The sequence below is a fragment of the Hymenobacter sp. YIM 151500-1 genome, assembly GCF_025979885.1.
Classification (GTDB): Bacteria; Bacteroidota; Bacteroidia; order Cytophagales; family Hymenobacteraceae; genus Hymenobacter.
In genome coordinates, this window is sequence record NZ_CP110139.1 from 2,477,626 (window position 1) to 2,592,968 (window position 115,343).

A 115,343-nucleotide genomic window follows, 5' to 3' on the forward strand; every position below is an offset into this window, starting at 1 on the left:
CAGATTCTGGACCACCTGGCTGGGGCCGGCAGCTGCGGCATCAGCACCCCCACCGGCAACCGTGCCCCGGCCGTAAATGCCGGCCGCAACTTCCGCATTCCGGTGGGCACGCCCTTTGTGCTGACCGGCTCCGCCACCGACCCCGACGGCGACGGGCTGACCTTTGCCTGGGAGCAGTACAACCTGGGCCCGGCCGGCAGTGTTACCGCCCCCACCGGCGACGCGCCCCTGTTCCGGGCCCTGCCACCCACCGCTTCGGCCAGCCGCACGTTTCCGCGCCTGGCTAACCTGCTGACCGGGGCGCCGTCGGTGGGCGAGGTGCTGCCCACCACGGGGCGGCGCCTGGTGTTCCGGCTGGTGGCCCGCGACAACCGCGCCGGCGGCGGGGGCGTAGCCTATGACTCTATGCACGTGGTGGTAGTGCCCACGGCGGGGCCGTTTGTGGTGCAGGCGCCCAACACGGCCGCCGCCACCTGGCAGGCTGGGGCACCTCAGCAAGTGCTTTGGGACGTAGCCGGCACGGCCCAGGCTGCCGTGGGAGCCGCGCAGGTTGACATTCTGCTCTCGACGGACGGCGGCCTCACCTACCCCATCACCCTGGCCGCGGCCACCCCCAACGACGGCTGCGAAACCCTTACGCTGCCTGCCAGCGTGGCGGCCACCGCCCAGGCCCGCATTCGGGTGCAGGCCACGGGCGGCATCTTCTTCGACGTTTCCAACCAAAACTTTACCATTCAGCCTCTGAGCGGCCCGGCGTTTTTCCTGCGCGGACCGGCTTGCGGGGCGGCGGCTTTGCAGCTGTGCCCCGGCAACACCGCCAGCACGACCGTGGGAACGGGCGCCTTGCAGGGCTTCACGGGGCAGCTCACGCTGAGCGCCGACAACCTGCCCACCGGCCTGACGGCCACGTTTAACTCCGCCACTGTGGCGGCCGGGGCCGAAGCCACCGTCACCTTCACGGCGGGCGCCAACACGCCGTCGGGGACGTACCAGGTGGCGGTGAAGGGCAGCAGCGGCGGCCAGACCCGCACCGTGGAAGTGCCCCTGACCGTGCTGCCCGCGGCCCGGCAGGCTCCCGCCGTTACATTTCCGGCGGCGGGCAGCACGGCTACTCTGCTACGGCCGCGCATTACGTGGGGCGCCGTTGCCAATGCCAGCGCCTACGAGGTGCAGATAGCCACCGATGCCGCCTTCACCACCCTCGTACTCAACCAGCCTAGCGTGGCGGGCACGGCTTTGGTGCCGGGCGCGGGCGTGCTGCGCCCGGCCACCGGCTATTTCCTGCGGGTGCGGGCCCTGAGCACTTGCGGGCCGGGCCCGTACTCGGCCCCGTTGGCTTTCCGCACGGGCATTGTCAACTGCCAAACCTACCTGGCCGCTTCGGTGCCGGTGGCTTTGCCCAGCGCCAGCCCGTTTGTCGTCAGCTCCACGGTTACCGTGACCAGCTCGGACCGCGTGACCAGCCTGCGGGTGCGCGACCTGGCCCTGACCCACGCCAATGCCGGGGAGCTGGAAATTACGCTGACCAATCCGGCCGGGCGACGGGCCGTGCTGCTGCCGCGCCAGTGCGCGGGGTCGGGGACCTTGTCGTTGACCTTCGACGAAACGGCCGCTGGACCCCTGCCCTGCCCGCCTGCGGCCGGCGCCACCGTGCGTCCCGCTGCGTCCTTGCTCGACTTGCTCAACAGCCCCGCCCAGGGCACCTGGACCCTGACCATTGCCGACAACGCCGCGGGCAACGGTGGCACGCTCACGGGCTGGAGCCTGGAGCTGTGCACGATGCTGGAGCCGCCCGCCCCGCCCTCCGACCTCACCGTCGTGCAAACCGGCCCCGATGCCAGCCCCGTTGCCAACCTCACCTGGACCGACAACTCCCCCAACGAAACCGGTTTTGAAATCGAACGGTCGGCCACTGGCCCCGACGGGTTTGTGCGCCTGGCCACGGCGGGCCCGAACGTTACTTCCTACGAAGACGCGCTGCGGGCCAATGGCACGTACTGCTACCGGGTGCGGGCCGTGGGTGCCAACGGCGTATCGGCTTACTCCAACGAGGGATGCCTGACCCTGACGAACGTTCCGCCCCAGGCGTCCAGTGTGCTGGCCGGCCTCAGCGTGTGGCCCAATCCGGGCACGGGCTTGTTTGAGCTGAAGCTGGACAACGACCGGGAGGGCACCGTCACCCTGCGCGTGCTCGACGCCGTGGGCCGCATCATCAGCACCCAAACCCTGACCAAAACCACAGTTACGGCGCAGCTACCGCTGGACCTGCGCCGCCTCGGCGCCGGCCTCTACCTCCTGCACCTCACTGCCGCGGGCGAGTCGGAAGTGGTGCGGGTGGTGAAGGAATAAGTGACAGGTAACAAGTAGCATGTCATGCTGAGCTTGTCGAAGCATCTCTACTGCGGGCTAACTCCAATTGTGAGGACGAAGCGGGAGAGATGCTTGCCTGCGGCGACCTTCGGTTCGACTCCGCCTCCAGCTTCGCTCAGCAGGACGTTTACTTATCTGCACTAAAACCGATACCGCACCTGGGCTTTCACCTCCGAGCGGCGGGGGCCCTGGATTTCCTCCAGGCCGGAGCCGACGGTGCGCTGGTGGCGGTAGTGGGTGTCGGCGTAGCGGAGCCAGAGGGTGAGGTGGCGGCTGATTTCCACCTGGGCCAGGGCGTAGGCGCGGGTGCCACGGCCGGCCAGGGCGGGCACGGAGAAGGCGTAGAGCACGTCTTGCTCGAACACGTACTGGCGGGTGTCGTAGTCGTCGGTGTCGAAGAGGGCGTAGCGGGCCGAGAGGCGCAGACGCGGCAGGGGCGTCACGGTTACATCCTGGGCCAGCACGAAGCCGCGGCGGCGCGGGCCCAGGTCTTCGCTGTACTGGGTGCCTTGCAGGCGGGTGCGCAGGCTGAGCGTGGGCGTGGGGCTGGCGTCGTAGAACAAGAGCAGGCTGCGGCGCTGGGTGGGTACGGGCAGGGGCACGGGGCGCAGCGTGTCGGCGTTGAGGGCCTTGGTGCGCTGGCGCAGCTGCACGTAGAGCAGGCTGGTTTTGCTGGGGCTGAAGGTGAGGCGCACCAGCCAGTCGTGGCCGGTGCTGGGGGCGCCCACCCGGTAGCGCAGCCACGGGAAGCGGAACTGGTCGTAGTAGGCGGCTACTTCCCAGCGCGAAGCGGGCCGCAGCTTCAGGCCCAGGTACAGGCCGTTTTCGTTGCTATTGCGGGTGTTTTCGCTGAGTGCGTTGCCGTAGAGGCTGTGGAAGTGGCGGGCGTAGCGGCGGTAGAGCACGGCCACGTCGGCGGCGGGGCTGAGGCTGGCCAGCAGGCCGTTCACGGTGCCCAGGCCGCCGCTGCTGGAGCGGGCCGTTTCGCCGAACAGCAGCAGGTTGCGCCACACGTAGCTGTAGTGCGCGCCCAGCGCCAGGTTGCGCCGCCCCCGAAACTCATAGACATTGTAGGGCTCAGGCCGCCGCTGCAAGGGCTTATCAAACAACGTATTGACGGCCGTGAGGCCGGCCGCGAAGTCGCCGCCCGTGCTGGTGTAGCCCAGGTGGCCGCCCAGCACGGTTTCGCGCAGGGCCTGGCGGTTGCGCAGCTCGGTGGGCGTGCGGTGGAAGCCGGTCAGGAGCAGGCCCGACGAAAACTCGTCGAACCCGGCTAGGGAGTCGGCCGGGAGCTGCACGGTGGCATCGGCGCGGCGGTGGCTGGCGAAGCCCGTGACCTGCACTCGGGGCAGCACCTGCACCGTGGCGGCTGCGCCCCGGAAAAACGTGTTTTCCAGCACCGAGGAGTAGGGCCGCACGCCCACCGAGCTGCGCCGTAGGGTGGTTATGGTTTCGGCCCCCTTGCCCACCGCCAGCCCCGAGGACAGCAGCAGCCCTTGCCCGAATTGCAGCTGATAATCACCTAGAGCCAGGGTTTTCAATCGGCCCCGCTCCTGCACTACAAAGTGGGCCGAGTAAAAGTCGGCGCCGTAGCGGCGGGTGGCGGGGTCCCAGGTCAGCGCCTCGCCGGCGTCTTTCTCAGCCGTGAAGCCCAGGCTGAAGTCCTTGGCGTGGCTGACGCGGTAGCGCACCAGCAGCTTGTCGGGGGAGCCCAGGTAGCGGGTGGCCGGCGCCCCGCCGCGCACGGTGTCGGGGGCGGCGTAGCCGCGGCGGTCCTGGAGCACCCGCTCGTAGCGCAGAAACAGGGCGTTGTTGTCTTCGCGGCGGATGCGCTGCCACAGCGGCCCCAGCCCCGCCGGCCCACTGGCCTGCACCGTCACGAAGGGCAGCACGCGGTAGATGGTCCGCAAATCAAAACCCTCCACACTTTGCAGCTCATACACGCTCAGCAGCGGCCCCAGCTGCTGGCGGTGGCTGAGCAGAGCCGTAATCTGGGTTTCGGACAGCAGCAGCAGGCCGCGCAGGTCTTCGCGGGTGGCCGTATTAAGGTTAAGCGGGGTTTGGTAGTACTGCAGCAGCGTTTCGTAGAGGTCCTCGTACGGCACCTGGTCGCTCTGGATTTCGGCAAACAGCTCTTGAGTCAGCCGGTCAAGGTCGGCCACGGCCGGACGAGCATACTCCTGGGCCTGAGCTGGGTAGATGAGGCAGGTCAGGAGGGCAAGCAGGGTCAGGCGCCAGCAGGGTTGGCAGGGTTGGCCCCCATTTTCAGCTCTTGTCCGCTTCAGGCGGGGCACTCGGAAGGAAAGCAAGCTTAACGTCAGCCTTACAGCATAGACTACAGACCGCAAGTAGTTGTGGGGCTTGCAGCTTGCGGCGTGAAGCGTGAAGCTTATCACCTTCATGGCTTCTGCCCCAGTTTCCCCACCGAAACCTCCACGCTCAGGTGCTGGCTCAGGCCCAGGGCAGTATGCCAGGCAGCGGCGTAGTCGATGCGCAGCTGGCCGGCGCGGAAGCCCACGCCGCCGGTAAGCTGCTCGGTGAGGGCCGAGAGGCCGGCCCGCAGCGCCAGCGGCGCCAGCACCTGGTACTCCAGGCCGGCACGCACGTCGGCATCCTGCTCCACGTCTTTTTCTACTTCGGTGAGCAGCAGCACTTTTTTAGAGGGTCGGTAGGCCAGGCCGGCCCGCAGCACGGTGGGCAGGCGCTCGTCCTGGTCGGGGGCCAGGCGGGCCTGGTTGAGGTTGCTGAGGCTGGCCCCGAACGTGAGCTTGCGCGGCACAATGTCGGCCTGCCCGCCCAGCGAGGCGGCTACGGCCCGGCGGCTGCCCAGCCCTTCGATGCTGAGCTGCAACACCTCCAGCCGGGCGCCCACGCTCACCGTGCCCAGGCGGTAGCCGTAGCTCAGGCCCAGGCCCTGCTCGGCGTACTGCTGGTTGCCGAAGCGCCGGGCCGTGACGCCCACTACCCCGTAGCGCGGAGCTTGGGCCGCAGCCACGGCGGCCGGCACGCCGGGCACGGCTGGGGCCGGCCGCGCCGCGCCCACGGGTAGGGCCACGGCCAGCCCCACGGTGTTTAAATTAGCCAGCAGAAACTGATTGGCGGCCTGAAAGCCAACGGTTTTGGTACCCAGCTCGCCCAGGCCGGCGGGGTTGTTGCCAGCCGCCCAGGCATCGTTGGCCAGCGTGACGGAGGCCCGGCCCAGGCCCGCCGCGCGGGCGCCCCACACGCCGGGGCCGTAGCCCTGGGCGTGGGCCCTCATACTCATACCAATCAGCAGAAAACCTAACGATACGTAGCGTTTACCCATTCACAAGACGATAAAACTCAGCTGCTGAAAAGTAGCTACTTCCGGGGAGTTGCCCAAGTGTCTTCGCTGCAACTGTCCAGTTTTATAGATGAAGAGGCCCGGCTTGCTGACCCGAAGAATACGCTAGTGCTCCGCCACGCCTACGACTTCCCATCAGCTTTTAGCTCAACTATAACGTTATAGTACATTCCTATTATGGATTTATTCAATGGCTTGTACATAATTTTTACTTTCTAGATAATAGATGTTGTACTAAGCTGAGCGGCAAGTAGTTTAACCTCGCCATTTTAGGATTTTTCGCCTTGAATGGTATTCCGCCCCTTTCCACAACCTGATTACCTTCATGAAAAAACCCTACTCCGTCCTCCTGTTGGGGGCCGTGCTGGCTGTGCCTGCCCTCAGCCACGCCCAACCCACCCCACGTGCAGTTTTTTACCAACACCGCCAGCTGCTGACTGCCGCGCCCGGCCGTGCGCCTGAACTGGTAGGCACGGCCGTTGCACCTAAGCCCGGCCGCCTCGCGCCGGGGCCCGTGGTGGCCCTTAGCCCCGCCCAGATAGACGCCCGCCTGAGCGTGCCCACTGGCTGGGTGCTGTTTCAGGGTGTGCAGGCGCCGGCCTCCCGGCAATGGTCGTATTTGGAGCGCACCGTTATTGGCAATGACTACCGCCTGTGGGTGTACAACGCCGGCACCGGGCAGCGGGAGCTACTGTTTGACCAGGGCAGCAGTCCAGCGCCGGGCCTGGCATTCAAGCCCATTGCCTGGGGGCCGCAGAGCCGGGTGCTGTACATGGAAGCGCTGCGTTTTGATACCGACCTCAACCACGAAGGCGTGTGGGCCTACGACCTCGCCACGCGCCAGGCCCGGCGCCTGTCCCTGCCGGCCGGCTACTTCAGCACTCCCCTGCTCTCGCCCGACGGCCAGCAATTGCTCTACTCCCTGAGCACGGCCGCACGGCCCGACCGTCTGCACGGCGCCGCTGATGCCGTGGCCGTGTTCAGCCTGACGGCCCGCACCCAGACTGTGCTGGCCCGCCGCCCCAATGCCGACTTCACCGTGGCTGGCTGGAGCGCCGATGACCTGAACGCGGCCGACGTGCAGGCGGCTTCCACGGAAGCTCCGCCCGCCGAGGCCTCTTCGCTGGTAGCCCAGGCTTCGGCCATTGAGTACCGCCTGCCCTGGGACGCGGGCCGCACCTACTACGTGTCGCGGCACGGCACGCCGGCACCTTCGCAGCCTCACTCGCCCAGCGGGCCGCGCATCACGGTGTACGACGGCATTGCCCAGCACTCCTACGCGGCCATCGACTTCGACACCCCGGACAATGCCGACCAGAACGTGCGGGCCGCTGCCGCAGGGCAGGTGACGGTGGCCAGCGACTGTGGCTGCGGCTACGGCAACCTGGTGGTGGTGCAGCACGCCGACGGCACCCGCACCTACTACGGCCACAACAAGAGCATTCGGGTAGCCGTGGGCCAGCAGGTACAAACGGGCACGGTGCTGGGCCTGGAAGGCACCACGGGCCAGTCGTCGGGCGACCATATCCACTTTGAATGGCGGGCCGCCGGCGGCAATGCCTCCACCATCGGTACCTTCGCCGATGCCGGCCAGCCCCGCCAGGGCTTCCCTTACCTTTCCTCTACGCCCGCGCCGGGCAGCACCCCGCCGCCCGCTACCGATACGCAGGCTCCCACCTCTACGCTGGCCGCCGTGGGCGGCACCACGCAGTCGGCGGATTTCACCGTCAACTTCACCGACGCCGATAATGTGGGCGTGGCGGAGCGGTTTTACCAGGTGCTGGAGAATACCGGGGCCGAGTGGCGGGCCAACCGCGGCAACGGCTTCTATAACGACAACTTCGGCACCGGCGCCCTGCACCCCGACTACACCCTGGGCCAGGCCGACTGGCAGGGCACTTGGGCCGTGACGACGGATGGCCGCCTACGCCAGAGCAGCCTCACGGCCACCAACACCGCTGCCACCACTTTCCTGTCGCAGACCGCCGGCAACGCCTACCTCTACCACTTCGCCGCCCGCCTCGTCGGCGACGACAACACCCGCACGGGCCGCTTCGGGCTGCACCTGATGGCCTCGGACGCCACCTTGCGCGAGCGGGGCAACTCCTACCTGGTATGGTTCACGAACGACGACCAGAAAGTGCGCATCATCGAGACAATAAACAACGTGCTGTATGAGCGGGCCAGCGCCGACGTGGTGGTGGCCGCCGGCAGCTTTGCCGACTACAAAATCAGCTACAGCACCAACAGCGGCACGATTCGGGTGTTCCAGAACAACCGCCCGGTGCTAAGCTGGACCGACGCCACGCCCCTCACTTCGGGCTCTTATATGTCGCTGCGCACCAACCAGGCCCAGGTAGATTTCGACGACCTGAAGGTGTACAAGGCCCGCAGCACCAGCAAGGTGGTGACCGTGGGCTCGGCCACCAGCAAAGATGCCCGCCGGGTGTCGCCGAACAGCACCACGCCGGCTTGCAAAGTAAAGAGCATGGTGCGCGACGCCGCCGGCAACTGGTCGGCGGCCGGCAACCTGGACATTATCATCCCGGCCCCGGCCAGCGCCGCCACTGCCCTGCGCGCCGACGTGTACCCCAACCCGCTCGAAACCAACGCCACCCTGCGCTACGCCCTGCCCGGCTCGGCTCCCGTGCGCGTGGCCGTCCTCGACCGGTTTGGCCGCACGGTGCTGAGCTGGCCCGAGGAAACCCAGGCCGCCGGCACCCACGAACTGGCCCTGACCCGCCTAGCTTCCCTAGCCCCCGGCACCTACTTCGTGCAGGTGCGCGCCGGCCGCCAAGCCACCGTCACGCGCGTGGTGCGGCAGTAATCCTCCCTGGCGGCAGACTTCTCGCCGCAGGCGAGGCGTCTGCCCGCCGAAAAATGGGGCAAGTCTCCCGACTTGCGGCCGCGCCAGCGGCCATGCGGTACCGCGCCGCTCGGGTGCTCTGACATCCTAGCCCTAGTCGCCTCACCCCCTAGCCCCCTCTCCGGAAAAGGAGAGGGGGAACTAGCTGTAGCTTCTAGCCGACGTGCTGCCGCTTGGTCACCCCCCCAGCCCCTTTTCCAAGGAGAGAAGCTAACTTCTAGTTCTAGAAAACTAGTAGCTAGTTCCCCCTCTCCCCCGGAGAGGGAGCTAGGGGGTGAGGCAACCTCAACTCCTTTCCCACCAAACCCCTAACATTCATGAAAACCCTTACCCTTTTTCTGCTCCTGCTGTGTCTGGGGCTGACCACGATGCCCGGCCTGCGGGCCCAGGAGCTGCGGCCGGGCCGTAGCCTGTTTGCCGGTGAAGGCCAGGGCCGCGTCAGTCTGCCGCTGGCCAGCGCCGAATCCTACGCTGACCGTCAGGACTTGGCCGTAGCTGGGGCAGCCGCGCGGCCTGCTCCAGGCAAAGCAGCAGCCTCCTTCACTACTCGTCCTATTGCCGTAGGCCTTACTAACCCCAAGCCTTTCGTGGTGTTCTCGCTGGTGTGGCGGGGCGAAAACCTGGCGGGGGAAGCGCTGCGCTTTGCCGTGCGTACCTCCCGCGACGGTTTGCAGTGGAGCGCTTGGCAGCCGGGCGTCCTGGACGGGCACGCCGACGATGATGCCACCCGGCGCGTGAGCCGGGCCCAGGAGCTGGCGCCCACCGTGCGCTTCGTGCAGGTGCGTGCCGAGGTGGCCGGCCAGGGCGCAACGCCGGTGCTCAGCCAGCTGGAAGCCGTGTTCTACAGCCCCGGCGAAACGCCCGCCGCGGCCACTACTGCACCAGACCTGACGGCCCAGGATGCCACTAGTCAGGTTGCCGTTACCTGCGCCAAGCCGGTCGTAACGTCGCGGGCCGGGTGGGGCGCCCGCACGCCCACGGGCACCCGCTCTTATACCACTGTGACCCACCTGGTAGTGCACCACGAGGCCGGCTCCAACACCAGCTCCGACTGGGCGGCCCGGGTGCGGGCCGTGGAAAGCCTGCACATCGACGCCAATGGCTGGTCGGACGTAGGGTATAACTACCTCATCGACCCCAACGGGGTGGTTTACGAAGGTCGCTCCGGAGGGGACAATGTAATTGGGGCGCACTTCTGCGGCGGCAACGCCAACACCATGGCCGTGTGCATGCTCGGCGACTACAGCAGCATTGCGCCCACCACCGCGGCTAGGGAAAGCCTGAAGAAGATTCTGGCCTGGAAGGCCGCCCGCGAAAACATCAACCCCCTGGGCTCTTCCACCCACTACGCCGCCGGTACCATTCCGAACGTGTGCGGGCACCGCGACAACAAAGGCTGCACCGCCTGCCCCGGCAATGTGCTCTACGGCCAGCTGCCCACGCTGCGCGCCGACATTCAGAGCTACCTCGACGCCGGCTGCGGCAGTGGCCCGGTGGCCGACACCCAGGCACCCACCACCAGCATCAGCGCCCCGGCTACCACCGTGGCCGACGACTTCACGGCCACCTTCACCGACGCCGACAACGTGGGCGTGGCGGAGCGGTTTTACCAGGTGCTGGAGAATACCGGGGCTGAGTGGCGGGCCAACCGCGGCAACGGCTTCTTCAACGACAACTTCGTGGGCTCCACCATCAACACGGAGTGGACCATCCGCACCGGGCAGTGGATTCTGACTACCGAAGGCCGTCTGAAGCAGGCTAACACTACCCTCACCAACACCAACATCTCGACGGCTCTCACCCAGGGCTCGGGGCAGACTTACCTCTACAACTTCGCCGCCAAGCTGAACAACACCACCGGTAGCCGCCGCTTCGGCTTTCACATCATGGCTTCGGACGTAACGGCGACGGAGCGGGGCAACTCCTACCTGGTGTGGTTTTCGGCCGACGACCAGAAGGTGCGCATCATCGAGACGGTGAGCAACGTGCTCAACGAGCGGGCCTCGGCCAGCCTGAGCCTCAGCTCCGGCACCTGGTCCGACTACAAAGCCACCTACAACACCAGCACGGGCACGCTCAACGTCTACGTCAACAACTCCCTCAAGCTCTCCTGGACCGACACTACGCCCTTGACCTCGGGTACCGGCTTCACGCTGCGCACCAACCAGGCCGAGGTGGAGTTTGACGACCTGAAAGTGTACAAGAGCCGCAGCACCAGCAAGCTGGTGACGGTGGGCCCCGAGGCCACGCAGGATGCCCGCCGCCGGAGCCCCAGCACCACTACGGCCGGCGCCAAAATCAAGAGCCTGGTGCGCGACGCGGCCAATAACTGGTCGAGCGTAGGCAACCTGGACCTGGTGGTGAGCTTCCCGGCTGCCGCTACGGCGGCCCGCCTCACGGGCAGCGGCAGCAGCTTCGGGGCGGCGGTGTACCCCAACCCGCTGCCCGAGCAGTCGGCCCGCGTGTCGTACCACCTGGCCCGCGCCCAGCCCGTAACCGTAACCGTGACTGACCTGCGCGGCAAGCCCCTGCTGACCCTGCACGAAGGCCCGGCCCCGGCCGGTGACCAGCTCCTCACCCTGCCCAGCCAGCAGCTGCCCCGCGGCCTGTACCTGCTGCGCGTGCGCACCGCCGACGGCACCCACGAAGTGCTGCGCCTGCTGAAGCAGTAGCCTTTTCGGCTCCGTGCCTCTGCGTATCACGGCCCCGGCAACCTGTGTTGCCGGGGCCGTGTGCGTCTGTCCGGGACGGCAGGTGAGCTGGCGGGCTGGTGGCCGGAGTTCGGTTTTCTGGGGCTGGGGAAATGGGAGGCTTCGCTTTTTATGGATAGTTTGCCGCCTCGTTTTGCTTCCCGCTTCTATTTCATGTCTGCTACCTCTGCTTTTCGCCAGCTAGCCAGCCGCCCGTGGCTGCGCGGGCTGCTGGCCGTGCTGCTTCAGCTGGTGCTGGTGCTGTACACCTTCAGCAAGCTGATCTTCAACCCCGGCCAGTACATCCTCGTCGACCACTTCGACGGCATCAAAATCTACTTCTCCATTGAGTCGTTTTTGCAGCAGCCCATGGGCAGCGGTATGCTGGTGCACGGGCACAACTATCCGTTCGGGGAGTATATGTACTACACCGACAGCACGCCCCTGCTGATTGCGCCTTTGCACGCGCTGGTGCAGGCCGTGCCGGCCCTGGCGCCCTACGGCCTCTACCTCTACGACTTGTTTATCCTGAGCAGCTTCGTGCTGAGCACCTGGCTGCTGCACCGCATTGCCCGGCTGCTGGCCCTGCCCGGCTGGCTGGCCGTGCTGGTGAGCGTGGCTCTGCCCTGGCTGGGGCCGCAAACCATCCGCTTGCAGGTAGGCCACTTCAGCCTGGCCTACACGCCCGCCCTGCTGCTGGTTGTGTGGGTGCTGTTGCAGCTCTACCTGGCGCAGGCGGCGGGCCGCCCGGTGCGGAAGTGGTGGGGGTGGCTGGGGGTGAGCCTGGTGGTGGCCTCCTATATTCACTTCTACTACCTGGCTATTCTGGGAGCTATGAGCGGCTTTTTCCTGCTGCTCTGGATTGTGCGGGAGCTGCGCGCCCGCCGGCCCTGGCTGCCGCTGGCCGTGTGGGGGGGTGGCACTCTGCTCGTGGCGGGCATCGTCACGGTCGGCTCCCTGATGCTGCTGGATGGCCGCTACTACGAACGGCCCGCGGCCAGCGGCGGCTACGACTGGATAGAATGGAAGCTGCAGTTCGGCGCCTTCTTCCGCGGCTACGACTACAACCACATCCGGTTTCCGCTGGAGCGCATGGCCAGCGTGCCCTATGAGTCCTCGGCCTACCTCACGGCGTTCGGGCTGTATGCGGGCTTGCTCATCGGGGGGCTGGCCCTACTGCGCCGCTTGCCGGCCCTGGTGCGGCCCCTGCCGCCGGCGGTGCAGTTCGTGGGGCTGTTGCTGGTGGCGAGCCTGCCGATGGTGTCCATTGCCCTGGGCGAAACCTACCTGCTCGACAACGACGCCTACGTGCTGCACAATTACACGAACCCCTTTCTGTGGCTGCGCAAAATCACGGACCGCGTCACGCAGTTTCGGGCGCTGGGCCGCTTTGTATGGCCGTTTTGGTGGGCCGTGCTGCTGGGGGTGGCGTGGTACGTGGCGCAGTGGCGCCGCCACCCGCACCTGCGCTGGGCCCTGCCGGTGCTGGCCGCCCTGCTCGTCATCGACACCAAGGACGCCATGCGCTTCTACCGCGACAACACCCAGCGCGACAACCTGCTGGCCCCCGGCAACCCGGCTGCGGCGCCCATGCGCCAGTTTTTGGGGTGGATCGATTTCAGGCAGTACCAGGCCGTGCTGCCGTTTCCGCTCTACCACGTCGGTTCCGAAGGCACGCCCAACTACACCATCGACCCCGACGACCCGCACTGTAACCGCACCTACCAGTTGTCGCGCATCACGGGCCTGCCCATGATGACGCACAAAGCGGCCCGCACGCCCCCGGCCCATGCCGCCCAGATTGTGAGCCTGCCCCAGGCCGGCGGCCCCCCGCCCGAACTGCTGCGCCGCCTCGACCAGCGCCCGATTCTAGTGTTTGTGGACAGCGCCTACTACAATGGCCAGAACAATCATTTCCGCGAGCTGCTGAAGGAGCGGCCCCACCTGCTAGCCCTGTTTGAGCGCACCGACGACTTCATCCAGGAGCAACGCTTGAAGCGCATCCGCCGCCAGGGCACCTGGTCGTTGTACGAGTGGTACCCCCACGGCCAGCCAGCAGCCGGCAAGTAGCGTTTACCGATTATTCACCCCCGAAAAAGCCCCGGCGCCAGTGCGGCGCCGGGGCTTTTGCCTGCCTAGCGCAGAGGTATGAGGCTGCATCGGCGCCGTCTTGCTTCTCTTGAGCAGAGCCCGTAGCCACTACCGGCGCTGATGCCGCGCTTCGGTTTGGAGTTGCAAAGAAGCAATCTTCATGACACCTTTAGCTGCACACTTGTGGCCCTTCGCTAGTGGGCAGGGGTAAGATAAAGCCAACGGCAAAGTTTATTCGCGCCACATGGCTAGTCTTCTTTCTACGCACTTCCTTTTTCACCAACCTTTCTACCCACCTATGAAAACTGTGTACTTGTTGCTGCTCCTGCTTTGTCTGGGGCTGAGCACGGCGCCCCGCCTGCGGGCCCAAGAAATACGGCCGGGCCGCCTGCTGTTTGCAGGCGAAGGGCGGGGCCGCTTGAGCTTGCCCCTGGCGGAAGCCACTTCCTACGCGGAACGCCAGAATCTGACGGCCACAGGCGCTGCTGTGCGGCCAGCGGTGGGCAAAGTAGCCTCGTTTATGACGCGCACTCTGGCAGTGCCCCTGACCAACCCCAAGCCGTTTATCGTGCTGTCATTGGTGTGGCAGGGCGAGAACCTGTCGGCGGAAGGGCTGCAATTTGCGGTGCGCACCTCGGCGGATGGGCGGCAGTGGGGCCCGTGGCAGGCCGGCGCCCTTGATGGGCACGCCGACGACGACGCCCGGCGCCGCGTGAGCCGCCCCCTGGAACTGGCGTCCATCGTGCGCTTCATACAGGTGCGCGCCGAGGTGGCCGAGCGGGGCGCCACGCCGGGCCTGAGTCAGCTGGAAGCCGTGTTCTACAGCCCCGGAGAGACGCCCGCCTCTGCGGCCAGCGGAACCGCTGACGCTACTTCCACAACCAATACCACCACGGGAACCTGCGCCAAGCCGGCTGTGACGTCGCGGGCGGCCTGGGGTGCCCGCACGCCCACGGGCACCCGCTCTTATACCACTGTGACCCACCTGGTAGTGCACCACGAAGCCGGCTCCAACACCAGCTCCGACTGGGCGGCCCGGGTGCGCTCCATCGAAAGCCACCACATCGACGCCAATGGTTGGGCCGACGTGGGCTACAACTACCTCATCGACCCCAACGGCGTGATTTACGAAGGTCGCTCCGGAGGGGACAATGTGATTGGGGCCCACTTCTGCGGCGGCAACGCCAACACCATGGGGGTATGTATGCTTGGCGACTACAGCAATGTTGGCCCCACGGCAGCCGCCAAGGAAAGCCTGAAGAAGATTCTGGCCTGGAAGGCGGCCAAGGAAGCCATTAATCCGCTGGGCAGCGCCACGCACCCCGCCGCTGGCAACATCCCGAATGTATGTGGGCACCGCGACAATAAGGGCTGCACCGCCTGCCCCGGCAACGTGCTCTACGGCCAGCTGCCCACGCTGCGCTCCGTCATTCAAGCCTACCTCGACGCCGGCTGCGGAACTCCGACCACTACCGCTGCTTCCACGCTCTACCAGGGCCAAACGCTGCAACAAGGCCAGTCGCTTCGCTCACCCAACGGGCAGTACACATTGCTGATGCAGGGCGACGGCAACCTAGTGCTGTATCAAGGCAGTCAGGCGCTGTGGCACACGCACACCTGGGGCCGCCCCCACATCACGGCCTGTGTAATGCAAGGCGACGGCAACCTAGTGCTTTACGACAACAGCGGCACTCCGCACTGGAACACTGGTACCTGGAACTACCCCGGCAGCTACGTAACCCTGGAAGACAATGGTAATCTGGTCATGTACTACCATGGCACCGCTATCTGGGCTTCTAACACGGCCAGCGCCCGTGCCGTGGTCAACCAATTCGAAGCCACGGCTGCTCCCAACCCGCTAGGCAATACCACCTTGCAGGTTGACTACCGCCTCAACCGGGCCCAGCATGTACTTGTGGCCGTGTACGACATGCAGGGACGGCGCGTGGCGGTGCTGGCCGAAGGCCGGCAACCAGCCGGTGCCCAGCGTGCCACGCTGCCCACCCACGGGCTAACCCGTGGGCTGTACCTGCTACGCATCGAAGGCGAAGATGCCACCAACATGATGCGCGTGCTCAAGCAATAGCCTTCCCGTTTACTCTGGCCCTTCTCCGGCCCCGGCAGCGCATGTTGCCGGGGCTTTTTCTGTGCCCTATGTGCTTTTTATCGAAGAAATTCATTTACCTATTGCTGCCCCGGCTGCCGCAAGGCCTGTGCCAGCGGCACACCACGGCCCGCCGCGCCCAACATGTACGTAGTACATCCTGGCCCCCGCCATTCCCAAACTCCACGTAGGTCGTCGCCGTGGCCGTGTGGCTACGGGCCAGCTCCACAAGCAGGGCATCATCGGCCGGGGTTAGGGTCTCGAACTGCCGGCCGCCGAGCGGATACAGAACAGAAAGGAAAGTAAGAAAGCATTAGCACCTGCCGATGCTACCAACAAGCTACATATGCACCGCCAAAGACGGCAGCCAGCAAGGCCAGCAGGAGCGCCAAGAGCTGGCCGAGCAGCTATTCGTGAACCTGCTCACCCTGCTTCTCCAGCACAAAAACGACCCCGAAGCCGTCGGCGCCTACTTCGACCAGGACCTGCTGCGCCGCCGCGCCCCCTTGCCAGAAGCCGCAGCTATCTAGAGCAGTTTTCGGCCTCGGTCCTGCCACGCTCCCGCGGGCCAGGAATCCTGGCGCAGGAAGACAAACGGGTACGGGTAGCCAGCCGTACCACTTTCTAGTAGAAACACAACGAGCAGGCCGAGTGGCCTGCTCGTTGTGTTTACGCGTAGCAGCCTTCACCTACTGGATGGAATTGGTCGGCAAGTGGTTTGTAGCGACGCAGTAGCTGGAGTCTCTACAGCCGTCCAGGTAGTCATGGGCGCTAGCTCAGGCAGTTGTGGCCTTAGGCAAAGTGCTGCTGTAGCACGCGCTCCACTTGCTGCTGGGTGAGGGGCTTGTGGAGAAAGTCGTTGACCGGCAGCTGCCCCACGCGCTGCACGTCCTGCGGATGGACGGAGGTGGTGAGCATGACGACCACCACGGCGCACTGCTGGGCGGGCGGCAGCTGCCGGTAGGCTTCCAGAAACTGGATGCCGTTCATGATGGGCATATTCAGGTCCAGAAAGAGGAGCACCGGGTGGCCAGCGGGCTGCTGGCCGCACTGCGCGCGCAGCTTGTCCAGGGCCTCGCGGCCGTTGAGGGCCACGGCAATCTGGTCGGACACGGCTAGGCGCTCCAGCAGCTTGCGGTTGAGGAAGTTGGTGGTGGGGTCGTCATCGACCAATAAAACACAGGGCAGCTTTTGCATACGAAGCGGGCGTAGTACGGGCCGGGCGGTTTCGGTGCCAGCTTACCGGAGAAAGTATACGGCGAAGGTGGAGCCCTGGCCCAGCTGGCTCTGCACCGTAATGTGGCCGCCGGCATTCTCCACTATCTTCTTAACCATGTAGAGGCCGATGCCAGTGCCCTCGACGTGAGTGTGCAGGCGCTGGAACAGCTGAAACAGTTGCTCCTGCCCGTGCGCCAAATCGATGCCCAGGCCGTTGTCCTGCACCTGCAGCACCTGGTAGCCCGCCTCGGCGCGGCAGCGGATGTGCACCCGCGGCACGCGGTCGGGGTGGCGGTACTTGAGGGCGTTGCTGAGCAGGTTGTACACGACCGAGCGCAGGTTCTTCTCCGAGAAGATCAGCCGGCAGTCGGCCGGCACGTCGACCTCGAGACGGGCCTGGGTGGCGAGCAGCAGGGGCGTCAGGTCCAGGCGGACTTCCTCGATGACGGCGGCCAGCGCCACCTGCGCCAGGGGCGGGTTGTACTCTTTCTGCAAACGCGAGACGTCAGTAAGGTGGGCAATCGTGCGCTTGAAGCGCTCTACCGCCTCCTGCATCAGCTGCAGCATCTGGGGCACGTCGCCCACGCGGCTGGCGGCGGGCAGCTCGTGCTGCAGGGCCAGCAGCAGGCCCTCGATGTTGGTGATGGGGGCTTTCAGATCGTGCGAGGCCGTGTAGATGAAGTTGTCCAGGTCCACGTTCGTGCGCTGCAGCTGGCGCTGCAACTCCACTTGCTCGTGAATTTCGAGGTTGATGCCGCTGTGGCCGGCCACTGTGCCGTCGGGGCCCAGGTAGGGCTGGGCCCGGGTAATCGTCCAGCGGTACTGCCCGTCGCGGCGGCGCATGCGGTAGGGCATGCTTTCCCACCCCTGCCCGGCGGCTACGGCGGCTTCGAACGACGCCTGCACCGGCGCCACATCCTCGGGATGCACGATGCTCCACACGTCGTCTAACGTGGCCAGCTGGGCCCGCGCTAGTCCGGTCCACTCAAAAAACGCTTCATTGAGGTAAGTCATGTGGCCGGCCGGGTCGGTGCGGAAGAGGAAGGCCGGAGCGTGGGCCGTGAGCAGGCGCAACTCGGCAGCGGCTTCTTCGACCTGCTGGCGGGCTACTATCTGGTCGGTTACGTCGGTGGCCGTGTTCAGGACGCCGTATACCTGGCCGTGGGTGTCGCGCAGCGGAATGAAGCTGTAGTTGTAGTAGAACGTCTGCGGCACGCCGTTCATAACCACTTCTAGCTCTTGGTTGCGCAGGTGTAGGGGCTGGCCGGTAGTGAATACCTGCTCTAATTGCTCGAACACGGCCTGGTTTTCCAGCTCGGGCAATACCTCGGCAAAGCGCCTGCCGAGTACGTCCGGTCCTTTGCCCCAGCCCGCCAAAAAGGCCTGGTTCGCCAACTGAATGCGGAACTCCGGGCCCACGTACACGCCGATGGGGAACGGGGCGCCCTCCACTACGGCGCGCACCTGCTGCTCGCTATCCTCAACTTTGCGGCGGGCGCGCACCTGCTCGGTTACCTCAAACACAAAGTTGACAATGGCGTTGACCTGGCCGTGCTCGTCGCGCCGGGCCTGGTAGACGAAGGTGAAGTAGCGGTCCTCCAGCTCGCCCTCGCCCTCGGCGCGGGCCACGGGAATCAGCAAGTCCTGCACCTGGTGGGTTTCCCCCGTCGCGTAGGCGTGGCGCAGCAGCGCTTCCACGTCCGTGCCGACCAGCTCGGGCAGGGCCTCGAACAGGGGCCGGCCCAGCAGCGCGCGGCCGGGCAGCAGGCGCTGGTAGCTGGGGTTGATGAACTCATACACCAGGTTGGGGCCGGCGTGGATGCAGATGCCGGCCGGGGCCTGCTCGAACAGGGCGTAGAGCCTGCGCTGCTGGACCTCGCGCTCCTGCCGCGCCCGTACCTGCTCGGTCACGTCGTAGGCGAAGGTGGAGATGCCCACGGTCTGGCCGTTTTCCCGCAGGGCCTGGTAGGTGAAGTTGAAGTAAATGGTGCGCACGGGCGTGCCCGCCGCGTCTTTGAGTACCACCGGCAATTCAGTGCCGCGGAAGGTTTCGCCCGTGCGGTACACTTGGTCGAGCAAGTCCACGAAGCCTTGCTCGAAGGCTTCGGGCAGGGCCTCGGCTGGAGTGCGACCGGGGAAAACGCGGTCCGCAAACAGGGCTTGGTAAGCCGGATTCACGTACTCGAAGCGGTGCTCGGCTCCGCGCTGAATGCAGATGGCCGCCGGCGTTTGCTCGAACACTTGGTAGAGGGTTTCGCGCTCCTGCGCCTGGCGCCGGGCGGCGGCCAGTAGTTCCGCCTGCAAAGCTTCGGCCCGTTGGCGGGCAAGCACCTGCCCGGTTACTTCCACGCCCACCAATATCAGGCCCGTGATTTGCGCTTGCGCATTGCGTAAAGGCTGCCAGGTACAGTTGAAATAGCCCTGGGCTGGCAGGCCCGCCTGTTGCCGGGCCAGGGTCATGGGTATTTCAATGGCGGTGAATGGCTCTCCCGTCTGCAGCACCCGGCTGAAAATCTGCTCCAAGCCTTGTCCTCGGGCGTCGGGCAGGGCCTCGAAGTGGGGCCGGCCGATAACCTGCGCCACCGGCCGGCCCCACAGCTTGCCGATGGCCGAGTTAGCCAACTCGATTATCAGCTCCGGCCCCCGGTAGATGGCAATGGCCACCGGCGCCTGCTCAAACACGTGCTGTAGCTCGGCCCGTTGCGCTTCAGCTTCGGCGCGGGCGGCCTGGGCCGCGCGGGTGCGCTCCTGCACGCGGGCTTCCAGCTCCTGGTTGAGCTGCTCTACCTGCCGGCGGGCCAGCACTTGCTCGGTTACGTCGTAGGAAAAGTCCAGCAGGCCATCAATATGACCTTCCGCGTTCCGCAGAGGAAGGTAGAAGGCATTAACAAACACCGACGCAGTGCGGCCGGGCTGCTGCTCAGTCAGAGTAACTTCCAGCTCCCGTACTTCAACGGGCTGCCCGGTGGCATATACCTGGTCAAACAGCGCAAATACATCCGGTGCTACCGCCTCCTGAGCAACCTCCCGCACCGGCCGGCCGAGCACGGCGTGCTGGGGCACGAAGGCCTGGAAGCGTGGGTTGACGAAGCTGAAGACGTGCTCGGGGCCGTGGTAGGTGGCTACCTGGGCGGGCAGGGCCATCAGCACTTCGTGGAGGCGCTGGCGCTGTAGTTCGGCCTCGGCGTGGGCGGCCTGGGCAACGGCCTGCGCTTCGCGTAGGGCATTTTCGACGGGCGTGCGGGGCTGGTCTGCCGTGTCGGTGAAGCTGACCAGCAGCCGCTCGCCGCTGCGCCGGGCCGCCAGGCGGAAGTAGTTATCGAGGCCGTCGGCCTGGTAGTTGACCTCGTAGAGGTCGGTAGCTTCTGCCTGGTACACGCGCCGGTAGTAATCGAAAACGCCGGTTGCTACGGAGCCGGGGAAGTGCGTGAGGAGCGTGCCGCTGGGCTGCTCGGCCAGCCCCAATATGCGCTGGCCAGCCGGATTCAGGTACTCGATGGCAAAATCGTTCAGCTCACCAGCGGGGCCGTAGAGCGGGCGTAGCAGGTTGATGCCGGTGAGCGAAACAGCCAGCAGGTCGTGCAGCAGGGTGTCGGCGGAAGCAAAAATATCGTAAGAATCGGCAAGGGACATACGGAACGAGCTACAACACGTGGAATCAGCAGCCGGGGTATGTACCCAGCAGTTCAATTCAACTAAGATGGGTAATAATTCGTGCTGCTGCCCGGTGGTATATAAAAAAAGCTCCGGCCCACGGACCGAAGCTTTCTTAATAAATACCGCGCTGGCGCTGGTTGCCTCACTTCTCCCCGAAAAGGAAAGCGGCACTGGTGGTAGCTTGTAGAGGGTATTCGGGTTAGCTAACCAGTTGGTCAGCCCGCTGTAGCGACGCGGCAAAAACCAATGCAAACCGCTTCTTGGTTTCTGGTTGATGCTCTGACCCGTATCGACCACCCCTGCCCCTTCTTTCGAGGCGGGAAACCGGCGCTGGCTCCTGAGCTATGACGCGGCTTACATGCCGGCAGCGGCGTCTTCTTTTTTGCGCTTGATTTTGGTTTTGCCACCCTTGTCGGTTTTCACCTTCATCTTTTCCACGTCGCCCAGCTCGGCGGCCGCCGAGGCCGAGGTCTGGGGGCCCACGCCGGGGTTGGGGCCGTTGTTGACGATGGTCATTTCATCGACCAGGTGCTTGGCGCCGCCCAGCTTCTCCACGCACCAGAGCACGTAGCGGATGTCGGCGTTGATGCAGCGCTTCAGCTCGGGGTCGTAGGCCAGGTCGCCGGTCATGGCTTCCCAGTTGCCGTCGAAGGCCACGCCAATCAGCTCCCCGCGGCCGTTGATGACGGGGGAGCCGGAGTTGCCGCCCGTAATGTCGTTGTCGGTGATGAAGGCCACGGGCAGGTTGCCGTTTTTGTCGGCGAAGCGGCCGTAGTCTTTCTGCTTGAGCAGCGCCAGCTCCTTCTGGGGCACCACAAACTCGGGGTTCGAGGGGTCTTCCTTCTCCAGAATGCCCTGGGCCGTGGTTTTGTAGTCGTAGCTCACGGCGTCGCGGCCCCGGTAGGGGCGCACCGTGCCGTAGCTCAGCCGGATGGTGGAGTTGGCGTCGGGCGAGTATACCTTCTGGGCGTTCTTTTCGCGCAGGGCGGCCACGTAGAGGCGGTTGGCGCGGCCCAGGCCGGCTTGCAGGCCCTGCATGGTGGGCAGAATATTCTGGGTGAAGCTGGTGTACACCGAGTTCATGGTCTTGAAGGCCGGGTCGGCTTCCAGCTTGGCCAGGGTGGGCGCGGCCAGGAAGGCGTCGGTCTTGGCCTGCGAAGTCAGGAAGGAGGTGCTGAACACGTAGTCGGCGTACTTCTGCATCGAGCCGCCGTACTGCTTCTGCACGGTCTGGAACACGTCGGGTAGCTGGTCCTTGGGCACGTCCTGCTGGTAGAGGCTCATCAACGCCGCAAACACCTTTTTATCGGTAGGGGCGCTGTAGTCTTTGAAGTGCTCGGCCACGGGCTCCTTGAGGTCGGCGGCAGCCTTCTGGATGGCGGCTTTGTCGGCGGGCGTGGCTTTCAGGGCCATGTACAGGGGCATCAGGCGCGAGGCCAGCGTGATGATTTCCGTCCCGAAGGCGCCCTCGTTGATGTACTGCACGCTCAGGTTGTACTGGCGTATCCCGGCGTATGCCTGGTTGATGGTGCTCAGGGCCTCGCCGTACTGCTGCTGGCGGGCGGGGTCCTGGGCAATCCAGTCGGCCAGGGCCTTTTCTTCGGCCTGCTTGGCTTCCACGGTTTTCAGGCGCTTCATGCCCTCATTCTGCCCAATGAAGTACTTCCAGTAGTTGGCAATGCTGGCGTACTTGGAGGCGTACTTGAGGCGCAGGGCGGGGTCCCGGTCCATGTCTTCCTTCCACAGCTTCAGGCGGGTGTCGCGCAGCTTGATGCGGGCGGGGTTGGTCTGGTCCAGGGTCAGCTGGAGGCCGGCGGCGGGCAAAAAACGCTGGGTGCGGCCCGGAAAGCCGAACACCATAGCAAAGTCGCCCTCACTCACGCCTTGCAGGCTCACGGGCAGGTGCTTTTTGGGCACGTAGGGCACGTTGCCGTCCTGGGGCGTGGCGGTAGGCTTGTTGTTTTTGTCGGCATACACCCGGAACATGGAGAAGTCGCCGGTGTGGCGGGGCCACATCCAGTTGTCGGTGTCGCCGCCGAACTTGCCCACGGCCTCGGGCGGAGCACCCACCAGGCGCACGTCGCCGAAGCGCTGATACACGAACAGGTAGTACTCGTTGCCTCCGAACATGTCGCGCACGTAGGCCACGTACTGGCCGTTTTCCTTGGCGGCGTCGGCCAGCTCCTTCTGGCGCTTCTGCACGGTGGCCATGCGCTCCTGCTCCGGGGTGGCGGGCGTAATGCCTTCCAGCACCTTGCCCGTCACGTCTTCCATGCGCACCAGGATGTCCACGAACAGGCCGGGGTTCTTTTTCTCCTCGGCTTTGGTGGCGGCGAAGAAGCCGTTTTGCAGGATGTTGTTTTGCGGGGTGCTGTGGCTCTGGATGGCGTCGTAGCCGCAGTGGTGGTTGGTGAGCAGCAGGCCCTGGCTGCTCACAAACTCGCCGGTGCAGAAGCCGCCGAGCTGCACCACAGCGTCCTTGAGCGAGGCATTGTTGATATCGTAGATTTCTTCGGCCGTCAGCTTGAGGCCTTTTTTCTGCATGTCGGCGTGGTTGAGCCGCTTCACGAAGAGCGGCAGCCACATGCCTTCGTCGGCGCGGGCCGTGAGTGGCAGCAGTACTGCCAGCGCCAGGGCCATAGCCCAGTTGTTTTTACGCATGAGGGGAAAGAGTTTAAGGAATTGTAAACAAAAGTACAGTATGGGTTCTAAGTTGTAGGGGTGCGCTAGGGGTCTAAGCAGCAGGCGGCGAGAAAACAATTGTGGCCCGAAGTAAACAGCTAGGATGCAAGTGTCTCTGCTTTTTATACAAACCGAAAAGATTCTACTGCAAACGCCTCGAAAATTACCACCAACCAAGAAGGCGCTATCCGCGGGTCAGCCGGAACTACAGTAGTACACGGATGCGTCACGGACGCCACGGCGCTATACACCCGGAGCTACTACCGTTTCGTGGAAGCCCTGGTAGTGGCCCAGCCACTGCTGGCGGGCACCGGAGGAGCCGGCGGCGGGCACCAGCAGAGCCTTCTTTCAAACGCGTGTACTTTCAAACGCGTGTACCGCCACGGCCGCATCGGCGCGCAGGCGGGCAGCCAGGTTGGGGAAAGCCGACCGGTAGTCTTGCACTGCGGCAATGCAAGGGTTTCTGCGTCTTCTGCGAAAATCCTCTGCGCCCTCCGCGGGAACCCGATGTAAGCCTACTATGCCCGGAACGGCCCAAGCTAAAGCTTAGGCCACATTGCCGACCTTTACGCCTGCCTATGTCCTACCTGTTCCGCCAGCTGCTGCTGGGCTTGCTGTGGGTGTACCGCCACCTGATTTCGCCGCTCACCCCGGCCAGCTGCCGCTACACGCCCACTTGCTCGGCCTACGCCGCGCAGGCCATTCAGAAGCACGGCCCGTGGCGGGGCGGCTGGCTGGCCCTGCGCCGTATAGCCCGCTGCCACCCCTGGGGCGGCCACGGCTACGACCCCGTGCCCTGAAGCACCCCCGCCACCTGCACTTCCTCCGCCGCCACCACCGACGACTGCCGGATGCGCAAGTCCGTGTCGAGCACCACGGCCTGGTGCTCCACGGGTTCGTCGTGCTGCACCAGGTGCATTTCGCGCAGCAGCAGGTGCATGGCTTGCCGGCCCATTTCGAAGCCGGGCTGGTACACCGAGCTGATGGGCGGGTCCATGACGCTGGCCACGTGCCAGTCGCTGAAGCCGATGATGGCCAGGTCCTGGGGCACGCGCCGGCCCGCGTCCTTGGCTGCCAGCAGGGCGCCCACCGCTACCAGGTCGGTGATGGTAAACACGGCCTGGGGCGGCTCGGGCAGGGCCAGCAGCTCCCGCGTGAAGCGGTAGCCCTCCTCCTGGGTTACGTGCTGGCACTGGCGCACGTACTCGGGCCGGAACGGCACCCCAGCCTGAGCCAGCGCGGCGCGGTAGCCGGCCAGGCGCTGCTTGGCGTTGTCGGGGTGCTCGGGGCCGCGAATGTGGGCCACCCGCGTCAGGCCCTGGCTGAGCAGGTGGATAGTAGCATCGAAGGCGCCCTGAAAGTCGTTGACGACAACGTAGCTGGAAGCCAGCTCCCGGCTGATTTTGTCGAACTGCACCACGGGCGTGCCCCAGTCCTGGGCGGCGCGCAGGTGGTCCACGGCCACGGTTTCGTTGGACAGGCACACCAGCAGGCCATCCACGCCGGCGGCCTGGAGCATCCGGGCCTGGCGCTGCTCCTTCTGCATCGACTCGTTCGACTGGGTGAGCATCACCTGGTAGTCGTGTCGGTCGGCCACGTCAATTACCCCGCTCACCACGCTGGAAAAGAAGGGGTGCACGGTTTCGGGGATAATCATGCCCACCACGCTGAAGTGCTGCTGCCGCAGCTTGACGGCCAGCGGATTAGGAGTGTAGTGAAGCCGCTGGGCCGTGTCGAGCACGCGGGCTTTGGTGTCGGAGCTGATGTCAGGGTAGCCTTTCAGGGCGCGGGAAACCGTGGCGACGGTAATTCCCAGGGCCTGCGCAATGTCGCGCAACGTAGCTCTTTTCATAGCAGAAGTGAAGGTGGACAGGACGAAAACCGGGAACGGCTCTGTCTCAAGGTAGCCAAATCTGGCGGGCGAGCAGTAAGCCACCGGGGCACAATTCGGCTGGTTTGCTAAAAAAACCGGCCTGAATCCAAAAAAATAATTAGGCTCCGAAAACGATTACGGTATCGTTTTCGGAAGAAAAACGGTGTCTATCAAGAGTTTAGTGCTTGATTTTATCTGTGTTAATTCTACACCTTTAGTGCATCAGCCAAAAATATCCACCTAAAATCCCACTCCTTTTATGTCGGCATTTTTACACATTCGCACCGGACTGACAGTCGTCTTTCTGGTGCTGGCCAGTGCGGTGCTGGGGCAAGGCGTCGTGCAGGGCACCGTGGCCGAGCCCAATGGCACGCCCGTTGTTGGGGCCACCGTGCTGGTGAAAGGCACCACCAATGCCACCCCCACCGATGTGTCGGGCAAGTACGAGCTGCGCATAGCACCCGGCACCTACGAGCTAGTGTTTTCGTCGGTAGGCTACAAGGCCGTAACGCGCCCCGTAACCGTAGGCTCCGCACCCGTAACCGTCAATGCAACGCTGGCAGAAGACGCCCAGGTGCTGGGCGACGTGGTGGTGGTGGGCTACGGCACGGCCCGGAAGCAGGACGTAACCGGTGCCGTGGCCGTATTAGGCGAAAAGGACTTCAACAGAGGCACCTTTACTTCGCCCGACCAGCTCATTCAGGGACGCGTATCGGGCGTGCAGGTTAGCAATAACAGCGGGCAGCCTGGCGGGCCCTCTACCATCCGCATCCGGGGCAACTCCGCCGTAACCGGTACTGGTCAGCCATTGTATGTGGTGGATGGCGTGCCGCTCGACGGGCGCACGGCCCGGCCGGGCCTCGTGGCCTCGACCGACGTGGGGACCGGGGCCGACAGCAACCCACTCAACTTCCTCAACCCCGACGACATCGAGACCTTCACCGTGCTCAAAGACGCTTCGGCCACGGCCATCTACGGCTCGCGGGCGGCGTTTGGGGTAGTGCTTATTACCACCAAGAAAGGCCGGTCGGGCACCCCGGTGCTCAGTGTGGGTGCCGCCACGGGCTTCTCGACCTTGTTGCGCCGACCCGAGTTTCTCAACGCCAGCCAGTTCCGCGAAGCCTTGGTCTACTACGGGCTGCCCACCAGTGGGCCCACCAGCGCCGACAAGGGCGGCGACGTGGACGCCCTGGATGAGATTCTGCGCACCGGCTACCTGCAGAATTACAACGTGTCCATGAGCGGCGGCGGTGAAACCGGCCGCTACCGCCTCTCGCTGGGCTACCTCGACCAGGATGGCATCGTGCGCAAAACTGGTTTTAAAAAGTACAGCGCCAGCCTTTCAACCAACCTGCAATTTCTGGAAAGCAAGCGCTTGGGCGTGGACGTGAACATTACCACCAGCCAGTTTCGCGAGCAGCAGGCCAACATCACTACCGACGCGGGCTTCCGGGGTAGCCTCATCGGGCAGGCATTGCAGTGGAACCCGACCCAGCCCCTGCGCAACCCCGACGGCTCACTCTTTATTCAGCCCGGCGACGTGGTAAACCCGCTGGCTGCTCAAGAGCTGTTCGACGACAATTCGCGGGTTAATACCGTGCTAGCCAGCCTCGCGCCCTCGTTCAAGTTTACCGACTGGCTCGACTACCGCCTGCTGCTGAGCGTGAACTACAATTCCGGCGAGCGGCGCACAGCCATCGACCAGCGCCTGATTAACTACCCAGGCATCCTGAATCAGGGCTTTGCCGCCATCAGCAACAACGAATTGATGACCCAGCAAATCGCCCACACGCTTAACTTCAATAAGGCCATTGCCACCGACTTGAATCTAAACGCGGTGTTAGGCTACGAGTACACGAATTTTATCAACCGGGGCTCCAGTATCGGCGCCTACGGTAATCCCGTGACGGGCGGCTTTGGCAACTTCGGTCTCGACTACACCGATTATATCCAAGCCTCGGCCGTCGGCAACCGCAGTATCTCGTCGTTCAATGACCCCACGTATGAGCTGCAATCATTTTTCGGCCGGGCCATCTTCAATTACAAGAACCGTTACGTACTGACCGGCACGCTGCGCCGCGATGAAAGCAGCAAGTTCGGCGCCAACAACCGGATAGGTTATTTCCCCTCGTTTGCCGTAGCCTGGGACCTGAGTCAGGAGGCTTTTTTCCCGGCTGAGCAGTTGACGCAGCTCAAGTTACGGGCCGGCTACGGCCTAACCGGCAATCAGGAGTTTCCGGCCGGCGCGGCCGTGGACCGCTTTCAAATACTTAACAACGGGATACAAATTCCCCTCAACGGCCGCAACGAGGATTTGAAGTGGCAGGCGGACCGCCAGTTTAACGTCGGCATCGACGTTGGGGCGTTCAACGACCGTCTCACCTTCTCGGCCGATTACTTTAACAAAACTACCACTGACATCCTGTACCCTACCATACCTGGTCAGCCCGCGCCGCAGGTGCAGGCCATTTATTGGCGAAATTTGGAGGGCAAAATCGTGAACAAGGGCGTGGAAATGGCGCTGAACACTACGTTAGTGAGCAGCGAGAAAGCGGAAGTAGGCTTTAACGCCAACGCCACGTTTATTCGCAACGAGGTGCGAGATTTAGAAGGCCCTGCTATCGTTACCGGCGCCATCAACGGGCAGGGTTTGTCGGGGGCCACATCGCAACTAATTAGGAACGGCTATCCTATCAACGCCTTTTTCCTGCCCCAGTTCAACGGCCTCAACGAGCAGGGCCTGTCCAATCCAATTGACCTGTCAAACCCAGTGTACGCCGGCAGTCCTAACCCTCGAACACTGCTGGGTTTTGGCACCAATGCCCGCTACGGCAAGCTTTCACTGGTGGCGAATATGACCGGCCAGTTCGGCCAGTACATCTACAATAACACGCTTAACGCCGTGGGCAACGTTGGCCAGATTGGGGCTGGCAAAAACATTGCTCTTTCCACGTTTGAGAACCCGGTCAAGGAAGCTACGGGCAACCCTTCGGCCGCTACGACGCGCTACCTGGAAAAGGGCAACTTCCTCAAACTGTCCAACGTGACGCTGTCCTACGCCCTCGGCGATGTGACCAGCTTTGTAAAGGGGGCCCGCGTGTACGTGACGGGGCAGAACCTACTGGTCATCACCAACTACGACGGATTCGACCCGGAGGTCAACACCGTCAAGCGCGGGGCCAACCAAGTGCCCTCCGTGGGCATCGACTACCTGCCTTACCCCAGCGCCCGCACCTTCACGTTTGGGGTCAATTTCAATCTGTAAAGGCTAACTGATAACCTAGCTTTGCCATGAAATACTCGAAGATTACCCGTGTGGCCGCCGTGCTGGCCCTGCTGCAAGGGGGCGCCAGCTGCGAACTAAATGAAGAGCTACAAGGAGAGCTGACCCAGGGCCAGATTCCAAGGGGTGACCCGGCGGCCCTGCTGCAGGGCGTCTACAATGCCCAGCGCGACCCTATTCAGGGTCACGTGAGCGTGTTTGCCCTTCAGGAAGTATCTACCGATGCCCGCATTATGCCGACCCGCGGGCCCGACTGGGACGACAATGGCAAGTGGCGCGCGCTGTACAACCACACCTGGGACAGCAACAACGAACGGGTGCGCGACACCTTCAACCAGCTCGAGGGCATCGTTTTCGCCTCCACCGACCTGTTGCGTTTCGACCCTACAGTGCAACAGCAGGCCGAGGCTCGGTTTGTACGGGCGTGGGCTACGTACCTGCTGCTCGACCTCTACGACCAAGTGCTGTACCGGGAACCGGGCGAGCAGTTGAGCGTGCTAGCCAGAGTGCGCAAGGGCACCGAAGCGCTGGACTACATCGTGAGTGAGCTGAACGCCATTCAGGGCAACCTACCCGACGTGCCGGTCAGCCGCGGCACCAAGGACGCTGCCCGCGTACTGCTGATGAAGTGCTACCTCAACAGGGGTGTGTACGCCAACCGGCAGTCGCCGGCCTTCGCTGCGGCCGACATGAACCAAGTGGTGCGGCTGGCCGACGAGATTATCAACAGCAATAAGTACTCGTTCACGCCTAACTACTTCGACAATTTCGCCCCCAACAACGGGGCCATTGGCCGGGAGAATATATACACTCAGGAAAATACGTTTGGCAACAGCGGCCCACTGCGCGACTTGTGGAAGTTTGTCTCGCACTATAATATGCGGCCCGTCGACGGCTACAACGGCCCGGCTGTGCCGGCCGAGCTATACGACTTGTTCGAGGCCAGTGACAAGCGACGCGGCCAGGTTTATGATGTGCCCGGCGGCCCTGCTAACCCCGGCCGGCGCATCAACGTGGGCTTCCTCATCGGCCAGCAATACAACCTGACCACCGATGCCCCGCTGACCACACGCAGCGGGTCACCGCTGGTGTTCACCAAAGAAATCAACCTTTTTGAAACCGGCGCCGACCTCGAAGCCAAAGGCATCCGGCCCATCAAGTATCCTGTTGATTATGTGAGCGAGGCCCAGGGCGGCAACGGCTGCGAAAACGACCACGTCACTTTCCGGCTGGCCGACGTGCTACTGATGAAGGCCGAGGCCATTCTGCGCGGCGCTACACCCACCAGTGCGGGGCCGTACGGAGCTACTCCATTAGCCATCGTCAATGCCATTCGCACACACCCCTCGCGTGGGGCCAGTAGCCTACCTGCGCTTACGCTTGACATTTTGCTTGCCGAGCGGGCCCGAGAGCTGTATAGCGAGTCGTGGCGGCGGCAGGATATGGTTCGGTTTGGCAGGTTTCTGCAGGCTCGTAAAGACAAGCCGCAGAGCGACCCGAAGTACTTGATTTATCCTATTCCGCAAACTCAGGTGGACATAAACCGCAATATCACGCAGAATCCGGGTTACTAGCCCTGATTGTGTTTTGATAGTGCATAAGTAGTAGGCCGTTGGTTACTGCTGCTCGGCAGCAATCAACGGCCTGTGTACGTCTGTTTATGTACCTCCTCTAGCAGCGCTATGGAACTTGCCTTAACCTTGCTACTTGCAACCCTACCGCTTATGCTGCCGGCTGGCAGCCAAGCCCCGCAAGTAGTCTCGGTTGACCAACCAGCCACGGGGCCTACGGTGAAGCCAAACACAACGCCTACAGCTCTGGATCAGCCCCAAACCTGGTGGAAAGAAACGGTGGTGTATCAAATCTATCCGCGCAGCTTCCAAGACAGCAACGGCGACGGCGTGGGGGATTTGCGGGGTATCATTTCCCGCCTCGACTACCTCAAAAGCCTGGGCGTGGGGGCGGTGTGGCTGAACCCGATTTACGCCTCGCCCAACGACGACAACGGCTACGACATCTCCGACTACCGCCAGATTCAGCCGGAGTTTGGCACCATGCAGGACTTCGACGAGCTGCTGCGCGGCCTGCACCAGCGGGGCATTAAGCTGGTGATGGATTTGGTGGTAAACCACAGCAGCGACGAGCACGAGTGGTTTCGGCAGGCGCGCAGCTCCCGCACCAGTCCGTACCGCGACTATTACTACTGGTGGCCCGAGGAGAAAGGCCCGCCCCCGGCTCGCTACAGCCCGTTTGATGTGGAGCACAATGCCTGGGCCTACGACCCCGCTACCAAGGCCTACTACCTGCACTACTTTTCGCGCAAGCAGCCCGACCTGAACTGGAACAACCCCAAGCTGCGCCAGGAAGTGTACAGCCTGATGCGCTTCTGGCTGGACAAGGGCATCGATGGGTTTCGGATGGACGCGTTTCAGTTTGTGGCCAAGGACCCCACGTTTCCGCCCATGCCGGGCCTGACGGGGCAGAACTACACCAACGCCTACAACCACGGCCCGCGCCTGCACGACTACTTGCAGGAAATGAACCGCGAAGTGCTCAGCAAGTACAACATCATGACTGTGGCCGAGGGCGCGGGCCGCAACCCCACCGAGGCCATGCTCTTCGTGGACCCGGCCCGGCGGGAACTGAACATGGCTTACCACTTCGAGGGCGTGGACCTAGGCAATGACCCGGCTGGCTATACGCTGGCGGAATTCAAGCGGGTGTACTCGCGCTGGGACAGTGCCTTTGCCCAGAAAGGCTGGCTGGCCGTTTTCCTGGCCAACCACGACCAGCCGCGCATGGTCAGCAAGTTTGGCGACGACCGGCCGGAGTTCCGGGCAGCTTCCTCCAAGCTGCTCACCACGTTCATCCTGACCATGCGCGGTACGCCCTACTACTACAATGGCGACGAGCTGGGCATGACCAACATCCGCTTCGACCGGATTGAGGACTACCGCGACGTGGCTACGCTGAACGGCTACCAGCAGGTAAAAAACCAGGGCGGCGACCTGGCCGCCTTTCTGGCCGCCGCCAAGCGCACGGCCCGTGACAACTGCCGCACGCCGTTTCAGTGGGATGCCACGCCCAACGCAGGCTTCACCACCGGCACGCCGTGGATCAAGGTCAACCCCAACTACACCACCATCAACCAAGCTGCGGAAGAAAAGGACCCCGATTCTATCCTGAATTACTTCCGCCGGGCCACGGCCGCCCGCCGGCAGCACAACGTGCTGGTGTACGGGCACTACCAGCTGCTCGACCCGGCCAACCCGCACATCTACGCCTACACCCGCACGCTGGGGCCGGAGAAGGCGCTGGTCGTGCTCAACTTCTCCTCTGAAAAACGTACCTGGGCAGTGCCGGGCGGGCTGAAACTCGGTGCCGCGCCCTGGCTCAACAACTACTCCAGCTTCACGGCCGGCAAAACCCTGGCTTTGCAGCCTTGGCAAGCCGTGGTGGTGCCGCTCCGCTGACCCCACCCCCGGCCCACCTCACTTGCACCCTGCTTCTTCTTTCGCCTAGGTCCGACTTTCCTCAAAAAAAGAAGTTGACGGCCGCCCACCAACACAACCCGCGCACTACCTCCCTACACGCATCCCCACATGCTCACTTCCCGCTTCTACCGCCTCTTGCTCTGCTTACTGCTTCTGCTGAATATCGGGCCAGCCGCGGCCCAAACGCCCGACCCCTGGCGCGTGGCCGCCGACCAGGTTGACGCCCGCAATTATTACGGGGTGACGGTGGCCAACGGCATGATAGGCATTGTGTCGTCGCCGGAGCCGTTTCAGGTGAAGCAGGTGGTGCTGGCCGGCGCCTACGACCAGTACGGGCGCGGGCGGGTGAGCAACTTTCTCAACTCCTTTAACCTGCTGAACATGTACTTGGAAGTGGACGGCCGACGCCTGTCGGGCCGCGACGCCACCAACTTCCGCCAGAGCCTGGACATGCAGCGGGCCGCCTTCACCACCACCTTCGACTACCAGGACCGGGCCACCATCAGCTACACGTATTACGCTCTGCGCCACCTGCCCTTCACGGTGCTGCTGGACGTGAGCATCACGGCCAAAAAAGACCTGAACCTGACCGCCGCCAGCGTCATGGAGACGCCCGACGCCCTGCGCGACGCCCAGAACTACTACAACGAAATCGACCGGCCGCACGTGACCCTCAGCCTGCTTACATCGTCGGCGCGGAGCCCCACGGGTAAGCTGCAGCTGTGCGCCTCCAATGCATTTTTGTTTGGGGAAGGGCACGGGCAGGAGCCCAAGGTCATCCACGAAATGTGGGACAACAACATGCATCTGATGAAGTTTGGCCGGGCCTTGAAGGCCGGGCAAACCTACTCCTACGCCGTAGTGGGCTCCAGCATCACCTCCAGCCACCACCCCGATCCGCTCAACGAAGCCGAGCGCCTCACCATCTTCGCCCGCCTTGAGGGCAAGGAGCGGCTGCTGGCTTTCCACACCCAGGCCTGGCGGGAGCTGTGGAAGAGCGACATCCAGATTACGGGCGACGCCCAAGCCCAGCAGGATGTACACTCCATGCTCTACCACCTCTACAGCTTCTCCCGCGCCGGCACCGATTTCTCGCCCTCGCCCATGGGCCTCTCGGGGCTGGGCTACAACGGGCACGTGTTCTGGGACACCGACGTGTGGATGTTTCCGGCCCTGCTAGTGCTCCACCCCGATATTGCCAAGTCCCTGATAGAGTACCGCTTCCGGCGGCTGGAGGCGGCCCGGCGCAACGCCTTCGCTCACGGCTATCAGGGCGCCATGTACCCCTGGGAAAGCGCCGACACGGGCGTGGAGGAAACGCCGGTGTGGGCGCTGAGCGGGCCGTTTGAGCACCATATTTCGGCCTGCGTGGCCCTGGCGGCCTGGCAGTACTACTGCGTAACCCAGGACCGGGACTGGCTGCGCGAAAAAGGCTACCCCATTCTGTCGGCCACCGCCGACTTCTGGGCCAGCCGGGTGGAGCGCAACGGCCCCGGCCGCTACGACATTCGGAACGTGGTGGCGGCCGACGAGTGGGCCGAAAACGTGGACAACAACGCCTTCACCAACGCCGCCGCCCAGGTGAACCTGCGCAACGCCGCCGCCGCCGCCAAGCTGCTCGGCCTGCGGGCCAACCCTGACTGGCTGCACGTGGCTCAGAACATTCCCATTCTGCGCTTCCCCGACGGCGTTACGCGGGAGCACGCCACCTACAAAGGTGAAGGCATCAAGCAGGGCGACGCAAACCTGCTGGCCTACCCGCTCGGCGTCATCACCGCCCCCGACCAAGTGCGCCGGGACCTGGCCTATTACGAGACGCGCGTGCCCACCGAAGGCACGCCCGCCATGACCCAGGCCATCTTCGCCTTGCTCTACGCCCGCCTCGGCAACGCCGACAAGGCCGCACACTTCTTCCGGGATGCCTACGTGCCCAATCTGCTGCCGCCCTTCCGCGTCATTGCCGAAACCAAGGGCGGCACCAACCCCTACTTCGCCACCGGCGCGGGCGGCGTGCTGCAAGCCGTGTTGATGGGCTTCGGGGGCCTGGAAATCACGCCCGGCGGCCTTACCCAGCGCAAAACTACGCTGCCCACGGGCTGGAAGTCGGTGCGCATCACGGGCGCCGGCCCGCAGCGCAAAACGTATTCGGTGACCCGGTAAACGGCCAGGTTTGCATGTGGGCTGACGTTGCAGTAGTACCGGTCCTGCTCCAACGCCAGCACGCGGGATGCTTGCCTGCGGCGACCTTCGGTTCGACAGGCGGATGCCGGATGGAGCAGGACGGTCGGCTTTTTCACTTCATCACCTCATCACTCTTCCGCACATGGCCCTGTCCTCGACTCTATCAGCTGCTACCGCTACCCTGCCCAAGCCCCGGCTAGCGTTCTGGCAGATTCTGAACATGAACGTCGGCTTCTTCGGCATTCAGTACAGCTTCGGGTTGCAGCAGACCAACATGAGCCCCATCTACTCCTATCTGGGCGCCGACCCGGAGAAGCTGCCGCTCTTATGGCTGGCCGGCCCCATGACGGGCCTGCTGGTGCAGCCGCTGGTGGGGGCCATGAGCGACAAAACTCTGAGCCGCTGGGGCCGCCGCACGCCGTATTTTCTGATTGGGGCGGTGCTGTGCAGCATTTGCCTGCTGGCCATGCCGTTTAGCAGCGCCGTCTGGATGGCGGCCTCCCTGCTCTGGATTCTGGATGCGGCCAACAATATTACCATGGAGCCCTACCGGGCTTTCGTGAGCGACAAGCTGCCGGCCCCTCAGCATTCGGTGGGGTTTCTGACACAGAGCTTTTTCACGGGCCTGGGCATCACGCTGGCCAACTTCACGCCCTCGGCGCTGGTGTACCTGGGGCTGGTGAGCGGCACGGCCCGCAGTGGCAACAACATTCCGCATACCACCTACGCGGCTTTTCTGATTGGGGCGGCCGTGAGCATCGGGGCCATTCTGTACTCGGTCATCACCACGCGGGAGCATCCGCTTACCGCCGAGGAAGAAGAGGCCATCCGGCGCCAGCCCAAAGGCCTGGGGCATACCCTGGCCGAAGTAGGAGCCGCCATCCGCGACATGCCGCTTACCATGCGCCGTATGGCCCCCATGATGCTCTGCACTTGGTACGCCATGTTCTGCTACTGGCAATACATTACGCTAAATCTGGCAGCATCTATCTACGGCACTCAGGACCAGGCTTCCCCCGATTTTGCTACCGCCCAGCTGCTCACCGGACGCATCAACGGCACGTACAACATCGTCACGTTCTGCTCGGCGTTTGGGCTGGCCTGGCTGGCCCGGCGCTGGGGGCCGCGGGCAGTGCATATGCTTAGCCTGAGCCTGGCTGGGCTGGGGCTACTGGCCTTGCCCTTGCTGCGGGAGCCGGCCTGGCTGGTAGCGCCCATGGTGGGGCTGGGCATCGGGTGGGCCAGCATGATGGGCACCACCTACGTGATGCTGGCCGGCTCCATCCCCAAGGAGCGCACCGGCGTGTACATGGGCATCTTCAACATGTTTATCGTGGTGCCCATGCTGATTCAGACGCTCACCTTCTCCTGGATATACAAGCATCTGCTCCACTCCCGCCCCGAAAACGCCATCCACCTGGCCGGCGCTCTGCTGCTGGCCGGGTCCGTGTGCGTCCTGCTGATTCCGCGCGGGCCTCACCCCCTAGCCCCCTCTCCAGAAGAGAGGGGGAACTAGCTTTTAGAGCTAGAGGCTAGCTCCTCCCCTCGGCAAATTTGGCGCATCAAGCATTGCGTAGCAAGCAACATGGGCTGAGGCGTTTGGAAATCATCCGCACGTCAGCTAAAAACTAATTCTATCAAGTCGTTCTACCATCATCAACCACCCCCAGCCCCTCCCTTCCAAGGAGGGGAGCTAGTACTAGAAAACTAGCAGCTAGTTCCCCCTCTCTTTTGGAGAGGGGGCTAGGGGGTGAGGTCCGCCGCCATGCACACGTCTACCCTCACCGACGACGCCACCACCCAGAGCCTGGCCTTGCTGCACCGGGCCGCTACGCCCTACGGCTTTGTGGCCAGCGTGCAGGATGTGAGCAACTACCAGCGCATCTGGACCCGCGACGGGGTCATTACCAGCCTGGCCGCTCTGCTGACCGACGACTACGGCCTGCGCGCTGTCGCGGAAGCCACACTGCATACCGTCTTCCGGGCTCAGCATCCGGTGGGCTTTTTTCCGTCGAACGTGGACCCGCGCACCGGGCAGGCCAGCTACGGCGGCAACTGCGGCCGGGTGGATAACGTGAGTTGGGCCATCATTGGGCTGCTGCAGTACGCCTTGCTTACTGGCCACCAGGAGCTGGCCGCCACCCACCGGCCCCAGGTAGAGCGGGGCCTGGCCGTGCTGGAGGCCTGGGAGTTTAACGGCAAGCACCTCGTGTACGTGCCCCAGAGCGGCAACTGGGCCGACGAATACGTGCAGCACGGCTACGTGCTTTACGACCAGCTCCTGCGGGTGTGGGCCCTGGAGCTGGCCGCCCGCACGTACCAGCACGAGGTTTGGCAGCAGAAAGCCGCTACCATCCGGCAGGTGCTGGTGCGCAACTACTGGCCCGAGGATGCTGCCGCCGACCCGGCCGGGCTGTACTCACCCAGCCTGGTGCACCAGCTGCGGCAGGCCCCGCGGGGTTTCTGGCTCATGGGCTTCAACCCGGCCCGCGTGTACCCCCAGTTCGACCTGGCCGCCAACGCTCTGGCCCTGCTGCTCGGCCTGGGCACTCCGGCCCACACGGCCACGCTCACGGCCACCCTTACGGAGCACCTCCGGCAGCAGCAGTTTCTGCTGCCTGCTTTCAGCCCCGCCCTCACACCCGCCGATGGCCTCATGGCCGAGCTAACCGACAATTACGCCTACACCTTTCGCAACCACCCCCACGAGTTTCACAACGGCGGCCTCTGGCCAGTGTGGAACGGCTGGCTGGGAGCCGCCCTTAGCCTGCACCATCCGCCCGCCGCCAAGCAGGTGCTGGCCTACCTGCAAGCGGCCAACCAACTGCATACCGCCGCTGAGGCTTCCTGGGGTTTCTACGAGAACTTCCACGGCCTCACCCACGCCCCCATTGGGGTGCCCTACTGCACCTGGAGCGCCGCCGGCCTGCTCCTGGCCGCCGCCTACCAGCAGGGCCGCCGCTTGGCCTGAGTTTTGGTGGAGCGGCCGCCCAAGCTCATCCAGTACACTACCCGCTACCGCTCGGCTCTTTTATCTGCTCGTTTTATGGTTTCTGCTGCTCCCGCTCCTCTTCCTGGCTCGCCCGTCGGCTTGCTGGCCATTGGCGAGTTGCTGATTGACGCCATCAGCACGCAGTTTGTCACCGATTTGTCGGAGGCGACGACCCTGCGCGTGGTGGCGGGCGGCAGCCCGGCCAATCTGTGCCGCTTTGTGCGGTGCGGGGGCGGCGCGGCCACGCTGGTGGCCGCCGTGGGGCAGGACGGCCTGGGCCGCCGCCTCTTGCACGCCGTAGCCGAAGCGGGCCTGAGCACCAGCCACATCCAGCAGCTCGACGACTACGCCACCAGCATTATCGTAGTGGCCCGCAGCCAGGGCACCCCCGAGTTTATCCAGTACCGCGACGCCGACCGGCACCTCGCCGCCGTGTCCGACGACCTGGTGGCCCAGGCCACTGTGGTGCACACCACGGCTTTTGCCCTCAGCAAAACGCCCGCCCGCCACGCCATTCTGGCGGCATTTGCGGCAGCCCACGCCCGCAACATCCCGGTTTCCGTGGACTGGAACTACGCCGAAGCCATCTGGGGCCGCAAAAACAACGCCGCCGACGTCTTCCACGAAGTGCTGTCTTACGCCCCCCTGCTCAAAGTCAGCCTCGACGATGTGAGCCGCTTTACGGGCAGGATGCAGCACGCGGCTTCGGCCAAGCTATACCTCGACGCCACCGCCCCCGCCGCCCGCATCGTGTGCCTGACCTGCGGGGCTGAGGGCGTATGGTTTCGCGTGGGGGCCTACCCCTGGCAGCACCGCCCCGCCCACCCCGTCCCGGCCGTAGTCGACACCACCGGCGCCGGCGACGCTTTTTGGGCCGGCTTTCTGCTGTGCTGGATGCAGCAGCACCCCGCCGAAGTCTGCATCGACAACGCCTTGCTCACCGCCGCCCGCCGCCTCACCGGCCACTTGTAGGGGCGCGTCGCACGCGCCCGCCCGGCAGAACAACTTCGCTTGACGAAGCCCTGACACTGCCTCATTCCGTGCCACCTCACCCTGCAAGCTTCCTTGTTAGGTGGCGCAGCGCTCCAGCAAGACGTTCTCCAGCGCCCCTGCTTTATCTTATTTACTTCAAATTCGTATAGCCCGGTTTGTTCCGCTGCTTCCACCTTGCGTGGGGGCAGCGTTTTTCTCACCTATCCGCACTATGCACAAGCTACTGATTGCTGCCACCCTCGCCGCCTCCCTGCTTAGCGGCTGCTCCCAGGCCCAGAGCGACGAGCAGGCCCTGGCCAAACAGGAAAAGAAAAACCAGAAGAAAAAAGCCAAGGCCGAAGCCCTGGCCGCGGCCGGCCTGCGCCGCATCGGCACCCTCGATGGCGTGCCGGAAAGCTCCGGCTTGGTGCTCACCGGCCAGCCCGGTATGCTCTACACCCACGGCGACGAAGGCAACCCGCCCATCCTCTACAAAATCAACACCCCCAGCGGCCGCAAAGCCCTGGAGATTCGGGTGCCCGTGGAAAGCCACGACTGGGAAAGCATTTCCCGCGACCCGCAGGGCAACCTTTATATCGGCGACGTGGGCAACAACGCCAACGACCGGCAGGACCTGGTCGTCTGGCGCTTCAACCCCGAGCAGCCTCAGCAAGTGGGCGCTATCCGCCTGCGCTACCCCGACCAGACTGCGTTTCCACCCGGCAAGAAGGAGCGCAATTTTGACACCGAAGCCTCTTTCTGGCACAACGGCCTGGTGTATCTGTTCACTAAAGACCGCGCCACCCAGAGCACCAGCAAAGTTTACACCGTGCCCGCTACGCCCGGTACCCATACCGCCAAGCTCGTCACTCGCTTAGCCATCCCCGGCGAAGTCACCGATGCGGCTCTCAGCCCCAACGGTCAGCGCCTGGTGCTGCTGGCCCGCGAGGAAATGTTTGTGCTGCAAGGCGCCAGCTTCCCGGAGCTGCTGAAAGCCACCCCCGAACGAATTGCCCTGCCCGGTGCCGGCCAAACCGAAGGTGCCGTCTTCCTCAATGATTCCACCCTCAACATCAGCACCGAACAAGGCGCGTTGTATGAGTATGTGTTTGGAGAATGAGGCGAGGAGGGGAAGAGGTGATGGGGTGACAAGTGACAGGTAACACGTCTGTCATGCTGAGCTTGCCGAAGCATCTCTCCCGCTTCGTTGCTGGTTGATTAGAGTTAGCCAGCGGTAGAGATGCTTCGACTGCGCTCAGCATGACGTTCTTCCTGTCACCTGTTACCTGTCACCTACCACTTGTCACCCGTCACCTCTTCCCTTCATCTCCTCATCACTTCTCCTTACCTTCACTCCTCGAAACCCTAACCCGGTGCGGCACCCACCCGGCCGTGCCCCCAATGCCTCCCCATGGCTGACCATACCACCCTCACCGGCCTACGCGCCGGCGTGCTGTACGGCGACGAAGTGCAGCAGCTTTTCGACTACGCCAAGGCGAACCACTTCGCTTTGCCCGCCGTGAACGTGACGGGCACCGACACGGTAAATGCCGTGCTGGAGGCCGCCCGCGAAGTAAACTCGCCGGTTATCATTCAGTTCTCGAACGGCGGGGCGCAGTTTTTTGCCGGCAAAGGTGTGCCCAACGACCAGCAGCAGGCCAGCATTGCCGGAGCCATTTCGGGGGCCCAGCACGTGCACCTCATGGCCGAGCTGTACGGCGTGCCCGTGGTGCTGCACACCGACCACGCCGCCAAGAAGCTGCTGCCCTGGATTGACGGCCTGCTCGAAGCCGGCGAGAAGTTCTTCGCCGAGCACGGTAAGCCCCTGTACTCCTCGCACATGCTCGACCTGTCGGAGGAGCCCATCGAGGAAAACATCGAAATCTGCAAGGAGTACCTGGCCCGCATGGACAAGCTGGGCATGACCCTGGAAATCGAGCTGGGCGTAACCGGCGGCGAGGAAGACGGCGTAGACAACTCCGACGTGGACTCCAGCAAGCTCTATACCCAGCCCTCGGAAGTAGCCTACGCCTATGAAGAGCTAAGCAAAATCAGCCACCGGTTCACGGTAGCCGCGGCCTTCGGCAACGTGCACGGCGTGTACAAGCCCGGCAACGTGAAGCTGCAACCTGTCATCTTGAAAAACTCCCAGGAATACGTGCGCGAGAAGTTCAGCCTGACCGACGAGCGGCCCATCAACTTCGTGTTCCACGGCGGCTCGGGCTCCTCGCAGGAGGAAATCCGTGAGGCCATCGGCTACGGCGCCATCAAGATGAACATCGACACCGACTTGCAGTGGGCGTTTTGGGACGGTATTAAGAACTACTACCAGAAAAACGAAGCCTTCCTGCAAAGCCAGATCGGCAACCCCACCGGCGAGGATGCGCCCAACAAGAAGTACTACGACCCCCGCGTGTGGCTGCGCGAAGGCGAGAAAACCTTCGTCGCCCGCCTCAAGCAGGCTTTCGAGGACCTGAACGCCGTAAACCGCCGGCCGTAGTCCTCCTACCTTACAGCATGAAAAAGCCCCGCATTCGGTTGAAAGCGGGGCTTTTTTCTGTGCAGATGAGGAGTCATCTCATCCGCGTAAGCAAAGCACAACTTACCGGCTTGCATGAGTTGGTAGATTCATTTGCTGAATCATTACGCGTAAGCTACCCACCCCCGAAAGGTAAACCCGGCGTAGAACAGACTGACGTCCGAGAAGCCGACTTCCCGCAGCAGCTTCTCGTCCTGTTCAGGGGAAAGCACCGGCAGTTGAGCACCTATGGCGGTACGCGCGCTATTTGCCTTTGCCCGCTCGACGCCGGAGGCAACGGCAAAGGCGGCATAACGTGCCAGCCATATCTCCCGCTCATCCTCGCTCTGCGGAAAACTGTGGTGGGCAACTACAAAAGGAGCACCAGGCTTCAGCCGACGTAAGACTTCCCGCAAGGTGCGGCGCCGTTCTTCCAAGGCCAGGAAGTGTAGAGTAAGCAGGCAGGTCGCCGCGTCGAATGGTCCTTCCGGCGCCGTCTCAATATACCCCTCGTGTAGACGCACGCGGGAGGCGAGTGGGCCGAGCGTTGCCTTAGCCAGCCGTAGCATTTCGGCGGCGGGGTCGACTCCATCAAATTGCCAGCCCGGCTGGCCCTCGGCGAAGGCTTTAAGCTCCAACCCGCCGCCCGCGCCCAGAACCAGCACTCGCGCATCAGCCGGGCTGCGCTCGGCAAGCAAAAGTAGCGTCATGCGATGCAGATCAGCGAAGCCCGGCACAAGCCGAGGTGGTCCTTCGGCGTAACGAGCTACCGCTAGGGGGTCAGAAAAGGGGAGCATCCGGTTAATGTGGAGTCAAGGCCAGTGTGTATTCTAGGGCAAAGCTAGCCCCGCTCTACTGGGCCAAACGACTTCTACGAGCGGCTAGCAGTGGCTTTTGCTTCTTCTGGCTCTAAATCCCGCGGGGCGTAGCCGTAGGGGTTCTGGGGGTCCTTGCCGGCCCGCCACAGCACGTAGAGGCCCATGAACACCAGCGGAATACTGAGCAGCTGACCCATGTTCAGGCTCATGCCTTTCTCAAAATCTACTTGCTCTTCTTTCAGAAACTCGACCAGAAAGCGGAAGGAAAACAGCAGCACCACGAATAGCCCGAACAGCTGTCCGCGCGGGGTGCGCTCCTTGGTGCGGTTCCACATGGAGTACAGCAGAACAAACAGGAAGACGCAGAACAGCGACTCGTAAATCTGGGTGGGGTGGCGCGGCACGGCTACTTCGGAACCGGGCGCTACGGCGGAGCCGGCGGGCTGGGTCTGCACGCTGATGGAGCCATCGGCTTCGCGCTGGCGCTGCACCAGCACCGAGCCAGCCGGCACCGGCTGGTCGGGGCGGGCCTGGACGAGGTGCTCGGTGTCGCGGGGGAAGACAAAGGCCCAGGGTACATCGGTGGGCCGGCCCACAATTTCGGAGTTCATCAGGTTGCCCAGCCGAATCAGGGCCCCACCCACGGCTACCACCAGCACGATGCGGTCCAGGGTCCAGAGCACGTCGAACTTATTGTTGCGGCTGAACAGCCACACGGCGAAGATGATGCCGATGGTAGCGCCGTGCGAGGCCAGCCCGCCCTGCCATATTTTGAAAATATCCAGCAGGTTGTCTTTGTACTGGGCCCAATCGTAGAAAAACACGTGCCCCAGCCGCGCCCCCAGCACCGTGCCCAGCAGCATGTAGATGGTAATAACATCCACCCAGCGCGGCGACACCTTCTCGGACCGGTAGATGTGGCTCAGAATGAACGTGCCCACCACGAAGCCCGACATAAACAGCAGCCCGTACCAACGCAGCGTAAACGGCCCCAGCTCGGCGATAATAGGATTGGCGTTCCAGGTGATGGAGGAAAGAAACGAAAGCATGGAGGTATGTGCAGGATGGATGGGTAAAGGTACTCAGACATTCAACTTACGCCTTGGCGGACGATGCTGCCACCGAGGCACCACGCCGGCAGTGGCTGCGCGGTGCCTCGGTGGCAACCAATCAGCGAACGGGGAAGGGAATAGGCTGGTCTGTAGGAGAGGATGGGGGATGATGAGCAGGCTCTGCGGAGTGCGCCACGGCACCGTCGCCGCTAAGCAGCAGGATTATCCCCAGCATAACGGCATAGGTGGGCCAGCGCAGCCACGTGTGCAACGGGTGGTGCACCACGGCTGCCTCACTGGCCAGCCGGGCGCGCACCCGATTGTAAAAAAACGGGCGGAGTGGGGTGTCTTGTTGAGCACGCCATTGGCGCAGCAGGTCTTCCCATTCGTCGTCGTCGGCAGTGGGGCGGGTAGCGGAATCAGGCATGGCGCAGCGGAAGAATAAGGTGGTGACGAAGGGTTTTGCGGGCGCGAAACAACAAGGATTCCACGGCCGACACCGTAGTGTTGAGCACGGCCGCTATTTCCTCATAGCTCAGTTCCTGCTCGTGGCGCAACGTAAACGCCACCTGCTGCTGGTCGGGTAACCGGGCAATGTGCTCGAGTAAAAGCGCCAGCCGCTGCTGCCCTTCCAGTTGCGCCTGCGGATGCGCATGGTCCGTTGGCTCGTGCAGTACCTGGTTGTCGAAGCCCAGCAGGCTGGTAAAGTAAGCGAAGCGCTTCTGCGCCCTGGCCCGCTGCCGGTGTTTCAGGGCCCGCGAAGTAGCCAACCGATACAGCCAGGTACTTAGCGCCGCCTCACCCCGAAACCTGCCAATCGTCTGATAGACTTCCACAAAAACTTCCTGCGCCACGTCTTCGGCCTCCTCCGGCGACCGTAGCAGAGCCAGCACCGTGCGGTAAATACAATTTTGGTAGCGCTCCACCAGAATGCGAAACGCGGCCTCACTGCCCTGTTGCAACTGCGCCACCAACTCGGCATCGGCAAAAGCAGCGCCGTATTGCGCAGGAGGCAGGACGCCGTGAGCAGTAGGCAGCGGAAGTGTGTACACCAGCGAAGCGGAACTGAAGAATGAAAACGATACCTGCTCAGTGCCCCGCCTTTCCCCGCGGCTACTGAGGTTACATCTGCTTAGGCCTAATTAGCGCGTAAAACTTGCGCCCACGCTTTTATATTTCTTTTAGCAAACCCCAGTTGCGGAGTAGCCGCGTAGCGGCTGAAGGGTTGTAGTACGGCGAGCGGAAAAGGCCTTCGCGCCGCGTAGCGGTGCCAGAAACGGCTGGGGCACTCTGGCACCGCTACGCGGCGCGGGCGGCGCAGCGGGGTCGAGCTACAACCCTTCAGCCGCTACGCGGCTCCGCAACTGGGGTTAGCAAGTTGCCTTACACGTACTCGATCGACAAGTAAAGCATAGCCTTCTTGCCGCAGCTCAGCTATACGCTACTAAGGCCCTACAGCCCATTCAGCTCCTCCGTAAACCCACCACTTAAAATAGGGAAACGCAGCCAGGAACGCGGGTCCACGTTGTAGTCGTCGAGGTGAAAGGCGGGGGCGTACCGTTCGCGCTTCCACTGGTTGCGGCTCCAGAGGCTGTAGAAGCGCTTCACATAGGTTTTCAGCAGCTCCGGGTCGGTGGCGGAGTTTTCCTCTTGCAGCACATTGAGTACCTGGCGGGGGCTGAACCGGTCGTAGAAGGCCAGCCGCTCGATGCGGTTGAGGATGACGTAGGGCATTAGGTCCCGCTCGTCGGTTTGCTTGTCTTCCAAGGGGCGCAGCTCGGCGGTGGGTTGCAGGCCGTTCACGAAGCGCAGGGCCGGGTAGTTCAGCTCGGTTTCGGCCCAGCGCAGCCACTGCTTCACGAAGTCCTTGTCCACACCAGCAATGGGCGAGATGGAGCCGGCCGTGTCGCCGTCCATGGTGCAGTAGCCCACGGAGGCCTCCGAGCGGTTGGAGGTGGTGATGAGCAGACAGTTCTGCACGTTGGCCAGCAGCCAGATGCCGGGAGCCCGCACCCGCGCCTGAATATTTTGCAGGGCCAGGTCGTCGGTCTGCCAGGTCAGCGGCCGGGCCAGGGCCTGTTCAATCTTACCCACGTAGCCCGTCACTTCCTCGTCAATGCCCCAGTTGAAGAACATGGCCCCAATGGAATCCGCCAACTCTTTAGCCGAGGTATAGGTGTCGTCGGAGGAGTTGACCGTGCCCTGGTAGGCGCAGGTGAGCAGGCGGGCAGTAAGCTGTTGGTTTACGGTTTTCTGTTGTTGGCTGGGGTCCGACAACGAGGCGTCTTTCGGGCCGGGCTGCTGCTGGTCGGGCACGGGTGTGGCGGGACCGGCCAGCTGGGTTATGTCATCGGCGGTGAAGCAGCCGGTGCGGCGCATGAACTCGGCCGTGCCCAGCTCGGCGCAGCCCAGGCGTACCATTTCGGCCACGGCCACGGCGCACATGCAGGAGTCGGCGCCGCCGCTCAAGCTAAGCACGAAGCCCCGGCTGCGGGCCTTGCGCAGGTAGTCGAACAAGGCCAAGCTCAGGGCCTGGTTCAGCTCCCGCAGCTCGTCGGGGGCAGGCAGGGGCTGGATTTCCTCGGCCCGCACCTGCTCCTGCGTGAAGTCTACATCCACGCACTCCATGTCCACTTCCTTGAAGCTCATGAGCTGGTTGCGCAAGAGCAGGTGGCCGTTGCGGGCCACCAGGATTTCGCCATCGTAGATCATGCGGCCGGCCTCGTTGCCGAGCAGGTTGGCGTAGAGGTAGGTGCATTGGAAATTGCGCGAGGCGTTGAGCACCAGCTTGTAGCGCACGTCGGTTTTGCTCATGGCAAAGTGCGAGGCCGACGGATTCACAATCAAATCTACCCGCCCGCGCAGGCGGCAGGCAGGCCGCACGTCATCGGGCCGCCAGGCATCTTCGCAGATTTCAAACCCGAACTTCACCCCACGGTGCTCGAATATCAGGTCCCCCAGGGTCCACTCCTCCCCTTCCCACTGCACCATAGTGGTTTCGCCGGCCGGCCAGGGGTGGAAGAAGCGGGGCTCGTAGTGCACTCCGTCGTTGGCCAGAAACTGCTTGGCCGCGAAGCCCAGAATCTGCCCGTCGCGCAGCACGGCCGCCGTGTTGTAGGTGCGGTGGTTCAGCCGCACTGGCAGGCCCACCACCACACAAATTCCCTCGGTCCAGGGCCTTACCTGCTGCAAGTGCGCCAGCGCCGACTCCGGCAGCCAGTCGCTCAAAAATAGGTCTTCGCAGCCGTAGCCGGTGAGGCACAGCTCCGGCAGGCACAGCAGCTCCACACCGGCAGCCTTGGCCTGCTCAATGGCTTCGCGGATGGTCCGCAGGTTGTGGGTCCAGTCAATGGGAATTTGGTTGAGGGCAGCGCCGGCTATTCGCATGGGTAAGGAGGAGTTTACGTCTGCAAAACAACTCCATTTCCCCGGATTGGGTTGCCGTCAGTTACGTTTCGTGAAAAGCCACGTCACCCGCGAATCTCATCTTTGATGAAATTCGCGGGTGACGTGGCTGTGCAGTGAGAAAGTGACAGCCAAGCTACCCGGCTTCCTCTTCCTCAGACGGCTTCACTTCACCATTCTTGATACGCTCAACAACACTGTTGACTACCTGCTCATACTCCTGCTCAGAAGAAAAAAGGTCAGGTTCAAGCCGTAAAGGATTCAGGTTAAGCTGAATTTCGCCGCGCCGATAGGCTGCTTTTAGTTGGCGCAGTTCCTCTTGTTGTTCAGTAACAGTGCGTTTTAGTAGCTGGCTCATTGAAAAAGCAAGATGGGTTACTTGCTAGGGGAAGCACCCCTGTTACCTATATTTCTTAACAGACTTGTCCCAAAATTTCACTGTACCTATACAATCGGCATAAAAATCCTGCCCGTTTTCGTTAGTAAATACGCCTTCCACCTCAATCCACTCTGTACTATCTCGCTTGCTGTATTCTCGTTTACTGTTTAGTAAATAACAGGAGGAAGATACTTCTTCAGCATCCAGTTGGCCCTTCAGTACCCGCTCAATCTTCCATATGCAGCGGTATTCGTCGCAATCCTCATTGCTGGAGCGCATAATGACCACTACTCTTTTCTCAACCCGTTGCCATTTTTCATACGCATAGAAAAGGGCGCCCAATCCGAAAATGAACAGTATGAAAAACAACAGTACGCGGAGACAACCTTTCATAGGCATCAGCCTACACCCCCAATACCTCCAAGGCCCGCTCGGCGGCTAGCTGTTCCGCCTGCTTTTTAGAAAGCCCCATGCCAGTGGCTACCGGGTTGCCGTCGAGGAGCACCGTGGCCGAAAACTCCATGACGCCGCCGGGGCGGGCCTCGCCGGTGAGGTCGTAGCGCAGGTTCTTGCCGTTGCGCTGGGCCCACTCAATCAGCTTGCTCTTGAAGTTGGCCGTGGTCAGCGTCATCGACTTCACATCCACGTAGGGTTTAATGAGGCGGCTGAGCACAAACTTGCGGGCTGTTTTGTAACCTTGGTCGAGGTACACGGCGCCTACCAGCGCCTCCAGGGCGTTGCCATTCACGGAGCGCGACCGGGCGGCGCGGCCCTGGGCGGCGTCCAGCTGCACCAGCTTATCGAGCCCGATTTTGAGGGCGAGGCCGTTGAGGCTTTCTCGGTTCACGATGCGGCTGCGCATCTCGGTCAGAAAGCCCTCCTGTTCGTACGGAAACTTCCGAAACAGATACTCAGCCACCACCGTGCCCAGCACGGCGTCGCCGAGAAACTCCAGCCGCTCGTTGCTTTGGTGGCGGGCCTGCTCGCCCTGCTGGCGCACCACCGAGGAGTGCGTAAAGGCCAGCTGATACAGGCGCACGTTGTCGGGGGCGTGGCCGGTAAGTGTGGTAATGGCCTGCCGAAAGGCCCGGTCGCGGCCCAGCAGTCGGCGAAAAAAGCCAAACAACGGCAGGGGCTGACCGGGCCTAGGCATTACTCACGTACTTTACCAAACAGCACCGACGTGTTGTGGCCGCCGAAGCCGAAGGTGTTGTTCAGGGCCACGTTCACCTCGCGGGCCTGGGCTTGGTTGAACGTGAAGTTCAGCCGCTCGTCCAGCTCGGGGTCGTGGGTGGTGTGGTTGATGGTGGGCGGTACCACGCCGTGCTCCATAGCCAGCAGGCAGGCTACGGCCTCAATGGCGCCGGCCCCGCCCAGCAAGTGGCCGGTCATGCTCTTGGTAGAGCTGATGTTGAGGTTATAGGCATGCTCGCCGAACACCTGCTGAATGGCCTTTACCTCGGCCACGTCGCCCAGCGGGGTACTGGTGCCGTGGGTGTTGATGTAGTCCACGGCCGAGGCGTCGAGGCCGGCGTCGCGCAGGGCGTTTTTCATTACCAGCGTCACGCCGGAGCCCGAGGGGTCGGGGGCCGTCATGTGGTAGGCGTCGGCCGTCATGCCAGCGCCCAGCACTTCAGCGTAGATTTTGGCGCCGCGGGCCTTGGCGTGCTCGTACTCTTCCAGGATGAGGGCCCCGCCACCTTCACCCAGCACGAAGCCGTCGCGCTCCTTGTCGTAGGGCCGGGAGGCCGTTTCGGGCGCGTCGTTCCGCTCACTCATGGCCTTCATTGACGTGAAGCCGCCGATGCCCGACTCGTTGATAGCCGCTTCGGAGCCGCCGGTCACCATCACGTCGGCCTGGCCGAGACGGATGTAGTTGAAGGCGTCGATGATGGCATTCGAGGACGAGGCGCAGGCCGAGGTGGTCACGAAGTTGGGCCCCCGGAAGCCGTGCTTGATGGAAATCATGCCCGCCGACATGTCGCTGATCATCTTCACGATGAAGAAGGGCGAGAAGCGCGGTGTGCCGTCGCCCTGCCCGAAGGCTACGCACTCAGCCTGCAGGCTGGTGAGCCCCCCAATCCCCGAGCCCCATACCACCCCCACACGGTCTTTGTCGACGCCGCTTTCAACGAGGCCGGCGTGCTGAATGGCCTCGTCGGCGGCAATCAGGGCGAAGTGGGTAAACAGGTCCAGCTTGCGGCCTTCTTTCCGGTCGAAGTAATCGTCCGGGTTGTAGTTCTTCACCTCGCAGGCGAAGCGCGTTTTGAACTTGCTGGCATCGAAGCGGGTGATGGGGGCGGCCCCGCTCACACCGGCTTTCAGCCCTTCCCAGTAAGCGGGGGCGGTGTTGCCCAGCGGGGTGATGGCACCCAGGCCGGTCACGACAACTCTCCGAAGAGACATAGGCAGGCGCAGAGAAGCGAAAGGAAGACGTACTAAAAAAGCAAAACGGCCGGCGGCAGGCCGGCCGGTAAGCAAGTCGGGGGTAGCAGGTATTGGGTAGTAAGTAGTAGGTAACTAGCTTAAAGGATGGCCGGCGACACGCTTGGCTACACCTTCTAATTACCTAATACCAACTACCTAATACTCAGTACTATTTGGCGTGCTCTTCGAGGTAGCTGATAGCTTGGCCCACGGTGGCAATGTTCTCGGCCTGGTCGTCCGGAATCGACACGTTGAATTCTTTTTCAAATTCCATGATCAGCTCGACGGTGTCCAGCGAGTCGGCACCCAGGTCGTTGGTGAAGCTGGCCTCCGGAGTAACTTCCGAAGCTTCTACGCCGAGTTTATCGATGATGATGGCCTTTACTTTTTCTGCAATTTCAGACATTTCCGTGGGGGTTTGAAGAAAACTCGGCACAAATAACACCATCTTCCCTAACATTGTCAAACATCCCCGCCCGATTCTTCCCGGTACAAGATTATGACTGTCGGGGTTCCTTTCGGGTACGGCGGTGCTTACTTTTGCCGCTTCTTTGCCCTGCTGCCACCCATGAAAACCCTTACGCTCGACGTTGACTACGACTGCGACTTCGACCTGTTCGGGCTGGTGTCGTCGTCGCGGGAGCATACGCTGGCCTGGGTGCTGAACCGGGTGCTGCACCTGCGCCTGGTGAAGCAACCCGACCTGGTGTACGACCTGCTGGCGCGCGGGCGCTTGGTCATCAGCAACTACCTGCACGCCACCGAGCATCTGACCCTGCGCCTGCTGCGCAACCGCTCCGTAGACCCGTCGCCGCTGAAAAAGCCCTTCCTGGCCCCCGATATCAAGGAGTACGACTACTTGCTGCAAATCAGCAACGGCGTGGGCGGACTGGCTGCCCCCGCTCTGCTGGCCAGCCTTGACGCCCTGCCCGAGGTGCAGCTCGTCAGCCAGCTCGACCCCAATTCCTTGCAATTCAAAGAAAATCTGCTCTTTTGAGGCACGTACTACCACAGGAATGTAACGCGACCCGCGGGAAGGCGAAGCCAAGTTTTACTTCGCGACGCGCTAGAACGAGGCTATGTAAACGGTTTCGTTCTGACGCCTCGTGAAGTAAAACTTGACTTCGCCTTCCCGCGGGTCGCGTTACATTGGTTTTCACCGTACAATGCTGCGCGCATTGTCGCGCATTGTAACTAGTCTGTCTAAAAACTAAGACCCCAAGCTCCTAAGCCCCTACTCATGGAACCTCGTCCGCATTTCAATAGAACCAAGATTGTTGCCACCGTTGGGCCGGCGTCCAACACTTACGAGAAGCTGGGTATGCTTATTCGTGAGGGTGTGGATGTGTTCCGCCTCAACTTCTCCCACGGCTCCCATGAAGACCACTTGTCGGTGATTAATACCGTGCGCCGCCTCAACAAGGATATGCGCACGCACGTGGGCTTGCTCCAAGACTTGCAGGGGCCCAAAATCCGGTTGGGCGAAGTAGAAGGCGGGGGCGTGGAAATCAAGCCCGGCGACAAAATCAAGCTGGTGTGCGGGGAGAAGGAAATCAGCACGGCCACGCGCCTGAGCACGATTTACCTGGGCCTAGCCCGCGACGTGAAGCCCGGCGACATGATTCTGATTGACGACGGCAAGATTGAGTTGCGCGTGCTGGCCACCGACCGGGACAAGGAAGTGGACGTGGAGGTGATTTACGGCGGCCTCGTAAAGCCCCGCAAGGGCATCAACCTGCCCGACTCCGAAGTGTCGGCCCCGAGCATGACCGAAAAGGACATCGAAGACCTGAAATTCGGCCTCGACAATGACGTGGACTGGATTGCCCTGTCGTTTGCGCGCCGCGCCGAGGACATCCGCTTCATCAAAAATCTGATTGCCGAAAGTGGCAAGATGGCGCGCGTTATTGCCAAGATTGAGACGCCGGAAGGCCTGCGCAACCTCGATGAAATCATTGCCCTGACCGACGCCGTGATGGTGGCCCGCGGCGACCTAGGCGTGGAGGTGAAGATGGAAGAGGTGCCGATGGCCCAGAAACTGATTGTAGAGAAGTGCAATAAGGCCGGCAAGCCCGTCATCGTGGCCACGCAAATGATGGAGAGTATGATTTCGGCCCCCCGCCCCACCCGCGCCGAAACCAGCGACGTAGCCAACGCCGTGATGGACGGGGCCGATGCCCTGATGCTGTCGGCGGAAACGGCCGTGGGCCAGTACCCGGCCGAGGTGATTCGCTCCATGGTGGGCACCATCAGCAGCGTGGAAAGCCGCATGCCCAGCCTGTTTCACCACTGGTACCCCATCACTCCGGAGTCGCCCACGTTTATGGTGGACAGTGTGCTGTCGGCGGCCTGCCACTTGGCCAAAAACACGGGCGCCAAGGCCATTACCGGCATGACCCACCGCGGCTACACGGCCTTCCAGATTGCCAAGTACCGTCCCAAAGCCAACATCTTCATCTTCACCGACAACCGCCCCCTGCTCACGACCCTGAGCCTGATTTGGGGCGTGCGTGGCTTCTACTACGACCGGATGGTGAGCACCGACGGCACCGTGTCGGACATCAAGTACATTCTTACCACCACCGGCCACCTCAGCAAGGGCGACGTCTTCATCAACACTGCCTCCATGCCCATCAACGAGAAAGGCAAAACCAACATGGTGAAAGTGAGCGTGGCGTAGCGGTGAGTTGGTGAAGTGATGAGTAGTGAAGCGGTTAAATGGTGAGTGGAGACTGTCCTGCTGAGCGCAGCTGAAGCATCCTGCGTGCTGACGTTAGAGGCTACCTGTCATGCTGAGCTTGCCGAAGCATCTCTACCGCTTCGTTGCAGTCATCAATAGTTACCCTCGGTAGAGATGCTTCGGCAAGCTCAGCATGACGGTCTTCATTCACTTAATCATTTACAACGCAAAAAGGCCCTGAACTCACGTTCAGGGCCTTTTTATGTATTTGAGAGCAGAGCGCCGATTCGCTGCTTAGGCAGCCAGCGACTTCACGAACTTCGCCAGCTTCGACTTGTTGTTGGCGGCTTTGTTCTTGTGAATGATGTTCTTCTTGGCCAGGCGGTCCAGCATCGACGATACTTTCTTCAGCAGCTCCTGCGCCGCCGTAGCATCGGTGGTAGCGCGCAGCTTCTTGATGGCTGTGCGGGTAGATTTAGCCTGGTAACGGTTCAGCACGCGCTTCGCTTCGTTGGAACGGATGCGCTTCAGGGCCGACTTATGATTTGCCATGGGGTAGAGAAAATGGTCTTCTGCTCGAAATCAATTCAATTGAGGAGTGCAAAGGTAAGGCTTTGGTTTGAAATAGCAAACCCTGCGTAGCGCATCGGCATAAGTCGGTTCGCGGGTCCTAATACTGCCAAACAGGGAACCCAGGCTAGCCACGTGAGACTAACCCGAATTCCCTGCTTTGTATGTGGAAGAATAACCGTGCGGTAGTCCGCTTTGCTAATCCACCTTCTTCTCTACCTCCCCGGCCATGGTGCCGTGCGAGCGAAGCATGGGCAGCGTTTGGGTGGCGAAGGACTGGACGGCAGGCACATCGGCGCGCTTGCCCTTCACCTCAAACATGGCAATGTCCATCTTGTGCGCTGCTTCCATTAGGTCCATGTATTCCTCGTCGAAATCCTTGCCCGACTTGGCGGCCAGCCGGTCCAGCATGGCCTGATGCACGGGCATCAGGGTTTGCGGCATTTGCACGCTGAGCGGAGTAGCAACCGTTTTCAGCTGCTGCGTGGCCTTGGTGTGGTGGTCGACCATCATCTGGGCGAACTTCTTCACGTCGGGATTCGTGGCCCGCTGGGCGGCCATCTGGCCCGCCTGGATTTCCAGCATGTTGCTGCTGGCCGCATTCATCAGGAACACCGGGTCTTGCATGGTGGCGAAAGTGGCCATAAACGCCGTGGGGTCAGCGGCGGCATCGGCGCCGGTGGCTCCGGCCGTACCAGCCGTACCGGTGAAGCCCGTAGAGCTAGTGCCGGCGCCAGCACCCGAGCCAATAGCTCCTGTGCTGGGTGAGCCCGCCGCGTTGGTAGCGGCGCTGTTGCTGTTAACGGTGCCACTACCGGTAGCCCCGCTGCTGCCGCTAGCATCCGTGCTGGTGCTGCTGCCGGAAGTGGTACCGGCGCCCGTGCCGGTGTTGGTGGTGCTGCACGCCGTGCCCAACAGTAGCGTACTGGCTACCAAAATCTGGGGAATTACTTTCGTTTTTTTCATTTTCATAAGATGTGCAGGTAAAAGGTCTGGAATGTGGGGTAGGGATGTTGCTTTTTTTATACGACTACTAAGAAGACTGGTCAACACTTTCACCCGATAATTTTTCAAACAAAATTCACTGTTGAGTTCTGAATTTCAACTATTTACATCTTATATTCTCTATACGCCACGGCAACTTTCTGACCCTGGGCAGAGTTTGGCAAGCAGTGTCGGGCTGGGTAGATTTTGAGCTACTTGCAGGCTTGCCTACTCGCGTCCGGGTTATCTTTACTTATCTGACGTAGCCTCACCGCTTCTGCTTGTATCTGTATGCCGCTCGTTGCCGAATCCCGTTATCAGCCGCCTTTCTACCTCTTCAATGGCCACCTGCAAACCATCGTGCCCAGCCTGTGGCGCACAGTGCCCGAGGTACGCTACGACCGGGAGCGGGTAGAAACCGACGACGGCGACTTTCTGGACCTGGACTGGTCGCGGCTGCCGGCCGAGCCGCCGACCGACGCCCTGGGCATTGTGTCGCACGGGCTGGAGGGCGACGCCGGCCGGCCTTACGTGCGGGGTATGGTGCGGGCCCTCAACCAGGCCGGTATGGACGTCCTGGCCTGGAACTACCGCAGCTGCAGCGGCGAAATGAACCGCCTGCTCCGCTCCTACCACCTCGGCGACACCGACGACCTCGACTTTGTGGTGCGCTACGCCCTGGGCACGGGCCGCTACCGGCGCGTGTACCTGACGGGCTTCTCGGCCGGCGGCAATGTGACGCTGAAGTACCTGGGCGAAAACCCGGCCCGCGTGCCGCGCGAGGTGCAGCGGGCGGCGGTGTTTTCGGTGCCCACCGACCTTAAGTCCAGCTCTTACCACATTGCCCGCCGCGAAAACCGCATTTACCTGCGTCGTTTCCTGAAATCCTTGCGGGCGAAGATGCGCCAGAAAGCCGCCCTGCTGCCCGGCCAAATCGACCTCTCCGACCTCGACCAGCTGGCCGACTTCCCCCAGTTCGACGACCGATTCACGGCGCCCATGCACGGCTTCACCTCCGCCGACGAGTACTACGAGCATGCCAGCTCCGGCCGCTACCTCAGCGGCATCCGCATTCCGACGCTGCTGGTCAACGCCCAGAACGACCCGTTCCTGCCGCCCTCCTGCTTCCCGCGCGAAATAGCCGCCCAGAGCCCCTACGTGTTCCTGGAAACGCCTTCCGAGGGCGGCCACGTAGGCTTTGGTGAAGGCACGCCCGATGGCGAATACTACTCCGAGCGTCGCGCCGTAGAGTTTCTGACGGCCGAGGTGCCGGCGTAGCTGTTATTGCTCCGCCTTCCTGCGGGTGCTTCGTTGTGCCCCCTCGCAATAGCTGAAGTTTAGGAGTTCGGCACTACAACTACCTTTTTGGTCTCAAAGAATTCTTCTGCGAAGAAATCCTTGAGGTCAACTACTTTGGCCGGGAGGCCGGATTCTTTGATTTCCTCGGTCAGGTCGCCGCCTTTGAGGTAGTAGAGGCCGCTGCCGGGGGCGGCGGTACCGCGGGGTTTGTAGCGGTGGGCAATCCAGCCGTGGAAGGTGCCCAGGCGGGCCACGGCTCGGCTCACGATGTAGTCGTACTTGGGGCGCAGCTGCTCGGCCCGGATTTGCTCGGCCGTAAGGTTGACCAGGTGCAGGGCACGGGCCATTTCCTGCACGGCGTGAATCTTCTTGCCAATGCTGTCCACCAGATGAAACTTTACCTCCGGGAACAGAATGGCCAGCGGCAACCCTGGCAGGCCGCCGCCCGTGCCCACATCGAGCACCGCGGCGCCGGGCGCAAATTCCACCACTTTGGCTATGCCCAGGGAGTGCAGAAAGTGGCGCTCGGCCAGGTTGCCCACATCGGTGCGGGCCACCAGATTCAGGCGCTCATTCCAGCCCCGAAACTCGGTTTCGAGCTGCTGAAACAGCTGGCGCTGGTGGTCAGTAAGCTGCGGGAAGTAGTGAAAGAGGATGTCCATCGTGCCGGCAAAGGTAGGATAGGGCATCGTAGGCTGCACCGCTGAGTATAGCCGGCGCAATGCAGAGCGAAAACTTAGCACGGGTGCTGGTTTGTAGCTGGCGCGAGTTTAGCGCAGCGTACCTCGTGCCGACCATGACGGGAGGCTGCGCCTCCCCCGCCAGAACGACACCTACCGGTACTAATGGCCCGGTCCCGGCTTGCCGCTGGCGCGGCAGTGGAGGCGCAGCCTCCACTTCATGCGCCGGCACGAGGTACGCTGCGCTAACCTCGCGCCAGTACCTGCCAGTATCTGCCTACTGCCTGAACTACTCGCTCCGTTCGTGTGGTTCGGCCCGGCGCTACATGGAAAAAGCCCCTGGCGGGGCTTTTCGGCTAGATAAACTCTTTTTTGTTTTTCACCATGTCGTAGAGCAGCTCCCGGGCGCGGTGGAGCTGGGCTTTGACGGTGCCCAGCGGGGCTTTTAGCTCCTGGGCAATTTCCTCGTAGCTCAGCTCATCGAAGTAGCGCAGCGTAACGAGGCGCTGGTATTTCTCGGGCAGCCGTGACACCACGTGCTGCATGATTTCGATTTTCTGGTTCTTAATGGCCGTTTCCTGGGGGTTCAGGTTCTGGTCGCGGAAGTCGATGGTGATTTCGTCGCCGTTGTCGATTTTGATGGCCGAGTCAATCGACATGGTTTTGATTTTATTCTTCCGAATAAAGTCAATGCAGTTGTTGGTGGCAATGCGGAACAGCCAGGTGCTAAACGCAAACTCGGGATTGAATTTGTGCAGGTTTTTAAAGGCCTTGGCGAAGGCTTCGATGGTCAGATCTTCGGCGTCGTCGGGGTTGCGCACCATCTTCAGTACCACGTGGTACACGGGCTTTTTGTAGATCTGCATCAGCTCGGCATACGCCTTTTCGTCGCCTTGCTCCACGGCCGCGCGAATCAGCTTGAAGTCGTGCTTGGCTTTAGCTGAAAACTGTTTTTCCTGATTATTTACTTCCATCGGAGGGTACGGTAGAGGAACAGCGAGATTCCTAGAGCGAGATAACAAAAAAAATACACAGCGTCGAGGACGGGCACCCAGGCGGGGGGCAGCTGGTCGTCGAGCCGGCGGCTGAGCTGGTCGTACACTACCGTGACAGCCACGGTGCGTACCGCCCACACTGCGGCCAAAAGTACCCAATTGGACGGGGAAAACAGCAGGCCGATTGCCGTACCGTAAAAAACCAGGTTGGCCCCGATAAAGGTCCCGAGGCGGAGCCGGTCGGGCCAGCGGTAGCGGTGGCCCGCCGACAGGTGCCGCCGTTTTTGCCGCCACCACGCGCCCCAGCTGCGGGCGGGCTGGCTCAGGATGTGCGCTTGGGGCTCGGCTACCACCGCCACGCGGGCACCGCGGGCCACGGCATCCTGCACCAGCAGGTCGTCGTCGCCGCCCAGGCTGCGGATGTGAGAGGCAAAGCCCTTGGTCAGGTGAAAGACCTGCCGGGTGTAGGCAAGGTTGCGCCCCACGCCCATGTAGGCCCGGCCGCGCCACGCGAACGACAAATACTGTGCCCCTGTGAGGAAGGTTTCAAATCGAATTAACTTATTCAAAAAGCCGGTTTCCTGCGTGTAGGGCGAGTAACCCAGCACTACATCGGCGGGATGCTGAAACCCGCTCTGCATCAGCCCGAGCCACTGCTGGGTGGCCGGCACGCAGTCGGCATCGGTGAATAACAGCCGCGAGTAGCTGGTGGTTTTGATGCCCAGGGTAAGGGCGTATTTTTTGGGTGAGAGGCCGGCCGGCGTGCTGGCTACCGTAACGAGGTGCACGTGCGGATAGTATTGGGCCAGCTGCTGCACATAGAGGGCGGTGCCATCGGTGGACCGGTCGTCGATGAGCACGATTTCAAAGCCGGCGGGGTAGTCTTGCTGAAGCAGCCGGGGCAGCAGGCGGCGCAGGTTTTCTTCTTCGTTGTGGGCGCATACCAACACCGACACCGGCTCGGCGCCCTCCGGCGCAGGTGCCGGGGCCGCGGGCCGGCGGGCGAAGGGCAGGAAGTAGTAAGCGGCGTAGAGCAGCTGCACCAGCACGGAGGCCAGCAGCAGCCACACGGCCGGAGACAGGTGAAACGGCAAAACGGCGGGCGGATGATTCAGCCGGTAAAAGTAGGCATTCGGGGTGGGGCGAGTACCTTTGCGTTGAAAAGCTGCAAGCTGCAAGCTGCAAGCTACAGGCTACAAGCCCAGACTTACTGCTTGCAGCTTGCAGCCTACAGCTTGTAGCTTTTCCAATGACCTTCGACTTCGTAACGCAGGACCCACATTCCAAGGCCCGCGCCGGGGTGGTGCACACCGACCACGGCGCCATCGAAACCCCGATTTTTATGCCCGTGGGCACGGCCGGCACCGTGAAAGCCGTGCAGCAGCGCGACCTGAAGCAGGACGTGCAGGCTCAGATTATCCTCGGCAATACCTACCACCTCTACCTGCGCCCCGGCCTGGAAGTGCTGCGCCAGGCCGGCGGCCTGCACCGGTTCAACGGCTGGGACCGGCCCATCCTTACCGACTCGGGCGGCTACCAGGTGTATTCGCTGAGTGGCACGCGCAAAATCAAGGAGGAGGGCGTCAAGTTCCGCTCCCACATTGATGGCTCTGAGCACCTGTTTTCGCCGGAGGGCGTCATGGACATCCAGCGCACCATCGGGGCCGACATCATCATGGCCTTCGACGAATGCACGCCCTGGCCCTGCGACTACCAGTACGCCGCCCGCTCCCTGGACATGACCCACCGCTGGCTCCGGCGCTGCATCGAGCGGTTCGACTCCACGGAAGGATACTACGGCTACCGCCAGACGCTATTCCCGATTGTGCAGGGCTCCACGTTCCGAGACCTGCGGGTGAAGTCGGCGGAGTTTGTGGCCGAGCAGGGGCGCGAGGGCAACGCCATCGGGGGCCTGAGCGTGGGCGAGCCGGCCGAGCTGATGTACGAGATGACTGAGCTGGTCTGCGACATTCTGCCTCCGGACCGGCCCCGCTACCTGATGGGCGTGGGCACGCCGGCCAATATCCTGGAGAATATAGCGTTGGGCGTGGATATGTTTGACTGCGTAATGCCCACCCGCAACGCCCGCAACGGCATGTTGTTCACCACCCAGGGCATTATGAACATTACCAATAAGAAATGGGCCACCGACTTCGAGCCGATTGACGCTGAACTAGGCGGCTACGTCAGCACGTTTTATTCGAGAGCCTACGTGCGCCACCTCTTCCAGAGCCAGGAAATGCTGGGCCCGCAAATTGCCTCCATCCACAACCTCACCTTTTACCTGTGGCTGGTGAAGCAAGCCCGCCAGCAGATTCTGGCCGGTACCTTCCGCGCGTGGAAAGACCGGATGGTGCAGCAGGTGATGACGCGGCTGTAGTACAAAAATCGTTTGTCCTGCTGAGCGCAGCCGAAGCATCTCTACCACTTCGTTGGATTACTATTGCAACGAAGCGGTAGAGATGCTTCGGCTGCGCTCAGCTTGACGTTCAGATACGCTATCCATGCGCCTTCTCGATAAATACATCCTTAAGAAGTTTCTGACTGCCTTTTTCTTTGCGGTGGTGCTGCTGGTGTCGGTTATCTGCGTGATTGACTTCACGGAGAAAAACGACGACTTCATCCAGCACAACCTGGGGGCGTGGCAGATTTTTTCGGAGTACTACGTGAACCTGTTTCCGTACTTCGCCAACCTGCTCTCCCCCATCACGGTGTTTATTGCGGTGGTGTTTGTGACGGCCCAGCTGGCGGCCCGCACGGAGGTAGTGGCTATTCTGGCCTCGGGCATCAGCTTCAAGCGGTTTTTGCTGCCCTACGTCATGGGCAGTGCCATTCTGGGCGCTTTAACCATGGCTATGACGGGTTGGATTATTCCGCTGGCCAACAAAACCCGGGTGGCTTTTGAGAAGGCCTACATCAAGAACCCCTACCGCTTCGACGCCCGCAACGTGCACTTCAAAATCGGGCCCCAGAGCTACGTGTTCATGGAGAGCTACGACAACGTGAACAACGTGGGCTACCGCTTTGCGCTGGAAACCATTGACGGCACGCTGCTGAAGCGGCGCCTGACCGCCGAGGCCATTACCTGGGACTCGACCAAAAAAGCGTGGCACCTGACGCCCCAGCTAGTGCGCACGTTTCGGGGCGAGCAGGAAACCCTGCAAAGCCTGCCCGCCCGCGACACTACGCTTAACCTCTACCCCAAGGACTTCGCCAGCACCTACCGCCTGGGCGAAACCATGACCCTGCCCGAGCTGAACCGCTACATCCAGCAGAAAATTGACCGGGGCGCCGACGACACGCAGGTGTACCTGAGCGAGAAGTACGAGCGGTACGCCTACCCCTACGCCATGTTTATCCTGACGGTGATTGGGGTGATTATGAGTGCGCGCAAGAGCCGGGCCGGTGTGGGCGGGCAAATTGCCCTGGGCTTCGTGCTGGCCTTTGTGTTCATCATCTTCGTTATTCTGAGCCGCAACTTTGCGGCCGTGGGCAGCCTCTCGCCCCTGCTGGCGGCCTGGGTACCTAACCTGGTCTTCACCGGCATCGGGCTGGTGCTGTACCGGGTGGTGCCAAGGTGACTTTGAAATGAGTGAATGAGTGAATGAGTGAATGAGTAAATGAGTAAATGAGTGGATGGGTGCAGACATAGCCCCGGCGGGGCGACATATCGGTAGTAAACCAGATGATGAAAGGGTAAAAGCCCCAGCGGGGCGACACAATCGTTTAACGATGAGTGTCGTCCTGCTGGGGCTCAATAAGCAGCATAAGTGCTGAATTCTACCGATATGTCGCCCCGCTAGGGCTACCCATTTAATTATCCATTCATTTACTCATTCACTCATCTACTCATTCACTCATTTATTCAATGCTCAACGACTACCTCCGCCTGCATTTCATTGTGTTGCTGTGGGGCTTCACGGCCATTCTGGGCAAGCTGATTTCGGTGCCGCCGGTGGAGCTGGTGTTTTGGCGCACGTTGCTGGCCTCGGCGGGGCTGGCGGGGCTGCTGCTGATGCGGCGGCAGCCGTGGCGGGTGCCGGCCGGCGAGGCCCTGCGCCTGCTGGGCGTGGGCGCCCTGGTAGCCACGCACTGGATTACGTTCTTTCTGGCCGCGCGCCTGTCGTCGGTGAGTGTGTGCCTGGCGGGCATGGCGACGCTGGCCTTGTGGACGTCGTTGCTGGAGCCCCTGCTGCTGTGGCGGCGGGTGCGCCTCTACGAAGTGGGCCTGGGGCTGCTGACCATGGTGGGGCTGTACCTGGTGTCGCAGGCCGAGCTGGATCAGCTGGCGGGGCTGCTGGTGGCCATGCTGTCGGCGGGGCTGTCGGCGCTGTTCAGCGTGCTCAATGTGAAGCTGGTGAAGCGCCACCCGCCGCTGCGGCTCACCTTCTACGAAATGGCCGGCGCCTGCCTGAGCATTGCGCTGTTTTTTCCCATTTACAGCCGCTACTTCACGGGCGGCGCGGGTCTGCGGCTAGCCCTGAGCGGCTACGACTGGCTGTGGCTGCTGGTGCTGGCCGGCGTGTGCACGGTGTACGCCTTTTCTACATCGGTAGAGCTGATGAAGCGCATTTCGGCTTTTGTCGTCAACCTCACTATCAACCTGGAGCCCGTGTACGGCATTCTACTAGCCGTGCTCATGTACACGCTACGCATCCCTGGCTTCGGCCAGGAGCGGCTGTCTACTGGCTTCTACCTCGGCACGGTGGTTATCCTGCTCAGCGTGCTAATCCACCCCGTGCTCGACCAGTGGAACCAGCGGCGGCAGGTCCTGGTGTAGGGGCGCGGTGCCCGCGCCCACGTCGAGTGGCTACACAAGATGTAACGCGAAGTTATACTTCGCGAGGCGCAAGAACGAGACGAATTAACGACATCGTTCTAACGCCTCGCGAAGTACAACTTCGCGTTACATCTTGTGTAGCCACTCGACGTGGGCTGTTCGGCCGGCCGGGCGCGTGCGACGCGCCCCTACAGCCATCCGTCCCACACCGTAAACTCAGCCGGAAAGTTCAACCTGGGAAGCTGCTCCCGGCCCGGAAACAGCCCGTACACCGCCGAGCCGGAGCCGGATAGGCTGGCGTAGGCAGCCCCGGCGGCGTAAAGCTGGGCTTTGATGTCGCCGAGTACGGGGTAGTGCGGAGTTAGCGCCTCTTCAAAATCATTGCTGACGGTGTGGCGCCAGGTGTCGAGGGGCTGAGCCATAGCCGCGCGCAAATCGTGGCGCGGGGGGTGGGGCTGCACGCGGGCGTAGGCCTCGGCCGTGCTGATGTGCAGGCCGGGGTACACCACTTTGCAGGCCGTGCCAGTTAAGTCGAGACTAATGCTGTCGAATACGTCGCCCTTCTCATAGGCAAATACCGGCTGGTTGCGGATGAAAAAGGCACAGTCGGCGCCCAGGCGGCGGGCGTAGCTTTCCAGCGTTTCGAGTCCTAAGCCCAGGCTGAACAGGTCGTTGAGGGCGCGCAGGGCAAAGGTGGCGTCGCTGGAGCCGCCGCCCAGCCCGGCCCCGATGGGCACCACTTTGTGCAAGTGCAGCTGCACGGGGGGAAGCTCAAAATCAGCCTTCAGCAACTCGTAGGCCCGCAAGCACAGGTTGGTGGCCGGGTCGCCGGGGATGGGCAGGCCGGTGAGGGTGAGCGTGGTTTCGGCGGCGGGCAGCACCTCCAGGGCATCCGTCCAGGGCAGGGGCACAAATACCGATTCGAGGTTTCGGAAGCCGTCCGGACGCAGGCCCGTAATGTAGAGGCCGAGGTTGAGCTTGGCGTTGGGGAAGACGAGCATAGGTAGAGAGCTACAAGCTTCAAGCCGCAAGCTACAAGCTTCCGTTCAGCTACGATTCTATTAAGCCGAAGCTTGTAGCTTGCAGCCTGAAGCTTGTAGCTCCCAATATGCCCTCCGCCGCAACTTCCTGGTACCTCCGCCGCGGCAAGCGCCTGCTCGACGTGGCCGTGGCCGCACCGCTGCTCCTGCTGGCGCTGCCGGTGCTGGCCCTGGTAGCGGCCTTGCTGGCCCTGCAAAACGGCGGCTCCTGGCTGTTTCGGCAGCGGCGGCCGGGCTGGCACGGGCGGCTGTTTACGCTCTACAAGCTCCAAACCATGACCAGCCGCCGCGACGCCCAGGGCCAGCTGCTGCCCGACGCCGCCCGCCTGCCCCGCCTGGGCCGCTGGGTGCGGGCCTCTTCCCTCGACGAGCTGCCCCAGCTCTGGAACGTGCTGCGCGGCGACCTAAGCCTGGTGGGCCCGCGGCCCCTGCTGGAGCAGTATTTGCCGCTGTACTCGCCCGAGCAGGCCCGCCGCCACGAGGTGCGGCCCGGCATCACGGGCTGGGCCCAGGTCAACGGCCGCAACGCTATTAGCTGGGAAGAGAAATTTGCCTTCGATGTCTGGTACATCGATCATGTGTCTTTTGCCTTGGACGCGCGCATTCTGGGGCGCACTGCCTTGCGCGTGCTGGGGGCGCGGGGCGTGACGGCGCCCGGCCAGGCTACCACCACAGCCTTCACCGGCTCCTCCCCTACCACATCCTCAACCGCTCCCGAGCCACTTTTTCCCGCATGAGCTTCTCCGCTACCCTTCCGGCCGCTGCCCCGTTGGCTGAAGCGTCCGCCGCCTTGCCGCGGCTGGTCATTGTGGGCGCGGGTGGCCTGGGGCGCGAGGTGCTGGTGCTGGCCCGCCACATCAACGAAGCCCAGCCTATCTGGGAGCTGGCAGGCTTCTACGACGACCAGCCCCCGGTCCCTTCCCGCCTCCACGACCTCCCCTACCTGGGCACCACCGCCGACCTCAACGCCACCGCCGAGCCACTGCACGTGGTGGTGGCCGTGGGCAACAGCCGCAGCCGCGCCGCCGTGGTGGCCCGCCTCACGTCCAGTCAGCTGACGTTTGCCACCCTGGTACATCCGGCCGTGGCCTGCCAGCCCTACCAGCGCCTGCACATCGGGGCGGGCTGCATCATTGGGCAGGGCTGCATTCTCACCTGCGACATTCGGCTGGGCCGCCACGTGCTGCTTAACCTGGGCTGCACCATCGGCCACGATGCCATTTTGGAGGATTTTTGCTCTCTGATGCCACATGCCAACGTAGGCGGCGAAGCTCATCTGGAAACCGGCGTGTACCTGGGCACCAACGCCACCGTCATCAACCGGGTGCGCGTGGGAGCCAATACCATTGTGGGGGCCGGGGCCGTAACCATCCGCAACCTTCCCCCAGACTGCACCGCCGTAGGTGTGCCGGCCCAGGTGGTTAAGGGACTTAGGGACTTAGGGACTTAGGGACTTAGGGACTTAGGGACTTAGGGACTTAGGGACTTAGGGTGTACCAGTGTTATCTGCTGTGGTTCGCTGTTTTTAGCTTTTTATTTTCTTCATTTTGCCAGCAGCGGAGCCCAGGTCATCTAAGATCCTAAGTCCCCAAGCTCCTAAGTCCCTCCCCCATGCGCAGCCAGGATTACGACCGACTGTATCTTTCTCCGCCCCACCTCGGCCGCCACGAGCTGAACTACCTGCATAAAGCCATTGAAGACAATTGGGTGGCGCCCGCCGGACCCAACCTCGACGGGTTTGAGCGCGACATCTGCGAGTTTACGGGTGCCCGGCACTGCGTAGCCCTCACCTCGGGCACGGCGGCCATTCACCTGGGGCTGCGCCTGCTGGGCGTGGGGCCCGGCGACGAGGTAATGTGCCCGTCATTTACGTTCGTGGCTACGGCCAACCCCATTGCCTATCTCGGGGCCACGCCGGTGTTTGTGGACAGCGAGGCCGACACCTGGAACCTGTGCCCCGAGCGGCTGCGCGAGGCCCTGCAAGCCCGGCAGCAGCAAGGCCGCCGGCCCAAAGCTCTGATTCTGGTGCACCTCTACGGCATGCCCGCCCGCCTGCGCGAGGTGCTGGCCGTAGCCGAAGAGTTTGGCGTACCCGTGCTCGAAGATGCCGCCGAGGCGCTGGGTTCCCGCTACGAGGGTCGGCCCCTGGGCACGTTTGGGGCAGTGGGTGTTTTCTCCTTCAATGGCAATAAGATTCTGACTACCAGCGGCGGGGGTGCCCTGGTAACCGATAACCCGCAGTGGGCGCAGAAAGCCCGATTCTGGGCCACGCAAGCCAAGGACCCGGCCCCCTACTACCAGCATTCCGAGCTGGGCTACAACTACCGCCTCAGCAACCTGCTGGCCGGCATTGGACGGGGGCAGATGGAGCTGCTGGAGGACCGCGTGAAGCGGCGCCGCGCCATCTACACCTGGTACCAGGAACACCTGCGCGACGTGCCCGGCTTGCGTTTCGGGCCGGCCGAGCCAGCCGGGGGCCACGCCAACCGCTGGCTCACCACCATCCTGCTCGACCCTGCCGAGACTACCGTTACGCCCGAGCAGCTGCGCCAGCACCTCGAAACCCACAACATCGAAAGCCGGCCGCTCTGGAAGCCCCTGCACTTGCAGCCCTTGTTTGCCGGTGCCCCCATGTTTGGCGGCGAGGTTTGTGCTGCCCTATTTGCCCGCGGCTTGTGCCTGCCGTCCGGCTCGGCCATGACCGACTCCGATTTGTACCGCGTGGCAAGTGCCGTTACAGGAGCTTTCTAGCGCAGTTGCTTTACCAAAATAGGCACAAACACCCGGTGTCTAGTATATAAAGTTCCCTGGCTAGTTCTTGCAGCACAAAATGCAGTAGACGGGGTACAACTTACGCTGACGAAGCACAAAAAAAGCTGGCTTCTTATCCGAGTTGCAGCTCGTAATAAGAAGCCAGCCTGAGGAGGCTGCACAAATCTACCCCTCTACCCACTTGCAAGCCTGTTACAGCGTCTGGCGCGCTGCCGGGCGCGTGTAGTGCGCAAGCCACACGCGCCCGGCTACGCAGCCAGCCCTCTCCTCACTTCGGTTAAGGGCTTACCAGATTCACGCTCACGTTGAAGTAGAGCGGGTTACCCAGGGTATTATCGAATACCGGATTATCGTCTCCTTCGGGGTTCTGCGTAGCAAAGGCATTGAACCGCCAGTTGTAGCGGTAGCCCACCTGCGCCGACAGCCAGACGAAGCCCGCCAGCTGCCGCTCGTAGGTGATGCGCGGCTTCAGCTCACCCCGGCGCAGGTACAGGTCCTGCCCGTTCACCGGGCCCAGGTAGTAGGCATTGCCCTCGATTTCGTAGCCCAGCATCAGCAGCGAGCTGGTGCCGAAGCTGCGCCGCAGGTTGACGCGGGCCGGAAACACGGCCTCCACGCCCCAGCGCGGGCTGAACGTGCGGTTGTAGAACACCACCGGAATATGAAGAAGCTGGCCCGCGCGGTAGGTGCGCGTCAGGCCCAGGCCCCACATGTAGTTGTCGGTAGGTTTCCAGCCGTAGATGGCCGTGCCGCTGAAGGTCAGAGCCTCGCTGCTGATGTCGTCGAGGTTGCGGTAGATGCCGTTCAGGTCGGCGTTGGCTTGCAGCAGCAGGAAGTGCTTGTTGTCGAAGGGCTTGAACACGGTGGCATTCACACCCGTGGAGCGCAGGCCGCGCCGCAGGGCTCCAAACAGCGCCGACTGCTCCGGGTTGTCCAGGCGCACATCGGTGTTCCAGTAGGTCAGGCCCAGATTCAGGATGAAGCTGGAGCGGGAAATAACCGGGGCGTTGACGCCCAGCCGCAGCCCCCCAAATCGGTTTACCGGCCGGGTGGTTTCTACCACCGGAATAGGGTCCGGCCCGGTGCGGGGCCGGTCGAAGTGCGGCCCCGTGGAGGTAAGGTCAAAGTCAGCCTGCCCCTCGTAGCCCACCGAAATCAGCTTGGTGGGGCTCAGAAACAGAACTTTTTGCGTGGCAAACGTGCGCACTTTTTTGTCGTCGGCGTCCCCGAACTCGCCGAAATCCAGCGAGTCGGCGGGAGCGGGCGAGGGGGTACCGGCGGGCACCGGGGCCACCTGGGCCCCGGCGCGGCCGGCGGACAGGGCACCAAGCCCGGCGGCCAGCAACAGCGCAAAGGAGAAATGTCTGGGCATAGCCGGCTATTTTTTCTTCATCACCTGCCGCTTCCACACGTCGGTGCGGCCAAACAGCGATACGCCGATAAAGCCGCGTACTTCCAGCGTATTCTCATCCACAAGCGTCATCTCGCAGGAATAGTCGCTGCCATTTTTGGGGTCGTAGATTTTGCCCGACTCCCACTTGTTGTTGCCCACGTACGTGAAGTCACGCATGTTTTCGAGGCCTTTCAACGGGCGGTTGCGCAGCTTTTCCTCCGGGTTGTTGCTGTCGGTACGGGGTGTGCCGTTGGGGTTATTGGCCACTTTCAGCCACACAATACGCCCAAAGTACTTGTCGCCCCGCTTGTAAATCTGCACCATACCGGTGCCTTCCCCGTTTTTCCAGACGCCCAGTACCGCGTCGGGGTTGTCGGCGGCCAAAGCCAGCGTCAGTGTAATACCAAGCACGAGGCTTGTCAGCAGAATTCTTTTTATCCAGTTCATACGTTAGAATGAAGATTTGACTGCTATAAAAGTAATACTACAATCCATATTAGGAAGGCTTTGGCCCGACTTTAATCACGCTTTCTACGCCGGTGATTCTGTTAGCAGACTGCCGCTACCGGACATCGAACTGCCCGACGACCGCCGGAGCAGCTCCGCAGCGGACCACAGCCACCCAGCCACGAGCCGGCCACCTGCCTAACGGGAGCCACAACGCTAGCTGTCCAGGGCCTGCTGCAAATCGGCGAGCAGCTCCTCCACCGGCTCGATGCCCACCGACAGCCGCACCAGCCCCGAGGTAATGCCCACCTCGGCCTGCTGCTCGGGCGTGAGGGCGCGGTGCGACGTGCCCAGCGGATACGACAACGACGAATCGACCCCGGCCAGGGAGGGTGCAAACGGAAACCGCCGCGTGCGGCGCATGAAGCGGTTAACTACCTCGGCCTCGTCGGCCAGGCGGCAGGAGAGCATACCGCCAAACAAGGTACCGCCTTGGTCGGCGGCCAGCAGGTGCTGAGGGTGGTTGGGCAAACCGGGGTAGTGCACCTGCTGCACGGCGGGGTGGCGGCTCAGAAACTCGGCTATGGCCTGGGCATTGTGGCAGTGCGCCTGCACCCGCAAACGTAAGGTTTTGAGGCCGCGCACGGCCAGCCAGCTTTCCATGGGGCTCAGCGTCAGCCCAAACAGCGACCCAACTTGCCGGAGTCGGGCCGCATCCTCGGGGGCGCGGGCCACGGCCACGCCGGCCGTAACGTCGGAGTGGCCGGCCAGGTATTTGGTTACGCTGTGCACCACCAGGTCGGCGCCGTGGTCGAAGGGGCGGGTGAGCACGGGCGTGGCGAAGGTGTTATCCACCACCAGCTTGAGGCCGTGGGCACGGCAGGCTTCGGCGGCTCCGCGCAGCCCCACCACCCGTAGCAGCGGGTTGCTGATGGTTTCGCAGAGCAGCAGGCGGGTGCGCGGCTGCAAGTAGGGCGTTAGGTCGCGGCTGAGGTCGTCGAAGGGCACGTAGCCGACCGAAATGCCCAGCCGACCCAGCTCCTGGTTGAGCAAGGACGAGGAGCCCCCGTAGATGTCCTGGGCGCAGAGCACCTGGTCGCCGGCCTGGCAGTAGCACAGGATAGCCGCAAAAATGGCTGCCATCCCCGAGCCCGTAGCCACGGCCCCCGCCCCCTTCTCCAGGCGGCTGATGGCTTCGGCCAGCTCGTCGCTATTCGGGTTGGCGTAGCGTGAGTACATGTAGCGGCTGCCGGCCTCCCCGAAGTACAGCTCCAGCTCGTTCAGGTCCTCAAACTTGAACACGGAAGACTGATAAATCGGGGTGATTTTGGGGTGAATGTGCATGGGTGGGAAGTTTGCTGGCGGCGGGCTCTGGGGTGGGCGGCCCGGCCCGGACTGCAAGCTACAGCCTCGGCTCCGGTTCTGCCGCACCTGGCCGGCTGTTTCGGCTGCCGCGGGACGCTGCTCAGATGAGCCGTAGCCGATTGACCTCCCGGCAGCCCCCACGTTGCAGCTGAACAAAGTACCATGATTCATACATAATCCCAGCAGCTCTTTCTGGGAAATGCTTTATCTTAATTCGATAATAAATCTTACATCTCTTTCTCTTTTACTCTATGCACAAAATGTATCCTGTGGCCTTGGCGCTCCTGAGCCTAGGTTCGGCCCTGGCCCAGAAGGGGCCGCCCGTGCAACTCCCGCAGCAAAAAAAGGCCGCCGTGAGCCTAGTGCCCAACCAGAGCTTCCGGCCCGACCCATCGTCGCGCATCGACGGCGACTTGCAGCAGCTCTACCAACGCTCCCGCACGGTGCAATCGGCCAAGCAGCTCCGGACCGAGTTTGCGGGCCTGACCGTTGCTGAGCCGGGCCAGCCAGCGGGCACGGCCCGGCGAGGGACGGCCACGAGCCCGGTGACGTCGGTGCTGGTGCGTATCACGGCCAAGGATGTAAACGCTCTGCTTCCCCAGCTCACGGCGCGGGGCTTTCGGGTGGTCAGCTCCCATCCGAAGCTGCACTTCGTGGAAGGGTACTTGCCCGTAGCGGAGCTGGCGCCGGGCAAAGCCGGCATCAGCAGCCTCGACCAGCGCGGCTTGCTGGGCGTGCTGGGCGTGCTGAAGCCCCAGGCGCGCGTGGGCCGGGTGCAAAACCAGGCCGACTTTGTGCTAGAAGCCAACCGGGTGCGGGGCGCCCGCCCCACCGGCTTCAATGGCCAGGGGGTGCGCATTGGCGTGCTGAGCGACTCCTACGACGCTCTGGGCGGGGCTGCTACCGATGCGGCCTCCGGCGACGTACCCGCCAATGTGCAGATCATCGAAGACATTCCGGGGGGCAGCGACGAGGGCCGCGCCATGGTGCAGCTCATCCATGATATTGCACCGGGAGCCGCCCAGGCGTTTGCTACGGCTTTCGAGACAGAAGGTAGGTTTGCCGACAACATCCGGGCCCTGGCCGACCCGGCCCGCGGCAATTGCAAAATCATCGTGGACGACGTGGGGTATTTTGCCGAGCCCTTTTTCCAGGACGGGGTAATTGCGCAGGCTGTAGAAGAAGTAGCAACCCAGCGCGGCGTGGCCTACTACTCGGCGGCCGGCAATAGCGCTAATCTTTCGTCGGAATACATCAGCCCGGCCTTCCAGGCCACCACTGGCGGCTCCGCCGACCTCAACTTTGCGGCAACTGGCGGCCAGGCTGACACGCGCCAGCGGTTTCGGGTGCGCAAGGGCACTCGGCTCATCGTCTCCTTGCAGTGGAGCGACCCTTTCTATACGGCGTCCGGCGTCCGTACCGACCTGGATATGTACCTGCTGCGGGCCAACGGCGACACGGTGGCCCGCCGGGCTACCAACAACCTGGCCAACCAAACGCCGGTGGAGATATTGGGCTTTGCCAACTTCTCGCCCGCCGATACCATTACGCTCTACGACCTTGTTATCCGGCGCCGGGCCGGCTCCGCCGACCCCGCCCGCCTGAAGTATGTGCTGTTTGAAGGCGACGCGCCACGGGAGTACTTCACTGGCAGCGGCACCATTATCGGACACGCCGCAGCCGCTAATGCCCAAGCTGTAGCGGCAGTACCCTCGTACAACCGAACTACGGTAGAAAGTTTTTCCTCATTTGGCTCGCCCACTATTCTGTTCAACCCTGATGGTACGCCGCTGGCGGCGCCCAGCACCCGGCCCAAGCCAGATATGACGTCGGTGGACGGCGTCAGTACTACGTTTTTTAACGGTCCCGCCCTGCCCGATCCTCAGGATGGCTTTCTGTTTTTCGGTACCTCGGCGGCGGCGCCTAACGCGGCGGCCGTTGCTGCCCTGCTCTGGCAGGCCGAGCCCAACCTAACTCAGGCTCAACTGAACACTCGCCTGAAAAACACCGCCCGCGACATCAACGTGGCGGGCTTCGATATTCGCACTGGCGCCGGGTTAATTAACGCATATACCGCCATTTTTGGGCCTATTGTTCCCGTAGCAGGTCCGGTGCTCGAAACCCTGGACGACCAGCTGGGCAGAACGTGGCAGGTGAGCGACTTGGGGGCCGGCCGCTCCCTGGTGCGCAACAACTTCGGCCCAGCCTCGGCTCCGGCCCAGCTTATCCAAGACAGCTTTTTCCCCCAATTCTACTCTTCTCAAAGCTTGCAAGGTCTCAGCATTGCCACGCTGCGCCTCAATCTCTCGGCCACGCCCACGGGCGGCTGGACGCTGACCTTCCGGCACAAGCGGTTTGATGGCGAAGACGACCAGCAGATGCCTGCAACCTTCACGGGTAACAGCGGCACGGACGGGGTGGCCTTGAGCGTGAATGGTACCAACTGGTTTCGCCTGGCCGACCTGACCGGCACCAGCTCCACCACCAGCTACCAGACGCAAACCATCGACTTAACGGCGTTTGCGCAGGCAAACAACTTGACACTGGGCTCAGATGTCCGCATTCGGTTTCAGCGCTTCGGCACCACACGCGTAGATGCTGCCAACCCTGCCGTGCGCGGGGGTCGCGCCTTCGACGACATCACCGTGACGGGCCCAGTAGCCGCGCAGACGCCCGTGCCGCTGTTTTCTTTGTCGGCTTCGCCCGCAGAGCCCATTTGCCCCGGCTCCACGGTGCAGTTCCAGAACAGCAGCCTGTTTGCCGCGCCCACAGCCTTTAGCTGGAGCTTTCCGGGAGGCAGCCCCGCCGCCAGCACCGACGCCAGCCCCTCCGTCACGTACGCCGCCGCGGGCAGCTACGACGTGACGCTTACCATTACCACGGCTGGTGGCACCTTTACCCGCACCGTGCCTGGTGCCGTGGTGGTGTCGTCGGAAGTGCCGCAGGCCGCATTCGCCGTGCGCCCGAACACGCCGCTTTGCCCCGGCACACCGGTGCGGTTTGTCAATCAGTCGTTGCTTACGCGCTGCGCCACCACCTACGCCTGGACGTTTGCCGGGGGCAGCCCCGCCACCAGCACCGATGCCAACCCGACCGTAACTTTTGCCGCTCCCGGTACCTATACTGTTACGCTCACGGCCACCAACGCCAACGGCTCCACTACCCGGACCCGCTCGGTCATCATTCAGGCCGGCGCCGCGCTGCCTTATGCCGAGACGTTCCAGAGCGGACTGCCAGCCACCTGGGCCGTACTGAACCCGGATAACAGCTTTACCTGGGCTGCCGTAACGGGCGTCCTGCGCAAAGATGGCACCCGCGGCCCGGTCCTGATCATGCCCTTCGGCCCCTACGACGACGCCGGGCAACGCGACTCGCTACAGTCGCCGCTGCTGGATTTGCGCAGCCAGAGCCGGGCCACGCTGCGCTTCGATATGGCTTACGCCCCTATCCTGAGCCCTCAGCAGGGCAACGATTCGCTGACCGTAGACGTGTTTGCAGCCTGCACCAACACCCGCCTGGGCCGGGCTTACCTGAAGTCGGCGCTGACGGGCCTGCCTACCACTGCCGCTCAGGACAGCTTCTTCATTCCTCGCTCCGTGGGGCAGTGGCGGCAGGAAGAAGCCGACCTGACTTCCTTCGCCAACCAGCAGGTGTACCTGCGCTTCATTGCCTACAATCAGTTCGGCAACAACCTGTTTCTGACTAATGTGCGCGTCGATAACGGCGGCCTCACCACCGGCACCCGCGCCCAGGTCGACTCGCCCGCCCTGCTGGCCTACCCCAATCCGGTGGGTGCCGGGTATAGCCTCACTCTCCAGCTGCCCCAGCTGCCTGGCACGGCCAGCATCCGCCTCGTGGACGGCGTGGGGCGGGTAACCTGGCAGGCGCAGTGGAACCTAAGTGCTACTACGCCCCTGCGCCGTGAGGTATCTGTGCCGCTGTCGGCAGGCCTGTATACCGTGCTCTGCCAAACCGCCGACGGCCAGCTGTTCTCGCGCCGGGTGGTGGTGCAGCACTAAGGTTTGGCCTTTCACCACAAACACAAGCGCCCCCTGGTCTGGCCAGGGGGCGCTTGGGTTTGTAGCCAGGTTCTATTACCAGAGCAAGGTCGCCGCGGGTTACGCCGTGGCGCCTTCGGCCAGCACAATCACGTTGTTGCGCAGCACCTCCACCACCCCGCCTTCGATGCGGAAGATGCTGGCGCCGCCATTCAGCACGATGTCGCCGGCTTTCAGGGCCGAAATCAGCGGGGCGTGGTTGTTGAGAACTTCAAACAGCCCATCAGCCCCCGGAAACCGGGCCGACGTAACCTCGCCCTCAAACACCTTCCGGTCGGGCGTGATGATTTCTAAGTGCATCTTTTCTAATGTGAGAATGTGGAAATGTGTTGAATGTGCTGACAGGAGCGTGTTGCCGAAGCATTTTCACATTTTCCACATCAGCACATTCCTCACATTAGAAGAAATTACTTGGCTTCCGCCATCAGCTTCTCGCCTTTCACCACGGCATCCTCGATGGTGCCTACCAGGTTGAAGGCGGCTTCGGGCAGGTGGTCGTACTTGCCGTCAATGATTTCGTTGAAGCCTTTGATGGTGTCCTTAATGTCAACGAGCACGCCTTTCAGGCCGGTGAACTGCTCGGCCACGTGGAAGGGCTGGGACAGGAAGCGCTGCACGCGGCGGGCGCGGCTCACGGTCAGCTTGTCTTCCTCGCTCAGCTCGTCCATGCCCAGGATGGCGATGATATCCTGGAGTTCTTTATAGCGCTGCAAAATCTCTTTCACGCGCTGGGCGGTGCCGTAGTGCTCCTGGCCGATAACGGCCGGGTCCAGAATGCGCGAAGTGGAGTCCAGGGGGTCTACGGCGGGGTAGATGCCCAGCTCGGCAATCTTGCGGCTCAGTACCGTGGTAGCGTCCAAGTGGGCGAAGGTGGTAGCCGGGGCCGGGTCGGTCAAGTCGTCGGCGGGTACGTACACGGCCTGCACCGAGGTGATGGAGCCGCGCTTGGTGGAGGTGATGCGCTCCTGCATGGCGCCCATTTCAGTGGCCAGCGTGGGCTGGTAACCTACGGCCGAGGGCATCCGGCCCAGCAGAGCCGATACCTCGGAGCCCGCCTGAGTGAAGCGGAAGATATTGTCGATGAAGAACAGGATGTCGCGGCCGGCACCGGTGCCGTCGCCGTCGCGGAAGCTCTCGGCCACCGTCAGGCCCGACAGGGCCACGCGGGCGCGGGCTCCGGGGGGCTCGTTCATCTGCCCGAACACGAGGGTAGCCTTCGAGTCTTTCAGGGCTTCCTGGTCTACTTTCGTGAGGTCCCAGCCGCCTTCTTCCATCGAGTGCTTGAAGCCTTCGCCGTACTTAATTACGTCCGACTCCAGGAATTCGCGCAGCAAGTCGTTGCCTTCGCGGGTCCGCTCGCCTACGCCGGCAAACACCGACAGACCACCGTAGGCCTTGGCGATGTTATTTACCAGCTCCATGATCAGCACGGTTTTGCCTACGCCGGCACCTCCGAACAAGCCAATCTTACCACCCTTCACGTAGGGCTCCAGCAAGTCAATTACCTTAATACCCGTGAACAGTACCTCCGACGAAGTGGCGAGGTCTTCGAAGGCCGGGGCGCCGCGGTGGATAGACATGCCGCCCTCGCTCCGGGGCTGGGCAATGCCGTCGATGGCCTGGCCGATTACGTTGAACAGACGGCCGCGTACGCCTTCGCCGGTGGGCATGGTGATGGGCGAGCCCAGGTCGCGCACTTCAGCGCCGCGGGTCAGGCCCTCGGTCGAGTCCATGGCGATGGTGCGCACACGGTCTTCGCCCAGGTGCTGCTGGCACTCCAGCACGACCACTTGGCCGTTGTCTTTCGTGACTTCGAGAGCGTCGAGAATGTTGGGGAGCTTGGAGCTTTCACCCGCGAAGCTCACGTCCACGACGGGACCGATGACCTGGGTGATTTTGCCGGTATTCGCCATTGCGTTCTGTATAAATGGATGGGTGCAACGTTTCAGGCCGCAAAACTACGGCTTAATCCCGGCATTGCCAAGGCCCCTTCCGGGCCCGCCGCATCCACTTTTTTCGGAAGCTGAGAAGCCCTGAAAATCAACTAAAAAAGGCCTTTCCCAGGCAGTCAGCGCGAAAACCTTCTGAAAAAATTTTCGCCGGAAATTTGCCTTGCAAAAAAGCCGTAGTACATTTGCACACCCAAACGGCATACCGGCTTCGGCAGCTGCTTAGGAAATTGTCCGATGGTGTAACTGGCAACACGCTTGATTTTGATTCAAGAAAGTCCAGGTTCGAGCCCTGGTCGGACAACCGACTACTGAAAGCGAAAGGCGCTGCGTCTTCCTCCCGGAAGATTCGGCGCCTTTCGCTTTTTTTCATCACCGATTTTTCGGATTGAGCGGATTACGCGGATTTCCTCGTCAGCTCCGCTCGATTCCCTTCTGTCCGAATCTGTGAAATCCTACCTAAATCCGCGTAATCTGCGATTCATGTCACAGCAAGTAAAAATCTTTGCCGGCAATGCTTCCCACGAGTTGGGCGAGCAAATTGCGGCTGCCTTCGGCCAGCCCCTCGGCGACCTGAGTATTCAGCGTTTCGCCGACACGGAGCTGGGCCCAAGCTTCAACGAGAGCATCCGGGGCTGCGCCGTGTTTCTGATTCAGAGCACCAACCCGCCGGCCGAGAACCTGATGGAGCTGGCCCTGATGGTGGACGCGGCCAAGCGGGCCTCGGCTGCCTCGGTAACGGTGGTGATGCCCTACTACGGCTACGCCCGCCAGGACCGCAAAGACAAGCCGCGCGTGAGCATCGGGGCCAAAGTAGTGGCCAATATGATTCAGAGCGTGGGCACCGACCGGCTGATGACCTGCGACCTGCACGCCGGCCAGATTCAGGGTTTCTTCGACATTCCAGTGGATCATCTGGACGGGGCGACGGTGATGGCGCCCTACATTAAGTCGCTGGAGCTGGATGACCTCATCTTTGCCTCGCCCGACGTGGGTGGCGTGGTGCGCACCCGCGCGTTTGCCAAGAAGTTTGGGGCTGAAATTGTGGTCTGCGACAAGATGCGCCTGCGGGCCAACGAAATTGCGTCGATGCAGGTGATTGGCGACGTGGCGGGCATGAACGTGGTGCTCGTGGACGACATCGTGGACACGGCCGGCACCATCTGCAAAGCCGCCGATTTGCTGCTGGAGCGCGGCGCCAAGTCGGTGCGGGCCGTTATTACTCACGGCGTGCTCTCGGGCCCCGCCCACGACCGAATCCGTAACTCGGCGCTGGAAGAGCTGGTCATCACCGACACCATCCCGCTGAAGCAGGAAAACCATAAAATCAAAGTTATTTCCTTGGCCGACCTGTTTGCCCAGGCCATCCGCAACGTCGTGACCCACGAGTCGATTAGCTCGTTGTTTATATAACTGTCATTGCGAGCTGAAGGCGAAGCACTCCGTCCTTTTCACTACGCAAAGTGTCCGAACTCTGAAAGCCCCTGACGTCTGCTGATGCCAGAGGCTTTGTAATAGCTCTTCGCTGGCTCTGATGGTGCGGGGCGGTGCATCGTGCTCGTTATATGAGAGGCTCTAGCCTCCCTCGTCAGAACGACTAGCGCATGTTTCGTCCAGACGGCGCGGACGAGGGAGGGTCGAAGTCTCGCGGATAGGCGGCACGATGCACCGCCCCACGCCATCGGAGCACGAGGCTGGTATCGAGGGCTTTCAGAGTTTGGACGATTTGCGTAGTGAAAAGGACGGAGTGCTTCGCCTTCGGCTCGCAATGACAGAGGCTTGCAGTGACAGAGGTTCGCAATAACAAATAGGTTTTCAACTCTACTACAATCCGCCTATCTTTGCGGCCCGTTTACCTGCTGTGGGTAGGCGGTTTCATTCCTCAAACACACTCGTTTATGAAAAGCCTCGAGATTGTAGGGTTTAAAAGAGCGAATCTCGGTAAGAAAGATGCCAAGGCGCTGCGCCTCGATTCGTACGTACCGTGCGTACTGTACGGCGGCGGCGACCAAGTGCATTTTTCGGCCCCGGCCATCCTGTTCCGGGAGCTGCTGTACACCCCGGAAGTACACATTGTGGAGCTGAACATTGAAGGCGACATCCGCCGCGCCATCGTGCAGGATGCCCAGTTCCACCCCGTGAACGAAATGCTGCTGCACGTAGACTTTCTGGAATTGCAGGAGGGCAAAGAAGTGAAAATGGACGTGCCGATTAAGTTCGTGGGCGTTTCGCCGGGCGTTCTGGCTGGTGGCAAGCTAGTGAGCAAGCTGCGCAAGCTGAAAGTGAAGGCTACTCCCGAAAACCTGCCCGATTACGTAGAGGTAAACATTTCGGACCTAGGCCTGGGCAAGTCAATCAAGGTGAACAAAGTAGCCCCCCAGGGCTACACCATCCTCACCAATGCCCTGGCGCCCATTGCCACCGTTACCATCCCGCGCGCCCTCAAAGGCCAGCTGCAGGCTGAGAAATAAAGCACAGAAAGCACAGATTGTGCAGATTGAACGGATTGCGCTGATTCAAGCGTCGCCGTTCACTTGCCTTCTCCTTCTGAAAAGCCGCTCTTTACCGGAGCGGCTTTTTTCATACTGCTGCGTTGCGCGGCGGTCCACCATATTTGCTTATCGGATTTACTCAGGTTCTGGTTGAACCTGTGAAATCCAAGCAATCTGCACAATCTGTGATTTTATGAAGTTTCTCGTGCTGTGCCTGGGCAACATCGGGCCGGAGTACGCCGATACGCGGCACAACGTGGGGTTTATGGTGGGCGACTTTCTGGCTCGCAAGCTGGAGGCCGCGCCCTGGGAGCTGGGCCGCCACGCCTTTACCACCGAAGTGCGCCACAAGGGCCACACGCTTGTGCTGGCTAAACCAACAACCTACATGAACCTGAGCGGCAAGGCCGCCGCGCACTGGCTCACAACACTGAAGATTCCAAAGGAGCAATTGCTCGTGGTGACGGACGATTTGGCCTTGCCCTTCGGCAAGCTGCGGCTGAAAGGCAAAGGCTCGGCCGGGGGCCAGAACGGCCTTAAGCATATTCAGGAAACGCTGGGCACCGACGAATACGCCCGCCTGCGCTTCGGCATCGATTCCAGCTTCTCTCGGGGCCGGCAGGTAGACTACGTGCTCAGCCCTTTTTCCGCTGACGAGAAAATTGAGTTGGAAAATCGCCTGGAAAAAGCCGCCGAAGCAGTGTTACTGTTCGGCACTGTGGGGCTGGAGCGGGCTATGAACGTAGTGAATGTGAAATAGAGAGGTGAGACAGAGAGAGATGAGAAGTGAGACTTTCGCTCTAGCGTTATCAGAACGAAAGTCTCACTTCTCACCTCTCTCTGTCTCACCTCTCTACTTATGCCACATGGGAACCCGGCCGCACGTGGCTGCTGGGCTGCATCAGGCTCAGGGAGCCGTCGGCGTTTTCGGCCATGAGGAGCATCCCCTGGCTCTGGATGCCTTTGATTTCGCGGGGGGCGAGGTTGAGCAGGACTTGCACTTGCTGGCCTACCAAGGCTTCGGGGAGGAAATGCTCGGCAATGCCCGACACGATGGTGCGGGGCTCATCGAGGCCCAGGTCGACGGAGAGCTTGAGCAGTTTTTTGGTTTTGGCCACTTTCTCGGCGGCCGTGATGGTGCCCACGCGCAGGTCCATGCGCTGGAAATCCTCAAAGCTGATGTCGTCCTTGGCTGGGGCGGCTTTGGCAGCGGCCAGCTCGTTGGCTTTTTTGGTGTCGAGCAGCTTTTGCACCTGGGCCTCCACGGTGGCGTCTTCGATTTTGGTGAACAGCAGCGCGGCTTCCCGGAGCTGGTGGCCGGCGGGCAGCAGGTCAGGGCGGCCGGCCTGGAGCCAAGGCCCTTTTTCCACGTTCAGCATCTGACCCAGCCGGCCAGCAGCCGTGGGCAGGAAGGGCTCCAGCAGCGTTACGAGGCTGGCGGCCAGCTGCAAAGCCACGTGCAGTACGGTACCGGTGCGGGCCTCGTCGGTTTTGATGAGCTTCCAGGGCTCGGTGTCGGCCAGGTACTTGTTGCCGAGGCGCGAGAGGTTCATCAGCTCGTTCAGGGCGTCGCGGAAGCGGTAGTTGTCTAGTAGCTCCCCGATGCGCTGCGGAAACTCCTGGAGCTGGCGCAATACGTCCTCGTCCTCTGGGGTGAAGCCCGTGGCGGCCGGCACCTGCCCCTCGAAAAACTTGTGGGTGAGCACCACGGCGCGGTTCACGAAGTTGCCCAGGTTGGCTACCAGCTCGTTGTTGTTGCGGGCCTGAAAGTCTTTCCAGGTGAAGTCGTTGTCCTTGGTTTCGGGGGCGTTGGCGCAGAGCACGTAGCGAAGCACGTCGGCCTGGCCGGGAAAGTCCTGGAGGTACTCGTGCAGCCACACGGCCCAGTTGCGGCTGGTGCTGATTTTGTCGCCCTCGAGGTTCAGAAACTCGTTGGCGGGCACGTTGTCGGGCAGGATATACTGGCCGTGGGCCCGCAGCATGGCCGGGAAGATGATGCAGTGAAAGACGATATTGTCTTTGCCGATGAAGTGCACCAGCTTGGTGCCGGGGTCTTTCCAGTAAATTTCCCAGGCGCCGTCGGGCAGCAGGTCTTTGGTGGCCGAGATATAGCCGATGGGCGCATCAAACCACACGTAGAGCACTTTGCCCTCGGCGCCTTCCACGGGCACGGGCACGCCCCAGTCCAGGTCGCGCGTGACGGCGCGGGGTTGCAGGCCCTGGTCAATCCAGCTTTTGCACTGGCCGTACACGTTGGTTTTCCAATCGTGCCGGTGGCCTTCAACAATCCACTCGCGCAGCCAGGGCTCGTACTGGTCCAGGGGCAGGTACCAGTGTTTGGTCTGGCGCAGCACGGGCTGGTTGCCGCTCAGCATGGAGCGCGGGTTGATCAGCTCAGTCGGGCTCAGGGAGGTGCCGCACCGCTCACACTGGTCGCCGTAGGCGTTGTCGTTGCCGCAGTTGGGGCAGGTGCCCACGATGTAACGGTCGGCCAGGAACTGGTCGGCCTGGGCGTCGTAATACTGCTCGGAGGTTTGCTCGATGAACTTGCCCTCGTCGTAGAGCTTGCGGAAAAAGCCGCTGGCAACCTCGCGGTGGGTATCATTGGAGGTGCGGGAGTAGATGTCGAAGGACACCCCGAACTCCTGGAACGAGTCGCGGATGATGGCGTGGTACTTATCCACCACCTGCTGGGGCGTGACGCCCTCTTTCTGGGCCCGGATGGTAATGGGCACGCCGTGCTCGTCGGAGCCGCAGATAAACTTCACGTCGCGGCCCTGGGCGCGCAGGTAGCGCACGTAGATGTCGGCGGGCAGGTACACGCCAGCCAGGTGGCCGATGTGCACCGGGCCGTTGGCGTAGGGCAGCGCGGCGGTAACGGTGTAGCGTTGGGGAGCAGAAATCATAGTAAGAGAAAGTCGGAGAAGAACAGCGCGAACGGCCCGCCGCAGCCGGCAATTCGGGCGCAAAGGAACAAGTAAAAAAGAGGAAAGGTGCGGGTGGCAGGCTGCCGTCGGGGGCCGTGGCGGTGGGGGCTGGTTTTCCGGCTGCAAGTACGAGCTACAAATTCTTCTATATTTAGGCAGCCTACGGCGGTGCATCCGCGTATCTGAGTCACGTTGCCCTACCCCATTTCACTCATGAAAAACACCGAGCAGGAAAAACCAGACAAGAAGGCGAAGAAGGAAAAAGACCCCGCCGAAAAAGCCCAGCGCAAAGCTGCCAAAGCCGCCAAGTCGGCTTCCAGCAGCCTTTCCGACGCCCGCTCCACCAAGAAGGCTACCCAGAAGAAGGCGCTGAAAACAGCCGCTAAGCAGCTGCAGAAGGAGCTGGATAACCGCATTGATGAGATGGTGAAGCGCATCCGCAAGGAGACGAAGGAGAAGCTGAAAGAAGTGGTGAAAGATGCCTCCCGCCGCCTCGATGTAGATATGGAGCACCTGTTTGAGCAGGCCCTGCACACGATAGTGCGCCACCACGAAAACGGCACCCCCGCCGCCTCCGACAGCATCTCGACGGACGACGGACAGGCCAGCCAATCCGCTGCTTCTACTCCGGCTGCCGCATCCAAAACCGCCGGCTCAAAGGCCGCAGCTACTAGCAAGCCTGCTCCCGCCCGCCCGGCTTCGCCCCCGCGCCCGGCCGCCAAAGCAGCTCCCGCGGCCACTGCGGCAGCCCCTAAGCCAGCCCCGCCACGCCGCAACCGTAGCCGCAGCGCAGCCCCCGCGGCCCAGCCCTCCGCGGATACCAACGCCCCGGCCGAACAGTAATCCTGGCCAGGCATTCAGCCCCAGCCACAGAGCAGCCCGCCACTTTTTTAAGAAGTGGCGGGCTGTTTGGTTTCGTTGTCACCGATGCTCTACAGGCAGCATTCCTGGCTCAGCAGCCGGTAGTACGGTCAGCGGAGCCGGCTACTGGTGCTTCTTACTGACGCGGCAGGCGCAGCGTGTCAGTGGGGGCTCCGTTGAGGCGGCGCAGGCGGGTTTCGGGCGTAGAGGTGTTGGGAGCGTTGGTGTTCAGGCTTTCGGGACGCTTGCGGGAGTTGATGGCGGCCGCCTGCTCCCCCACCGGCACCCGGCCGGGGGTGGCGTCGGGCACCGACCCGCCGTAGCCGGCATTGCTGTTGTAGGCCGCCTGCCGGTCGGCGTCGGAGCGGATGGTGGAAGGCGGCGACTGTACACGGCCTTCCTCGGTGGCCGTTTCCTGGGTGGTGGTACAGGCCGCCAGCCCGGCCCCGGCCGATACCAACAGCCAAGCCGCAACAGTAGAAAGTCTCATAGGAAAAGCAGCAAGGCCAGCCCTTCGCTGGGCTGGCCTTGCTAGAACGCACTGCCGGGCAATAAGTTGGCGTATACGGCGCCCGGCTATGGCCGCTGGGGCCTTACTTGGTTTTCTCGAACACCATGCCGTACGAGTCCATGCAGTAGCGCAGGCCGGTAGGCTTAGGGCCGTCGTTGAACACGTGGCCCAGGTGGCCGCCGCACCGGGCGCAGAGCAGCTCGTCGCGGCTCATGCCGTAACTGTTGTCGGCGGTTACTTTCAGGCTGTTCTCGGTGGCCGGGGCCCAGAAGCTCGGCCAGCCCGTGCCCGACTCAAACTTGGTGTCGGAGGAAAACAGCAGGTTGCGGCAGCCGGCGCAGTAGTAGTTGCCCGTGGCATGGTTGTCCCAGTAGGGGTTGTTGAACGGCTTTTCGGTGCCCTGCTGGCGCAGGATGTAATACTGCTCGGGGGTGAGCTGCTTTTTCCACTCGGCGTCGGTTTTGCGCACGGCAAACTCGGTGGGGTTGCCGGTGGTAGGCTTGGCTTTGGGATACGCTTTTGCAGCGGCTGCCGTAGCTGGAACTTGGGCCTGGGCACCGCCGGAAGGTTTTTTCTGCGAACAAGCCGTGTTCAAGGTGAAAACCGAGCACAGCAGAAGAAGCAATGAGAAACGCATAGGAAGAGAAAGAAAGGTAGAAACCCGGCCCCACCCACGCGGGCGAAGCCGATGCCGTAACATACGCACTGCCGCTGGGGTTCGGGTTTAGCTGTACCGCGAAGCGTGGCTATGTCTTTCCAAAACCGGCTTAATCACCGGGTTTTGCCCTACCTTTTCTTCCGGGCTCATTAACAATTGATTACTCCACGCTTTTGCGGCTGAGATTCCGTACCTTTGCGCCCGCAAAACCCATTGTATGCAGAACATTCGGAATATCGCCATCATTGCCCACGTTGACCACGGCAAAACCACGCTCGTGGACAAGATCATTCACGCCTCGAAGATCTTCGGCGAACATCAGCAGTTCGACGACCTCATCCTCGACAACAATGACCTGGAACGTGAGCGGGGCATCACCATCGTCTCCAAAAACGTGTCGGTGCGTTATAAAGACGTAAAAATCAACATCATCGACACGCCTGGTCACGCCGACTTCGGCGGCGAGGTGGAGCGGGTGCTGAAGATGGCCGATGGCGTGCTGCTGCTCGTCGATGCCTTTGAAGGACCCATGCCCCAGACGCGCTTCGTGCTGAGCAAAGCCATTGACCTGGGCCTGAAGCCCATTGTGGTGGTAAACAAGGTGGACAAGGAAAACTGCCGCCCCGACGAGGTGCACGAGCAGGTGTTTGACCTGATGTTTAACCTGGGCGCCACCGAAGACCAGCTCGACTTTGTAACTCTCTACGGCTCCAGCAAGCAGGGCTGGATGTCGCGGGACTGGAAGCAGAAAACCGAGGACATCACCCCGCTGCTCGACGCCATCATCGACGTAATTCCGCCGGCGCCCTATATCGAAGGCACCCCGCAGATGCAGGTGACTTCGCTCGACTACTCCTCGTTCGTGGGCCGCATTGCTATTGGGCGCGTGCACCGCGGCACCCTGCGCGAAGGTGCCAACATGAGCCTGATGAAGGCCGATGGCTCCAGCAAGAAGGTGCGTATCAAGGAGCTGCAAGTGTTCGAGGGCCTGGGCAAAGCCAAGGTGGCCGAAGTGCAGGCCGGCGAAATCTGCGCCGTGACCGGCATCGAAGGCTTCGACATCGGCGACACCCTGGCCGACGCCGAAAACCCCGAGGCCCTGGAGCGCATCAGCATCGACGAGCCGACGATGAACATGCTGTTCACCATCAACAACTCGCCCTTCTTTGGTAAGGAAGGCAAGTTTGTGACCTCGCGCCACCTGCGCGACCGGCTGTTCAAGGAAACCGAGAAGAACCTGGCCCTGCGCGTGCAGGAAACCGACCGGGAAGACACCTTCCTGGTGTACGGCCGCGGCATTCTGCACTTGTCGGTGCTGATTGAAACCATGCGCCGCGAGGGCTACGAGCTGCAAGTTGGCCAGCCCCAGGTGCTTTACAAGGAGGACGACAACGGCGAGCGGCTGGAGCCCATCGAGCACCTGGTGGTGGACGTGCCCGAGGAAACTGCCGGCAAGGTGATTGAGCTGGTGACCATGCGCAAAGGCGAGCTGACCATCATGGAGCCCAAGGGCGACTTGCAGCACCTGGAGTTCAACATTCCGAGCCGGGGCCTGATCGGTCTGCGTAACAACGTGCTGACGGCTACCGCTGGCGAGGCCATCATGAACCACCGCTTCCAGAGCTACGAGCCGTTCAAAGGCACCATTCCCGGCCGCATCAGCGGCTCGCTGATTTCCATGGAAGCCGGCGCCGTAACGGCCTACACCCTGGACAAGATGCAGGACCGTGGCGAGTTCTTTATTGATCCGGGCGAGGAAGTGTACGGTGGTCAGGTGGTAGGGGAACACACCCGCCCCAACGACCTCACGCTGAACCTGCAGAAAGGCAAGAAGCTCACCAACATGCGTGCCTCCGGCTCCGACGAAAACGTGAAGATTGCGCCCAAGCGCCAGTTTTCGCTGGAAGATGCCATGGAATACATTCAGAAGGATGAGTACCTGGAAGTAACGCCCAAGTCTATCCGGATGCGCAAGATTTTCCTCGACGAAAACGAGCGTCTGCGCATGGCCAAGAAGGAAGACTAAGCTTCGTCTTTCGTTGTTGCTTATTCACATTCGTACAAGGGGCGCGGCCGTGGGTCGCGCCCCTTGTTTTTCTGGCTGGCGCATAGGCGGCAAAGCTCTATCTTGTTCTGCCTTTCAAGCTGATGTATTCTATGGATTCCGAAAACCGCAACAAGCGCGACCTGCCCGAGGTAGTAGCCGACATTCTAATTACGCTGGATAAAGTGCAGCACACGCAGCAGCAGATGCAGCACACACAACAGCACATGCAGCAGACTATGCAACAGATGCAGCAGACCATGCAGCAGATGCAGCAACAGCAGCAGCAGCAGCATGAAGAAATAGTCAGCGCCTTTAATAACATGACTACCGCTGTGCTGGACGCCATGAACCGGCAGACGGAACGCTACGACCGGGTGCAGACTACGCAAACCACGCAGGAAGCTGAAGTGCGGGAGCTGCGCCAGCGGGTGGAAAACCTGGAGAAAACCGTGTACAACAAGGCTAGCTGACTTTCCCTTGGCTCGGCCACAGCTACGGGCGCAACTTCGGTGGCGCCCTTTTTTTTGCGGCCGGGCGAGAAGATTGGGCGCGCGTCAGGTTGTAAGAGGGTTCATTTACTTGATGTGTGCCGTGCCCGGAACATGGTCTTTTCTTCGCCGGCCGCCGCTGATGCGGCAGCGCTGGAGCAACTTGCTTTTCGCGCACTGGCCCGTGGCGCCGGCTGTGCTGCGCCCCTACCTGCCGCCACGGCTTGAGCTGGATGTGTTCGAGGGGCAGGCCTGGCTGGGGGTGGTGCCCTTCACCATGAGCCACATCCGGGCCCTGGGGCTGCCACCGGTACCGGGCCTAAGCTACCTGCACGAGCTGAACGTGCGCACTTACGCCTGCCTTGATGGTGTGCCGGGCGTGTGGTTTTTGTCGCTGGACGCCACGCAGCCGCTGGGCGTATGGGCCGCCCGCACGCTGTTTCGCTTGCCCTACCTGCGGGCCCGGATGCAGCTCACCCGCCACGGCCCGGCCTTGCGGGCCGTAGCCGAGCGCACCCACAGCGGCGCGCCGCCGGCCCGCTTTGCCGCCACCTGGACGCCCGGCTTGGCCTTGCCCCGCGCCCAGCCGGGCACGCTGGCGCACTTCCTGACCGAGCGGTACTACCTCTACACGGCTGGCCCCACGGTGCGCGCCGGCCAGCACCGCACCGCTCTGTGGCGGGGCCACCTCTGGCACGAGCCGTGGCTCCTGCGCCACGCCACGCTCAACGAGTGGACTTCGACCCTGGTCGAAAGCCACGGCTTGCCGACACCCGAAGGAGCCCCCTTGCTCTACGCCGCCGACGCCGTGGACGTGTGGGTGCGGGAGTTGCGGCGGGTGTAGCCTTCGTTGTATTATCAGCCACCAGAGGCAAGGCCCGCGCAAGCACCCGCCAGCCCTCAGCGCCGCACCTCAAATTCCGTGTAGCCGCGCACCTCATCCGCCACCACCTCTACCCTCTCTACCCGCGCGGCGGGCGGGCCGTGCTGGCACCAGGCTTCCAGCGCAGCCAGGGCCTCGGCCGGGCCTTCGGCTTCGATGGTTACGGTGCCGTCGTCGTTGTTGCGGGCGTACCCGTGGAGGCCCAGGCGGCGGGCTTCGGCCTGGGAGCTTTGGCGGAAAAACACGCCCTGCACGCGGCCATGAATGCGGAAGGTGCGGTGCTGGACAGTGGCGGTAGAACTCATATAGTAGTTGTGGTTTGTCGCAAAATACGGCCGTGTGCGGCTGGCCGCATGCCATCGGAGGGCCGTACTTTGCGGCCGTATGCGTTATCTACTTCAATCCTGCACTGTGTACACTGGCCACGCGGTGCTGCCCAGCCATTCCGTCCTGATTCAGGACCACCAGATTGAGGCCGTACTGCCCGACCATGCGGCACCCGTCGACGTGTCTGTAGTAAGCGGGCGGGGCTTCTGCTTGTGCCCTGGTTTGCTTGACTTGCAGGTGTACGGTGCCGACGAAGCACTGTTTTCGGTGGAGCCCACGGTAGCGGTGCTGCGGAAGCTGCACGCGGCCTTTCTACGCCAGGGCACTACGGGCTTTCTGACCACCATGCCCACCAACTCCTGGCAGCTGACACGCGCCGCCCTGGAAGCCGGCCGCCGTTTTCGGCAAGAGCAGCCCGATTTTCTGGGCATCCACCTGGAAGGGCCATTCCTGAACCCGGAGAAAAAGGGTGCCCATCAAGCTGAATTCATTTTACCGCCGACTGTGGAGCGGGTAGACGAGTTGCTGGAGTTGGGCCAGGGTGTGCTGCGCATGGTCACGATGGCGCCCGAGGTGACAACGCCGGCCGTGCTGGCCCGCCTGCGGGCGGCGGGCGTGGTGGTGTCAGCGGGGCACTCTAATGCCACTTATGCCGAAGCGGCAGCGGGCTTCGCGCACGGGTTTACGGCCGTTACCCATTTGTTTAACGCTATGTCGGCGTTGCAGGGGCGGGCACCGGGCCTGGTGGGTGCCACCTACGACGACGCTCAGGCCCAAGCCAGCATCATCGCCGACGGAATTCATTGCGACTTGGCCGCCGTGCGCATCAGCAAGAAGATGCTGGGGGAGCGGCTGTTTCTCATTACCGATGCCGTAACCAGCAGCCGGCAGGGTGCCTACCGCTTCCGCCGCCACCACAACCAGTACGTGGATGAAAACGGCACGCTGGCCGGCTCGGCCCTGACCTTGCTGGAAGCCGTGCGCAACTGCACCGAAGGCGCCGGCATCGAGCTGGCCGAAAGCCTGCGCATGGCCACGCTGTACCCGGCCCGCGTGCTGGGCCTGGACCACCGCCTCGGCCGCGTGGCCCCCGGCTACCAGGCCGACCTCTGCCTGTTCGACGAGCAGTGGCGGGTACGGGGCACGGTGCAGGGCGGACGGCTGACGTGGCACGAACCTACTGCGGGAGGCGTGTCATTTGAGGCTTGAAGATGCCCGTATTCTGCCCACTCCTGGCAAAAGAGTTGAGTGAAGTCCGCTTAGCTGATTTCCCGCTGGCGCACGGCCTCAAACGTTAAAATAGCCGTGGCGGTGCTCACGTTAAGCGAGTCGATGGCTCCGCGCATGGGGATGATGATGGTCTGGTCGCAGGCCTGCATGAGTTCCGGGGTGAGGCCGTCGGCTTCGGTGCCCATCACCAGGGCCGTGGGGCCGCGGAAGTTGCAGGCAGTGTAGGGTACGGAGGCGGGGCTGAGGGCGGCGGCGTAGGTGCGGATGCCGTGCTGCCGGCACCACCCGAGCAGCTCCTGGCGGGTGGTGGCTACGGTGGGCACCGTAAAGATGCAGCCAATGCTGCTGCGGATGGCGTTGGGGTTATAGAGGTCGGTGCGCGGGTCGCAGACGATGACGGCCGTGGCCTGGGCGGCGTCGGCGGTGCGCAGGATGGCGCCCAGGTTGCCAGGCTTTTCTACGGCTTCCAGCACCAGTAGCAGCGGAGCGGCGGGCAATTTCAGGTCGGCCAGGCGAAGGTGGGGGGGCCGGGCCAGGGCCAGCACCCCATCGGACCCTTCGCGGTAGGCCACCTTCTCAAACACGGCCCGGCTTACCTCCACCCACTCGGTAGCGCCATCAGGCCCCAGTAGCCCGCGCAGCTCCTGCTGGCGCTGGGGTCCGGCCAGCTCGGGGCACACCAACAGCGTGACAAGGGGCACCCCGGCGCCGTGGGCAATGGTCAGCTCCCGCAAGCCCTCGATAATGGTAAGCTGCTGCTGGCGCCGCTCCGACGATTTTTGCTGGAGCCGCAGCAGATTCTTGATGCGCGGATTCTGAGGACTGGTGATGAGGTCGGGCATAGCAGGGCGGTAACTCGGCGCGGCGAAGATACGCAGCGCCGCCCCCGACCAAGTGCCGGCTTCACTGGCTGCCGGGCGCTGCATAACCACTGTTTCGGTTAGCAGTCTTTATCAGTACAGCCAGCGCCACGCGGCAGAACAGCTCTGTACAAGCTAGTTAGGCTATTTAGGAAGTTAATTGACTGTCCTGCGTCCTGCTTCATCTAGCGTCTGCTTGCCCAACCGAAGGTCGCCGGAGGCAAGCATCCCGCGTGCTAACCAATCTTATCCAGTTGACTAATCCCACTTGTATGAAACAAACAGTGGAGATGCTTGCCTGCGGCAACCTTCGGTTCGACAAGCGGACGCCAGATAGAGCAGGACAATACCGCGCCAGCACGCGAGAGGCTTGGGCAAGCTCAGCTAACGTGCCAAGGGGCCTTGGGCGGCTTCCTCAACAGCTTCATTCCCTCTACCACCTAGCTGAGCTTTTCCCCGTAGTATAGCTGGGCGCGCTGGGCGAGAGTTGCGTTACACTAGGCGCTGGCGCAGCGGCGTTTAGCGGTTAGCGGGTCCGGCACCTTTGGGCGGCGTGAGCTGTTGCATAATACCCGCGGACGAGTTTGGGGCCGCGGCCCGTTTGTTTCGCTACTTCTGCTTTACTTACCACCTATGTTGTCCCGCTCTCTCCCCTTCGTTGTGTGCTGGGCCCTGGCCCTGCCAGTCCTGGCGCAGCAAACGCCCCGCGAGCTTAACAGCCTGCCTGGCACGCCGCCTGCTACGCGCCCCGCGCCTACTACCCCAGCTCCAGCTGCCCCGGCCCCGGCTGCTCCGGCTACCACTGCCGTAGCGCCGGCCGCCGATACTTCCCGCCAAACCGCGCCCCGCACGCTGGCTTCGCCGCCCGCCCTGCCCGATTCGGCGGTGCAGGCCGCCCGGCAGGCGCCACCCGTGCCCGCCAACACCACCCGCTACGCCGTGGGCCTGAAAACCGGCCAAGTGGTGCGCGGCTACGACGTAGAGATACGCCAGCCCGTGTTCGGCCGCTCCTTTTTGCTGGTTGACGGGCAGCAGCGTTTTGAGCTGGACCAGGTTCGCTACTACGAAGACGAGTCGGGCTTTTACGTGCGCACTACGTTACCGGGCCGCACCAAGCGTGAAAGCACCCTGCGCCGCGACCGGGTGGGCCGCATCAGCCTGTATTCCATCACCTCCCAGCAGTACGTCAACAATCCCGGCGGCTTCGGGCCCTATGGCCGCTTCGGGGGTCCCTACGGCGGCTTTGGCGGCCCGTGGGGCGGAGGCTGGGGCGGCTACCGCACCGTGCGCCAGGAATACTTCAGCAAGGATAATGGCCCGATTGAAGACCTGAGCATCCGCAACCTGCAGCGCGCTACCACCGACAGCCCCGGCTCCCAGAAGCTGCTGGCCGATGCCCGCCGCTACCAAACCGCTACGACGCTGAGCTACATCGGGGCCGGGGGACTGTTTCTGGCTGGTATGTTGTCCAGCTTCGGCGGCAATAATGGCTTCTCGGTGTCGCCGCTGGTGTACGGGGCTATTCCGCTGGCCATTGTGCCGCTGGTTATCGGGGGCAAGCAGCAGAACAATATTCGCCAAGCCATCCTGCTTTATAACCGCGGGCAGTAGGTGGCTCTGGCCTGCTAAGGCTTTTTCCAGTTTCCTTCAGCACAACCCCGTTCGGCGCTGGCCGGGCGGGGTTTGTTTTTGGCTGAAGCCGGGGCGGCAGAAACTCGACCGGGCTGGCCGCGTACAGGCTAGCGTGGCTATTCTTCTTAACAGCACTTCGGACCTGACTGCTCGCCAGGAGCTGGCCTTGTGGGCGCACGAGCGGCTGTGTGCCGAATACGGCGCGCCCTTTCCCTTTTTCAGCACCAAGGACCCGCTGAGTGAGCTAATCAGCGCCTTGCTTTCCCACCGCACCCGCAACCAGGATTCGCACCGGGCCTACCAGCAGCTGCGGGCCCGGTTTCCAACCTGGGACGAAGTGCGCGATGCCCCCACTGCTGAGGTAGAGGAGGCTATCAGCCCCTGCACCTGGCCCGAGCAAAAGGCGCCCCGCTTGCAGCAAGTGCTGCACCAGGTAAGCCAGCGCTGCAACGGCGGCCCCTGCGACTTGGCTTTTCTGGCCGAAATACCAATCAAAGAGGCGCGGGCCTGGCTGGAAGCCATACCGGGCGTGGGCCCCAAAACCAGCGCCGCCGTGCTGCTGTTCAGCTCCTTGCGCATCCCGGCCATGCCCGTGGACAGCCACCATCACCGCGTAGCCCAGCGCCTGGGCCTCATCGGCCCGAAAGTAGGGGAAGGGGCGGCCCACGCCCTGCTCGAAGCGCTGCTTCCGCCCGGCTGGGATGCCCAGCAAGTCTACGACCACCACGAAGCCTTCATGTTTCACGGCCAGAAGTGCTGCTACTTTCACACTCCCGCCTGTGGCCGTTGCGTGCTGCTGGAACGCTGCCCCACTGGCCAGGCGCGGGTGAAGAGGTGAGACATGATGAGTGGTAAGGTGGTGATTATATAAGCCCGTCATGCTCCATCTGGCGTCCGCTTGTCGAAGCATCTCTCCCGCTTCGTCCTCACGATTGAAGTTACCCCCGGTAGAGATGCTTCGACTTCGCCTCCGGCTGCGCTCAGCATGACCGTATCTTTACCTGTTTCTGTCCTGACCCCTTCACCCCTTCACCCCTTCACCCCTTCACCCCTTCACCCCTTCACCCCTTCACCCCTTCACCACTATGAAACAGACTTATGGACTTCCGGCGTTGCTTTCCTTGTTTGTGCCTGGGCTGGGGCAGCTGGTGAAAGGGCAGTTTCTCAAGGCCTTTCTGATTTGGGCCGTGGGTGGCGCGGTTGGCTTTCTGCTGGCCTGGACGCTGATCGTACCCTTCCTGATTTGGGCCTGGAACGTGTACGACGCCTACAACGACCCCGCCTAGCTATAACCCTGCTACACTTCAAAGTCCGGCCAAACGCCCGCTACAACTAGCTGCTGCCCGCCGCTGCTGGTAGCTAGACGGTGCGCCCGAAGGCTCCGACCCAGAATGGCCCGGCCAGTGCCGGCCTGGTGGCTTATCTGGCCGAGGTGTTTGGCGTGGCCAAGCCGGATGTGCAGCTGCTGGCGGGTCACATGGCGCCGTTTAAGAAGGGTGGCATCCGGGGGCACGCTGAGCAGGTAAAGAGTTAGTAGGCATACCCTGAGCAGCTTTTTTCCGTTGAAACCGGCGGCACTAAGCACCTTTCGGGTTCGGTAGTGCTGGTTGTTTTGCGTTTTTCTATTCCGCTATGCATATTTTTCCACTGTGGGCTGTGGCTGGTTTCTGGGGGTTGGTGTCGGGGTCGGCGCTGGTGCTGGGGGCGGCCTTGGGCTACTTCGCGCACGTGCCGCAACGCCTGATTGCGGCTATTATGGCCTTCGGCAGCGGCGTGCTCATCTCCACTCTTTCCTTTGAGTTGATGGAAGAAGCCTACGAGAAAGGCGGCTTCGACTCCACGGCCTTTGGCTTTGTGGGCGGGGCGGCCGTGTACACGCTGGCCAACTGGCTGCTGGCCCGCTACGGCGCCCAGCACCGCAAACGCTCCAACCACCCGTCATCTCCTCACCGCTCCGGCGAGGCCGACAATGGCCTGGCCCTGGCCGTGGGGGCGCTGCTGGACGGCATTCCCGAAAGCATTGTGATTGGGTTGAGCCTGCTGTCTGGTAAGGGTGTGAGCATGGTGGCCGTGGTGGCCATCTTCCTGAGTAACTTGCCCGAGGGCCTGAGCAGCGCCGCCGGCATGAAGAAAGCCGGCCGCCGCCCAGCCTACGTGCTGGGGCTGTGGGGCGGCATTGCGCTGGTATCCGGAATAGCCGCGCTGGTGGGCTACTCGGTGTTTAGTGGGTTTTCGCCGGAGGTGGTGGCGGCCACCACGGCCGTAGCGGCCGGGGCCGTGCTGGCCATGATTGCCGACACCATGATTCCGGAGGCGTTTGAGGCAACTCACAACTTCACCGGCCTTATTACTGTGCTGGGTTTTCTGGTGTCGTTTGTGCTGACCAAGCTGGGTGGGTAAGCGCTGGATGCGTGGTGGCAGGACTGGCCGGCGCTAAGGCTACATTAGCCGATCAGAAAGCTTCTTTTGGCCTTTTTCATCCGCTCGGAAGGCCAAAACTTTGTAGCTTGGCGGCCTATGTCTATGCCAATTGATCCTGCTGCTATTCAGCCTCTGTTAGAGGCCCTGTCTTTCTCGCCCGATAACCTGCCGTTGCGCAAGCACGTAGCCGGGCTGCTGCTGCAAGCCGGCCGCCTGCCCGAGGCCGAAGACCTCTACCGCGCCGGCCTGCGCCAGGCTCCCGACGATGCCGAGCTACAGCTCGGCCTGGCCGAAACCTACGCCGGCCTGGGCAAAGCCTCGGCGGCGTTTGTGGTGGTGGAAGAGCTGCTCAGCGCCCGCCCCGACCACGCCCGGGCCCACTTGCTGCACGCCCGCCTGCTGCTGGATTCGGGGCAGCCGGCCGCCGCCCGCGAGGCCTACCACACGGCTTTGCATCACAATCCTACGCTGGAAGACGCCGACCTGACGGCCCGCCTGCGCGCGGCCACCACGGCCCAGCCGGCCCACGGCGGCTCCCCCCTGGCCTACCCTTCGGCCCCGCCCGCCGGCCCCGGTGCCAGCTCACCCGACGCCGACAGCATCGAGCAAACGCTGTTCAGCGGCCTGGAGCGGCCCAAGATTACGTTTGCCGACGTGGGCGGCATGGAGAGCCTGAAAGAGGAAATCCGCCTCAAAATCATTCACCCGCTGCAATACCCCGACCTCTACAAAGCCTACGGCAAGAGCACCGGGGGCGGGCTGCTGCTGTACGGGCCGCCCGGCTGCGGCAAAACCTACCTGGCCCGCGCCACGGCCGGCGAGGTGCAGGCCTCATTTATCCACGTCGGCATCAACGACATTCTGGATATGTGGCTGGGCGGCAGTGAGCGAAACCTGCACCAGCTGTTCGAGCAGGCCCGCCTGCAAGCGCCCTGCGTGTTATTTTTTGACGAGGTAGATGCCCTGGCCGCCAACCGCCACGACCTGCGCCAGAGTGCGGGCCGCACCGTCATCAACCAGTTTCTGGCGGAGCTGGACGGCGCCACCCGCTCCAACGAGGGCGTGCTCATCCTGGCTGCCACCAACGCCCCCTGGCACCTCGACTCGGCCTTCCGCCGCCCCGGCCGCTTCGACCGTATCTTGCTCGTAACACCCCCCGACGAGGCGGCCCGCGAAGCTGTGCTGCGCATCCTGCTGCAAGGCAAGCCCGTGGGGCCGTCGGTGAACTTGCGCAAGCTAGCCGCCGCTACGCCCGGCTTTTCCGGCGCCGACCTGCAAGCCGTGGTGGATGTGGCCGTGGAAAGCTGCCTGCGCCAGTCGATGAAAGTGGGCCAGCCCCTGCCTCTGGAGCACGCCACTCTGGCCGAGGCCGCCGGCCGCATCAAGCCCAGCACCCGCGAGTGGTTTGCCACGGCCAAGAACTATGCCCTCTACTCCAACGAAGGCGGCGTGTACGACGACATTCTGGTGTATCTGGGCATCAAGAAGCCGTCGGTGTAGGGAGCAAAAAGCAGATGAAACCTGTCCGCGCCAACCCCGACCAGTGGCAGGAAGCCGCCCACCACTTGCTCAACGTGCATCGCCCCGCGCAGGCCGAGCAGGTGGCGCGGCAACGCTTGGCCGCTCACCCACAGGATGCTCAAGCATATCAGCTGCTGACCTTGGCCCTGCTTAACCAGGCCGGGCGCGCGGCCGAAGCCTTGCCCGTCGTTCGGCAGGCGCTGGCCCTGGACCCGCAGCACAGCGATGCATACTACTTCCACGCAGTAGCGTTGCTGCACACTGAGCAGCCGCACGCGGCCCTGCGAGCCATTGCCGAGGCCCGGCACCTCGCCCCCATAGACGCTACCTACTCCGGCTATGAGGCCGTGGTGCTACACGCTCTGCGCCAACCGGCAGCAGCCCTGCAAGCAGCTACCGAAGGCTTGCAACACGACCCCAGTCATTTGGAATGCCTGTTTCAGCGCGTGCGGGCCCTCCAACGACTAGGACGCCGCCCCGAGGCGGCCCTCACGATTCAGCAACTAGCCTACTGGCACCCTGACCAAGCAATTACGCACTACCTGCTAGGCAAGGAGGCAGAGCGACAGCAGCAACCGGAGGCAGAAGCGCATTTCCGCGAGGCCATGCGCTTGAAGCCTGGGTATGAGCCACCCCGTGCTGCGTTGCGGGACTTGCTAGCTGATCGGGCGGAGCTGGCTTTGCTCCGGCGTAAGTACGCCCAGGCAGAGGCGGCTTTCAGAGAAGTTCTGGTACTTGACCCAGCTTACCACAAGGCAGAACGCGGGCTTTGCCAAGCACAGCTGCAGCAGCACTGGACGCAACGACCCGTAGCCTGGTTTTACCGCCTCCGCAGCGCCTGGGCTCACCAGTGGCCAGCAGGCTCCCTGCTGCACCGGGCAGGCTTGGTGCTGCGGGTCTTCGGAGTGCTGGCGCTGCTGGTGTTGGCTTTGTTATTCCGCGGACCGTTACATCTGCGGCATTATCTACAAGGCGAAAATCCCATTGCCCGAGACACCTGGTTTTATGCCGGATTAGGCTGGGGAGTAACCGTAGTGGGCGCTGCTGCGCTTTTTCAGTTGCCAGTGCCGCTGGTATGGCTGGCAGTAGTGGGCGGTCTGGTATTTCCGCTGCGTACTTCCTGGCTGAAATGGCGGGCCGGCCAAGGGCGCTGGCCTGCGGGCGCCCAGTTAATGCTTTCTCCCGGAGCAGTAGCCCTCATCAACGCTCATAGTAACTTCCTCACCCCCAACGCAGCTATCGAATCACGGTACTTCCTGGCTTCCTTTGGGGCGCTGCTGATCCTGTATCAACTATTTCGGCCTACGCGGCAGCAGCGGCCTACCTCATCATCCTGATTATAAGCTCCTTGTAGCCTTGACACTTATTATACATAATGGAACAATCTAACTGGCCCGACCGAATTATCCTGCTGCTGCGCCAGGGCCGGGCGGTCCAGGCCGAACAGGAGCTGCGGCGCGTGCTGCACTCCGACCCCGACGACGCCCTGGCCCACGCCTGGCTGGGCATGGCCCTGCTCGATTTGGGCCGCCTGGCCGAGGCCCAGGAGCACATCGAAACGGCTATTGGCCTGGAGCCGGAGTACGACTTTCCGTACTACCTGCTCAGCCTGGCCCACCAGCGCCAGCACCGCTCCGCCGAAGCCCAGCAGGCCATCGAGCAGGCCCTGGCCCTCGACCCCACCGACCCCAACTACTACCACGTGCTGGGGCTGATTCGGTTTCAGCGGGCCCAGTGGGAAGGCGCCCTGCGCGCCGCCGAGGCCGGGTTGCAGTTTGATGCCGAGCACGTGGATTGCCTGGGGTTGCGGGGCCGCTGCCTGGCCCGCCTTGGCCGCGCCCCCGAAGCCGACGACTCTCTGCAACAGGCTCTGCGCCACGACCCCGACGACGCCGGCACCCACGCCGACGCGGGCTGGGTGGCCCTGGAAGCCGGCCGCCACCGCCCGGCCCTAGAGCACTTCCGCGACGCCCTGCGCCGCCAGCCTACCTCCTCCTACGCCCGCGAAGGACTGGTGGAAGCCCTGAAGGCCCGCTACTGGCTGTACCGCGCGTTTCTGCGCTTCACGGTCTGGACCGAAAACCTGGGCGGCGGCACCCGGCGTCTGCTGTTTCTGGGGCTGTACGTGCTGGTGCGCTTCGTGCCGGTGCTGCTGCCGCTGTACCTGCCGCTGGTGTTTATGAGCTGGTTTGCCGATCCTATGTTCAACGGCCTGCTCTTACTCAACTCCTACGGCCGCCACGCCCTCTCCGACGAGCAACGCCGGCAAGCCCTGGCCTTTGGCGGCGTGCTGGCCGGCGGAACTGCGCTGCTGGTAGTGGGCACCTTTACTTCGCTCACCTGGCTTACCCCGCTGGGCGGTGGCCTACTGGCGGCCTTGTTCCCGATGATGGTAGCCCTGCGCCCCCGCCAAACCACCCGCACCGCCCGCTGGGCCTGGGTAGTGGCGGCCGTCCTGCTTGTCCTTGGCATCACTGGCTCCGCTTTAGCGCTAGCTGCTCCTGGCTCCGCCACCTACACCACTGTCATGGGCCTGCTGGTCCTGGTGTGGATAGCCTTCATGTGGCTCACGGCGCTGTCGTGAGATGGTGAAGTGGCAGGGTGGTGAGGAATAAGCAAGCCCCGGCGGGGCGGCTCAATCATCCGTGGACGCTGGGTGCCGCCCCGCCGGGGCTTGCTTATTCCTCACCACCCTGCCACTTCACCAAAGAAAAAGCCACCGGATTTTTCACCGGTGGCTTTTTGAATTGTCCTTCATTTCTTCTTCTAGCCCACCCGCCACCTGCCAGGCACTCCAGTTGAATGCGGCCGTGGGGTGGCGAAGCTGGTGCTACACCCGTTCTGGCGCCGGGTCGCGGCGGTAGGTGCGCTCAAACTCCTCGTCGATGTGGTAGGTGGATTCTTCGTGCTGGCTGAGGTCGAGGCCCAGTTCTTCTTCCTTGAGCTGCACGCGCAGGCCGAAAGCACGGTCCGTGATTTTTAGCAGCACCCACGCCCCCCCAAATGAATACGCAATAACGATAATCAGGCCCAGCACGTGGTAGCCGAACGTGGTGAAGGTGCCATGAATCAGGCCCACTTTGTCGGCGAAGACGCCCGTGAGCAGCATGCCCACAATGCCGCCCAGGCCGTGGCACGGAAACACGTCGAGCGTGTCGTCGATGGTGGTGCGAGAGTTTTGCCAGTGCACGGCGGCGTGGCTGATAAGGGCCGCCACCACCCCAAACAAGATGCTCTGGCCGTAGTTGACGTAGCCCGCGGCGGGCGTAATAGCTACCAGGCCCACTACGGCTCCGGTGCAGGCGCCCACCGCCGTAGGCTTGCCCCCGCGCACGATTTCCACCAGCAGCCAGGCAATAAGGGCAGCAGCCGAAGCCAGGTTGGTATTCACGAACGACAAGGCAGCCAGCTCATTCGCCCCCAGAGCCGAGCCGGCATTAAATCCAAACCAGCCAAACCACAGCAGCCCCGTGCCCAGCAGCACGTAGGGCACGTTGGGGGTCGAAAACGACGAGGCCCGCAGGTGCGTGGAGCGGCGGCCCAGCACCAGGGCCCCGGCCAGGGCCGCAATGCCGGCCGAAATGTGCACCACCGTGCCACCCGCAAAATCTAGCACGCCCCACCGGCGCAGAAAGCCCTCGGGATGCCAGGTCCAGTGCGCCAGCGGGCAGTAAATAAACAGGCTGAACAGCACCATAAAGGCCAGGTAGCCCTTGAACCGCACCCGCTCAGCAAACGAGCCCGTTATCAGGGCCGGGGTGATGATGGCAAACTTCAGCTGGAAAGCGAAAAACAGAATAAAGGGGATGGTAGGCGACAACACCGGGTGCGGGGCCGTGCCGACGTTGCGCAGCATGGCAAACGTGAAGGGGCTGCCAATCAGCCCGTGCCAAGACTCGCCGTAGCACAGCGAGAAACCGACGTAGTAGAACACTACCGTAATAACGCCCAGCGCCACAAAGCTTTGCAACATGGTGCTAATGACGTTTTTGGGGCGCACCATGCCGCCGTAGAAAAACGACAGCCCCGGGGTCATAATCAGCACAAAGGCTGTGGCCGTGAGCATCCAGGCTACATCGGCCCCATTGAGGGCGCCAGGGGCCGCAGCGGGGTGCGCGGCCGGCAGCACAGCCGCTAAGATGGCTAAGACAAGCAGTGTCCCCAGCGCAAGCAGGCTTCTGACCGGAAAAGGAGAGGAGTTAAGTTCCATACATTAAGTTTAACCAACCCTTATTTTGAAAGGCAATATACAGCATATACACCCAATTTTTATCTATACTACCCTATCTTATAAGCCCATTCATTATATTTTTAACATGTTTTCAGAATAATGTCCTTAGTAAAATACCCCTTGCAGCTGTTTTCTACTTTTTGTTGTTAAAACGTAGCTTGTAGATGTTTGCTCGATTTTTGCGGCATCTCCTAAGCGAGCAACCAGCAACTAGCAGCTTGTCCACTGCCAAGTGGCTAGGCGAGGAATCAGGCTTATTTGCTTGACATCCTCCGAAGCCGGGTAGTATATTTAGAGTGCCTCTACTACTACACCACCATGAAAACGAACGATTTACGCTACCTGGGTGCCTACACGGTGCCCGTATCCACTGCCCTGGGGCTGATGCTCGGCGGCGCCTGGGCCTGGCTTACTCCGCTCTACGTGTTCGGGCTGATTCCCTTGCTGGAGCTGCGCCGCCCCACGGAGTCCTCCGAGGCCTCACCCGACGACTCGCGCCGGAAGCAGCAGTTTTTCAACTGGCTGCTCTACCTGAATGTGCCCATTCAATACGGGTTGCTGGGGCTGTTTCTGTATACTATTATCCGGCAGCCGCACACCGCGGCCGAGGTGGCGGGGTTCATCTTCAGCTTTGGCATTTGCTGCGGAGCGCTGGGCATTAATGTGGCGCACGAACTGGGGCACCGCTCGCGGCCGGGCGAGCAGCGGCTGGCCCAGGCCCTGCTGCTGAGCACGCTGTATCTGCACTTCTTTATTGAGCACAACCGCGGCCACCACCGCCACGTGGCCACCCCACTCGACCCGGCCACGGCCCGCTTGCACGAGCCGTTCTGGCGGTTTCTGCCCCGCGCTGTGGTGGGCGAGTACCGCTCGGCCTGGCACCTGGAGCACGAGCGCCTGGACCGACAGCAGCTGCCGGCGCTGTCGTGGCACAACCAGATGCTGCAGTTTCAGGTGTATCAGGGGCTGCTGGCGCTAGTTATTGGGCTGGCGTTTGGCTTGGCTGGCTTGGGAGCCTGGGTGGCAGCGGCCACGGTGGGCGTGCTGCTGTTTCAACTGGTCAACTACGTGGAGCACTACGGCCTGCTGCGCAACCGCACGGCTTCGGGCCTCTACGAGCGGGTGCAGCCTCACCACTCCTGGAATTCGGAGCACGCGCTGGGCCGCATCCTGCTCTACGAGCTAACCCGCCACTCCGACCACCACTTTCAGGCCTCACGACCCTACCAAATCCTGCGGTTTCAGCCCCGCAGCCCCCAAATGCCCACGGGCTACCCCGGCATGATGCTGCTGGCCACCGTGCCGCCCCTCTGGTTTAAAGTAATGAACCCACGGGTGCCGGCTGGAAGTGAGGAGGTGATGGGGTAAAGGGTGACAGGTGACAAGTGACAGGTGACAAGTGACAGGTGACAGGTGAACGGTCATGCTTCATCTGGCGTCCGCGCAGCCGGAGGCGAAGTCGAAGCATCTCGCGTGCTGACGCAGGAGTGGTAATTGTCATGCTCCATCTGGCGTCCGCTTGTCGAAGCATCTCTTCCGCTTCGTTGGGCCCTCCGTAGCCCAGGGTTTAACCCCTGGGCTATGCAGCGGAAGATGTTTGCACGATTAAGTTAGCCCGCGGCAGAGATGCTTCGACAAGCGGACGCCAGATGGAGCATGACAGTCCTTCTGTCACCTGTCACCTCCTCACCATTTACCTCCTCACTTCTCACAACCCCACCACCACGGCGTAGGCGCCGTTTATGACTTCGGCCATACGCAGGAAATCCAGCGTTTCGATGGTGTCGGTGGGTTGGTGATAGTGGGGGTTGCGCAGGAAGGAGGTGTCGTTGAGCATTACGGCGTCGTAGCCGTGGCGCCAGTAGTTGCGGTGGTCGGAAAGGCCAGCCAGGCCCATTTCGGGCGGCAGGCTGATGCGCTGCACGTCGAGGGCGGCGCGACTTTGCATCAGCTCCTGCACGCGCCGGGTGAAAGCCTCCTGCCCGGTGCGGCCCACCACGATAATAAAATTGCCGGTGTGTGGGTACTGGGCTGCCAGCTGCTCGCTGGGGAAGTGCTGGGAGCCGGGCTCGTCGCGGAAGTAGCCAATCATTTCGTAGCACAGCATGGCCCGCACGGGTACGCCGGCTTGGTGCAAGGACCGGGCGTGCACGGCGCTGCCCATGTGCTCGGTGGCAAAATACGGCGGCTCTTCGTTGGGGTACGCCACCAGCTCCACCCGGTACTTCAGCGCCGGCCGAAACTGGTGCAGCAGCCGGGCCGTTTCGAGCAGGCCCGCCACGGCGCTGGCGTTGTCGTCGGCGCCGGGCTGGTTGCCGCACACGTCGTAGTGTGCCCCCACCACCAGGCGCGGGGCATCCTCGGGGCCCAGCAGCAGGCTGATGTTGCGGTACAGCCGGCCCTCAACCCGAAAAGCCTGCTCCTGCACCTGGCCGTCGAGCTTTTCAAACTCGGCCTTGATATAATCGGCGGCCTTGTTGAGCGAGGTAAGGCTGAGGTAGTGGCGGGCCGGCTGCAGCTCGGTCAGGAACTTGACGTCGGCGTAGAGGCGGTGTTGGTCGGCGCCCATGGCACACGGGGGTTGGGTGGCGCCGTAGTATACGGTCTGGCAGCCAGTTGCGCCGTTGTTGCGCCGTATTACGCCGCGGCTGGAGTCTGCCGACCGGCAGCTTACTGCTGCAGCAGCCAGGCTACGGCGGCGGCTTCGTCGTCGAAGTAGCGGTAGGTGAGCTGCTGGGCGTTAGGATGGGCGGCCGAGGTGCTCATGGCCAGCCGGGCAAACACGTTCTGCGCCTGAATAATAGCTCCGTGCTTGTAGCCTCCTTCGGTTATGGCCTGGGGCAGCCACTCGCCCAGCAGCCACTCCTGCTCTTGCGGCGTAAAGGGCTCCATCATGCGCTGGTCGACGAGCATGCGGCCGTGACGGCGGCGGGCCAGCAGCCGCAGCACGTGTTGCAGCAAGTCGCGGTAGGCGGCCGGGTCGCGGCGGCCGGCGGCGTAGCGCAGGCGCACAAAGCCCCGCGGGTCTTCTTCGACCCGGCCCACGACATTTTCAAAGTACAACAGGCTGGTAGCGGGTGTGCTCACGCAGGAAGAGCTTGGTTTAGTTTTCCAGCAGCCACTGCTCGGCTTCCAGTTCGTTGTCGGAGTAGCGCACTGTAAAGGGTAGGTGCCCCAGCTGCATGACGATGTGCGAGGTAGCCAGCCGGCCAAACACATTGAACGACTGCACCACGGCGGCCCGGCGGTAGCCGCACTCGTGCACGGCGTGGGGCGTCCAGGTTTCGACCAGCCACTGCTGCATGCCCGGCGAGAGGGGCGGCATGTGGCGGTGGTCGGTGAGGATGCCCGCTACACCGTACTGCTGCAGGCCCCGGCTGGCGGCCTCATACATGGCCCGCACCGCGGCGTCGGGAGCGGGGTTGCTGTACCAATCGAGGCGGACGTACCCGGTAGGGTGGTAAATAACTTTGCCGGCCTGGTTTTCAAACAGCAGGATATCGGCACCATCAAGCAGGTAAGCAGCGGCCATAGGACCGGCAAAAGTAAGAGGCCGCCACCCGCCAGACAAGCCGACCAAGCAGAACAGCAGTACGCAGAGGGGCCTACCGGAGCTGGTCGACATTTAGCTGTATCCGTTTGCTCCAACTCCGCCTCGACGCCAGCACGCGCAACCTGACCGGCAAGTTTCTGTACAGAAGCGAGAAACGTTTTTATGCTGCCCCAATGCATACCTCATTACATCTTAGAATAAGCAAATAGTATACATAAAATTATGCTCTTTTAGCAGGTAAGCGCTGGGCTTTCCCTATACTCGACCTTTGTTCTGTTCTCTTACCTGCTACCTATGACTACAACTTCAACCTGGCGAGTAGTACCTACCTGGCTTTTTGGCTCGGCCCGAAGCGCAGCTGTGCTCCTGACCATGCTGCTGAGCGGCCCGGCCCTGGCCCAACAATACCGGGGTAAGCTGGGCATCAACCTGGATGGGGCCGGCCCCAGCTCCTTTGTCGACCTGGCCAAAGCGGCCCGACCTTGGGAAGCGCCAGGCGGCGGCACCCTGCCGCCCAGCCAGCTCGACGCCAACGGCTGGCCCACCACCGACTTCCGCACCGTGCTGCTCGACGCCCGGCCCGTGCCGGAGTGGGCCGGCACCATCGACGACCCGCAGGGCTACCGCGTCAGCTACAGCGGCACCCACCACGGCTCCTTCACGGGCAGGGCCGTCATCAGCAACGGGGCCGGGCCCTGGTCCATCCAGAACCAGGCCTACAACGCCGCCACCAATACCACCACGTTCGACCTGGTGCTGGGCGCGCCGGGCCCCGGCCACGGCTTCGTGCTGATGCAGTTCACCAACACCCAGCGCACGGCTACGGCGGCCTTGGGTTCGGGCATTACCAACCTGAAAGTTATCCGGGCCGGCTACCCGGCTGCTTCCACGCAGTTTTTCCCCACGGCCCTCATCAACGCCATCAACGGGGTCAACTTCGCCGCCATTCGGGCCAAGGACCTGACGGGCACCTCCAACATCGACGGCATCGTGTACCCGGCCACCATCGACTGGGCCGACCGGAAGCTGCCCACCGACGCTATCCAGGCCGGCGGGCTGGGCCGCAAAAAGGAGGGCATGGCCTGGGAGCATTTCATCGACCTGTGCAACCAGGTGGACAAGGACATCTGGGTGAATATTCCGGTGTCGGCCACGCCCAACTACGTGACCCAGCTGGCCACTCTGCTTAAAAACCGCCTCAAGCCCACTCTGAACATTTACGTCGAAAACGACAACGAAATCTGGAACAACGGCGGGGGCGGCTTTGGGGCTACCTACACCTACAACCGCGCCCAGGCGGCGGCCCTCGGCTTCACGGGCTACGGCGCCGACAAGCAGAACTACGCCCGCCGCTCGGTGGAGCTGGCCCAGCTGTTCCAGACCGTGTTCGGGGCCGGCTCGCTTAACTCGCGGGTGCGCGTGGTGCTGTGCTGGCACCAGCCCCTGCGCAAGTGGGACGTCAGCCAGGTGATGCTGCCCTACATCAACCAAACCTTCGGGCCGCCCAAGAACTTCATCTACGCCATTGCCACCCAAACCTACTTCAACCCCGTCAACCCGCCCGCTAACGCCACGGCGGCCCAGCTGGTGGCGTTGTGCCGCCCCGGCATTGTGGGGCTGGTGGATGAAGGGCCTACCACGGTGAACGAGGCCGGCCGCCGGCAGTGGGTGCAGGCAGCCCAGCAGTGGCAGCTGCCCGGCGGGCTGATGTCGTACGAAGGCGGGCCCGGCACGGCCTACGGCGAAGGCAACACCACCAACATCGGCAACGCCATTCAGATGCACCGGGAGCCGGCCATGAAGGACGAGGTGAAGTACAACCTAGCCCAGGCCTGGTGGGACCTGGGCGCCGGCCTGGCCATGCAGTTTACCCTGAGCAGCGGCTACCAGCGCTACGGCCAGTACGGCCTCACCGACGACCTCGGCAACCCCGACCGTAACGCCAAGTACCAGGCCATGCGCGAGCTGGTGGGCGGCCCCACCACGCTGGCCACGACACCACGAGCTGCCTCGCCCGACGCCTTGCAGCTCTACCCCAACCCAACCGCCGCTACCTTCCGGCTGCGCTACGCCGCCCCCACCGCCCAGCGGGCTCAGGTGGAAGTAAGCAATACGCTGGGCCAGGTGGTACACCACACCAGCGTGGCCCTGCGCAGCGGCCCCAATGACTTAGAGCTGCCCGCTCATTTCCTGCCGGCCGGCCTCTACCACGTGCGCCTCACGACGGCCCAGGCCACCGCCACGCAGGCGCTGCAAGTGGTACGGTAGCCGGATACATGCTGCCTAGAAATTACGGCCGGCGCAAGTGCGCCGGCCGTTTCTCTTGTTTCCGCTGAATTGGGTCTTTACACCCGCTCTCCGGCCGTGTACAGGCCGGCTCTTACCTCGAACTGTGGCAGGTGTGCCGCGGGCTACCGATGCTGCACCAGAAATCCACCAACTGCTACAATTGACTCAGTAGCACTACTGTGGAAGAGCACTTCTGCATCGGCAGCTTTGCCGCTTGCTTTATTCACGTCAGGCCGCCCCTTGGGATATTTCCCAATTTAACCCTACTTATTTTTCCAGCAGATGTACTACCAGTTCAGCAGCCACGTGGGAAAGCGCAAAACACGCGGTATTAATGAGCAGGCTTTTGCTGACAATCAGCCAGCGGGAATCAGCAGGAAACAACCGAAAATAGGTTATTGTATTGTAGGCTACAATGAACGGCAGTTCGATGTACTCCGTCTCAAAGTTCGGAAATAGCAGCCGTGATATATTTAGGAGCAGCACTACAAAGATGACTAAGGACAGGCTATACAGCACCAGCACAGCTATTTCGGCATAGTTGTATTCCGATTTGCGGAAGAACAGCCACGTGATGAACGCATAAAGCGGTAGCAGTGCCATCTGCATTAGAGAGAAGTAATGCCGGAAATAATCCTGCGAGTCGTCGCTCATCCCATAGAGCTTAAACACGAGGGCTTTGATAAAATACTGTCCTAGCGCCGTGACTGTAATTGCCACGAAAAACATAGAGAAGGGCTTTTGGTGTCGGTAGCGCTGCCCTGCCAGATACTCGCGCTGCATGTCGCCGGGCAGCCGGATTAGCTCTTTTAGAGTGTATAGAAAACCTTTGTCAAGGTGCGTGAAAAGGTGAAACACCTCGTGTAGCAGATGAGGAAATGAAATCCGGTGCGTGGCATAGCTCTGCCCACATTCCTGGCAGAAATGCCCGTGGCCCCGGTTGCCGCAATTGCGGCAGATACTGGAAGCGACAGGGTGTGCTGAGCGGGCGAGTTCCGGCATTGCGGCAGGCGATAATTGGGTAATGCTGATGTTGGTATGGCCTAAAATAATACTTCATATCAAGTGTGGAGTAGGCCCTAGCAACATCCCTCTTTTTCTATACCTTCCGGGGTCTATTTTAAGCTCCTCCCTATCCATGCTCTTCCGTATCCTTTCTCGCCTGCCGCTGCTGGTGCTGCTGGCGTTGCTGTGTGCCTGCTCCAAGTCGGGCTCCGATGCCAGCTCAGACCCCAACGGCGAGGAAATTGACCCCTACCAGAATCTGGTGTTTCAGTTTGCGGATGCCGTGGTGGGGCCCGAGCAGCAGGACCGTTGGGACACGGTGCAGGTGGTGCAGTTTGAGCCCGCCGTGCGCGGCAAGTTCAAGTGGAACTCTGACCGGGAGCTGGTTTTCTCGCCCAGCACGCCGTTCCGGCCCAGCACGGTTTTCAAGGCCACCCTGCGCCAGGAGGCCCTGCCCGAGGGCAAGCGCAACGTGGAGCTGCCCGAGAACCGCCAGCAGTTCCACACGCCTTACTTGCAGCTCCAGGAGCCGCAGGCGTTTTGGGGCCGTTCCGGTCAGGCGGCGGGCACGGCTGAAATGCGGGTGGAGCTGCCCTTCAACTACCCCGTAAAGCCCGCCGACGTGAAGCCCCTGCTCCGCGTCACGCAGGATGGGCAGCCAATGGCCTTTGAGCTGGCCAGCACCGAGCCCGGCCAGGTGGTGCGCGTGAGCCTCACCCAGCAAGTGCGGCCCGGCACGCCGCTCACGGTGGCCCTGGGCCAGGGCCTGCGCGCCCTGGGCAGCGACCAGGCCTCCACCGCCGATTACGAAAAGCAGGTTGACGTGCCCGACCCGCAGGCCCTGGAGGTGCGCTCCATCACCGGCACCCTGCAAGCGGCCGACCCGGTTATCACCATCCAAACCAACCAGCCCGTAACCACCACCGACTTGCAAAGCGCCCTGGCGGTGGCCCCGCAGGTGGCATTTGCGGTGGAGGAGCTGGAAAGCGGCTTTCGGCTGAAGGGTGGCTTCGAGGTGGGCAAGAGCTACCAGGTGAGCTTGCGCCGGGGCCTGCGCGGGGGTTTGGGCGGGCAACTGGGCGAGGATTTCACCCAGACCGTGAGCTTCGCCGACGAGCGGCCCACCATCCAGTTTGCCAGCGCCGACAAAGCCCTGTACCTCGACGCCCTGGGCTCACGCAACCTGGGCGTGCGCATCAACGAGGTGCAGCAGGTGAAGGTGACCATTGCCAAGGTCTACGCCAACAACATCCAGCAGCTGCTGCGCGCCGGCACCCAGTACGGCTACCCTGGCTATGATGGAGAAGAAGGCGCCGAAGAAGAGGAAGAAGACGGCGAGTACGTGGACCGCTCCTACCAATATTACGACGTGGAGAACCTGGGCAACGTGCTCGCGGAGCGCACCTACTCCGTGGCAGGGTTGCCCAAGGACCAGGGGCTGCGCCTATTGAATCTGAACCTCAAGGACCTGGAGTTTACGGGCGGCTTGAAGGGCCTCTACATCATCAAAGTGCAGGATACCGAGCGGCAGTGGCTGCAAGTAAGCAAGCTGGTGGCCGTGTCCGACATCGGGCTGCTAGTGAAGCAGGGCAAGGCGGGCAGCACGCTGGTGTTTGCCAACTCCATCCGCAACGCCAAGGCGCTCAGCGGGGTGGAAATGCGCTTCATCAGCACCAACAACCAGGTGATGGGCACGGGCACCACCAACCGCGACGGGGTGGCCAAGTTCGACAGCACGGCCCAAAACGGGCGCTTCCGCCTGGGCATGGTGATGGCTCAGCAGGGCAACGACTTTACGTTTCTGGACCTAAGCCGCAGCCGCGTGGAAACCTCCCGCTTCGAGGTGGGCGGCCTCCAGAGCAACGCTGCCCGCTACCAGGCCTTCCTCTACGGCGACCGGGACCTGTACCGCCCCGGCGACACCATCCACACCAACACCGTCATCCGCACCGAAGGCTGGCAGGCCCCGCCCAAGGGCTTGCCGGTGAAAATCCGGCTGCTGCTGCCCACCGGCAAGGAGTACGCCAGCCTGCAAAAAAACCTGAACGCGGCTGGTTCCTTCGAGGCCCGCTTCCTGCTGCCCCCGGCCGTGATGACCGGCCTCTACACCCTGGAAGTGCTGACCGGCAACGACGTGCTGCTAACCTCGCGCAAGATTTCGGTGGAGGAGTTTATTCCCGACCGCCTGAAGGTGACGGTGCGCGCCGACCGCGCCGTAGCTAAGCCCGGCCAAGCCGTGCAGGCCCAGCTTACGGCCCAAAACCTGTTTGGTCCGCCGGCCGCCGACCGGAAGTTTGAGGTGGAGTTTTCGCTCAAGGAAAAAACCTTCGCCCCGAAGCAGTACGCCGACTACACCTTCGCCATCAACAGCGGGGAGCGGCGGCGCGGCCAGTACGGCGACCAGGAGTCCACGCCCATTTCGGACCGCTTCGAGAAGACCACCCGCGAAGGCACTACCGACGCCGCCGGCCGCGGCACGGCCACCTACGAGGTGCCCGACTACACCGACCTAGGCACGCTGGAAGGGGCGGCGTTTACGACGGTGTTCGATGAAACCGGCCGGCCCGTAAACCGTCTGGCCACGTTTGAGGTGCAGACCCAGCCGGTGCTGTTTGGGGTGCAGAAACTGGATGAGTTGGTGCAAACCCGCCAGGCCCTGACGGTGCGGCTGGTGGCCCTCACGCCGGCCGGGCAGCCCACGCAGGCCCAGGCGCAGGTGAAGGTGGTGCGCCTGCTCTGGGAAACGATAATTGAGCGCCAAGGTGGCCGCTACATCTACAACTCCCAGAAGCGGGAGCAGGTGGTGCTGAGCCGCACCGTAACCGTGGCCAGCGGCGGCTCCGATGCCGGCCTGGGCTTCACGCCTACGTATTCTGGTGAGTATGAAATCCGCGTTTCCCGGCCAGGGGCGGTTACCTACGTGGCCCAGCGCGTGTACGCCTACGGCTACGGCGACACCCAGAGCAACTCCTTCGAGGTGAACAACGAGGGCGAGGTGACCATCGAGGCCGACAAGGCGAAATACGAGCCCGGTGAAACGGCCAGTCTGCTGCTGAAAACGCCCTTCCCCGGCCGCGTGCTCGTGACCGTGGAGCGCGACCGGGTGCTGGACCACTTCTACGTGAACACCGACGAGAAATCGGCGCGGGTGAGCATTCCGATTCGCGGGGGCCACGTGCCCAACGTGTACGTGACGGCCACGGCCATCCGCGAAATCCGGGACAACCGCCTGCCGCTTACCGTGGCCCGCGGCTTCGTGCCGCTGACGGTGGAGAAGCCCGGCGCCCGGCTGCAAGTGGCTATCAAAGCCCCCACCCAAAGCCGCTCCCAAACCGCCCAGACCATCGAAGTAAGCACCGCCCCCGGCGCCCAGGTGACGCTGGCCCTGGTGGATGAGGGCATTTTGCAGATGAAAGACTACCGCACGCCTGACCCCCACGGCTACTTCTACCAGAAACGCGCCCTGGAAGTGCAAGCCTACGACGTCTACCCCTTCCTCCTGACCGAACTCGGCACCAGCTCCACCGGCGGCGACGGCTACGACCTCTCGCGCCGCACCACGCCCGTGCCCAACCGCCGCGTGAAGCTGCTGGCCAAATGGAGCGGCGTGCTCACCGCCGACGCCAGCGGCAAGGTGCGCTACCGGCTGCAAGTGCCCCAGTTCAGCGGGGCCGTGCGCATCATGGCCGTGGCCTACAAAAACGACGCCTTCGGCTCCGCCGAGCACACCATGAAAGTGGCCGACCCGGTGGTTATTTCCACGGCGCTGCCTCGCTTCCTCAGCCTCGGCGACACGATTGACGTGCCGGTAACGCTGACGAATACGACGGGTAAACCTATCAATGGCACCATCGCCATTGCTCTGAATTCACAGGAACCGTTGAGCTTAGTTCAAATCAGTCAGAAAAACCTTGCTAATACTGATTCACACAGCGCCCTGCTACAGCCAGGCACTGAGAAGCGCGTAGTATTTCACTTACTTGCCAAGCCTAAGATTGGTAGCGCGAAAGTGAACATCAGCTTCCACGCTGGGAAAGAAACCTTCACCGAAACCATCGAGCTGCCTATCCGGCCCGCTTCGCCGCTGCAGAAGCGTACGGGGGCGGGCGTGGTGGCGGGTGGCGCGGCGCAGCAGCTGAATCTGCGGACCGATTTCCTGCCTTCCTCGCTGCGGAGCCAGCTGGTGGTGAGCCGCTCGCCGATGACGGAATTTTCCAAGGACCTGCGCTACCTGCTGCAGTACCCCTACGGCTGCCTGGAGCAAACTGTGTCGGCGGCTTTCCCGCAGCTGTACTACGGCGACCTGGCCGCCACGTTGGGCCAGAAATCCGGCAAACCGGGCAAGGCCGGCCTGTTCAACCCCAACTACCACGTGCAGGAGGCCATTCGCAAGGTAGAAGCCCAGCAGCTCTACAACGGCTCCCTCAGCTACTGGCCCGGCGGCGACTACGATAACTGGTGGGCCACGGCCTACGCCGCTCACTTCCTACTGGAAGCCCAGCAAGCCGGCTTCGAGGTGAACAAGAACGTGCTCGACCGGGTGCTCGGCTACCTGCAAGCCAGGGTGCGCAAGCGCGAAACCGACACCTACAACATCATCCAGACCGGCGGCGTGATTCAACCTGTCACGCTGGCCAAGAAGGAAATAGCCTACTCCCTCTACGTGCTGGCCCTGGCCGGCCGTCCCGATGCCGTGGGCCTGAACTACTACAAAGCCAACCGCCGCCTGCTGGCCGAGGATTCGCGCTGGGTGCTGGCCTGCGCCTACGCCCTCTCAGGCAACCAGCGCGCCTACCGCGAGGCCCTGCCCACCCGCTTCGGCACCCAACCTATTGCCGGCCGCCAGCTCGACGGGGCCTTCTCCTCCCCCATCCGCGACGAGGCCCTGGTGCTTAACGCCCTGCTCGCCGCCGACCCGGCCAGCGCCCAGGCAAACCAGTTGGCCCGCCAGCTCAGCCGCCAGGTGAAGCAGGCCCGCTGGCTCAACACCCAGGAGCGGGCCTTTGCCCTGCTGGCCCTGGGCAAGCTGGCCCGCCAGAACGCCGGCAGCACCGCCACGGCCCAGCTCCTAGCCGATGACAAGGCCATTGGCAGCTTCTCGGGCAAGGACCTCACGGTAAATAACGTAGCCAACCGTCAGCTCACGCTGCGCACCAGCGGCCGGGGCAGCCTCTACTACTTCTGGGAAACCGAAGGCATTTCGCCCACCGGCCAGGTGCGCGAGGAAGACGCCTATCTGCGCGTGCGCCGCCAGTTCCTGACCCGCACCGGCCAGCCCAGCGGCAGCAGTTTCCGCCAAAACGACCTGGTGGTAGTCAAAATCACCCTGCGAGCCGCCGAAAGCGCCGGCGACGTGAAAAACGTAGCTATTACCGACCTGCTACCCGCCGGCCTGGAAATCGAAAACCCGCGCATTGGGGCCGTCCGGGACCTGGCCTGGGCCACCGACGCCGCCCAGCCGGACTACCTCGACGTGCGCGACGACCGGATCAACCTGTTCACCACCGCCACCACCGAGCCCAAATCGTTCTACTACTTGTGCCGGGCCGTGAGCAAAGGCACGTTCAAGCTCGGCCCGGTAAGCGCCGACGCCATGTACAACGCCGAGTACCACAGCTACGCCGGCAGCGGCGTGGTGCGGGTGCGGTAAACGGTGTAGAGACGCAATAGTTGGAGTCTCGTCGTTGCTGATGTTGTTTGTGTCGCGCCGTTATAATCGTTCAACGACGAGACTCCAACTATTGCGTCTCTACACCGCTCATCATCTACGCATACGGATTCCGGCCTTTATCAGAATAAATACCGCATTGCCTCGACGCGCTGGGCTGGATATGATTACAGTCAGAACGGCGCTTATTTCATCACGATCTGCACGCAGAATCAACGGCAGTATTTTGGCGAAATTCAGCCTTGTCTTCTTGCGGGTGAGCCATCAACCTTGTTGCCTACTCCTCTAGCAACCAGAGCCTTGCAGTGCTGGCAGGAAATGACGGAGCATTTTCACTTTGCTGTACCAAGCGCCTTTGTGGTGATGCCAGATCATGTACACGGCATTGTATTCTTTGGCAAAGCGGATACTACTACTGAACAATCCGGCACATTCGGTCCACAACGTCAAAACTTAGCCTCAGTGGTGCGGGGCTTTACATTAGGCGTGAAAGCCTGGGCAACGCGGCAACATCTGGAGTTTGTTTGGCAGGCAGGTTATTATGATCGGGTAACTCGTGATGAAAACGAATTAGAAAAAGCACGGCAGTATATTCTGAACAATCCCACGCAATGGTCCGCGAATCAGGACAAGCCGGATGGGTTGTTTCGCTAAACAGTTGAATTCTCGTTGTTGAACGATGCCGTTGATACGAATGCAGTGCCAATTGCTCAACGAGGAGACGCCAGATGTTGCGTCTCTGCACTCCGCCCAACTGAGTACCAGTGACTCCAGATTCTAGCGGTATATCAGTATAGTACTGATGATGGTGACATGACAGTAGCTGAAGGTTGGCTAACGAATTACGATGGATGTCCGCCCGGCTGATGCGCTAGCCCACCGCTGCACCTCCTTTCCCACCAGCTCAGCCGCAGCCTTCTACCCGCACCTTCGTACACGGTTTAACCGCTCCTGAAACAGCCGGCGCCATCTGTGCGCCGGCTGTTTCGGGTTCATACCCACGGTTGCCTGTACCGATGCCGCCTATGTTTTCTGCCTTTTACTCCGCGCGCCAACTCCAGCGCCTGCTGCTGTTCCTGCTGGGGTGCGGCGCTTTTCTACTGCCCGTTGCGGCGCGGGCCGATAGTGTGACGCTCACGGCCGCCGACAACGGCCGGCAGGTCCAGCTCAACGTGGGCGACCAGCTGGTGGTGCGGCTGCCTACTATTTCGCCGCGCTTCGGCTGGCGCTTGGTGCAGAGCTATCCGGGCCAGCTGACGGTGGTGAATGCGCACAGCCTGCCGGGCATCAGCAGCGGGGTGCCGGGGGCGCCGGCTACCTTCGAGATTCACTTGCAAGCCGTGGGTACGGGCGGGCTCGATCTGGCTTTGGTGTCGGCGCAGCCGGGCACGGGCTACTCCACGCTGGGCGGCTTTTTCCACGTTTACGTTACCATCGACCAGCCCGGCGTGGCTAAAAACGTGAACATCACGGAGTACGACAACCACAGCCGCGTGAAGGTGAACAAGGGCGACCAATTACAAATCCGCCTCGACAATGCCGGCGGCCCGCAGTACATCTGGGAAGTAATGCCCGTGGCCGACAACGTGGTGCAGCTGGTGCCGCCCGCTGCGGCGGCCCCAAAGAAGGCCCGGAAGAAAATCAAAGCCGATAACCCACAGGAAACCATCTTCCAGTTTCAGGCCCTGAACCCCGGCCAAACCACCCTGCACTTCCTTTACCGCAACGCCACCAATAATGAAGCGCCGCCCAAGCGGGATTTTGTGCTGCAAGTGGAAGTGCCCGAGCCGGCCCGTTAAGGAACCGTTCAGCTTATTTTTTCAGCAACCAAAAGGGAGTAGAAACGCAATAGCTGAAGTCTCGTCGTCCGCGCCGCCAGGGCTGAATTCGCGCCGTTCGGCGAGCATCGGGCAACGAGAAGACTCCAGCTATTGCGTCTCTACGGCGCTGAGCAGTTCGCCCGCCGGGATACACCGTGGCGCCGTTTATCCTGGCTGCTGCGTTTCGGGGGTAGCGGGCGGTGCGGGCGGCAAAGTACCCGCCGCTGGCTGAGTCGGGCTCGTTAGCTGCTGCTGAGCCAGCAGGCCAATCAAGGCTTCGACGAGCCCACCGCCAGCCCCGGAACCGCCGCCGTTGGCCTGCACTTCGGGCACAATTTTCACTTGCTGGTCGCCGATAATCTGCATGAGCTGGAGGCCGGTGAACTCCCGGGTGCCCAGGGCTTCCACCCCGGCGCGGTAGGCTTCGGCCTTGGCCTGGCCGATGGCTCGGATGGCGTCGGCCTCGCCGGCGCCGCGCAGGCGGGTAGCTTCGGAGTCGGCAATGGCGCGCAGGCGGGTGCTTTCCGCCTCGCCGCCGGCCCGCAGCTTGGCGGCCTCGGCTTCGCCGCGCACCTTTTTCACCTGGGCATTGGCTTGCAGCTCGGCAATGTTGACGCCCTGTTCGCTTTGCACCAGCGAATTCTGGATGTCGGCAATGCTGGTTTCGCGCACGAGCTGCTGGCGCTGGGTTTGGGCGGCCTGCTGCACCTCGTAGGTCTTCCTCTGCTCCTCGGCCAGCTTCCGGTCGGTTTGCGTGGTCATGAGCTGGGCCGGGGGCACAATGTCACCGATGAGCGTGTCGACGGCCTGCACGTTGTAGTCGCGCAGGGCCTGGCGAATAAAGGCCGCGGCGTCGCGCTGCCGCTCGGCGCGGTTCGTGAGGTAGTCGAGCACCGTATATTCCTGGCTGGAATTGCGGAAGTAGTTGCCCACGATAGGCTCCAGCACGTGGTCAACCAGGTTCTGCATGGAGCCCACGCGGGAAATAACCCGGGGCGCATCCAGGGCCGCGACGTGAATAATCTGGGCCACATCGAGGTTGAAGGAGAAACCGTCACGGGAGCGGACGGTGATGCTGCTCAGGGAGTCGTCGTAGTGGTGGGCCTCGGTGCGGTTGGCCCAGTTGAGCACGATGTTGGTGGTCGGAATCAGCTCCACTTTCATGATGTGCGTGTTCAGGGGCTGGCGGCCGGGGTACAGCGGCGTCGCCCAGATGCCTTTGTGGCCGACTTCGACCAGGTTGCCGTGGGTGAAGTCGGCGCCGCTAACGTCGACGGCGGGCTGGCCCACAAAGGAAATTACCACCCCCACGTGCCCGATGGGAATTTCGGTCATGGGCACTTGCTCTACGCGGCAAAACCAGGGGTTCAGGTTCCAGGAGCCCGACAGCAGAATTTGTTCCTGCAAGCCGCGGCTGCCCCCGGCCGAGAGGAAGGCCTGGGCATCCTGAAAGTTGTTGTGGTTGGGAATTACCGGACCGGCAATTTCGCCGGGCGTGATGGGCACGCCATCCAGGGTGGTCACGATGCCTACTGCATCGGGGGCCACGCGGTAGATGAGCAGCTCGTCGGGCAGCATGCCCATGGAGCCGGCGGTGGCGCGGGTAATGACCGTGAACAGGGCCGTGTTGATGCGGTAGGTGCCGGCCGTGAGCATGCCAATCTGCCGCCCTTTTTCGCCGCCATTGACGAGGAATGCCCGCGCATCCTGGAAATTGTCGCAGGCCACTTCGCGGGCCAGGATGTGGCTGGGCGGAATTGGCTCCCCGGCGTTGGCCACCACCAGCCCGATTTCGCCCTGGGGCACCACCACGACCGGCTCTTTCGTAACCGAATACTGCCAGGGCCAGAGAAAGAAGTGCCACCCCGGCGCCAGCGTATCGGCCTGGTAGCCAGCTTCGCCTTCGAGGGCAATGAGGCGGCCCGCTCCCAGGTTGCGGCGGGCAAACTTCTTGGCCACCACGCCCACCTGCATTTCCCCAATCACCACAATGCCCAACAACGATTTGGCCAGCAACAGCAGCGCCGCCAGCGCCGCCACTATTCCCAGGATGGTGTACACCCCGGTTACGGTAATCTCCAGTAACATAATCAGAGCAAGGAAAAAATAAAGCGCGGGCAAGGTAGCAGTTTGCTACGGATGAGCCTACTCGAGAGCAGCTACAACCGCTTGGGCACCCTTGGCTGCGTATTTTCGCCCTGGCTTCCGCATCTATCAGCCCGAATAGCTAGAGCATTTCTACCATAAAATCAAAGAGCTAATAACAGCATGTTACGCCGCTGCTACTTTGCGCCGGGCAAAGGGCCAGAGCAGCAGCAAGAAAATACCTACCACCAGAAAGGCACTCACAAACACCACAGCGCTTTCCTTGGGTACGCTCAGCGCCGGGTAGCGCGTAGCCAGCTGTTCGGGGGAAGCTAATTTGTCGGCCTCGGTCCCGAGCAGGCTCCGGCTAGCGTATTCGGGTAGGGTGCGCAGGTCCAGCTGCTGGGCGGTAGTGGCGTCGGCGTTGCCCAGGAGCCGAATGGCCTCGCCGGTGCGTATGTTGTAGATATCGATGTTGCTGAGTGGTCCAAACTGAGGCCACGTGTTGTACACCCAGTCGCCGCGCTGGTGCGTAACGGCCGGCATTTTTTCGGTGTCAAGCTCGTAGCGGCCCAGCAGGGGGCTAAACGGCAGGCTTCCCTCGGCGTAGCGCACCACCGATACGCTACTGTTGGGATCCTGGGGGCGCACGTGGAACGCCAGCGAATCGTTGATGCGCAACAGGGCGTAGTCGGCGGCGCGGTTGAAGCTGGTGGTGGTACCGGTTTGCTGAACGCGGAATCCGTCGCCGCCCAAGGCGTAGATGAGCGTTACGCCGATAAACAAAGCGAGCCAGACTCGAAACAGCAGCTTCCACCAACCGGCGGTTACTCGTTTGGGGGTCGTCATACAAGCGGAAAAGGAAAGTTGGGGGATAAAACAAGCCTGCTTGGCCGGATGAAAGTACGGGCCTGGGGGCTCGAGCAGGCGGCTCCTGGCTGCCTGTACACCCCTTATATACCAGCAGGAAGGCGTTGCCGCGGTTTTGCCAGCTTCCTACGTGCCGCCGGCAGCCGCTGCCGCAACTCGACTTTTCCGCGAAACTGCCCTACTTTGGGTGCAGGTTATTCCGACTTATGAAGTGGCAAGCTTATAGGCGCATTCTGGCAGGTCTGGTCCTGAGCCTGTTGTTGCTGCTTGGCCTCGACCGGTTGTTTCCGCTGCCGCCCCCGCCGCAGTACTCGCCCCTGGTGCTGGCCGCCGATGGCTCGGTGCTGCACGCCTTTCTCAACCCCACCCAGAAGTGGCGGATGAAAACCGAGCTGGGCGAAATCACGCCCGCCCTGCGCAAGGCCGTTATTGAGAAAGAAGACCGGTGGTTTCGGTGGCATTTTGGGGTGAACCCCGTGGCCCTGGCGCAGGCCGCCGGGCGCAACCTGTTCGGGCGGGGGCGCACCACGGGAGCCAGCACCATACCCATGCAGGTGGCCCGCCTGCTGGAGCCCAAGGAGCGCACCGTGGGCAACAAGCTGCTGGAGATGCTGCGCGCCGTGCAGCTGGAAGCCCACTACAGCAAAGACGAAATTCTGCAGCTCTACCTGAACCTGGTGCCCTACGGCGGCAACGTGGAGGGCGTGAAGTCGGCGGCCCTGCTCTACTTTCAGCAGCCCCCCGACTACCTTTCCTTGGCCCAAACCGTGACGCTGGCCATCATCCCGAACCGCCCCACGGGCCTGGTGCTGGGCCAGCACAACGCGGCCGTGCTGCGGGAGCGAAACCGCTGGCTGCGGCGGTTTGGGGCGGCGGGCTTGTTTCCCCAGGAAGCCATTGCCGATGCCCTGCTGGAACCCCTGGACGCCCGCCGCCACGCCGCGCCCACACTGGCCCCGCACCTGGCGCGGCGGCTGGTGCGGCAGTTTCCGCACGAGGCCATTATCCGGTCTTCCTTGCACCGCAGCAAGCAAACCAAGGCCGAGGACCTAACCCAGGGCTATGTGCGCCGCCTCCTGGAGCTGGGCATCACGCAGGCGGCCGTGCTGGTGGTGAACAACCATACCCGGCAGGTGGAGGCCTACGTGGGCTCGGCTGATTTCCGCGACTTCACGAGCCAGGGGCAGAACGACGGGGTGGTGGCCGTCCGCTCGCCGGGCAGCACGCTCAAGCCGTTTCTGTACGCCCTGGCCCTCGACCGGGGCCTGGTGACGCCCAAGCTCCTGCTGCCCGACGTGCCCACCAACTTCCAGGGCTACCGCCCCGAAAACTTCGACAAGCGCTGCAACGGCGAAGTGACGCTGGAACGTGCCTTGGCCTATTCGCTCAACATTCCCGCCGTGCGCGTGCTCCACGAGCTGGGCGTGCCCGCCTTCACCGACAAGCTCCGCCAGGCCGGCTTTCAGAATGTCACGCGCAACCGCGCCCAACTAGGCCTGAGCAGCATCCTGGGCGGCTGCGGCGCGAGTCTGGAAGAGCTGACCAACCTGTACGT

87 protein-coding genes and 1 tRNA gene (2 of these 88 only partly in view) are annotated in these 115,343 nt (G+C 62.6%); 49 read left to right on the plus strand and 39 right to left on the minus strand.

What is annotated here, in order from left to right; genetic code table 11:
* Positions 1-2,349, plus strand: partial view of a reprolysin-like metallopeptidase gene (locus OIS53_RS10360; RefSeq protein ID WP_264678497.1) — the 3' portion only. 1,146 nt of this gene lie to the left of the window's left edge; 2,349 of the gene's 3,495 nt are visible here — the last part of the coding sequence; the start codon falls outside the window, past its left edge; its stop codon occupies positions 2,347-2,349.
* A gap of 161 nt (positions 2,350-2,510) precedes the next feature.
* Here the strand turns inward: OIS53_RS10360 and OIS53_RS10365 are convergent, their stop codons facing one another.
* Positions 2,511-4,664 carry a ComEA family DNA-binding protein gene (locus OIS53_RS10365; protein ID WP_264678498.1) on the minus strand — a complete coding sequence of 718 codons (2,154 nt, stop codon included), beginning with the start codon at positions 4,662-4,664 and terminating at the stop codon, positions 2,511-2,513.
* A 104-nt stretch (positions 4,665-4,768) separates the two neighbouring features.
* Complete coding sequence (locus OIS53_RS10370; RefSeq protein WP_264678499.1) at positions 4,769-5,635, minus strand: PorV/PorQ family protein; 867 nt, start codon at positions 5,633-5,635, stop codon at positions 4,769-4,771.
* Positions 5,636-6,020: 385 nt separating this feature from the next.
* Between OIS53_RS10370 and OIS53_RS10375 the strand changes: the two genes are divergently transcribed.
* The 5 genes from OIS53_RS10375 (at position 6,021) to OIS53_RS10395 (ending at position 15,976) form a co-directional block, all read left to right on the plus strand.
* Positions 6,021-8,522, plus strand: a complete 2,502-nt coding sequence (locus tag OIS53_RS10375; protein ID WP_264678500.1) for a peptidoglycan DD-metalloendopeptidase family protein — start codon at positions 6,021-6,023, stop codon at positions 8,520-8,522.
* Between the two features lie 356 nt (positions 8,523-8,878).
* Complete coding sequence (locus tag OIS53_RS10380; protein ID WP_264678501.1) at positions 8,879-11,233, plus strand: N-acetylmuramoyl-L-alanine amidase; 2,355 nt, start codon at positions 8,879-8,881, stop codon at positions 11,231-11,233.
* A gap of 192 nt (positions 11,234-11,425) precedes the next feature.
* Positions 11,426-13,321, plus strand: coding sequence for a hypothetical protein (locus OIS53_RS10385; protein ID WP_264678502.1), 1,896 nt, complete (start codon positions 11,426-11,428; stop codon positions 13,319-13,321).
* Positions 13,322-13,640: 319 nt separating this feature from the next.
* On the plus strand, positions 13,641-15,428 hold the full coding sequence (locus OIS53_RS10390; RefSeq protein ID WP_264678503.1) for an N-acetylmuramoyl-L-alanine amidase: 1,788 nt from the start codon (positions 13,641-13,643) through the stop codon (positions 15,426-15,428).
* A gap of 344 nt (positions 15,429-15,772) precedes the next feature.
* Positions 15,773-15,976 (plus strand): hypothetical protein, encoded by a 204-nt coding sequence (locus tag OIS53_RS10395; RefSeq protein ID WP_264678504.1) that lies wholly within the window; start codon positions 15,773-15,775, stop codon positions 15,974-15,976.
* A gap of 262 nt (positions 15,977-16,238) precedes the next feature.
* Here OIS53_RS10395 and OIS53_RS10400 read toward each other — a convergent pair whose 3' ends face one another.
* The 3 genes from OIS53_RS10400 to OIS53_RS10410 all read right to left on the minus strand — a co-directional run bounded on the left by OIS53_RS10400 (position 16,239) and on the right by OIS53_RS10410 (position 22,982).
* A complete protein-coding gene (locus OIS53_RS10400; RefSeq protein ID WP_264678505.1) occupies positions 16,239-16,643 on the minus strand; it encodes a response regulator in 405 nt (134 codons plus the stop codon).
* A 42-nt stretch (positions 16,644-16,685) separates the two neighbouring features.
* On the minus strand, positions 16,686-20,297 hold the full coding sequence (locus tag OIS53_RS10405; protein WP_264678506.1) for a PAS domain-containing protein: 3,612 nt from the start codon (positions 20,295-20,297) through the stop codon (positions 16,686-16,688).
* A 378-nt stretch (positions 20,298-20,675) separates the two neighbouring features.
* Entirely contained in the window at positions 20,676-22,982 is a 2,307-nt protein-coding gene (locus OIS53_RS10410) for a S46 family peptidase (RefSeq protein ID WP_264678507.1), read from the minus strand.
* 599 nt (positions 22,983-23,581) lie between these two features.
* Here OIS53_RS10410 and yidD point away from each other — a divergent pair.
* Positions 23,582-23,803 (plus strand): membrane protein insertion efficiency factor YidD, encoded by a 222-nt coding sequence (gene yidD / locus OIS53_RS10415; RefSeq protein ID WP_264678508.1) that lies wholly within the window; start codon positions 23,582-23,584, stop codon positions 23,801-23,803.
* Here the strand turns inward: yidD and OIS53_RS10420 are convergent.
* Complete coding sequence (locus OIS53_RS10420; protein WP_264678509.1) at positions 23,785-24,855, minus strand: LacI family DNA-binding transcriptional regulator; 1,071 nt, start codon at positions 24,853-24,855, stop codon at positions 23,785-23,787. The genes yidD and OIS53_RS10420 overlap by 19 nt on opposite strands.
* A 280-nt stretch (positions 24,856-25,135) precedes the next feature.
* Here OIS53_RS10420 and OIS53_RS10425 point away from each other — a divergent pair, with 280 nt between their 5' ends.
* The 9 genes from OIS53_RS10425 to fbaA all read left to right on the plus strand — a co-directional run bounded on the left by OIS53_RS10425 (position 25,136) and on the right by fbaA (position 40,298).
* Complete coding sequence (locus OIS53_RS10425) at positions 25,136-28,141, plus strand: SusC/RagA family TonB-linked outer membrane protein (RefSeq protein WP_264678510.1); 3,006 nt, start codon at positions 25,136-25,138, stop codon at positions 28,139-28,141.
* Positions 28,142-28,167: 26 nt separating this feature from the next.
* Positions 28,168-29,733 (plus strand): RagB/SusD family nutrient uptake outer membrane protein, encoded by a 1,566-nt coding sequence (locus tag OIS53_RS10430; RefSeq protein ID WP_264678511.1) that lies wholly within the window; start codon positions 28,168-28,170, stop codon positions 29,731-29,733.
* A gap of 108 nt (positions 29,734-29,841) precedes the next feature.
* The gene (locus OIS53_RS10435; protein ID WP_264678512.1) at positions 29,842-31,632 is read left to right on the plus strand and encodes a glycoside hydrolase family 13 protein; all 1,791 of its coding nucleotides are present in this window, start codon (positions 29,842-29,844) and stop codon (positions 31,630-31,632) included.
* A 129-nt stretch (positions 31,633-31,761) separates the two neighbouring features.
* A complete protein-coding gene (locus OIS53_RS10440; protein ID WP_264678513.1) occupies positions 31,762-33,813 on the plus strand; it encodes a glycoside hydrolase family 65 protein in 2,052 nt (683 codons plus the stop codon).
* 163 nt (positions 33,814-33,976) lie between these two features.
* Complete coding sequence (locus tag OIS53_RS10445) at positions 33,977-35,350, plus strand: MFS transporter (RefSeq protein WP_264678514.1); 1,374 nt, start codon at positions 33,977-33,979, stop codon at positions 35,348-35,350.
* Between the two features lie 249 nt (positions 35,351-35,599).
* A complete protein-coding gene (locus OIS53_RS10450) occupies positions 35,600-36,805 on the plus strand; it encodes a glucosidase family protein (RefSeq protein ID WP_264678515.1) in 1,206 nt (401 codons plus the stop codon).
* 75 nt (positions 36,806-36,880) lie between these two features.
* Positions 36,881-37,798, plus strand: a complete 918-nt coding sequence (locus OIS53_RS10455; RefSeq protein ID WP_264678516.1) for a carbohydrate kinase family protein — start codon at positions 36,881-36,883, stop codon at positions 37,796-37,798.
* A 232-nt stretch (positions 37,799-38,030) separates the two neighbouring features.
* Complete coding sequence (locus OIS53_RS10460) at positions 38,031-38,918, plus strand: hypothetical protein (RefSeq protein WP_264678517.1); 888 nt, start codon at positions 38,031-38,033, stop codon at positions 38,916-38,918.
* A 291-nt stretch (positions 38,919-39,209) separates the two neighbouring features.
* Complete coding sequence (gene fbaA, locus OIS53_RS10465) at positions 39,210-40,298, plus strand: class II fructose-bisphosphate aldolase (RefSeq protein ID WP_264678518.1); 1,089 nt, start codon at positions 39,210-39,212, stop codon at positions 40,296-40,298.
* Positions 40,299-40,441: 143 nt separating this feature from the next.
* On the opposite strand, the gene OIS53_RS10470 is transcribed toward fbaA, so the two are convergent.
* The 10 genes from OIS53_RS10470 to OIS53_RS10515 all read right to left on the minus strand — a co-directional run bounded on the left by OIS53_RS10470 (position 40,442) and on the right by OIS53_RS10515 (position 48,803).
* Positions 40,442-41,026: a class I SAM-dependent methyltransferase gene (locus OIS53_RS10470; protein ID WP_264678519.1), complete on the minus strand. Its 585-nt coding sequence runs from the start codon at positions 41,024-41,026 to the stop codon at positions 40,442-40,444.
* 161 nt (positions 41,027-41,187) lie between these two features.
* Positions 41,188-42,183 (minus strand): prolipoprotein diacylglyceryl transferase, encoded by a 996-nt coding sequence (lgt, locus tag OIS53_RS10475; RefSeq protein ID WP_264678520.1) that lies wholly within the window; start codon positions 42,181-42,183, stop codon positions 41,188-41,190.
* Positions 42,184-42,304: 121 nt separating this feature from the next.
* A complete protein-coding gene (locus tag OIS53_RS10480; protein ID WP_264678521.1) occupies positions 42,305-42,613 on the minus strand; it encodes a hypothetical protein in 309 nt (102 codons plus the stop codon).
* Positions 42,606-43,238 (minus strand): RNA polymerase sigma factor, encoded by a 633-nt coding sequence (locus OIS53_RS10485; RefSeq protein ID WP_264678522.1) that lies wholly within the window; start codon positions 43,236-43,238, stop codon positions 42,606-42,608. Before OIS53_RS10485 ends, OIS53_RS10480 begins: the two co-directional genes overlap by 8 nt.
* A 400-nt stretch (positions 43,239-43,638) precedes the next feature.
* On the minus strand, positions 43,639-45,573 hold the full coding sequence (gene nadE, locus OIS53_RS10490) for an NAD(+) synthase (protein WP_264678523.1): 1,935 nt from the start codon (positions 45,571-45,573) through the stop codon (positions 43,639-43,641).
* Positions 45,574-45,727: 154 nt separating this feature from the next.
* A complete protein-coding gene (locus OIS53_RS10495; protein WP_264678524.1) occupies positions 45,728-45,949 on the minus strand; it encodes a hypothetical protein in 222 nt (73 codons plus the stop codon).
* 42 nt (positions 45,950-45,991) lie between these two features.
* Entirely contained in the window at positions 45,992-46,363 is a 372-nt protein-coding gene (locus tag OIS53_RS10500; protein WP_264678525.1) for a hypothetical protein, read from the minus strand.
* 10 nt (positions 46,364-46,373) lie between these two features.
* Entirely contained in the window at positions 46,374-47,123 is a 750-nt protein-coding gene (gene rnc / locus OIS53_RS10505; protein WP_264678526.1) for a ribonuclease III, read from the minus strand.
* On the minus strand, positions 47,123-48,376 hold the full coding sequence (gene fabF / locus OIS53_RS10510) for a beta-ketoacyl-ACP synthase II (protein WP_264678527.1): 1,254 nt from the start codon (positions 48,374-48,376) through the stop codon (positions 47,123-47,125). Before fabF ends, rnc begins: the two co-directional genes overlap by 1 nt.
* A 190-nt stretch (positions 48,377-48,566) precedes the next feature.
* Positions 48,567-48,803 carry an acyl carrier protein gene (locus OIS53_RS10515; RefSeq protein WP_073109216.1) on the minus strand — a complete coding sequence of 79 codons (237 nt, stop codon included), beginning with the start codon at positions 48,801-48,803 and terminating at the stop codon, positions 48,567-48,569.
* A 162-nt stretch (positions 48,804-48,965) separates the two neighbouring features.
* Here OIS53_RS10515 and OIS53_RS10520 point away from each other — a divergent pair, with 162 nt between their 5' ends.
* Entirely contained in the window at positions 48,966-49,394 is a 429-nt protein-coding gene (locus tag OIS53_RS10520) for an IPExxxVDY family protein (RefSeq protein ID WP_264678528.1), read from the plus strand.
* Positions 49,395-49,637: 243 nt separating this feature from the next.
* Positions 49,638-51,077: a pyruvate kinase gene (pyk, locus tag OIS53_RS10525; RefSeq protein ID WP_264678529.1), complete on the plus strand. Its 1,440-nt coding sequence runs from the start codon at positions 49,638-49,640 to the stop codon at positions 51,075-51,077.
* A 294-nt stretch (positions 51,078-51,371) separates the two neighbouring features.
* Here the strand turns inward: pyk and rpsT are convergent, their stop codons facing one another.
* Entirely contained in the window at positions 51,372-51,629 is a 258-nt protein-coding gene (gene rpsT, locus OIS53_RS10530; protein WP_264678530.1) for a 30S ribosomal protein S20, read from the minus strand.
* Between the two features lie 216 nt (positions 51,630-51,845).
* A complete protein-coding gene (locus OIS53_RS10535; RefSeq protein WP_264678531.1) occupies positions 51,846-52,613 on the minus strand; it encodes a DUF4142 domain-containing protein in 768 nt (255 codons plus the stop codon).
* Between the two features lie 309 nt (positions 52,614-52,922).
* Here OIS53_RS10535 and OIS53_RS10540 point away from each other — a divergent pair, with 309 nt between their 5' ends.
* Positions 52,923-53,909: a YheT family hydrolase gene (locus tag OIS53_RS10540; RefSeq protein ID WP_264678532.1), complete on the plus strand. Its 987-nt coding sequence runs from the start codon at positions 52,923-52,925 to the stop codon at positions 53,907-53,909.
* A 59-nt stretch (positions 53,910-53,968) separates the two neighbouring features.
* On the opposite strand, the gene rsmG is transcribed toward OIS53_RS10540, so the two are convergent.
* From rsmG to OIS53_RS10555, 3 genes are all read right to left on the minus strand, one after another.
* On the minus strand, positions 53,969-54,619 hold the full coding sequence (gene rsmG, locus OIS53_RS10545) for a 16S rRNA (guanine(527)-N(7))-methyltransferase RsmG (RefSeq protein WP_264678533.1): 651 nt from the start codon (positions 54,617-54,619) through the stop codon (positions 53,969-53,971).
* A 347-nt stretch (positions 54,620-54,966) separates the two neighbouring features.
* A complete protein-coding gene (locus OIS53_RS10550; protein ID WP_264678534.1) occupies positions 54,967-55,584 on the minus strand; it encodes an RNA polymerase sigma factor in 618 nt (205 codons plus the stop codon).
* Entirely contained in the window at positions 55,575-56,699 is a 1,125-nt protein-coding gene (locus OIS53_RS10555; RefSeq protein WP_264678535.1) for a glycosyltransferase, read from the minus strand. Before OIS53_RS10555 ends, OIS53_RS10550 begins: the two co-directional genes overlap by 10 nt.
* A 155-nt stretch (positions 56,700-56,854) precedes the next feature.
* Here OIS53_RS10555 and tgt point away from each other — a divergent pair, with 155 nt between their 5' ends.
* The 3 genes from tgt to OIS53_RS10570 all read left to right on the plus strand — a co-directional run bounded on the left by tgt (position 56,855) and on the right by OIS53_RS10570 (position 60,385).
* Positions 56,855-57,985, plus strand: a complete 1,131-nt coding sequence (tgt, locus tag OIS53_RS10560) for a tRNA guanosine(34) transglycosylase Tgt (RefSeq protein ID WP_264678536.1) — start codon at positions 56,855-56,857, stop codon at positions 57,983-57,985.
* 124 nt (positions 57,986-58,109) lie between these two features.
* Complete coding sequence (locus tag OIS53_RS10565; RefSeq protein WP_264678537.1) at positions 58,110-59,186, plus strand: LptF/LptG family permease; 1,077 nt, start codon at positions 58,110-58,112, stop codon at positions 59,184-59,186.
* 287 nt (positions 59,187-59,473) lie between these two features.
* Entirely contained in the window at positions 59,474-60,385 is a 912-nt protein-coding gene (locus OIS53_RS10570) for a DMT family transporter (RefSeq protein ID WP_264678538.1), read from the plus strand.
* Positions 60,386-60,573: 188 nt separating this feature from the next.
* Here the strand turns inward: OIS53_RS10570 and ispE are convergent, their stop codons facing one another.
* Positions 60,574-61,386, minus strand: coding sequence for a 4-(cytidine 5'-diphospho)-2-C-methyl-D-erythritol kinase (ispE, locus tag OIS53_RS10575; RefSeq protein WP_264678539.1), 813 nt, complete (start codon positions 61,384-61,386; stop codon positions 60,574-60,576).
* Between the two features lie 107 nt (positions 61,387-61,493).
* Here ispE and OIS53_RS10580 point away from each other — a divergent pair, with 107 nt between their 5' ends.
* The 3 genes from OIS53_RS10580 to OIS53_RS10590 all read left to right on the plus strand — a co-directional run bounded on the left by OIS53_RS10580 (position 61,494) and on the right by OIS53_RS10590 (position 64,176).
* Positions 61,494-62,162, plus strand: a complete 669-nt coding sequence (locus OIS53_RS10580) for a sugar transferase (protein ID WP_264678540.1) — start codon at positions 61,494-61,496, stop codon at positions 62,160-62,162.
* Complete coding sequence (locus OIS53_RS10585) at positions 62,159-62,875, plus strand: acetyltransferase (RefSeq protein WP_264678541.1); 717 nt, start codon at positions 62,159-62,161, stop codon at positions 62,873-62,875. Before OIS53_RS10580 ends, OIS53_RS10585 begins: the two co-directional genes overlap by 4 nt.
* A gap of 161 nt (positions 62,876-63,036) precedes the next feature.
* The gene (locus OIS53_RS10590) at positions 63,037-64,176 is read left to right on the plus strand and encodes a DegT/DnrJ/EryC1/StrS family aminotransferase (RefSeq protein WP_264678542.1); all 1,140 of its coding nucleotides are present in this window, start codon (positions 63,037-63,039) and stop codon (positions 64,174-64,176) included.
* A gap of 298 nt (positions 64,177-64,474) precedes the next feature.
* Here the strand turns inward: OIS53_RS10590 and OIS53_RS10595 are convergent, their stop codons facing one another.
* The 3 genes from OIS53_RS10595 to OIS53_RS10605 all read right to left on the minus strand — a co-directional run bounded on the left by OIS53_RS10595 (position 64,475) and on the right by OIS53_RS10605 (position 67,381).
* On the minus strand, positions 64,475-65,569 hold the full coding sequence (locus tag OIS53_RS10595; protein WP_264678543.1) for a DUF6268 family outer membrane beta-barrel protein: 1,095 nt from the start codon (positions 65,567-65,569) through the stop codon (positions 64,475-64,477).
* A 6-nt stretch (positions 65,570-65,575) separates the two neighbouring features.
* A complete protein-coding gene (locus OIS53_RS10600) occupies positions 65,576-66,037 on the minus strand; it encodes a DUF2147 domain-containing protein (RefSeq protein WP_264678544.1) in 462 nt (153 codons plus the stop codon).
* 216 nt (positions 66,038-66,253) lie between these two features.
* A complete protein-coding gene (locus OIS53_RS10605; RefSeq protein ID WP_264678545.1) occupies positions 66,254-67,381 on the minus strand; it encodes a trans-sulfuration enzyme family protein in 1,128 nt (375 codons plus the stop codon).
* 272 nt (positions 67,382-67,653) lie between these two features.
* Between OIS53_RS10605 and OIS53_RS10610 the strand changes: the two genes are divergently transcribed.
* Positions 67,654-71,421, plus strand: coding sequence for a PKD domain-containing protein (locus tag OIS53_RS10610; protein ID WP_264678546.1), 3,768 nt, complete (start codon positions 67,654-67,656; stop codon positions 71,419-71,421).
* A 99-nt stretch (positions 71,422-71,520) separates the two neighbouring features.
* On the opposite strand, the gene atpC is transcribed toward OIS53_RS10610, so the two are convergent.
* Both atpC and atpD read right to left on the minus strand, forming a co-directional pair.
* Complete coding sequence (atpC, locus tag OIS53_RS10615; protein WP_264678547.1) at positions 71,521-71,760, minus strand: ATP synthase F1 subunit epsilon; 240 nt, start codon at positions 71,758-71,760, stop codon at positions 71,521-71,523.
* Positions 71,761-71,867: 107 nt separating this feature from the next.
* Positions 71,868-73,373 (minus strand): F0F1 ATP synthase subunit beta, encoded by a 1,506-nt coding sequence (gene atpD, locus OIS53_RS10620; RefSeq protein WP_264678548.1) that lies wholly within the window; start codon positions 73,371-73,373, stop codon positions 71,868-71,870.
* A gap of 267 nt (positions 73,374-73,640) precedes the next feature.
* On the opposite strand from atpD, the gene OIS53_RS10625 reads away from it, so the two are divergent.
* The 4 genes from OIS53_RS10625 (at position 73,641) to pth (ending at position 76,661) form a co-directional block, all read left to right on the plus strand.
* A tRNA-Gln gene (locus OIS53_RS10625) sits at positions 73,641-73,713 on the plus strand.
* 179 nt (positions 73,714-73,892) lie between these two features.
* On the plus strand, positions 73,893-74,822 hold the full coding sequence (locus OIS53_RS10630) for a ribose-phosphate pyrophosphokinase (protein ID WP_264678549.1): 930 nt from the start codon (positions 73,893-73,895) through the stop codon (positions 74,820-74,822).
* A 485-nt stretch (positions 74,823-75,307) separates the two neighbouring features.
* Complete coding sequence (locus tag OIS53_RS10635; protein WP_264678550.1) at positions 75,308-75,880, plus strand: 50S ribosomal protein L25/general stress protein Ctc; 573 nt, start codon at positions 75,308-75,310, stop codon at positions 75,878-75,880.
* A 214-nt stretch (positions 75,881-76,094) separates the two neighbouring features.
* Positions 76,095-76,661 carry an aminoacyl-tRNA hydrolase gene (gene pth, locus OIS53_RS10640; RefSeq protein ID WP_264678551.1) on the plus strand — a complete coding sequence of 189 codons (567 nt, stop codon included), beginning with the start codon at positions 76,095-76,097 and terminating at the stop codon, positions 76,659-76,661.
* 97 nt (positions 76,662-76,758) lie between these two features.
* Here pth and metG read toward each other — a convergent pair whose 3' ends face one another.
* Entirely contained in the window at positions 76,759-78,807 is a 2,049-nt protein-coding gene (metG, locus tag OIS53_RS10645) for a methionine--tRNA ligase (RefSeq protein WP_264678552.1), read from the minus strand.
* A 234-nt stretch (positions 78,808-79,041) separates the two neighbouring features.
* On the opposite strand from metG, the gene OIS53_RS10650 reads away from it, so the two are divergent.
* Positions 79,042-79,671, plus strand: a complete 630-nt coding sequence (locus tag OIS53_RS10650) for a hypothetical protein (protein ID WP_264678553.1) — start codon at positions 79,042-79,044, stop codon at positions 79,669-79,671.
* Positions 79,672-79,825: 154 nt separating this feature from the next.
* Here the strand turns inward: OIS53_RS10650 and OIS53_RS10655 are convergent, their stop codons facing one another.
* Both OIS53_RS10655 and msrB read right to left on the minus strand, forming a co-directional pair.
* Positions 79,826-80,179, minus strand: a complete 354-nt coding sequence (locus tag OIS53_RS10655; protein WP_264678554.1) for a hypothetical protein — start codon at positions 80,177-80,179, stop codon at positions 79,826-79,828.
* A 103-nt stretch (positions 80,180-80,282) separates the two neighbouring features.
* Positions 80,283-80,837, minus strand: coding sequence for a peptide-methionine (R)-S-oxide reductase MsrB (msrB, locus tag OIS53_RS10660; protein WP_264678555.1), 555 nt, complete (start codon positions 80,835-80,837; stop codon positions 80,283-80,285).
* Positions 80,838-81,075: 238 nt separating this feature from the next.
* On the opposite strand from msrB, the gene typA reads away from it, so the two are divergent.
* From typA to OIS53_RS10675, 3 genes are all read left to right on the plus strand, one after another.
* The gene (gene typA / locus OIS53_RS10665; protein WP_264678556.1) at positions 81,076-82,884 is read left to right on the plus strand and encodes a translational GTPase TypA; all 1,809 of its coding nucleotides are present in this window, start codon (positions 81,076-81,078) and stop codon (positions 82,882-82,884) included.
* A gap of 131 nt (positions 82,885-83,015) precedes the next feature.
* The gene (locus tag OIS53_RS10670) at positions 83,016-83,375 is read left to right on the plus strand and encodes a hypothetical protein (protein ID WP_264678557.1); all 360 of its coding nucleotides are present in this window, start codon (positions 83,016-83,018) and stop codon (positions 83,373-83,375) included.
* Positions 83,376-83,535: 160 nt separating this feature from the next.
* Positions 83,536-84,237, plus strand: a complete 702-nt coding sequence (locus OIS53_RS10675) for a YqjF family protein (RefSeq protein WP_264678558.1) — start codon at positions 83,536-83,538, stop codon at positions 84,235-84,237.
* 56 nt (positions 84,238-84,293) lie between these two features.
* Here the strand turns inward: OIS53_RS10675 and OIS53_RS10680 are convergent, their stop codons facing one another.
* Positions 84,294-84,581 carry an acylphosphatase gene (locus OIS53_RS10680; RefSeq protein WP_264678559.1) on the minus strand — a complete coding sequence of 96 codons (288 nt, stop codon included), beginning with the start codon at positions 84,579-84,581 and terminating at the stop codon, positions 84,294-84,296.
* Between the two features lie 79 nt (positions 84,582-84,660).
* Here OIS53_RS10680 and nagA point away from each other — a divergent pair, with 79 nt between their 5' ends.
* On the plus strand, positions 84,661-85,812 hold the full coding sequence (gene nagA, locus OIS53_RS10685) for an N-acetylglucosamine-6-phosphate deacetylase (RefSeq protein ID WP_264678560.1): 1,152 nt from the start codon (positions 84,661-84,663) through the stop codon (positions 85,810-85,812).
* A gap of 50 nt (positions 85,813-85,862) precedes the next feature.
* Here the strand turns inward: nagA and OIS53_RS10690 are convergent, their stop codons facing one another.
* On the minus strand, positions 85,863-86,759 hold the full coding sequence (locus tag OIS53_RS10690; protein WP_264678561.1) for a TrmH family RNA methyltransferase: 897 nt from the start codon (positions 86,757-86,759) through the stop codon (positions 85,863-85,865).
* A 567-nt stretch (positions 86,760-87,326) separates the two neighbouring features.
* Here OIS53_RS10690 and OIS53_RS10695 point away from each other — a divergent pair.
* From OIS53_RS10695 to OIS53_RS10730, 8 genes are all read left to right on the plus strand, one after another.
* Positions 87,327-88,304: a hypothetical protein gene (locus tag OIS53_RS10695; protein ID WP_264678562.1), complete on the plus strand. Its 978-nt coding sequence runs from the start codon at positions 87,327-87,329 to the stop codon at positions 88,302-88,304.
* Positions 88,305-88,437: 133 nt separating this feature from the next.
* Positions 88,438-89,163, plus strand: a complete 726-nt coding sequence (locus OIS53_RS10700; RefSeq protein ID WP_264678563.1) for an endonuclease III domain-containing protein — start codon at positions 88,438-88,440, stop codon at positions 89,161-89,163.
* A 247-nt stretch (positions 89,164-89,410) separates the two neighbouring features.
* A complete protein-coding gene (locus OIS53_RS10705) occupies positions 89,411-89,611 on the plus strand; it encodes a hypothetical protein (RefSeq protein ID WP_264678564.1) in 201 nt (66 codons plus the stop codon).
* 80 nt (positions 89,612-89,691) lie between these two features.
* A complete protein-coding gene (locus OIS53_RS10710) occupies positions 89,692-89,859 on the plus strand; it encodes a DUF167 domain-containing protein (RefSeq protein ID WP_264678565.1) in 168 nt (55 codons plus the stop codon).
* Between the two features lie 98 nt (positions 89,860-89,957).
* Positions 89,958-90,725, plus strand: coding sequence for a ZIP family metal transporter (locus OIS53_RS10715; protein ID WP_264678566.1), 768 nt, complete (start codon positions 89,958-89,960; stop codon positions 90,723-90,725).
* Positions 90,726-90,842: 117 nt separating this feature from the next.
* A complete protein-coding gene (locus OIS53_RS10720) occupies positions 90,843-92,246 on the plus strand; it encodes an ATP-binding protein (RefSeq protein ID WP_264678567.1) in 1,404 nt (467 codons plus the stop codon).
* 14 nt (positions 92,247-92,260) lie between these two features.
* Positions 92,261-93,604 carry a tetratricopeptide repeat protein gene (locus OIS53_RS10725; protein WP_264678568.1) on the plus strand — a complete coding sequence of 448 codons (1,344 nt, stop codon included), beginning with the start codon at positions 92,261-92,263 and terminating at the stop codon, positions 93,602-93,604.
* Positions 93,605-93,642: 38 nt separating this feature from the next.
* Positions 93,643-94,851, plus strand: coding sequence for a tetratricopeptide repeat protein (locus tag OIS53_RS10730; protein WP_264678569.1), 1,209 nt, complete (start codon positions 93,643-93,645; stop codon positions 94,849-94,851).
* A gap of 246 nt (positions 94,852-95,097) precedes the next feature.
* Here OIS53_RS10730 and OIS53_RS10735 read toward each other — a convergent pair whose 3' ends face one another.
* Entirely contained in the window at positions 95,098-96,477 is a 1,380-nt protein-coding gene (locus OIS53_RS10735; RefSeq protein ID WP_413775158.1) for an ammonium transporter, read from the minus strand.
* Positions 96,478-96,816: 339 nt separating this feature from the next.
* Between OIS53_RS10735 and OIS53_RS10740 the strand changes: the two genes are divergently transcribed.
* Positions 96,817-97,866, plus strand: a complete 1,050-nt coding sequence (locus OIS53_RS10740) for an alkane 1-monooxygenase (protein WP_264678571.1) — start codon at positions 96,817-96,819, stop codon at positions 97,864-97,866.
* Between the two features lie 340 nt (positions 97,867-98,206).
* Here OIS53_RS10740 and OIS53_RS10745 read toward each other — a convergent pair whose 3' ends face one another.
* The 3 genes from OIS53_RS10745 to OIS53_RS10755 all read right to left on the minus strand — a co-directional run bounded on the left by OIS53_RS10745 (position 98,207) and on the right by OIS53_RS10755 (position 100,030).
* Complete coding sequence (locus OIS53_RS10745; RefSeq protein WP_264678572.1) at positions 98,207-99,067, minus strand: M28 family peptidase; 861 nt, start codon at positions 99,065-99,067, stop codon at positions 98,207-98,209.
* A gap of 101 nt (positions 99,068-99,168) precedes the next feature.
* Positions 99,169-99,585 carry an STAS/SEC14 domain-containing protein gene (locus OIS53_RS10750; RefSeq protein WP_264678573.1) on the minus strand — a complete coding sequence of 139 codons (417 nt, stop codon included), beginning with the start codon at positions 99,583-99,585 and terminating at the stop codon, positions 99,169-99,171.
* A gap of 16 nt (positions 99,586-99,601) precedes the next feature.
* The gene (locus OIS53_RS10755) at positions 99,602-100,030 is read right to left on the minus strand and encodes a hypothetical protein (RefSeq protein WP_264678574.1); all 429 of its coding nucleotides are present in this window, start codon (positions 100,028-100,030) and stop codon (positions 99,602-99,604) included.
* 315 nt (positions 100,031-100,345) lie between these two features.
* Between OIS53_RS10755 and OIS53_RS10760 the strand changes: the two genes are divergently transcribed.
* Positions 100,346-102,319 (plus strand): T9SS type A sorting domain-containing protein, encoded by a 1,974-nt coding sequence (locus tag OIS53_RS10760; protein WP_264678575.1) that lies wholly within the window; start codon positions 100,346-100,348, stop codon positions 102,317-102,319.
* A 288-nt stretch (positions 102,320-102,607) separates the two neighbouring features.
* Here the strand turns inward: OIS53_RS10760 and OIS53_RS10765 are convergent, their stop codons facing one another.
* Positions 102,608-103,342 carry a DUF3667 domain-containing protein gene (locus OIS53_RS10765; RefSeq protein ID WP_264678576.1) on the minus strand — a complete coding sequence of 245 codons (735 nt, stop codon included), beginning with the start codon at positions 103,340-103,342 and terminating at the stop codon, positions 102,608-102,610.
* Positions 103,343-103,478: 136 nt separating this feature from the next.
* Here OIS53_RS10765 and OIS53_RS10770 point away from each other — a divergent pair, with 136 nt between their 5' ends.
* From OIS53_RS10770 to OIS53_RS10780, 3 genes are all read left to right on the plus strand, one after another.
* A complete protein-coding gene (locus OIS53_RS10770) occupies positions 103,479-108,995 on the plus strand; it encodes an alpha-2-macroglobulin family protein (RefSeq protein ID WP_264678577.1) in 5,517 nt (1,838 codons plus the stop codon).
* 291 nt (positions 108,996-109,286) lie between these two features.
* On the plus strand, positions 109,287-109,667 hold the full coding sequence (locus tag OIS53_RS10775) for a transposase (RefSeq protein WP_264678578.1): 381 nt from the start codon (positions 109,287-109,289) through the stop codon (positions 109,665-109,667).
* A gap of 371 nt (positions 109,668-110,038) precedes the next feature.
* Positions 110,039-110,812, plus strand: coding sequence for a protease inhibitor I42 family protein (locus tag OIS53_RS10780; protein WP_264678579.1), 774 nt, complete (start codon positions 110,039-110,041; stop codon positions 110,810-110,812).
* 186 nt (positions 110,813-110,998) lie between these two features.
* Here the strand turns inward: OIS53_RS10780 and OIS53_RS10785 are convergent, their stop codons facing one another.
* Positions 110,999-112,921: an SPFH domain-containing protein gene (locus OIS53_RS10785; RefSeq protein WP_264678580.1), complete on the minus strand. Its 1,923-nt coding sequence runs from the start codon at positions 112,919-112,921 to the stop codon at positions 110,999-111,001.
* Positions 112,922-113,104: 183 nt separating this feature from the next.
* Positions 113,105-113,767, minus strand: coding sequence for a hypothetical protein (locus OIS53_RS10790; RefSeq protein WP_264678581.1), 663 nt, complete (start codon positions 113,765-113,767; stop codon positions 113,105-113,107).
* A gap of 227 nt (positions 113,768-113,994) precedes the next feature.
* Here OIS53_RS10790 and pbpC point away from each other — a divergent pair, with 227 nt between their 5' ends.
* Positions 113,995-115,343, plus strand: the 5' portion of a protein-coding gene (pbpC, locus tag OIS53_RS10795; protein WP_264678582.1) for a penicillin-binding protein 1C. The gene runs 1,129 nt beyond the window's last position; 1,349 of the gene's 2,478 nt are visible here — the first part of the coding sequence; its start codon is at positions 113,995-113,997; its stop codon lies beyond the right edge, outside the window.

Bases quoted from the DNA above. Each gene is read 5' to 3' on its own strand.
- OIS53_RS10370 (WP_264678499.1), bottom strand. From the start codon at position 5,635: ATGAGTATGAGGGCCCACGCCCAGGGCTACGGCCCCGGCGTGTGGGGC.
- OIS53_RS10375 (WP_264678500.1), top strand. From the start codon at position 6,021: ATGAAAAAACCCTACTCCGTCCTCCTGTTGGGGGCCGTGCTGGCTGTG.
- OIS53_RS10380 (WP_264678501.1), top strand. From the start codon at position 8,879: ATGAAAACCCTTACCCTTTTTCTGCTCCTGCTGTGTCTGGGGCTGACC.
- OIS53_RS10385 (WP_264678502.1), top strand. From the start codon at position 11,426: ATGTCTGCTACCTCTGCTTTTCGCCAGCTAGCCAGCCGCCCGTGGCTG.
- OIS53_RS10390 (WP_264678503.1), top strand. From the start codon at position 13,641: ATGAAAACTGTGTACTTGTTGCTGCTCCTGCTTTGTCTGGGGCTGAGC.
- OIS53_RS10395 (WP_264678504.1), top strand. From the start codon at position 15,773: ATGCTACCAACAAGCTACATATGCACCGCCAAAGACGGCAGCCAGCAA.
- OIS53_RS10400 (WP_264678505.1), bottom strand. From the start codon at position 16,643: ATGCAAAAGCTGCCCTGTGTTTTATTGGTCGATGACGACCCCACCACC.
- OIS53_RS10405 (WP_264678506.1), bottom strand. From the start codon at position 20,297: ATGTCCCTTGCCGATTCTTACGATATTTTTGCTTCCGCCGACACCCTG.
- OIS53_RS10410 (WP_264678507.1), bottom strand. From the start codon at position 22,982: ATGCGTAAAAACAACTGGGCTATGGCCCTGGCGCTGGCAGTACTGCTG.
- yidD (WP_264678508.1), top strand. From the start codon at position 23,582: ATGTCCTACCTGTTCCGCCAGCTGCTGCTGGGCTTGCTGTGGGTGTAC.
- OIS53_RS10420 (WP_264678509.1), bottom strand. From the start codon at position 24,855: ATGAAAAGAGCTACGTTGCGCGACATTGCGCAGGCCCTGGGAATTACC.
- OIS53_RS10425 (WP_264678510.1), top strand. From the start codon at position 25,136: ATGTCGGCATTTTTACACATTCGCACCGGACTGACAGTCGTCTTTCTG.
- OIS53_RS10430 (WP_264678511.1), top strand. From the start codon at position 28,168: ATGAAATACTCGAAGATTACCCGTGTGGCCGCCGTGCTGGCCCTGCTG.
- OIS53_RS10435 (WP_264678512.1), top strand. From the start codon at position 29,842: ATGGAACTTGCCTTAACCTTGCTACTTGCAACCCTACCGCTTATGCTG.
- OIS53_RS10440 (WP_264678513.1), top strand. From the start codon at position 31,762: ATGCTCACTTCCCGCTTCTACCGCCTCTTGCTCTGCTTACTGCTTCTG.
- OIS53_RS10445 (WP_264678514.1), top strand. From the start codon at position 33,977: ATGGCCCTGTCCTCGACTCTATCAGCTGCTACCGCTACCCTGCCCAAG.
- OIS53_RS10450 (WP_264678515.1), top strand. From the start codon at position 35,600: ATGCACACGTCTACCCTCACCGACGACGCCACCACCCAGAGCCTGGCC.
- OIS53_RS10455 (WP_264678516.1), top strand. From the start codon at position 36,881: ATGGTTTCTGCTGCTCCCGCTCCTCTTCCTGGCTCGCCCGTCGGCTTG.
- OIS53_RS10460 (WP_264678517.1), top strand. From the start codon at position 38,031: ATGCACAAGCTACTGATTGCTGCCACCCTCGCCGCCTCCCTGCTTAGC.
- fbaA (WP_264678518.1), top strand. From the start codon at position 39,210: ATGGCTGACCATACCACCCTCACCGGCCTACGCGCCGGCGTGCTGTAC.
- OIS53_RS10470 (WP_264678519.1), bottom strand. From the start codon at position 41,026: ATGACGCTACTTTTGCTTGCCGAGCGCAGCCCGGCTGATGCGCGAGTG.
- lgt (WP_264678520.1), bottom strand. From the start codon at position 42,183: ATGCTTTCGTTTCTTTCCTCCATCACCTGGAACGCCAATCCTATTATC.
- OIS53_RS10480 (WP_264678521.1), bottom strand. From the start codon at position 42,613: ATGCCTGATTCCGCTACCCGCCCCACTGCCGACGACGACGAATGGGAA.
- nadE (WP_264678523.1), bottom strand. From the start codon at position 45,573: ATGCGAATAGCCGGCGCTGCCCTCAACCAAATTCCCATTGACTGGACC.
- OIS53_RS10495 (WP_264678524.1), bottom strand. From the start codon at position 45,949: ATGAGCCAGCTACTAAAACGCACTGTTACTGAACAACAAGAGGAACTG.
- OIS53_RS10500 (WP_264678525.1), bottom strand. From the start codon at position 46,363: ATGAAAGGTTGTCTCCGCGTACTGTTGTTTTTCATACTGTTCATTTTC.
- rnc (WP_264678526.1), bottom strand. From the start codon at position 47,123: ATGCCTAGGCCCGGTCAGCCCCTGCCGTTGTTTGGCTTTTTTCGCCGA.
- fabF (WP_264678527.1), bottom strand. From the start codon at position 48,376: ATGTCTCTTCGGAGAGTTGTCGTGACCGGCCTGGGTGCCATCACCCCG.
- OIS53_RS10515 (WP_073109216.1), bottom strand. From the start codon at position 48,803: ATGTCTGAAATTGCAGAAAAAGTAAAGGCCATCATCATCGATAAACTC.
- OIS53_RS10520 (WP_264678528.1), top strand. From the start codon at position 48,966: ATGAAAACCCTTACGCTCGACGTTGACTACGACTGCGACTTCGACCTG.
- pyk (WP_264678529.1), top strand. From the start codon at position 49,638: ATGGAACCTCGTCCGCATTTCAATAGAACCAAGATTGTTGCCACCGTT.
- rpsT (WP_264678530.1), bottom strand. From the start codon at position 51,629: ATGGCAAATCATAAGTCGGCCCTGAAGCGCATCCGTTCCAACGAAGCG.
- OIS53_RS10535 (WP_264678531.1), bottom strand. From the start codon at position 52,613: ATGAAAAAAACGAAAGTAATTCCCCAGATTTTGGTAGCCAGTACGCTA.
- OIS53_RS10540 (WP_264678532.1), top strand. From the start codon at position 52,923: ATGCCGCTCGTTGCCGAATCCCGTTATCAGCCGCCTTTCTACCTCTTC.
- rsmG (WP_264678533.1), bottom strand. From the start codon at position 54,619: ATGCCCTATCCTACCTTTGCCGGCACGATGGACATCCTCTTTCACTAC.
- OIS53_RS10550 (WP_264678534.1), bottom strand. From the start codon at position 55,584: ATGGAAGTAAATAATCAGGAAAAACAGTTTTCAGCTAAAGCCAAGCAC.
- tgt (WP_264678536.1), top strand. From the start codon at position 56,855: ATGACCTTCGACTTCGTAACGCAGGACCCACATTCCAAGGCCCGCGCC.
- OIS53_RS10565 (WP_264678537.1), top strand. From the start codon at position 58,110: ATGCGCCTTCTCGATAAATACATCCTTAAGAAGTTTCTGACTGCCTTT.
- OIS53_RS10570 (WP_264678538.1), top strand. From the start codon at position 59,474: ATGCTCAACGACTACCTCCGCCTGCATTTCATTGTGTTGCTGTGGGGC.
- ispE (WP_264678539.1), bottom strand. From the start codon at position 61,386: ATGCTCGTCTTCCCCAACGCCAAGCTCAACCTCGGCCTCTACATTACG.
- OIS53_RS10580 (WP_264678540.1), top strand. From the start codon at position 61,494: ATGCCCTCCGCCGCAACTTCCTGGTACCTCCGCCGCGGCAAGCGCCTG.
- OIS53_RS10585 (WP_264678541.1), top strand. From the start codon at position 62,159: ATGAGCTTCTCCGCTACCCTTCCGGCCGCTGCCCCGTTGGCTGAAGCG.
- OIS53_RS10590 (WP_264678542.1), top strand. From the start codon at position 63,037: ATGCGCAGCCAGGATTACGACCGACTGTATCTTTCTCCGCCCCACCTC.
- OIS53_RS10595 (WP_264678543.1), bottom strand. From the start codon at position 65,569: ATGCCCAGACATTTCTCCTTTGCGCTGTTGCTGGCCGCCGGGCTTGGT.
- OIS53_RS10600 (WP_264678544.1), bottom strand. From the start codon at position 66,037: ATGAACTGGATAAAAAGAATTCTGCTGACAAGCCTCGTGCTTGGTATT.
- OIS53_RS10605 (WP_264678545.1), bottom strand. From the start codon at position 67,381: ATGCACATTCACCCCAAAATCACCCCGATTTATCAGTCTTCCGTGTTC.
- OIS53_RS10610 (WP_264678546.1), top strand. From the start codon at position 67,654: ATGCACAAAATGTATCCTGTGGCCTTGGCGCTCCTGAGCCTAGGTTCG.
- atpC (WP_264678547.1), bottom strand. From the start codon at position 71,760: ATGCACTTAGAAATCATCACGCCCGACCGGAAGGTGTTTGAGGGCGAG.
- atpD (WP_264678548.1), bottom strand. From the start codon at position 73,373: ATGGCGAATACCGGCAAAATCACCCAGGTCATCGGTCCCGTCGTGGAC.
- OIS53_RS10630 (WP_264678549.1), top strand. From the start codon at position 73,893: ATGTCACAGCAAGTAAAAATCTTTGCCGGCAATGCTTCCCACGAGTTG.
- OIS53_RS10635 (WP_264678550.1), top strand. From the start codon at position 75,308: ATGAAAAGCCTCGAGATTGTAGGGTTTAAAAGAGCGAATCTCGGTAAG.
- pth (WP_264678551.1), top strand. From the start codon at position 76,095: ATGAAGTTTCTCGTGCTGTGCCTGGGCAACATCGGGCCGGAGTACGCC.
- metG (WP_264678552.1), bottom strand. From the start codon at position 78,807: ATGATTTCTGCTCCCCAACGCTACACCGTTACCGCCGCGCTGCCCTAC.
- OIS53_RS10650 (WP_264678553.1), top strand. From the start codon at position 79,042: ATGAAAAACACCGAGCAGGAAAAACCAGACAAGAAGGCGAAGAAGGAA.
- OIS53_RS10655 (WP_264678554.1), bottom strand. From the start codon at position 80,179: ATGAGACTTTCTACTGTTGCGGCTTGGCTGTTGGTATCGGCCGGGGCC.
- msrB (WP_264678555.1), bottom strand. From the start codon at position 80,837: ATGCGTTTCTCATTGCTTCTTCTGCTGTGCTCGGTTTTCACCTTGAAC.
- typA (WP_264678556.1), top strand. From the start codon at position 81,076: ATGCAGAACATTCGGAATATCGCCATCATTGCCCACGTTGACCACGGC.
- OIS53_RS10670 (WP_264678557.1), top strand. From the start codon at position 83,016: ATGGATTCCGAAAACCGCAACAAGCGCGACCTGCCCGAGGTAGTAGCC.
- OIS53_RS10675 (WP_264678558.1), top strand. From the start codon at position 83,536: ATGCGGCAGCGCTGGAGCAACTTGCTTTTCGCGCACTGGCCCGTGGCG.
- OIS53_RS10680 (WP_264678559.1), bottom strand. From the start codon at position 84,581: ATGAGTTCTACCGCCACTGTCCAGCACCGCACCTTCCGCATTCATGGC.
- nagA (WP_264678560.1), top strand. From the start codon at position 84,661: ATGCGTTATCTACTTCAATCCTGCACTGTGTACACTGGCCACGCGGTG.
- OIS53_RS10690 (WP_264678561.1), bottom strand. From the start codon at position 86,759: ATGCAGCGCCCGGCAGCCAGTGAAGCCGGCACTTGGTCGGGGGCGGCG.
- OIS53_RS10695 (WP_264678562.1), top strand. From the start codon at position 87,327: ATGTTGTCCCGCTCTCTCCCCTTCGTTGTGTGCTGGGCCCTGGCCCTG.
- OIS53_RS10705 (WP_264678564.1), top strand. From the start codon at position 89,411: ATGAAACAGACTTATGGACTTCCGGCGTTGCTTTCCTTGTTTGTGCCT.
- OIS53_RS10715 (WP_264678566.1), top strand. From the start codon at position 89,958: ATGCATATTTTTCCACTGTGGGCTGTGGCTGGTTTCTGGGGGTTGGTG.
- OIS53_RS10720 (WP_264678567.1), top strand. From the start codon at position 90,843: ATGTCTATGCCAATTGATCCTGCTGCTATTCAGCCTCTGTTAGAGGCC.
- OIS53_RS10725 (WP_264678568.1), top strand. From the start codon at position 92,261: ATGAAACCTGTCCGCGCCAACCCCGACCAGTGGCAGGAAGCCGCCCAC.
- OIS53_RS10730 (WP_264678569.1), top strand. From the start codon at position 93,643: ATGGAACAATCTAACTGGCCCGACCGAATTATCCTGCTGCTGCGCCAG.
- OIS53_RS10735 (WP_413775158.1), bottom strand. From the start codon at position 96,477: ATGGAACTTAACTCCTCTCCTTTTCCGGTCAGAAGCCTGCTTGCGCTG.
- OIS53_RS10740 (WP_264678571.1), top strand. From the start codon at position 96,817: ATGAAAACGAACGATTTACGCTACCTGGGTGCCTACACGGTGCCCGTA.
- OIS53_RS10745 (WP_264678572.1), bottom strand. From the start codon at position 99,067: ATGGGCGCCGACCAACACCGCCTCTACGCCGACGTCAAGTTCCTGACC.
- OIS53_RS10755 (WP_264678574.1), bottom strand. From the start codon at position 100,030: ATGGCCGCTGCTTACCTGCTTGATGGTGCCGATATCCTGCTGTTTGAA.
- OIS53_RS10760 (WP_264678575.1), top strand. From the start codon at position 100,346: ATGACTACAACTTCAACCTGGCGAGTAGTACCTACCTGGCTTTTTGGC.
- OIS53_RS10765 (WP_264678576.1), bottom strand. From the start codon at position 103,342: ATGCCGGAACTCGCCCGCTCAGCACACCCTGTCGCTTCCAGTATCTGC.
- OIS53_RS10770 (WP_264678577.1), top strand. From the start codon at position 103,479: ATGCTCTTCCGTATCCTTTCTCGCCTGCCGCTGCTGGTGCTGCTGGCG.
- OIS53_RS10780 (WP_264678579.1), top strand. From the start codon at position 110,039: ATGTTTTCTGCCTTTTACTCCGCGCGCCAACTCCAGCGCCTGCTGCTG.
- OIS53_RS10785 (WP_264678580.1), bottom strand. From the start codon at position 112,921: ATGTTACTGGAGATTACCGTAACCGGGGTGTACACCATCCTGGGAATA.
- OIS53_RS10790 (WP_264678581.1), bottom strand. From the start codon at position 113,767: ATGACGACCCCCAAACGAGTAACCGCCGGTTGGTGGAAGCTGCTGTTT.